Source organism: Actinacidiphila bryophytorum (assembly GCF_016916835.1).
Classification (GTDB): domain Bacteria; phylum Actinomycetota; class Actinomycetes; order Streptomycetales; family Streptomycetaceae; genus Actinacidiphila; species Actinacidiphila bryophytorum.
The window spans coordinates 173,015-288,357 of record NZ_JAFFIX010000003.1 but is presented as its reverse complement, the minus strand read 5'-3'; the positions used below and the strand labels follow the sequence as shown (position 1 = coordinate 288,357).

The 115,343-nt window shown below is 72.3% G+C and carries 87 protein-coding genes, 2 pseudogenes and 2 riboswitches (2 of these 91 running past the window's edge); of the genes and pseudogenes, 35 read left to right on the top strand and 54 right to left on the bottom strand.

Going from position 1 to position 115,343, the window contains the following annotated elements; all coding sequences use genetic code 11:
* From serA to JT723_RS06390, 6 genes are all read right to left on the bottom strand, one after another.
* A protein-coding gene (serA, locus tag JT723_RS06415; protein ID WP_205043491.1) for a phosphoglycerate dehydrogenase crosses the window boundary here: on the bottom strand, positions 1-849 show its 5' portion. The gene continues 744 nt to the left of window position 1, outside the view; 849 of the gene's 1,593 nt are visible here — the first part of the coding sequence; the start codon lies at positions 847-849; its stop codon lies off the left edge, out of view.
* A gap of 337 nt (positions 850-1,186) precedes the next feature.
* Positions 1,187-2,185, bottom strand: coding sequence for a ketol-acid reductoisomerase (gene ilvC / locus JT723_RS06410; RefSeq protein WP_205043490.1), 999 nt, complete (start codon positions 2,183-2,185; stop codon positions 1,187-1,189).
* A gap of 107 nt (positions 2,186-2,292) precedes the next feature.
* Complete coding sequence (gene ilvN / locus JT723_RS06405; protein ID WP_205043489.1) at positions 2,293-2,820, bottom strand: acetolactate synthase small subunit; 528 nt, start codon at positions 2,818-2,820, stop codon at positions 2,293-2,295.
* Between the two features lie 123 nt (positions 2,821-2,943).
* Entirely contained in the window at positions 2,944-4,815 is a 1,872-nt protein-coding gene (locus JT723_RS06400) for an acetolactate synthase large subunit (protein WP_205043488.1), read from the bottom strand.
* Positions 4,816-5,044: 229 nt separating this feature from the next.
* Positions 5,045-7,924 (bottom strand): putative bifunctional diguanylate cyclase/phosphodiesterase, encoded by a 2,880-nt coding sequence (locus tag JT723_RS06395; RefSeq protein ID WP_205043487.1) that lies wholly within the window; start codon positions 7,922-7,924, stop codon positions 5,045-5,047.
* A 328-nt stretch (positions 7,925-8,252) separates the two neighbouring features.
* Positions 8,253-9,224 (bottom strand): 2-hydroxyacid dehydrogenase, encoded by a 972-nt coding sequence (locus JT723_RS06390; protein ID WP_205043486.1) that lies wholly within the window; start codon positions 9,222-9,224, stop codon positions 8,253-8,255.
* A 47-nt stretch (positions 9,225-9,271) separates the two neighbouring features.
* Here JT723_RS06390 and JT723_RS06385 point away from each other — a divergent pair, with 47 nt between their 5' ends.
* Positions 9,272-10,264, top strand: a complete 993-nt coding sequence (locus JT723_RS06385) for an aldo/keto reductase (protein ID WP_205043644.1) — start codon at positions 9,272-9,274, stop codon at positions 10,262-10,264.
* Between the two features lie 53 nt (positions 10,265-10,317).
* A complete protein-coding gene (locus JT723_RS06380) occupies positions 10,318-11,559 on the top strand; it encodes a PQQ-dependent sugar dehydrogenase (RefSeq protein ID WP_205043485.1) in 1,242 nt (413 codons plus the stop codon).
* Positions 11,560-11,775: 216 nt separating this feature from the next.
* On the opposite strand, the gene JT723_RS06375 is transcribed toward JT723_RS06380, so the two are convergent.
* Both JT723_RS06375 and JT723_RS06370 read right to left on the bottom strand, forming a co-directional pair.
* On the bottom strand, positions 11,776-14,802 hold the full coding sequence (locus tag JT723_RS06375) for a helix-turn-helix transcriptional regulator (RefSeq protein WP_205043484.1): 3,027 nt from the start codon (positions 14,800-14,802) through the stop codon (positions 11,776-11,778).
* A 92-nt stretch (positions 14,803-14,894) separates the two neighbouring features.
* Positions 14,895-15,110 carry a hypothetical protein gene (locus tag JT723_RS06370; protein WP_205043483.1) on the bottom strand — a complete coding sequence of 72 codons (216 nt, stop codon included), beginning with the start codon at positions 15,108-15,110 and terminating at the stop codon, positions 14,895-14,897.
* A gap of 226 nt (positions 15,111-15,336) precedes the next feature.
* On the opposite strand from JT723_RS06370, the gene JT723_RS06365 reads away from it, so the two are divergent.
* Entirely contained in the window at positions 15,337-16,995 is a 1,659-nt protein-coding gene (locus JT723_RS06365) for a protein kinase domain-containing protein (protein WP_251512458.1), read from the top strand.
* A gap of 83 nt (positions 16,996-17,078) precedes the next feature.
* Here JT723_RS06365 and JT723_RS06360 read toward each other — a convergent pair.
* From JT723_RS06360 to mnmA, 11 genes and pseudogenes are all read right to left on the bottom strand, one after another.
* A pseudogene (locus tag JT723_RS06360) lies at positions 17,079-19,238 on the bottom strand (MMPL family transporter); the annotation flags it as partial.
* A 193-nt stretch (positions 19,239-19,431) separates the two neighbouring features.
* Positions 19,432-20,940 (bottom strand): Asp-tRNA(Asn)/Glu-tRNA(Gln) amidotransferase subunit GatB, encoded by a 1,509-nt coding sequence (gene gatB, locus JT723_RS06355; RefSeq protein ID WP_205043481.1) that lies wholly within the window; start codon positions 20,938-20,940, stop codon positions 19,432-19,434.
* A gap of 22 nt (positions 20,941-20,962) precedes the next feature.
* Positions 20,963-21,193: a hypothetical protein gene (locus JT723_RS06350; RefSeq protein ID WP_205043480.1), complete on the bottom strand. Its 231-nt coding sequence runs from the start codon at positions 21,191-21,193 to the stop codon at positions 20,963-20,965.
* Positions 21,190-22,683, bottom strand: coding sequence for an Asp-tRNA(Asn)/Glu-tRNA(Gln) amidotransferase subunit GatA (gatA, locus tag JT723_RS06345; protein WP_205043479.1), 1,494 nt, complete (start codon positions 22,681-22,683; stop codon positions 21,190-21,192). The genes JT723_RS06350 and gatA overlap by 4 nt, the downstream gene beginning before the upstream one ends.
* Before the next feature lie 5 nt (positions 22,684-22,688).
* Complete coding sequence (gatC, locus tag JT723_RS06340; RefSeq protein ID WP_205043478.1) at positions 22,689-22,985, bottom strand: Asp-tRNA(Asn)/Glu-tRNA(Gln) amidotransferase subunit GatC; 297 nt, start codon at positions 22,983-22,985, stop codon at positions 22,689-22,691.
* Between the two features lie 416 nt (positions 22,986-23,401).
* A complete protein-coding gene (locus JT723_RS06335) occupies positions 23,402-25,624 on the bottom strand; it encodes a putative bifunctional diguanylate cyclase/phosphodiesterase (RefSeq protein WP_205043477.1) in 2,223 nt (740 codons plus the stop codon).
* Positions 25,625-25,846: 222 nt separating this feature from the next.
* Entirely contained in the window at positions 25,847-28,084 is a 2,238-nt protein-coding gene (gene ligA, locus JT723_RS06330) for an NAD-dependent DNA ligase LigA (RefSeq protein WP_251512455.1), read from the bottom strand.
* A gap of 17 nt (positions 28,085-28,101) precedes the next feature.
* Positions 28,102-29,106, bottom strand: a complete 1,005-nt coding sequence (locus tag JT723_RS06325; protein ID WP_205043475.1) for a methionine synthase — start codon at positions 29,104-29,106, stop codon at positions 28,102-28,104.
* 69 nt (positions 29,107-29,175) lie between these two features.
* Positions 29,176-29,874, bottom strand: a complete 699-nt coding sequence (locus JT723_RS06320) for an SDR family oxidoreductase (protein WP_205043474.1) — start codon at positions 29,872-29,874, stop codon at positions 29,176-29,178.
* Positions 29,871-30,401, bottom strand: coding sequence for an LOG family protein (locus JT723_RS06315; protein WP_205043473.1), 531 nt, complete (start codon positions 30,399-30,401; stop codon positions 29,871-29,873). The genes JT723_RS06320 and JT723_RS06315 overlap by 4 nt, the downstream gene beginning before the upstream one ends.
* Positions 30,398-31,555 carry a tRNA 2-thiouridine(34) synthase MnmA gene (mnmA, locus tag JT723_RS06310; RefSeq protein WP_265934406.1) on the bottom strand — a complete coding sequence of 386 codons (1,158 nt, stop codon included), beginning with the start codon at positions 31,553-31,555 and terminating at the stop codon, positions 30,398-30,400. The genes JT723_RS06315 and mnmA overlap by 4 nt, the downstream gene beginning before the upstream one ends.
* A 134-nt stretch (positions 31,556-31,689) precedes the next feature.
* Between mnmA and JT723_RS06305 the strand changes: the two genes are divergently transcribed.
* The 3 genes from JT723_RS06305 (at position 31,690) to JT723_RS06295 (ending at position 35,805) form a co-directional block, all read left to right on the top strand.
* Positions 31,690-32,556: a thioesterase family protein gene (locus JT723_RS06305; protein WP_205043472.1), complete on the top strand. Its 867-nt coding sequence runs from the start codon at positions 31,690-31,692 to the stop codon at positions 32,554-32,556.
* A 519-nt stretch (positions 32,557-33,075) separates the two neighbouring features.
* A complete protein-coding gene (locus JT723_RS06300) occupies positions 33,076-34,242 on the top strand; it encodes a cysteine desulfurase family protein (protein ID WP_205043471.1) in 1,167 nt (388 codons plus the stop codon).
* A gap of 66 nt (positions 34,243-34,308) precedes the next feature.
* Positions 34,309-35,805 carry a DUF885 family protein gene (locus tag JT723_RS06295; RefSeq protein ID WP_205043470.1) on the top strand — a complete coding sequence of 499 codons (1,497 nt, stop codon included), beginning with the start codon at positions 34,309-34,311 and terminating at the stop codon, positions 35,803-35,805.
* Between the two features lie 24 nt (positions 35,806-35,829).
* Here the strand turns inward: JT723_RS06295 and JT723_RS06290 are convergent, their stop codons facing one another.
* Together JT723_RS06290 and JT723_RS06285 are read right to left on the bottom strand one after the other, a co-directional pair.
* A complete protein-coding gene (locus JT723_RS06290; protein ID WP_251512453.1) occupies positions 35,830-36,603 on the bottom strand; it encodes an enhanced serine sensitivity protein SseB C-terminal domain-containing protein in 774 nt (257 codons plus the stop codon).
* Positions 36,604-36,768: 165 nt separating this feature from the next.
* Positions 36,769-37,518 (bottom strand): enhanced serine sensitivity protein SseB, encoded by a 750-nt coding sequence (locus JT723_RS06285; protein WP_205043468.1) that lies wholly within the window; start codon positions 37,516-37,518, stop codon positions 36,769-36,771.
* A gap of 123 nt (positions 37,519-37,641) precedes the next feature.
* Positions 37,642-37,745: riboswitch (glycine riboswitch) on the top strand.
* A riboswitch (glycine riboswitch) is annotated at positions 37,746-37,860 on the top strand. It abuts the riboswitch before it with no gap.
* 60 nt (positions 37,861-37,920) lie between these two features.
* Here JT723_RS06285 and gcvT point away from each other — a divergent pair.
* The 4 genes from gcvT (at position 37,921) to JT723_RS06265 (ending at position 42,317) form a co-directional block, all read left to right on the top strand.
* Positions 37,921-39,075: a glycine cleavage system aminomethyltransferase GcvT gene (gene gcvT / locus JT723_RS06280; protein ID WP_205043467.1), complete on the top strand. Its 1,155-nt coding sequence runs from the start codon at positions 37,921-37,923 to the stop codon at positions 39,073-39,075.
* Positions 39,076-39,165: 90 nt separating this feature from the next.
* Complete coding sequence (gene gcvH / locus JT723_RS06275) at positions 39,166-39,546, top strand: glycine cleavage system protein GcvH (protein ID WP_205043466.1); 381 nt, start codon at positions 39,166-39,168, stop codon at positions 39,544-39,546.
* Between the two features lie 37 nt (positions 39,547-39,583).
* Positions 39,584-40,849, top strand: coding sequence for a serine hydroxymethyltransferase (gene glyA, locus JT723_RS06270; RefSeq protein ID WP_205043465.1), 1,266 nt, complete (start codon positions 39,584-39,586; stop codon positions 40,847-40,849).
* A 100-nt stretch (positions 40,850-40,949) separates the two neighbouring features.
* Positions 40,950-42,317, top strand: a complete 1,368-nt coding sequence (locus tag JT723_RS06265) for an L-serine ammonia-lyase (RefSeq protein ID WP_205043464.1) — start codon at positions 40,950-40,952, stop codon at positions 42,315-42,317.
* Between the two features lie 27 nt (positions 42,318-42,344).
* Here JT723_RS06265 and JT723_RS06260 read toward each other — a convergent pair whose 3' ends face one another.
* Positions 42,345-43,280, bottom strand: coding sequence for an aldo/keto reductase (locus JT723_RS06260; protein WP_205043463.1), 936 nt, complete (start codon positions 43,278-43,280; stop codon positions 42,345-42,347).
* Positions 43,281-43,531: 251 nt separating this feature from the next.
* Here JT723_RS06260 and JT723_RS06255 point away from each other — a divergent pair, with 251 nt between their 5' ends.
* Together JT723_RS06255 and JT723_RS06250 are read left to right on the top strand one after the other, a co-directional pair.
* Positions 43,532-44,857, top strand: a complete 1,326-nt coding sequence (locus JT723_RS06255; RefSeq protein ID WP_205043462.1) for a phosphatase PAP2 family protein — start codon at positions 43,532-43,534, stop codon at positions 44,855-44,857.
* Between the two features lie 107 nt (positions 44,858-44,964).
* Positions 44,965-45,795, top strand: coding sequence for an LLM class F420-dependent oxidoreductase (locus JT723_RS06250; protein WP_205043461.1), 831 nt, complete (start codon positions 44,965-44,967; stop codon positions 45,793-45,795).
* A 43-nt stretch (positions 45,796-45,838) separates the two neighbouring features.
* On the opposite strand, the gene JT723_RS06245 is transcribed toward JT723_RS06250, so the two are convergent.
* Positions 45,839-46,072, bottom strand: a complete 234-nt coding sequence (locus JT723_RS06245) for a hypothetical protein (RefSeq protein WP_205043460.1) — start codon at positions 46,070-46,072, stop codon at positions 45,839-45,841.
* On the opposite strand from JT723_RS06245, the gene JT723_RS06240 reads away from it, so the two are divergent.
* Positions 46,071-47,309 carry an MFS transporter gene (locus tag JT723_RS06240; RefSeq protein ID WP_205043459.1) on the top strand — a complete coding sequence of 413 codons (1,239 nt, stop codon included), beginning with the start codon at positions 46,071-46,073 and terminating at the stop codon, positions 47,307-47,309. The two genes, JT723_RS06245 and JT723_RS06240, sit on opposite strands and share 2 nt — an antisense overlap.
* 28 nt (positions 47,310-47,337) lie before the next feature.
* Here the strand turns inward: JT723_RS06240 and JT723_RS06235 are convergent, their stop codons facing one another.
* Genes JT723_RS06235 through JT723_RS06225 form a run of 3 tightly spaced genes read right to left on the bottom strand, consistent with a single transcriptional unit; the run spans position 47,338 to position 49,214 of the window.
* Entirely contained in the window at positions 47,338-48,006 is a 669-nt protein-coding gene (locus tag JT723_RS06235) for a hypothetical protein (RefSeq protein ID WP_205043458.1), read from the bottom strand.
* Positions 48,003-48,551 carry a SigE family RNA polymerase sigma factor gene (locus JT723_RS06230; RefSeq protein ID WP_205043457.1) on the bottom strand — a complete coding sequence of 183 codons (549 nt, stop codon included), beginning with the start codon at positions 48,549-48,551 and terminating at the stop codon, positions 48,003-48,005. The genes JT723_RS06235 and JT723_RS06230 overlap by 4 nt, the downstream gene beginning before the upstream one ends.
* Positions 48,552-48,611: 60 nt before the next feature.
* Positions 48,612-49,214, bottom strand: coding sequence for a hypothetical protein (locus tag JT723_RS06225; RefSeq protein WP_205043456.1), 603 nt, complete (start codon positions 49,212-49,214; stop codon positions 48,612-48,614).
* A gap of 289 nt (positions 49,215-49,503) precedes the next feature.
* Between JT723_RS06225 and JT723_RS06220 the strand changes: the two genes are divergently transcribed.
* Positions 49,504-50,451, top strand: coding sequence for a right-handed parallel beta-helix repeat-containing protein (locus tag JT723_RS06220; protein ID WP_205043641.1), 948 nt, complete (start codon positions 49,504-49,506; stop codon positions 50,449-50,451).
* A gap of 35 nt (positions 50,452-50,486) precedes the next feature.
* Here the strand turns inward: JT723_RS06220 and JT723_RS06215 are convergent, their stop codons facing one another.
* The gene (locus JT723_RS06215) at positions 50,487-50,678 is read right to left on the bottom strand and encodes a DUF6191 domain-containing protein (protein ID WP_205043455.1); all 192 of its coding nucleotides are present in this window, start codon (positions 50,676-50,678) and stop codon (positions 50,487-50,489) included.
* 757 nt (positions 50,679-51,435) lie between these two features.
* Positions 51,436-52,515, bottom strand: a pseudogene (locus JT723_RS06210) (right-handed parallel beta-helix repeat-containing protein); the annotation flags it as partial.
* Between the two features lie 470 nt (positions 52,516-52,985).
* On the opposite strand from JT723_RS06210, the gene JT723_RS06205 reads away from it, so the two are divergent.
* Entirely contained in the window at positions 52,986-55,268 is a 2,283-nt protein-coding gene (locus JT723_RS06205; protein WP_205043454.1) for a glycoside hydrolase family 3 N-terminal domain-containing protein, read from the top strand.
* A 72-nt stretch (positions 55,269-55,340) separates the two neighbouring features.
* On the opposite strand, the gene JT723_RS06200 is transcribed toward JT723_RS06205, so the two are convergent.
* A complete protein-coding gene (locus JT723_RS06200; RefSeq protein WP_205043453.1) occupies positions 55,341-56,765 on the bottom strand; it encodes an MFS transporter in 1,425 nt (474 codons plus the stop codon).
* Positions 56,766-56,903: 138 nt separating this feature from the next.
* On the opposite strand from JT723_RS06200, the gene JT723_RS06195 reads away from it, so the two are divergent.
* The 4 genes from JT723_RS06195 (at position 56,904) to JT723_RS06180 (ending at position 62,226) form a co-directional block, all read left to right on the top strand.
* Positions 56,904-57,578, top strand: coding sequence for a TetR/AcrR family transcriptional regulator (locus JT723_RS06195; protein ID WP_205043452.1), 675 nt, complete (start codon positions 56,904-56,906; stop codon positions 57,576-57,578).
* A gap of 311 nt (positions 57,579-57,889) precedes the next feature.
* Positions 57,890-60,313: a DUF8508 domain-containing protein gene (locus JT723_RS06190; RefSeq protein WP_205043640.1), complete on the top strand. Its 2,424-nt coding sequence runs from the start codon at positions 57,890-57,892 to the stop codon at positions 60,311-60,313.
* Between the two features lie 453 nt (positions 60,314-60,766).
* A complete protein-coding gene (locus JT723_RS06185; protein ID WP_205043451.1) occupies positions 60,767-61,285 on the top strand; it encodes a GtrA domain-containing protein in 519 nt (172 codons plus the stop codon).
* 5 nt (positions 61,286-61,290) lie between these two features.
* Positions 61,291-62,226, top strand: coding sequence for an NADP-dependent oxidoreductase (locus tag JT723_RS06180; RefSeq protein ID WP_205043450.1), 936 nt, complete (start codon positions 61,291-61,293; stop codon positions 62,224-62,226).
* A 103-nt stretch (positions 62,227-62,329) separates the two neighbouring features.
* On the opposite strand, the gene JT723_RS06175 is transcribed toward JT723_RS06180, so the two are convergent.
* The 5 genes from JT723_RS06175 to JT723_RS06155 all read right to left on the bottom strand — a co-directional run bounded on the left by JT723_RS06175 (position 62,330) and on the right by JT723_RS06155 (position 68,525).
* Positions 62,330-63,757, bottom strand: a complete 1,428-nt coding sequence (locus JT723_RS06175) for a galactose-binding domain-containing protein (RefSeq protein ID WP_205043449.1) — start codon at positions 63,755-63,757, stop codon at positions 62,330-62,332.
* A gap of 173 nt (positions 63,758-63,930) precedes the next feature.
* Positions 63,931-64,473 carry an ATP-binding protein gene (locus JT723_RS06170; RefSeq protein ID WP_205043448.1) on the bottom strand — a complete coding sequence of 181 codons (543 nt, stop codon included), beginning with the start codon at positions 64,471-64,473 and terminating at the stop codon, positions 63,931-63,933.
* Between the two features lie 288 nt (positions 64,474-64,761).
* On the bottom strand, positions 64,762-65,529 hold the full coding sequence (locus JT723_RS06165; RefSeq protein ID WP_205043447.1) for an enoyl-CoA hydratase/isomerase family protein: 768 nt from the start codon (positions 65,527-65,529) through the stop codon (positions 64,762-64,764).
* A 51-nt stretch (positions 65,530-65,580) separates the two neighbouring features.
* Positions 65,581-66,777, bottom strand: a complete 1,197-nt coding sequence (locus JT723_RS06160) for a L,D-transpeptidase (RefSeq protein ID WP_251512451.1) — start codon at positions 66,775-66,777, stop codon at positions 65,581-65,583.
* A 494-nt stretch (positions 66,778-67,271) separates the two neighbouring features.
* Positions 67,272-68,525: a L,D-transpeptidase gene (locus JT723_RS06155; RefSeq protein ID WP_251512448.1), complete on the bottom strand. Its 1,254-nt coding sequence runs from the start codon at positions 68,523-68,525 to the stop codon at positions 67,272-67,274.
* A gap of 247 nt (positions 68,526-68,772) precedes the next feature.
* Here JT723_RS06155 and glgX point away from each other — a divergent pair, with 247 nt between their 5' ends.
* From glgX to JT723_RS06130, 5 genes are all read left to right on the top strand, one after another.
* On the top strand, positions 68,773-71,076 hold the full coding sequence (gene glgX, locus JT723_RS06150) for a glycogen debranching protein GlgX (RefSeq protein WP_205043637.1): 2,304 nt from the start codon (positions 68,773-68,775) through the stop codon (positions 71,074-71,076).
* Between the two features lie 80 nt (positions 71,077-71,156).
* Entirely contained in the window at positions 71,157-72,449 is a 1,293-nt protein-coding gene (locus JT723_RS06145) for an MFS transporter (protein WP_205043636.1), read from the top strand.
* A 91-nt stretch (positions 72,450-72,540) separates the two neighbouring features.
* The gene (locus JT723_RS06140) at positions 72,541-73,287 is read left to right on the top strand and encodes an SDR family NAD(P)-dependent oxidoreductase (RefSeq protein ID WP_205043446.1); all 747 of its coding nucleotides are present in this window, start codon (positions 72,541-72,543) and stop codon (positions 73,285-73,287) included.
* Between the two features lie 117 nt (positions 73,288-73,404).
* A complete protein-coding gene (locus JT723_RS06135; protein WP_205043445.1) occupies positions 73,405-75,267 on the top strand; it encodes an ABC transporter ATP-binding protein in 1,863 nt (620 codons plus the stop codon).
* Complete coding sequence (locus JT723_RS06130; protein WP_205043444.1) at positions 75,264-77,129, top strand: ABC transporter ATP-binding protein; 1,866 nt, start codon at positions 75,264-75,266, stop codon at positions 77,127-77,129. Before JT723_RS06135 ends, JT723_RS06130 begins: the two co-directional genes overlap by 4 nt.
* Here JT723_RS06130 and JT723_RS06125 read toward each other — a convergent pair.
* Positions 77,068-77,442, bottom strand: coding sequence for an SAV_915 family protein (locus tag JT723_RS06125; protein ID WP_205043443.1), 375 nt, complete (start codon positions 77,440-77,442; stop codon positions 77,068-77,070). The two genes, JT723_RS06130 and JT723_RS06125, sit on opposite strands and share 62 nt — an antisense overlap.
* 546 nt (positions 77,443-77,988) lie before the next feature.
* Here JT723_RS06125 and JT723_RS06120 point away from each other — a divergent pair.
* The 3 genes from JT723_RS06120 (at position 77,989) to JT723_RS06110 (ending at position 82,266) form a co-directional block, all read left to right on the top strand.
* Positions 77,989-80,346, top strand: coding sequence for a M4 family metallopeptidase (locus JT723_RS06120; RefSeq protein WP_205043635.1), 2,358 nt, complete (start codon positions 77,989-77,991; stop codon positions 80,344-80,346).
* Between the two features lie 247 nt (positions 80,347-80,593).
* Positions 80,594-80,797, top strand: a complete 204-nt coding sequence (locus JT723_RS06115) for a cold-shock protein (protein ID WP_033177479.1) — start codon at positions 80,594-80,596, stop codon at positions 80,795-80,797.
* Positions 80,798-80,904: 107 nt separating this feature from the next.
* On the top strand, positions 80,905-82,266 hold the full coding sequence (locus JT723_RS06110) for a DEAD/DEAH box helicase (protein WP_251512444.1): 1,362 nt from the start codon (positions 80,905-80,907) through the stop codon (positions 82,264-82,266).
* A gap of 383 nt (positions 82,267-82,649) precedes the next feature.
* Here JT723_RS06110 and glgP read toward each other — a convergent pair whose 3' ends face one another.
* A complete protein-coding gene (gene glgP, locus JT723_RS06105) occupies positions 82,650-85,259 on the bottom strand; it encodes an alpha-glucan family phosphorylase (RefSeq protein WP_205043442.1) in 2,610 nt (869 codons plus the stop codon).
* Between the two features lie 649 nt (positions 85,260-85,908).
* On the opposite strand from glgP, the gene JT723_RS06100 reads away from it, so the two are divergent.
* The 4 genes from JT723_RS06100 to glgB all read left to right on the top strand — a co-directional run bounded on the left by JT723_RS06100 (position 85,909) and on the right by glgB (position 94,106).
* Positions 85,909-87,894, top strand: coding sequence for an alpha-1,4-glucan--maltose-1-phosphate maltosyltransferase (locus JT723_RS06100; RefSeq protein WP_205043441.1), 1,986 nt, complete (start codon positions 85,909-85,911; stop codon positions 87,892-87,894).
* Positions 87,891-89,591 carry a maltose alpha-D-glucosyltransferase gene (gene treS, locus JT723_RS06095; protein ID WP_205043440.1) on the top strand — a complete coding sequence of 567 codons (1,701 nt, stop codon included), beginning with the start codon at positions 87,891-87,893 and terminating at the stop codon, positions 89,589-89,591. The genes JT723_RS06100 and treS overlap by 4 nt, the downstream gene beginning before the upstream one ends.
* A 361-nt stretch (positions 89,592-89,952) precedes the next feature.
* Positions 89,953-91,440 carry a maltokinase N-terminal cap-like domain-containing protein gene (locus JT723_RS06090; RefSeq protein WP_205043439.1) on the top strand — a complete coding sequence of 496 codons (1,488 nt, stop codon included), beginning with the start codon at positions 89,953-89,955 and terminating at the stop codon, positions 91,438-91,440.
* Positions 91,437-94,106 (top strand): 1,4-alpha-glucan branching enzyme, encoded by a 2,670-nt coding sequence (gene glgB, locus JT723_RS06085; protein WP_205043438.1) that lies wholly within the window; start codon positions 91,437-91,439, stop codon positions 94,104-94,106. Before JT723_RS06090 ends, glgB begins: the two co-directional genes overlap by 4 nt.
* Before the next feature lie 30 nt (positions 94,107-94,136).
* Here the strand turns inward: glgB and JT723_RS06080 are convergent, their stop codons facing one another.
* Together JT723_RS06080 and JT723_RS06075 are read right to left on the bottom strand one after the other, a co-directional pair.
* On the bottom strand, positions 94,137-95,162 hold the full coding sequence (locus tag JT723_RS06080; protein ID WP_205043437.1) for an ATP-dependent 6-phosphofructokinase: 1,026 nt from the start codon (positions 95,160-95,162) through the stop codon (positions 94,137-94,139).
* Positions 95,163-95,238: 76 nt separating this feature from the next.
* Positions 95,239-96,234, bottom strand: a complete 996-nt coding sequence (locus tag JT723_RS06075) for a 2-hydroxyacid dehydrogenase (RefSeq protein WP_205043436.1) — start codon at positions 96,232-96,234, stop codon at positions 95,239-95,241.
* A 205-nt stretch (positions 96,235-96,439) separates the two neighbouring features.
* Here JT723_RS06075 and pta point away from each other — a divergent pair, with 205 nt between their 5' ends.
* The 3 genes from pta (at position 96,440) to pyk (ending at position 101,187) form a co-directional block, all read left to right on the top strand.
* Complete coding sequence (gene pta / locus JT723_RS06070; RefSeq protein ID WP_205043435.1) at positions 96,440-98,524, top strand: phosphate acetyltransferase; 2,085 nt, start codon at positions 96,440-96,442, stop codon at positions 98,522-98,524.
* The gene (locus JT723_RS06065) at positions 98,521-99,702 is read left to right on the top strand and encodes an acetate kinase (protein WP_205043434.1); all 1,182 of its coding nucleotides are present in this window, start codon (positions 98,521-98,523) and stop codon (positions 99,700-99,702) included. The genes pta and JT723_RS06065 overlap by 4 nt, the downstream gene beginning before the upstream one ends.
* Positions 99,703-99,768: 66 nt before the next feature.
* Entirely contained in the window at positions 99,769-101,187 is a 1,419-nt protein-coding gene (pyk, locus tag JT723_RS06060; RefSeq protein ID WP_205043433.1) for a pyruvate kinase, read from the top strand.
* A 73-nt stretch (positions 101,188-101,260) separates the two neighbouring features.
* On the opposite strand, the gene JT723_RS06055 is transcribed toward pyk, so the two are convergent.
* The 4 genes from JT723_RS06055 to JT723_RS06040 all read right to left on the bottom strand — a co-directional run bounded on the left by JT723_RS06055 (position 101,261) and on the right by JT723_RS06040 (position 105,483).
* Positions 101,261-102,559, bottom strand: coding sequence for a hydrogenase expression protein HypF (locus tag JT723_RS06055; RefSeq protein WP_205043432.1), 1,299 nt, complete (start codon positions 102,557-102,559; stop codon positions 101,261-101,263).
* Positions 102,549-103,151: a DUF6114 domain-containing protein gene (locus tag JT723_RS06050; RefSeq protein ID WP_205043431.1), complete on the bottom strand. Its 603-nt coding sequence runs from the start codon at positions 103,149-103,151 to the stop codon at positions 102,549-102,551. Before JT723_RS06050 ends, JT723_RS06055 begins: the two co-directional genes overlap by 11 nt.
* Before the next feature lie 97 nt (positions 103,152-103,248).
* Positions 103,249-103,872 (bottom strand): DUF6230 family protein, encoded by a 624-nt coding sequence (locus tag JT723_RS06045; protein WP_205043430.1) that lies wholly within the window; start codon positions 103,870-103,872, stop codon positions 103,249-103,251.
* Between the two features lie 636 nt (positions 103,873-104,508).
* Positions 104,509-105,483: a tetratricopeptide repeat protein gene (locus JT723_RS06040; protein ID WP_205043429.1), complete on the bottom strand. Its 975-nt coding sequence runs from the start codon at positions 105,481-105,483 to the stop codon at positions 104,509-104,511.
* 288 nt (positions 105,484-105,771) lie between these two features.
* Here JT723_RS06040 and JT723_RS06035 point away from each other — a divergent pair, with 288 nt between their 5' ends.
* Positions 105,772-106,416 carry a TetR/AcrR family transcriptional regulator gene (locus tag JT723_RS06035; protein ID WP_205043428.1) on the top strand — a complete coding sequence of 215 codons (645 nt, stop codon included), beginning with the start codon at positions 105,772-105,774 and terminating at the stop codon, positions 106,414-106,416.
* On the opposite strand, the gene JT723_RS06030 is transcribed toward JT723_RS06035, so the two are convergent.
* The 12 genes from JT723_RS06030 to JT723_RS05975 form a co-directional block, all read right to left on the bottom strand.
* A complete protein-coding gene (locus JT723_RS06030; protein WP_307794003.1) occupies positions 106,404-106,634 on the bottom strand; it encodes a hypothetical protein in 231 nt (76 codons plus the stop codon). The genes JT723_RS06035 and JT723_RS06030 overlap by 13 nt on opposite strands.
* 113 nt (positions 106,635-106,747) lie before the next feature.
* Positions 106,748-108,448, bottom strand: coding sequence for a coenzyme B12-dependent isobutyryl-CoA mutase large subunit (gene icmA, locus JT723_RS06025; RefSeq protein ID WP_205043427.1), 1,701 nt, complete (start codon positions 108,446-108,448; stop codon positions 106,748-106,750).
* Between the two features lie 83 nt (positions 108,449-108,531).
* The gene (locus JT723_RS06020) at positions 108,532-108,873 is read right to left on the bottom strand and encodes a DUF3817 domain-containing protein (protein WP_205043426.1); all 342 of its coding nucleotides are present in this window, start codon (positions 108,871-108,873) and stop codon (positions 108,532-108,534) included.
* Between the two features lie 134 nt (positions 108,874-109,007).
* On the bottom strand, positions 109,008-109,517 hold the full coding sequence (locus tag JT723_RS06015) for a MarR family winged helix-turn-helix transcriptional regulator (protein WP_205043425.1): 510 nt from the start codon (positions 109,515-109,517) through the stop codon (positions 109,008-109,010).
* A gap of 46 nt (positions 109,518-109,563) precedes the next feature.
* A complete protein-coding gene (locus JT723_RS06010) occupies positions 109,564-110,829 on the bottom strand; it encodes a L,D-transpeptidase (RefSeq protein WP_205043424.1) in 1,266 nt (421 codons plus the stop codon).
* A 17-nt stretch (positions 110,830-110,846) separates the two neighbouring features.
* Positions 110,847-111,689, bottom strand: a complete 843-nt coding sequence (locus JT723_RS06005; protein ID WP_205043423.1) for a hypothetical protein — start codon at positions 111,687-111,689, stop codon at positions 110,847-110,849.
* Entirely contained in the window at positions 111,682-112,242 is a 561-nt protein-coding gene (locus JT723_RS06000; protein WP_205043422.1) for a SigE family RNA polymerase sigma factor, read from the bottom strand. Before JT723_RS06000 ends, JT723_RS06005 begins: the two co-directional genes overlap by 8 nt.
* 364 nt (positions 112,243-112,606) lie before the next feature.
* Positions 112,607-113,089: a MarR family winged helix-turn-helix transcriptional regulator gene (locus JT723_RS05995; RefSeq protein ID WP_205043421.1), complete on the bottom strand. Its 483-nt coding sequence runs from the start codon at positions 113,087-113,089 to the stop codon at positions 112,607-112,609.
* 72 nt (positions 113,090-113,161) lie between these two features.
* Positions 113,162-113,878 carry an AIM24 family protein gene (locus JT723_RS05990; RefSeq protein ID WP_251512442.1) on the bottom strand — a complete coding sequence of 239 codons (717 nt, stop codon included), beginning with the start codon at positions 113,876-113,878 and terminating at the stop codon, positions 113,162-113,164.
* Complete coding sequence (locus JT723_RS05985; protein WP_205043420.1) at positions 113,875-114,525, bottom strand: AIM24 family protein; 651 nt, start codon at positions 114,523-114,525, stop codon at positions 113,875-113,877. The genes JT723_RS05990 and JT723_RS05985 overlap by 4 nt, the downstream gene beginning before the upstream one ends.
* Positions 114,526-115,164 (bottom strand): AIM24 family protein, encoded by a 639-nt coding sequence (locus JT723_RS05980; RefSeq protein WP_205043419.1) that lies wholly within the window; start codon positions 115,162-115,164, stop codon positions 114,526-114,528.
* Between the two features lie 3 nt (positions 115,165-115,167).
* Positions 115,168-115,343, bottom strand: partial view of a DUF2127 domain-containing protein gene (locus JT723_RS05975; protein WP_205043418.1) — the 3' end only. The gene runs 640 nt beyond the window's last position; only the last 176 of its 816 coding nucleotides appear in the window; its start codon lies beyond the right edge, outside the window; the stop codon is at positions 115,168-115,170.

Genomic DNA, 115,343 nt, shown 5'->3' with positions numbered 1-115,343 from the left:
CGCGCCCAGGTGCGGGGTCGCCACGACGTTGTCGAACTGGAAGAGCGGCGAGTCGGTGCAGGGCTCCTTGGCGTAGACGTCCAGGCCCGCGCCGGCCACCCGGCCCTCCTTCAGGGCAGAGGCCAGCGCCTCCTCGTCCACGATCCCGCCGCGGGCGGCGTTGACGATCCGCACCGACGGCTTGACCTTGTGCAGCGCCTCGTCGCCGATCAGGCCCAGCGTCTCGGGGGTCTTGGGCAGGTGGACGGTGATGAAGTCGGACTGCTCCAGCAGCTCGTCCAGGGTCAGCAGCTTGACGCCCATCTGGGCGGCGCGCGCGGGCTGCACGTAGGGGTCGTACGCGACGACGTTCATCCCGAAGGCCGACATGCGCTGGGCGACCAGCACGCCGATACGGCCGAGGCCCACCACGCCGAGGGTCTTCTCGCTGAGCTCGACGCCGGTGTATTTGTTGCGCTTCCACTCGCCGTTCTTGAGCGCCGAGTTCGCCGGCGCGATGTTGCGGGCGGTGGCGATGAGCAGGCCGCAGGCCAGTTCGGCTGCGGTGACGATGTTGGAGGTCGGCGCGTTGACGACCATCACGCCGGCCTTGGTGGCGGCGGCGACGTCGACGTTGTCCAGGCCGACACCGGCGCGGGCGACGACCCGCAGCTTCCCGGCCGCGGCGACGGCCTCCGCGTCGACCTTGGTGGCGCTGCGGATCAGGATGGCGTCGACGTCGGTGATCGCGGACAGCAGTTCGGCTCGGTCCGCACCGTTGCAGTGCCGGATCTCGAAGTCCGGTCCGAGCGCGTCCACCGTGGCGGGCGACAGCTCTTCTGCGATGAGTACGACAGGCTTCTGGCTCACGTGGTCCTCACTTGTCCTTCGTGGGCGGCCGGGTCCCGTTCGACCGCACAGGAGAGGCGGGAATGGCGGGCTGACGCCTGAGCTCGCGCAGTGGCCGACCGAGGTACGAGGCCGTCCGCGGAGCGAGTGAACAGGAAGACCGCCCGTCAGAGGTGGCATGCCGCGTGGAAGACGCACGACGCTGTGAGCCTGAACGCGCTTGTTAAGCGAGTGTATCGGCGGGCGGATTCCGCGCCTTCGCCGAAATGGAAGGATCACCCGGAGGGGGGCGTCGCTTCGTACAAAGTGCGTACCAGATGGCGGTCAGCACCCGTGCGAAGCGACGCACCCGGGTGGCTTACGCCTCCTCGTCGACCCAGCTCATGAGCTTGCGGAGCTTGCGGCCGGTGGTCTCCAGCAGGTGGTTCTCGTCGGCCTTCTTGTACTCGTTGTACTTCGGCAGGCCCGCGTTGTACTCGGCGATCCAGGCGTTGGCGAAGGTGCCGTCCTGGATCTCGCCCAGGATCTTCTTCATCTCGGCCTTGGTGGCGTCGGTGATGATGCGCGGCCCTGAGACGTAGTCGCCCCACTCGGCGGTCTCGGAGACCGACCAGCGCATCTTCTCCAGGCCGCCCTCGTACATCAGGTCCACGATGAGCTTGAGCTCGTGCAGGCACTCGAAGTACGCGATCTCCGGCTGGTAGCCGGCCTCGACCAGGGTCTCGAAGCCCGCCTTGACCAGCGCGGACGTACCGCCGCAGAGGACCGCCTGCTCGCCGAAGAGGTCGGTCTCCGTCTCCTCGGTGAAGGTGGTCTTGATGACGCCGGCGCGGGTGCCGCCGATGCCCTTGGCGTACGACAGCGCCAGCGCGAAGCCCTTGCCGGTGGCGTCCTGCTCGACGGCCGCGATGCACGGGACGCCGCGGCCCTCCTCGTACTGGCGGCGGACCAGGTGGCCCGGGCCCTTCGGGGCGACCATGCACACGTCGACACCGGCCGGCGGCTTGATGAAGCCGAAGCGGATGTTCAGGCCGTGGCCGAAGAACAGCGCGTCGCCGTCCTTGAGGTTGTCCTTGATGGACTCCTCGTAGACGCGGGCCTGGATCGGGTCCGGGACCAGGATCATGATGACGTCGGCCTCGGCTGCGGCCTCGGCGACCGGCAGCACCCGCAGGCCCTGCTCCTCGGCCACCTTGCGGGACTTGGAGCCCTCGTGCAGGCCGACCCGCACGTCCACGCCCGAGTCGCGCAGCGACAGCGCGTGGGCGTGGCCCTGGCTGCCGTAGCCGATGACCGCGACCTTGCGGCCCTGGATGATGGACAGGTCGGCGTCGTCGTCGTAGAACAGCTCGGCCACTTCGGGTTCTCCTTGGATCGGGTTGTGCGGCCCACCGTACGACGGGTGGGCGGATGCGGGTTTCGGGGTCTCGCCATACGGATCGCGCGCGGCGGCTTCCGCGGCAGCTATGCGGAGCGGTCCAGCGCGCGCAGCGAGCGGTCGGTGATGGAGCGGGCGCCGCGGCCGATGGCGATCGTGCCGGACTGGACCAGCTCCTTGATGCCGAACGGCTCCAGCATCTTGAGCATGGCCTCCAGCTTGTCAGCGGCGCCGGTGGCCTCGATCGTGACGGCCTCGGGCGAGACGTCCACGGTCTTGGCGCGGAAGAGCTGGACGATCTCCACGATCTGCGAGCGCGACTCGTTGTCGGCGCGCACCTTCACCAGGACGAGTTCGCGTGCGACGGCCGCCGTGGGGTCGAGTTCGACGATCTTCAGCACGTTGACCAGCTTGTTGAGCTGCTTCGTCACCTGTTCGAGCGGCAGTTCGTCGATGACGTTGACGACGATGGTGATACGGGAGATCTCCGGGTGCTCGGTGGTGCCCACGGCGAGGGAGTCGATGTTGAAGCCGCGGCGGGAGAACAGCGCGGTGATCCTGGCCAGGACGCCGGGCTTGTTCTCCACCAGGACGGAGAGCGTGTGCTTGGACATGTTCTGTGCTTCCTTCTCTCGCTCTTCCGGTCTCAGTCGGAAAGCATTTCTCGGTCTGCCTTCCTGCTCGGTCCCTCCGCGGACGGCCTCGTTCCTCGGCCGGCCGCTGCGGGACCTCGGGCGTCAGTCATCCAGGTCGTCGCTGAAGTCGGGGCGCACATCGCGCGCGGCCATGATCTCGTCGTTGGAGGTGCCGGCCGCGACCATCGGCCAGACCATCGCGTCCTCGTGGACGATGAAGTCCACCACGACCGGGCGGTCGTTGATGGCGTTCGCCTCGGCGATGACCTTGTCCAGCTCGTCGGGGGACTCGCAGCGCAGGCCGACGCAGCCCATCGCCTCGGACAGCTTGACGAAGTCCGGGACGCGCGTGCCGCGGTTCTGGATCGAGCCGACGCCCTGCGTGGAGCCGGGGCGGTGCTCGGCGCCGGCGTGCAGGACGGTGTTGGAGAACCGCTCGCCGTAGAAGAGGTTCTGCCACTGGCGGACCATGCCCAGGGCGCCGTTGTTGATGATGGCGACCTTGATCGGGATGTTGTTCAGCGCGCAGGTGACCAGTTCCTGGTTGGTCATCTGGAAGCAGCCGTCGCCGTCGATCGCCCACACCGTGGCGTCCGGCACACCGGCCTTGGCGCCCATCGCGGCGGGCACCGCGTAGCCCATGGTCCCGGCGCCGCCGGAGTTGAACCAGGTGCCGGGCTGCTCGTACTTGATGAACTGCGCGGCCCACATCTGGTGCTGGCCGACGCCCGCGGCGAACAGCGTGCCCTCCGGGGCGAGCTGGCCGATCCGCTCGATGACCTGCTGCGGCGACAGGCTGCCGTCCTTGGGGACGTCGTAGCCCAGCGGGTAGGTGTTCCGCCAGAAGTTCAGGTGGTTCCACCACTCGGAGTAGTCGCCCTTGTGGCCGGCCTCGTGGTCGGCCTGGACGGCGACGATCAGGTCGGCGAGCACCTCGCGGGCGTCACCGACGATCGGCACGTCGGCGACCCGGTTCTTGGAGATCTCGGCCGGGTCGATGTCGGCGTGCACGACCTTGGCGTTCGGCGCGAAGGTGTCCAGGCGGCCGGTGACCCGGTCGTCGAAGCGGGCGCCGAGCGCGATGATCAGGTCGGACTTTTGCAGTGCGGTGACCGCGGAGACGTCGCCGTGCATGCCGGGCATGCCGACGTGCTGCGGGTGGCTGTCGGGGAAGGCGCCGAGCGCCATCAGCGTGGTGGTGACCGGGGCGCCGGTCAGCTCCGCGAGGATGCGCAGCTCCGCGGTCGCGCGGGCCTTGACGACACCGCCGCCGACGTAGAGCACCGGGCGGCGGGCCTCGTTGATCAGCCGGGCTGCCTCGCGGATCTGCTTGGCGTGCGGCTTGGTCACCGGGCGGTAGCCGGGCAGGTCCTGCTGCGGCGGCCACGTGAAGCTCATCTGGTTCTGCAGCGCGTCCTTGGCGATGTCGACCAGGACCGGCCCCGGGCGCCCGGTGGCGGCGATGTGGAAGGCCTCCGCGATGGTGCGCGGGATGTCGGCGGCGTCCCTGACCAGGAAGTTGTGCTTGGTGATCGGCATCGTGATGCCGCAGATGTCCGCCTCCTGGAAGGCGTCGGTGCCGATGGACTTCGCGGCGACCTGGCCGGTGATGGCGACGATCGGCACCGAGTCCATGTGGGCGTCGGCGATCGGGGTGACCAGGTTGGTCGCGCCCGGCCCCGAGGTGGCCATGCACACCCCGACCTTGCCGGTGGCCTGCGCGTAGCCGGTGGCGGCGTGCCCGGCGCCCTGCTCGTGCCGCACGAGCACGTGCCGGACCTTGGCCGAGTCCATCAGCGGGTCGTACGCCGGCAGGATCGCACCGCCCGGGATGCCGAACACGGTGTCCGCGCCTACGGCCTCGAGGGAGCGGATGAGCGCCTGGGCGCCCGTCATGCGCTCGGCGGTGGCGGCGGGGACCGCGTTGCGGGTCCGCGGCTGCGGATGGTGGGACCCGGTGGCCTGCTCGGTCATCTGCGTTCTCTTCTCTCGAAGATGAGGGTGGTGAGGTTTTCGCCCGGTTGCCGGACGGGTGCCGGACGGTGCCGGGCAACAAAAAACCCCTCGTGCCGTGAGGCAAGCGAGGGGAGCGCGCCGGTGCGTGTGCGAGGCGGTGGAGTGGCCTCGGTCAGCCGACGCGCTTTCCAAGTACGAGAATTCGGGTGCGCATGGGCTCGACCTTCCTCCGGGTCCCCTCCGGGTGTCAAGCGGGTGGGACACGCGTCTCACTATGTGATCGGCAGGCGGGCAGTTGCACGGTACGGGAAGCGACCTGCTCACCGGGGCTTCCGCCCAGGCCAGAGGCCCTGGGCGGGGTCTCCGGGGGTACGGCCCTGCCGCCGCCGTGCAGCAGCTCCGCGCGGGCGGGATCACCCGGTACGGGGTACTCGCCGCGGGTCAGCGAGCCGCGCAGCCGGTGCTCGTCCAGCAGTCCGGAGAACGCCATGCCCTGGCCCTGGCCGCAGCCCATCTCGCGCAGCGCGTGCACCTGCTCGGGACGGTCCACGCCGTCGGCGACGGTGCGCACCCCGAGGTCGGCGGCGATCCGCAGCAGGCCGCGGGTGATCTTGTGCAGCCGGGTGGACTCGACGACGCCCTCCACGAAGCCCCGGTCCAGCTTGAGCGCGTCCAGGGGCAGGGTGCGCAGGGCACTCAGCGCGGCATGCCCGGTGCCGAAACCGCCCAGCGAGATCCGCACCCCGACCTTGCGCAGCTCGGTCAGCCGCCGCTCCAGCTCGTCCATCGCGATCCGCGGGTCGCCGCCGGTCAGCTCGACCACCAGGCCGCCGGGCGGCAGCTCGTGCCGCTCCAGCAGGCCCTCCACGGCGCCGGCCGGCAGGTCGCGGTGCAGCAGCCGGTGGGCGGACAGCTTCACCGTCACCGGGACCCGATGCCCTGCCCCGTAGCGCAGCGCCGCCATGGCGACCGCCTGCTCCAGCTGCCAGCGGCCCAGCTCCGAGGTGCGCTCGACGTCCTCGGCGGCCCGCAGGAACTCGGCGGGGGTGAAGAGGATGCCCTGCGCCGAGCGCCAGCGGGCCTGCGCCTCGACACCGGCGATCCGGCCGCAGGACAACTCCACCACCGGCTGGTGCAGCAGCGTGAACTCGCCGTCGTGCAGCGCCTGGTGCAGCCGGGTGGCCAGCTCTGTGCGCCGGACCGCGTCGGCCTGCAACTGCGGTGCGTACAGCTCCACGCGGCCCTTGCCCGCCTGTTTCGCGCGGTACATGGCCAGGTCGGCATTGCGCATCAGCTCGCCCGCCGAGCTGCCCGGCTCGGCGAAGGCGATGCCGATGCTGGCGCCGACCCGCACCACACCGCCGTCCACCCGGTAGGGCTCGCACAGCGCGGCCCGCAGCCGCTCCGCGATCTCCCTGACCTGGTGCTCAAGGGCGCCGCAGACCAGCACCGCGAACTCGTCGCCGCCGAGCCTGGCCGCGGTGTCGCCGCCGCGCAGCGCGTCCTGGAGGCGGCGGGCGGCCTGCATGAGCAGGTGGTCGCCCGCCTGGTGGCCGACGGAGTCGTTGACCGCCTTGAAGCCGTCGAGGTCGACGTAGAGCACCGCCGCCCGCCCGTCGCCGGCCCGCCGGCCGCCGAGCGCCCTGCCGACCCGGTCGAGGAAGAGCAGCCTGTTGGGCAGGTCGGTGAGCGGGTCGTGCGAGGCGTTGTGCTGCAACTGGGCCTGCAGGCGCACCCGTTCCGTCACGTCGCGGCTGTTGAAGATCAGTCCGCCCTGGTAGCGGTTGACGCTGGACTCGACATTGAGCCAGCCGTCCTCGCCGTGCGGACCGCCGCGCCGCCCCGACCTGATGCGGCACTCGATCCTGGTGGCCGGCTCGTCGCCCGGGGGCGCCGCCAGGAAGCGGCGCACCTCGTGGACGACCCGGCCGAGGTCGTCGGGGTGGATGTGCGCGGACAGCTCGGTGCCGATCAGCTCCTCGGGGTCGCGCCCGTAGACGCCGACCGAGGCGGGGCTGACGTACCGCAGCACACCGGTGGGGGCGGCGATCATGATGACATCGCTCGACCCCTGGACCAGGGAGCGGAAGTGGTTCTCCTTCTGGGCCAGTTCCTGGGTCAGTGCGATGTTGTCGAGCAGCATGATGCCCTGCCGGACGACCAGCGCGAGGACCACGGTGCTTCCGGTGAGCAGCACGACCTTGTCGCACTTGTCGCCGGTGATCACGTCGTAGAGGATGCCCAGGGTGCAGACCGCGGCGGCCAGGTACGGCGTCAGCGCGGACAGCGACCCGGTGACCCTGCGCGTGGTGGTGCCCGGGCGCAGCAGCGGCTGCTCGCGGCGGCCGACCCAGGGCGCGTACGCCATGAGCATGCTGCCGGCGAACCAGCCGGCGTCCAGGATCTGCCCCGAGCGGTAGTGCTCGCGCAGCAGCGGCGAGGTGAACAGCGCGTCGCACAGCACGGTCAGCGCGAGCGCGGCCAGTGCGGTGTTGACCGCGGCGCGGTTGGCGGGCGAGCGCCGGAAGTGCAGTGCGAGGACCATGCTGACCAGCACGATGTCCAGCAGCGGGTAGGCCAGCGACAGTGCGACCTTGGCGGTGCTGGGGCCGTCGAAGCGGGCCGTGCGGGCCAGCGCAAGGCTCCACGACAAGGTCAGCAGCGACCCGCCGATCAGCCAGGTGTCCAGGCCCAGGCACACCCAGCCGGCCTTGGTCACCGGCCGCTTGGCCAGCACCAGCAGGCCGATCACGGCGGGCGGCGCGAAGAGCAGGAAGCAGAAGTCGGCGGGCGAGGTCTGCGGCACCGGGCGGTGCAGCACGACCTCGTACCACCCCCAGATGCCGTTGCCGAGCGCGACCATGGTGGAGGACGCGGCGAACAGCAGCCAGGCGGCCCGGTGCCCGGCGGCCCTGCGCGCGTAGAGCAGCATCGAGACCGCGGCGGCGGCCGCCGCGGCCGACAGCCCGAAGTCCCCCATGAAGTCGGCGACGTCGGCGGCGCCCCAGCCCAGCACGGCTCCGGTGGTGTAGCCGCCGCACAGCAGGGCGAGGACCAGCTGCGGCAGCAGCCCGGCGCCGCCTTCCCGCGCCGGCGGCCCGCCGAGCACCGCCCCTGTGGAGGTCACCGCGCTGTCCCGTACCGCGGGGCCGGCCGGCAGCCGGCGTGCTGCCGGTGCCCGGTCGCCGGCCGGTCGGGTCGTGCGGTGCGCTGGGTGCTGCTGCCCGGGAACGGCCTCGGTACGTGCATCGCCCGTCGCCCCCCTTACTCGCTCGTCGTTCTCGTCGCAGTCGTCGGCTCCGGCACTGCGACGCGCCCCCGGTTCCGGACGATACACCAGATCCGTCACTCAGCGATAGGTGCCCTCTACTGAGCGTAACCGTATGGGGGTTGCCGGACACCCGGCGGAGTCACCCGGTGCCGGCGGGACCAGGCTGTCGGGGGGGGTGCCGGGGTCAGCCGGTCACCAGGACGACGTTGGCCAGCTCCTCCCCCCGCGCGAACCTGACCAGCTGGGACCGGACCAGGCGCTTGGCGCGCGGCAGGAAGGCGGACGTGCTGCCCCCCACGTGCGGGCTGATCAGCACGCCCGGCGCGTGCCACAGGGGGTGCCCGGGCGGCAGCGGTTCGGGGTCGGTGACATCCAGTGCCGCCGTCAGCCGCCCCGACTCGGTCTCGACCAGCAGCGCCTTGGTGTCCACCACGGCGCCGCGCGCGACGTTCACCAGCAGCGCGCCGTCCTTCATCGCGGCCAGGAAGTCGGCTCCCGCCAGCCCCCTGGTCTGCTCGGTCAGCGGGGTGGTCAGCACCACGACGTCCGCGGCCGGCAGCAGTCCCGGCAGGTCGTCCAGCGCGTGCACCGGGCCGCGCGGGGCGTCCCGTGCGGTACGCGCCACCCGGTCCACCTCGCACTCGAAGGCCGCGAGCCGGTCCTCGACCGCGGCTCCTATCGAGCCGTAGCCGACGATCAGCACCCGGCGGTCGGCCAGTGCCGGGTAGAATCCGGCGTACCACTTCTCGGTGTCCTGGCCGCGGACGAAGCGCGGGATGCCGCGCAACGAGGCCAGGATCAGGGCGAGCGTCAGCTCCGCGGTGCTCGCCTCGTGCACCCCGCGGGCGTTGCAAAGGCGCACACCCGGCGCAAGGTGGTGGAGATGGGGCGCGATGTGGTCCACACCGGCGCTCAGGGTCTGGACGGCGCGCACCCGGGTCATGTGCGGCAGCGGAAGTGCGCCGGCGGTCGGCCCCTTCATGTAGGGCACGACGTAGAAGTCGGCGGCTTCGGGATCGGCGGGGAAGTCTCCGGTGCCGTCCCAGTACACGTAGTCGAACGCGGCGGGCAGTCCGTCGATCTCCTCGGGCGGCAGGGACAGCCACACCTGCGGGCGGCGGCCGCCCGCAGCGGGGTCCTGGGTCATGTCGGTCATGGTCAGGAGGCTATGGCACAGTGTTGCGTCTCAGGGAGGTCGGCACGGTGGAGCGCAGGGCGGTCGGCGCGGCAGCGCTGGCAGTGGGGGCGGTCGGGCTCGGCTGCATGCCCATGAGCTGGGCGTACGCGGCGTCCCGGCAGGACGGCGAACAGTCGCTGCGGGCCGTGCACAGCGCGCTCGACCACGGCACCACACTGCTGGACACCGCGGACATGTACGGCCCCTTCACCAACGAGCTGCTGCTCGGGCGGGTGTTGAAGGAACGGCGGCAGGACGCCTTCGTCGCCACCAAGGTCGGACTGCTCGCCGGGGAGCAGCACATCGTCGCGAACGGCCGCCCCTCCTACGTCCGACGCGCCTGCGACGCGTCCCTGCGCCGCCTGCAGACCGACACCATCGACCTCTACCAGCTGCACCGCGTCGACCCCGAGGTCCCCGTCGAGGAGACCTGGGGCGCCATGGCGGAACTCGTCACCGCGGGCAAGGTCCGCGCCCTCGGCCTGTGCGCCGTCGGCGCCCGCGGCCACCGCCGCGGCGGCGCCGCGCTCCACGACGAGACACTGCGCCAGCTCGCCCGCGCCCAGCAGGTCTTCCCCGTCAGCTCCGTCCAGGCCGAGCTGTCGGTGTGGGCCGCGGAAGCACTCGACGACCTGCTGCCGTGGTGCACGGCGCACGGCGTCGGCTTCCTGGCCGCCATGCCGCTCGGCAACGGCTTCCTCACCGGGACCCTCACCCCCGGCCAGGGCTTCGAACCGGACGACCTGCGCGCCAGGCACCCGCGCTTCACCGCCGAGATGATGGCCGCGAACCAGCCGATCGTCGCGGGGCTGCGGCGGGTCGGCCGCCGCCACGAGGCCACCCCCGCGCAGGTCGCCCTCGCCTGGGCGCTCGCCCAGGGGCCGGCCGTCGTACCCGTCCCCGGCACCCGGACCGCCCGGTGGGCCGTGGAGAACACCCGCGCCCCCGAGCTGGCCCTGACCCCCGGCGACCTCGCGGAGATCGCCGCCCTCCCCCCGGCCCGCGGCTCCTGGGACTGACCCGTCCGCCGGGACAAGCCGCGGCTCCGGCTGCGGGAGGCGGCGAGGGTGTGATGTGCTGGGTCAGGCAAAGGACGGTGGCGACGGTGCGAGGTCCAGCGGTGGGTTCTGGGAAGGCGGTCGCGGCGGCCGCGGCCACGGCATTGGCCGCGGCACTGCTGGCCGGGTGCAGCGACGGCAAACCGCTCGGGGCGCACACGCCCACCACCCCCGCGCGCACCTCCGGCGCCCCCGCGGCCCCCAGCTCCGCCGCACCCGCCACCACCGCGACCCCGTCGGCCACCCCGGCCCCCGCCAAGGGCAGCGCCGAGGTGACCGCCACCCTCGCCACCGGGCTCGCCTCGCCCTGGGGCGTCGTGCAGCTCGCCGACGGCACACTGCTCGTCGCCTCCCGCGACACCGGGAAGATCACCCGGGTCGACCCGGCCAAGAAGACGTCCACCGCCGTCGGCACCGTCCCCGGGGTGGCCCACACCCAGGGCGGCGAGAACGGCCTGCTCGGCCTCGCCGTCTCCGCCGACTTCGGCACCGACCACCTGCTCTACGCCTACTTCAGCACCGAGTCCGACAACCGCATCGCCCGCATGGTCTTCGACCCCACCCGCTCCCCCGGCGACCAGCTCGGGGCGCCGGACACGATCCTGCGGGACATCCCCACGGGTTCCATCCACAACGGCGGGCGGATCGCCTTCGGCCCCGACGGCATGCTCTACGCCGGAACCGGCGAGACCGGGCAGCGCGGGCTCGCGCAGGACATGTCCTCGCTCGGCGGCAAGATCCTGCGCATGACGCCCGACGGGCAGGTGCCCAAGGACAACCCGGTCTCCGGGTCCCTCGTCTACTCACCCGGCCACCGCAACGTCCAAGGGCTCGCGTGGGACGCGCAGGGGAGGCTCTGGGCCTCCGAGTTCGGCCAGGACACGTGGGACGAGCTCAATCTCATCGAGCCGGGCAAGAACTACGGCTGGCCGGTGGTGGAAGGCATCGCGCATCGCGCCGGGTATGTCGACCCGGTCGCGCAGTGGCACACCGACGAGGCCTCCCCCAGCGGTATCGCCTACGCGGCGGGCTCCATCTGGATGGCCGCCCTCAAGGGCGAGCGCCTCTGGCGCATCCCGCTGAACGGCCCCAGGGCCACGGCGGCGCCGCAGGCGTTTCTCACCGGCACCTACGGCCGGCTGCGGACGGTTGTCGCGGTCGACGACCACACGATCCTGGTGACGACCAGCAACACGGACGGCCGGGGCAAGCCCCACCCGTCCGACGACCGCATCCTCCAACTCACCGTGAGTTGACCCCGCCCCCCAGGTGATTGCCACTTGCCGTGGCGCCGCATCTTCCCCCCGGGTGGGGGCTGAGCGCGCAGTTCCCCGCGCCCCTGAAAAACGCTCACCCTCCGCCCGAGAGGGCACCCCTCAGGGGCGCGGGGAACTGCGCGACAAGCCACAACGCACCGCAACGTGCAAGTGCGCCGCAAGGGCCAATCACGTGCGCAGCCCCCGCCGGGGAGGCTATCGGCTCGCGCCGGCGAAGAGGTGGAGGCGGTGGGCGAGAGCCGCGGCTTCGCCGCGGGTCGAGACGGTGAGCTTGGAGAGGATGTTCGAGACGTGGACGCTCGCCGTCTTGGGCGAGATGAAAAGCTCCTCGGCGATCTGCCGGTTGGTCCGCCCGTCGGCGACGAGGCGGAGCACGTCGCGTTCGCGGGCCGTGAGGCCGAGGGAGTCGGCCGGGTCGACGGGATCGGCGGGCCGGTCCGGGTCGAGCGGGAGCCGCACGCGCTGCGCGAGCGCGGCGATGTCCGCGGCGAGCGGCTCGGCCCCGGCCGCGGCGGCGACGCCGTGCGCCTGGGCGAGCAGGCAGCCCGCCCGCTCCCGGGCGTCGGGGCCGCGGGCGAGCAGCGCCTCGGCGTGCCGGTAGCGGACGGCGGCCAGCTCCGCGGGCCGCTCCTCCTTGGCGAAGGCGGCCTCGGCGGCAGCCCACAGTTCGGGTTCGTGCCGGCCTTCGGCGCGGGCGAGGTGCGCGTCGACCAGGAGGGCGTAGGCCTCGTAGAGGGGGGTGGGGCGGGCGAGTTCGCGGGCGGCGGTCCTGATCCGGTCGATGACCTGGCCGCGGGCGGGGTCGCCGGTGGCCAGCCACGGCCCGTCGGCCTCTGCCGCGGCGCCGTCGGCGACGATCGGCCAGGAGTAGCGGGCGGTGCCGGCGGGGAATCCGGCGTCGATGGCGGCGAGCAGGCCGCGCCTGGCCTCGTCGTAGCGGCCCTGGGCGACGGCGAGCCGGATGCCGAGGCCGCGCAGCGGGATCTGGTGCTGCGGCTGGGTGTCGTAGCGGAAGCCTTCGGCCGCGGAGGCGTGGTACGCGGCGGCCGCGTCGATGTCGCCGCGGGCGAGGGCGAGGAAGCCCTGGAACATCTCGACGCCGGCGCACAGCAGCGGGCCTTCGACGGCCCGCCGTGCGGCGGCGAGCCGGACCGCGGATTCCTCGTAGCGGGCGAGCATGAACAGCGACTCGCCTTCGTTGCCGAGCAGCCACGCCCTGGTGGAGTTGACGACCTGGTCGCCGATGAGCGCCAGGCCCTCGGTGCTGACGCGTACCGCTTCCGTGGAGCGGCCGGCGCCTTCCAGGACCGAGGAGAGGTTGCCGTAGGTGCGGGAGATGATCAGCGGCGCGCGCTGGTCGCTGACCTGGCGGCGTACTTCCTCGACTCCGGCGATGCCGCCGTCGACGTCGCCGCTGTCGGCCTGGAGCAGGCCGAGGGTGACGCGGGCGTGCAGTTCGATGTCGTGGGCGTCGGCGGTCCTGGCCAGTTCGACGGCCTGCCCGGCGATGGCGATGCCTTCGGCGCCCGACTTGTGGACCATGATCCACCCGGCGATCATCGCCAGGACCTCGGCGTGGGTGGCGGACGGCGGCAGGCCGCGTACCAGCTCGCGGGCGCGGGCCAGCTCCTCCCAGCCGTCGCCGCGGCCCAGGACCTCCATGACCTTGGAGCGCTGCGCCCAGAACCAGGCGGCCCGCAGCGGGTCGGGGCTGCCGCTGCGCTCCATCAGCCGCAGCGCCCGCTTGGCCATGGCGTAGGCGCGTTCGCGTTCACCGCTGAGACGGGCGGCGACGGTCAGCTCGGCCAGCAGGTCGACGAAGCCCAGCGGGGTGCCGGGCGGGCAGTCGCAGGGCGGATACGCCTCGGTGTAGTCGGCGGGGCGCAGCCCGGCGCGGATGTCCTCGGGGGCGTCGTCCCACAGTTCCAGCGCCCGCTCCAGCAGCCGGTACTGCTCGGCGTAGGCGTGGCGGTGCCTGGCTTCGACGGCGGCGCTGAGCACCGCGGGCAGCGCCCTGGCGGGGTCGTGCGCGGCGTACCAGTAGCTGGCGAGTCTTGCGGCCCGCTCGTCTGCGGGGACCAGCGCCGGATCGGCCTCGACGGCCTCCGCGTAGCGCCGGTTGATGCGGCTGCGCTCACCGGGCAGCAGGTCGTCGCCGACCGCCTCGCGGACCAGGGAGTGCCGGAAGCGGTAGCCCTCACCGCTGTCGGTGGGCAGCAGGATGTTGGCGCCCACGGCGACCCGCAGCGCGTCCAGCAGGTCGTCCTCCGACAGCCCGGTGATCGCCGCGAGCAGGCGGTACTCGACGGTGCTGCCCCCCTCGGCGACGAACTTGGCCACCCGCTGGGCGTCCTCCGAGAGCGCCTCGACGCGCACCAGCAGCAGGTCGCGCAGCGAGTCGCTGATCCCGGTGGCGCAGCCGCGGCGGAGGCTGCAGGCCAGTTCCTCGACGAAGAAGGGGTTGCCGTCGGATCGCGCGAAGACCTTGTCGACGACGGTGTCGTCCGGCTCGTCGGCCATGATCGACGTCAGCTGGCTGCGGACCTCGGCGCGGGTGAAGCGCGCCAGCTCCAGGCGCTCGACGCGGCGCAGCCGGTCGGCCTCTGCCAGGAAGGGCCGCAGCGGGTGCCTGCGGTGGATGTCGTCGGCGCGGTAGGTCGCCGCGATCAGCACGCGGCAGCGCTGGAGCGAGCGGAAGAGGTACGCCAGCAGCTCGCGGGTGGAGCGGTCGGCCCAGTGCAGGTCCTCCACGACGACCACGAGGGTGCGGTCGGTGCCGAGCCTTTCCAGCAGCCGGGCGGTCAGCTCGAACAGCCTGACCCGGCCGTCCTCGTCGCCCAGCTCCCTGCGGGCGCCGTCGGTGCCGGCCAGTTCGGGGAGCAGCCGGGCCAGCTCGCCCTGCTGGCCCGCCGCCGCCTCGGTCAGCTCGGGGCCGAGTGTGCGGTACAGGTCGCGCAGAGCAGCGGAGACCGGTGCGAACGGAAGCCCGTCCGCACCGATCTCCACGCAGCCGCCGACGGCTGTCACAGCGCCCCCCGTGCGCGCCATGGCAAGGAACTCCTCCGTCAGCCGCGTCTTGCCGACCCCGGCCTCGCCGCCGATCAGCACGGCCTGCGACTCGCCCGCGTCCGCGTCGGCCAGCACCGAGGCAAGCCGTGCCAGCTCGGCGTCTCGGCCGATGAAGACGGGGCTGAGCGACTGGGTCTGCACGCTTCCGAGCATTTCACGCCCGGCCCCGGATGCGACACCGGTTACTTTGCGCCCTGCTCCCTGCGGTGCGGCGGCCCTGGGCGGGGCCGCCACCGCTTCGGCGGTCATGCCGCGCTGTGCGGGTGCAGGACGCGGCGCCTGGCGCGGGCGGGACTTTCCGCGGCCTCCTGGTCGGTGCGTACGGCCGACCTGGCCGGGGAGCGGCGGGCCGCCGCGCGGCGCTCGGCGCGTGCCGCCTTGGCCTGCTGGGCCAGGCGCCATTCGTCGGCGCTGCGCTGGAGCTCGTCCCTGCGGGCCTGCTGGATCTCGTAGCCGAACATGGTGTTCTCCTCTGTGGGTTTCCCCGGGTCGGTTTTCCCGATGCCCTTAGCTTCGTCTCCCAGGTGCCCCCGCCACATCGGGCACCTTCCCGAACTTGGCGCCGCGGGGTGCTTAGGCGGACCGGCGGGTGCCTTAGTCGCTCTCCCGGGCCGTGCCGCTTGCCGGGTGGCAGAATCAACGGGGGCCGGACGCAACGGATTTGGCGACCCCGCTGGAGGGGAACTCGTGGAGAGCGGGCTGTTCATCGGGCCGGACGACATGCCCGACCGGTACCGCCTGCTGCGGTCGATCGGGCGCGGCGGCGAGGCCGTGCTGTATCTGGCGGAACTGGAGCTGGGCGGCGCCGCGGAGCCGGTGGTGGTCAAGATGCTGGACGCCCAGCAGACCCTGGCGCCCGACCTCTTCGCGCGGGTCAGCACGAAGTGGCGCGAGCAGGCCGAGCTGCTGCGGTTCGTGCACCGGCCGGGCGTCGTCGGGATCAGGGAGCACTTCGAGGGGCCGTCCGCGCACCCGGGCGGGCAGCTGCCCGCCGGCGGCGGCCGGGCGCTGTATCTGGTGATGAACCATGTGCAGGGCCTGGACCTGCGCGACTGGCGTGCCGAGCGCACCCTGGAGTCGGCCCAGGAGCGCCGCGAGGCGGTGCGCTGCCTGGAGCAGCTGGCGGAGGTGCTGGACTGGCTGCACAGCGGCGCGGCGACCCCGTCGGGCCGCCGGGTGGTGCACGGCGACCTGTCGCCCGGCAATGTGATGGTCGACGGGCACGGCCAGGCGACGCTGGTGGACTTCGGGCTGAGCAAGCTGGCCGCCGACCACCGGACGGCCGAGGTGTGGTTCACCCCGGGTTTCGCGGCGCCGGAGGTCTTCGAGGGCACCAGGAGCCCGGCCGGCGACCGCTACGCCTTCGGGGCCATCGCGTACTTCCTGCTCAGCGGCCTGGCGCCGGCCCCGGTGCCGGAGACGCTGCGGGCGGCGCTGCTGGCGCTGCCCGCCCTGTCGGGTCTGGACACGGACCGGGCGGCGCGGGTGGCGGCGATCTTCGCGGCTGACCCGCAGGCGCGGCCCGCCTCGCTGACCGGCTGGGTGCGCGAGCTGCGCTCGTACGTGGTGTCGGCGACCCGCCCGCAGCAGCCGCCCGCACCGGCGTACGTACCGCAGGCCGCACCTCCGGCCGTCCCCGAGGCCCCCTCTAAGGCCCCCTCTAAGGCCCTGCCCAAGGCCCCCGTACCCCCGCCGCCCCCGCGCGCCCCGCAGCCGGTGTTCCGTACGCCGGTGCCCGCCGGAGGGCCGCCGCCGGGTGACAGGCGGCGCATGGGGCGTACCGCACGGGTGGTGCTGGCGGTCGCGGTGGCCGTGGTCCTGGTCGGCGGGGGCGCCCTCGCGGGCGTGGCGCTGTCCGGCGGGGGCACGGGCGACGGCTCCGCGGCGCAGAACCCGCCGGGCACCGGGACCTCGCACGGCCCGACCAGCTCGGGCACGGGCGGTGCGGACCCGGCCGACGGCGGCACGTCGCTGACCGACCTCACGCCGACCGACCAGAGCCTCTTCCCGCTGGAGCGCGGCACCGCGGCCGTCGACGGGGTACAGCACAAGGACGTGCTGCACACCACGGACTGCTACGGCGGCTCGGTCGAGTACAACCTCGGCAAGCAGTACGCGAAGCTCGACGTGGTGATCGGCCTCGACGACAACAGCCCGAACGCCGGCATGACCTTCACGGTGCTGGCCGACGGCAAGCGGATCTTCCACGACCAGGCCACCGTCGGCCCGCCCTTTCACCCGGTCTTCGACGTCTCCGGGGTGCTGCGGCTGCGCATCGAGTGGGAGGCGGTCTCCGAGTCCTCGTGCGGCATCGGGGTGCTGGCCGACCCGACGCTGACCCGCTGATCCAGGTCCGCGGCCAGGTCCGCGCCCAGGTCGGCGCCCACGTCCTGCCCCTGGCCGGCAGGTGCCGCGGGGACCGGCAGCTGCGGCAGCGGTACGGGGCGGGCGGCGGCCGGGGCCTCGATGCTGATCCGCGGCAGCCGGCGGTCCAGCCAGCCGGGCAGCCACCAGTTGGCGTCGCCCAGGACGTGCATCAGAGCGGGCACCAGCAGCGTCCGCAGCACGAAGGCGTCCAGGGCCACGGCGGAGGCCAGGCCGATGCCGAACATCGCGATGACCCGGTCGCCGCTGAGCACGAAGGCCAGGAAGACCGCGATCATGATGACCGCCGCCGAGGTGATCACCCGGCTGGTCTCGGCCAGGCCCACCCGCACCGCCCGCCGGTTGTCGCGGGTCTCGCGCCACTCCTCGTACATGCGGCTGACCAGGAAGACCTGGTAGTCCATGGACAGCCCGAAGAGCACCGAGACCATGATCACCGGCAGGAAGGGCTCGATGGGACCCGCTCTGCCCAGGCCCAGCCATTCGCTGCCCCAGCCCCACTGGAAGATCGCGGTGACCACCCCGAAGGAGGAGGCGACGGCGGCGACGTTCATGGCCGCCGCCTTGAGCGGGATGCCGACCGAGCGGAAGGCGACCAGCAGCAGGACGCAGCCGAGGCCGACGACGCTGCCGACGAACAGCGGGAGCTTGCCGACCACGACATCGGCGAAGTCGTCGTAGCTCGCGGTGGGGCCGCCGACGTAGACCTGCAGGCCGCCGCCCTTCTCCGCGGCGGGCAGCACCTCGTGCCGCAGGGTGTCGACCAGCTGCGAGGTGGCGCGGTCCTGCGGGGCGCTGTCGGGTACGACGGTGATCACGCCGGTGCCGCCGGACAGCTCCAGCGGGCTGACCGAGGCGACGCCCGGGGTGTCCCGCAGGGTTCCGGGCAGGTGGTCGAGGGCCAGCCGGGACTGGGCGCCGTCGGTGGTGGCGACCAGGGTGAGCGGGCCGTTCGTACCGGGGCCGAAGCCCTCGGCGAGCAGGTCGTAGGCCTGCCGGGTGGTGGCCTTGGCGGGGCCGTTGCCCTGGTCGGAGGTGCCCAGGTGCAGGGTGAAGGTGGGCAGCGCGAGGACGACCATCACCACGGCGGCCAGTGCGCCCAGCAGCTTCGGGTGCCGTTCGACGAAGGCCGACCAGCGGGCGGCGAGCCCCGCGGGCGGCTCGGGCTGCGGGCCGTGCTCGGCCAGCGCCCTGCGCTCGCGGCGGCTGAGGGCGCGCGGGCCGATGAGCCCCAGCAGCGCGGGCAGCAGCGTGATCGAGGCGGCCACGGTCAGCAGCACGGTGAGGGCTGCGGCGACCGCGACCCCGTTGAGGAAGCTCAGGTGCAGGATCAGCATGCCCAGCAGCGCCACGCAGACGGTGCCGCCGGCGAAGACCACGGCTCTGCCGGTGGTGACCACCGCCTCCTGCGCGGCCTCGGTCACGCTGAGGCCGCGTTTGAGGCCTCTGCGGTGGCGGCTGACGATGAAGAGCGCGTAGTCGATGCCGACGCCGAGCCCTATCAGCATGCCCAGCATGGGGGCGAAGTCGGCGACGGTCATGGCGTGGCCGAGCAGCACGATCGCCATGTACGCCGTCCCGCAGCCGACCAGTGCGGTCGCGATGGGCAGCAGCATGGCGGCGAAGGACCCGAAGGCGACCAGCAGGACGACCGCGGCCACGGCCACCCCGACGATCTCGCTGAGGTGGGCGCCCGCGCTCTCGGTCATGCCGACGGCCTGGCCGCCCAGCTCGACCTGCAGGTCGCCGCCCTGTGCTGCCTTGGCGGTGGCCACCAGGGCCTTGGCCTGGGCGACGGGGATGCTGTCGGCGTCCTGGGCGTATCCGACGGTGGCGTACGCGGTGTGCCCGTCGGCGCTGATCTGTGCCGCGCCGGCCTCGGTGTAGGGGCTGTCGACGGAGGCGACGCCCGGCAGGTGCCTGGCCTGGTCGAGCACCTTGGCCATGGTCTGCTCGACGGCGGCGGCGCGTACGGTGCCGTGGCCGGTGTGCCAGACGATGGTCTCGCTGTCGCCCGCCTGGTCGGGGAAGGACTCGCGCAGCAGCGCGGCGGCGTGGCCGGACTCGGTGCCGGGGGCCTCGTAGTGCCGTGAGTAGGCGGAGCCCGCGGCGCCCGCCGCAGCGGTCAGACCGGCCAGGACGGCGATCCACAGGAGCACGGCGGTGAGGCGGTGGCGCAGACACCACCGTGCGAGTGCGGCCATGAACAGCTGCTCCTGTGTGCTCGACGTCCGCCCCACTGTGGCAGGAGAAAATGATCCTTTGGGACTTTCGTGCCGTTCCTCACAAGGGGTAAAAAGCAGATAAGGGCGGCACCCCCGAAGGGGTGCCGCCCTTGTGTCCGCGTCGGTTCAGCCCTGGATCAGCCCTGGATCAGCCCTGGGCTCAGCCCTGGGCTCAGCCCTGGACGCCGAGCTTCTCCAGGACCAGTTCGCGTACGCGCTTGGCGTCCGCCTGGCCGCGGGTGGCCTTCATCACCGCACCGATCAGCGCACCGGCCGCGGCCAGGTTGCCGCCGCGGATCTTGCCGGCGATCGCCGCGTTCGCCGCGATGGCGTCGTCCACGGCCGCGCCGAGCGCGCTGTCGTCGGAGACGACCTTCAGACCGCGCTTGTCGACCACCTGGTCCGGCTCGCCCTCACCGGCCAGCACGCCCTCGATGACCTGGCGGGCCAGCTTGTCGTTGAGGTCGCCCGCCGCGACCAGCGCGGCGACCCTGGCGACCTGCGCCGGGGTGATCGGCACCGCGGACAGCTCGGCGCCGGTCTCGTTGGCGTGCCGGGCCAGCTCGCCCATCCACCACTTGCGGGCGGACGCGGCGTCCGCGCCCTCCGCCATGGTGGCCAGGATCAGGTCGAGCGCCCCCGCGTTGAGCACCGACTGCATCTCGTGGTCGGCGATGCCCCACTCCTCCTGCAGCCGCTTGCGGCGCAGCCGCGGCAGCTCGGGCAGCCCGCCGCGCAGCTCCTCGACCCATTCGCGGGCCGGGGCGACCGGCACGAGGTCGGGCTCGGGGAAGTAGCGGTAGTCCTCCGCCTCCTCCTTGATACGGCCCGAGGTCGTGGAGCCGTCCTCCTCGTGGAAGTGCCGGGTCTCCTGCACGATCGTGCCGCCGGAGGTGAGCACCGCGGCATGCCGCTGGATCTCGAACCTGGCCGCCCGCTCGACGCTGCGCAGGGAGTTGACGTTCTTGGTCTCGCTGCGGGTGCCGAACGTCGACCGCCCGTGCGGGCGCAGCGACAGGTTGACGTCGCAGCGCATCTGGCCCATCTCCATACGGGCCTCGGACACGCCCAGCGCCTTGATCAGCTCGCGCAGCTCGGCGACGTAGGCCCTGGCGACCTCCGGTGCCCGCTCGCCCGCGCCCTCGATCGGCTTGGTGACGATCTCGATCAGCGGGATGCCGGCCCGGTTGTAGTCCAGCAGCGAGTGCGAGGCGCCGTGGATACGGCCCGTCGCGCCGCCCACGTGGGTGGACTTGCCGGTGTCCTCCTCCATGTGGGCGCGCTCGATCTGCACCCGGAAGACCTCGCCGTCCTCCAGCTGGACGTCCAGATAGCCGTTGTAGGCGATCGGCTCGTCGTACTGCGAGGTCTGGAAGTTCTTCGGCATGTCCGGGTAGAAGTAGTTCTTCCGCGCGAAGCGGCACCACTCGGCGATCTCGCAGTTCAGCGCGAGCCCGATCTTGATCGCCGACTCCACCCCGACCGCGTTGACCACCGGCAGCGAACCGGGCAGGCCGAGACACGTGGGGCAGGTCTGCGAGTTGGGCTCGGCGCCCAGCTCGGTGGAGCAGCCGCAGAACATCTTCGTCCTGGTGCCCAGCTCGACATGGACCTCAAGGCCCATCACCGGGTCGAAGGACGCGAGGGCGTCCTCGTAGGACAGCAGATCCGTGACGGTCACAGTTGTTTTTCCTCCTGCCCGCTCAGTCCGTCAGCGGGTTGTCGTCGCGGTCGCGCAGCTCGCGGACCAGCAGCGCGACCCCGGTGGCCACCGCGGCCACCCGGATCAGACCGTCGACCAGCTGCAGGTTGTCGTGCTCGCCACGGGCGTTGCGGACCTTCTTGACGTTGCTGAACGCGGCGAAGAGCGTGCTGCCGATGGCCAGGTACGTACCGGCCTTGCCCTTCTTCTTGCCCTTGTCCTTGGTGCTCACAGCTGGGGTGCCTCCTCAAGCAGCGGGTGGCCCCACTTCTTCACGAAGGCGGCCTCGACGGCGGCGCCGACCCGGTAGAGCCGGTCGTCCTTGAGCGCGGGGGCGATGATCTGCAGCCCCACCGGTAGACCGTCCTCCGGCGCCAGGCCGCAGGGCAGCGACATCGCCGCGTTGCCCGCCAGGTTGACCGGGATGGTGCACAGGTCGACCAGGTACATGGCCAGCGGGTCGTCGACCCGCTCGCCGAGCGGGAAGGCGGTGGTCGGCGTGGTCGGCGAGACCAGCACGTCGACCGACTCGAAGGCCTTCTCGAAGTCCCGGGTGATCAGGGTGCGGACCTTCTGGGCCGAGCCGTAGTAGGCGTCGTAGTAGCCCGAGCTGAGCGCGTACGTGCCCAGGATGATCCGGCGCTTGACCTCGGCGCCGAAACCGGCCTCGCGGGTCAGCGCGGTGACGTCCTCCGCGGACCGGGTGCCGTCGTCGCCGACCCGCATGCCGTAGCGCATCGCGTCGAAGCGGGCCAGGTTGCTGGAGCACTCCGACGGCGCGATCAGGTAGTACGCGGCCAGCGCGTACACGAACGACGGGCAGGAGATCTCCACGACCTCCGCGCCCAGCCCGCGCAGCACCTCGACCGACTCCTCGAACCGCTGCACCACACCGGCCTGGTAGCCCTCGCCGCCCAGCTCCTTGACCACGCCGATGCGCATCCCGCGCACGTCGCCGCTGCGGGCCGCCTCCACCACCGGCGGGACCGGCGCGTCGATCGAGGTCGAGTCCATCGGGTCGTGGCCGCCGATCGCCTCGTGCAGCAGCGCCGCGTCCAGCACGGTCCGCGCGCACGGCCCGCCCTGGTCGAGCGAGGAGGAGAAGGCGACCATGCCGTAGCGGGACACCCCGCCGTACGTCGGCTTCACACCGACCGTGCCGGTGACCGCGGCGGGCTGCCGGATCGAACCGCCGGTGTCGGTGCCCAGCGCCAGCGGCGCCTGGTACGACGCGAGCGCCGCGGCGCTGCCGCCGCCGGAACCACCCGGGATACGCGTCAGGTCCCACGGGTTGCCCGTCGGACCGTACGCGCTGTTCTCCGTGGACGACCCCATGGCGAACTCGTCCATGTTGGTCTTGCCCAGGATCACCACGTCGGCGGCCTTCAGACGCTTGGTCACCGTCGAGTCGTACGGCGGCAGCCAGCCCTCCAGGATCTTCGACCCCACGGTGGTGGGCACGCCCTCGGTGGTGAAGATGTCCTTCATCGCCAGCGGCACACCGGCCAGCGGGCCGAGCGGCTCGCCCGCCGCCCGCTTGGCGTCCACCGCACGGGCCTGCGCCAGCGCGCCCTCCCGGTCGACGTGCAGGAAGGCGTGCACCTTCTCGTCCACGGCCTCGATCCTGGCCAGGTGCGCCTCGGTGACCTCGACGGCGGTCAGCTCGCCCGACGCGATCTTCTCCGCCGTCTGCGCGGCGGTCAGCCTGATGATGTCCGTCATCGCGATCAGTCCTCCCCCAGGATCTGCGGCACCTTGAAGCGCTGCTGCTCCTGTGCGGGAGCGCCCGACAGGGCCTGCTGCGGGGTGAGCGACGGGCGGACGGTGTCCGGCCGCATCACATTGGTCAGCGGCAGCGGGTGCGAGGTCGGCGGTACGTCCTCGCCGGCCACCTCGGAAACCCGGGCGACCGCGCCGATGATGTCGTCAAGCTGTCCGGCGAAGTGGTCAAGCTCGTCCCCGGACAGTTCCAGACGTGCCAGCCGGCCGAGGTGAGCGACCTCCTCACGCGTGATGCCAGGCATGCGGTTTCGATCCTCTGCGGGGTGAGACGACGGTGTGGCCCCAATCCTATGGGCCGCCGCCCCCTTCCCGCGAAACACTTCCCCTTCGCGGGGAGCGCCCTCCGCGCACGACGGTGCGCTTCCGCCGGCCGCGGAGGCTGGGGGTAGGTCTTCGGCGGGGCCGAGCGCATAGGGGCGCGGGGAACTGCGCGCCCAGCCCTCCCCCAGGGCTTTGCCTGGGGGTGCCCCCATCTCACTTCGCTCACGGCCGGTGGTCCGGCACGAACCGAACAGCCCCTTTCGGACGGAGACGACCCGCGCCCCGGTGGGGGCTTGGCGCGCAGTTCCCCGCGCCCCTGAAACGCTCGCCGCCCTGCGCAAGGGAACCGCACAAGCCACCGCAGCCCGCGGAAAACGCTCGCCCTCTGCGGAAGAGGTCAGGCGCGGTCGGCGGCCGGGAGCGTCGGGGCCCCCAGGGCCGGGGGCAAGGCGGCCGGCAGCGGCTTCGCCGACGCCGGCAAGGCGCCTCGCTCACCGCGCGCAAGAAGCCACTTCGTGGCTTCTTGCGGGGGCATCGCGGCGGCCACGAGCCAGCCCTGGACGGCGTCGCAGTGCAGGTCCCGCAACCGCTCCCAGGTCTCGTCGTCCTCGACGCCCTCCGCGACGACCATGAGCCCGAGGGAGTGCGCGAGGTCGACGGTGCAGCGCACGATCTCCGCGTCCTCGGTGTCCACGACGAGCCGGGCGACGAAGGAGCGGTCGATCTTGAGTTCGCTGACCGGCAGCCGCCGCAGGTGCACCAGCGAGGAGTAGCCGGTGCCGAAGTCGTCGAGCGACATCTTGACGCCGTGCCCCGTCAGCCCGTTGAGCGTGTCCGCGGCGCGCTGCGGGTCGTCCAGCAGGACGTGTTCCGTTATCTCCAGCTGGAGCGAGCCGGGCGGCACCTGGTGCCGGGCGAGCCGGGCGGCGACGGTTCCGGCGAAGCCGGGGCTGTGGACGTCGCGCGGCGAGACGTTGACGGCGACCGGCACGTCGAGGCCCATCGCCCGCCAGTCGGCGACCTGGGCCAGCGCGGTGTCCAGGACGTACTCGGTGAGCAGCGGCATCAGGCCGGAGGTCTCGGCCATGGTGATGAACTCCTCCGGGTTGACCCGGCCGCGCTCCGGGTGCTCCCAGCGGACCAGCGCCTCGAGTCCTGCCACCCGGCCGTCGAAGCGCACCTTCGGCTGGTAGTGCAGCTCGACGTCGCCGGCGTCGAGCGCCCGGCGCAGGTCGCCGAGCAGGCCGAGACGGTCGGGGGTGTTGCCGTCCCTGGCGGCCTCGTAGACCTCGACGCCGCTGCGGTCCCGCTTGGCCTGGTACATCGCCACGTCGGCGCGGCGCAGCAGCCCTTCGGCGTCCAGCGCGTGGTCGGGGAAGACCGCGACGCCCGCGCTGGCTTCGAGGACCAGTGACAGCCCGTCGAGGCTCAGCGGTGAGCCGAGGGCGGCGACCAGGGTCCTGGCGATGCGCTGGGCGCGGGTCGGCGAGTCGCAGCCGGGCAGCAGCACGGCGAACTCGTCGCCGCCGAGCCTGGCCGCCTCGGCGCCGCGCGGCAGGGCGAGCCGCAGCCGGTCGGCGACCTGGAGCAGCAGCCGGTCGCCGGCCAGGTGCCCGAGGGTGTCGTTGACGGAGCGGAACTTGTCCAGGTCGATCAGGATCAGCCCGACCCGCCCGCAGCCCTCCGGCGGGTGGGTGCCGCTGTCGGTGGTGGCGGCCAGGAAGCCGGGTTCTGCCCGCTCGTAGTCCTCCTGGGCGTCGTCCAGCGACGTCCAGACCCGCTCCAGCAGCCACTGGCGGTTGGGCAGCCCGGTGAGCGGGTCGCGCAGCTGCTCCTCGGCGCGGGCGTGCGCGATCCACAGGGTGGAGTCCAGGGCGATCAGCGGTACGGAGAACAGCGGCAGCAGCGCCGGCTTGGCGCATGCGACGACCAGGATCAGCGGGGAGATGCCGAGCAGCGCCCCGCCGAACATGCCCTGCCGGATCAGCGCGGAACGTGCCACGGTGGGCAGTCCGCCGCCGCGGGGCGCGAAGGCGCACCACAGCAGGGCGCGGGTGGCGGCGAGGTAGGTCAGCGCCACGAGGGCGACGATGGGTGCGGCGGTGAGCGACCAGTCCGCGGGGTGCCAGGGGTGCTCGACGCTGGGGTGGGTGCCGGACAGGCTGAGCATCAGGGCGCCGGCGCCGATGCCGAGGATGTCGATGGAGCCGTAGAGCAGGGCCTGCCGCCAGCGGTGCCTGCGGGCGGCGCCGACCAGGGTCACCACGGCGAGGCTGACCAGCACGGCGGGCACCCAGCCCTGGACGATGAGCATGGCCAGGGTGAGGGCGGCGCCCGAGCCGGTGCCGCCCCACCAGCGGTCGCGGCCCATCGCGACCAGGTGGCCGACGATGATGCCGGTGAGGATCGCGAACCCCCACCCGGTGGTGCCGCCGGGGAAGAGCGCGTGGCCCTTGTGCAGCACCCGGATGACGCCGACCGCCAGGCAGAGTGCGGCGAGCGGGGGTGCGACACGGCGCACCAGGGTGCGGGACAGCGACGGTGTGAGCGCCGGGGGCGGTGCGGGCGCGGGGGCGGCGCGCGCCACCGCCGCTGCTCCGGCACTCTCCGTCGGTCGCATACGCGTCCCTCTCACCGCCCGGTATGGCAAGCACGTCCACCGCGCCCTGCCCGTGGCCGAGTTCCGCATGTGCTGCCGGAACGTTCATCCCCGGCGGGCGCGCGACTCAACACTAGGCCGCCTTGTGCCGTCCCGGGCACCGATCGACCGGGGTTGCCCGAATGCGACCAGGCACATCGACGTATTCTGATATAGGCCGATCGGGTGACATCCCCGGTCCATTCAGTCGGATTCACCGTCCGTTCCGGCGTCGCCCGCGCCCTCGGCGGGGGTGTCGGTTTCCACGGGATTCACCGTGTTTCGGCGAGCGGCCTCGGGGCCGTCGGCGAGCAGCACCGCGAAGCCGTCCTCGTCCAGAACAGGCACTTTCAGCTGTATGGCTTTGTCGAACTTGGAACCGGGGTTGTCACCGACGACGACGAAGTCCGTTTTCTTGGACACCGAGCCGGTGACTTTCGCACCCTGGCTGCCCAACGCCTCTTTTGCGCCATCCCGGGTATAAGTCGACAGCGTTCCGGTCACCACGACTGTCAGCCCTTCGAGTGGTCTCGGCCCTTCGTCCGAGCCCTCCTCGGTGAAGACCACCCCGGCGTCCCGCCACTTCCTGATGATGTCCAGGTGCCAGTCCTCGGCGAACCACTGCTTGACGGACGCGGCGATCGTGCCTCCCACCCCGTCGACGGCGGCCAGCTCCTCCTCGGCCGCGTCCTTGATCCGGTCCAGGTCGCGGAACTCGCGGGCCAGCGCGGCCGCGGCGACCGGGCCGACATGGCGGATCGACAGGCCGGTGATGATCCTGGCCAGCTGGCGCTCCCTGGCCGCCGCGATGTTCTCCAGCATCGCCAGCGCGTTCTTCTTCGGCTCGCCCTTCTGGTTGGCGAAGAAGGTGACGATCTTCGGCTCGCCGGTCTCCGGGTCGCGCTTGGGCAGGCCGGTGTCCTGGTCCAGGACGTACGAGCGGATCGGCAGCAGCTCCTCGATGGTGAGGCCGAACAGGTCGCCCTCGTCCTTCATCGGCGGCTCGTGCGGTTCGAGCGGCTGGGTCAGCGCGGTGGCCGCGACATAGCCGAGCCCTTCGATGTCCAGGCTGCGGCGGCCCGCGAGGTAGAAGACCCGCTCGCGCAACTGGGCGGGGCAGTAGCGGGCGTTGGGGCACCGCAGGTCGATGTCGCCTTCCTTCATGGGCTGCAGGGCGGTGCCGCAGTCCGGGCACTCGGTGGGCATCACGAACTCCCGCTCGGTGCCGTCCCGCAGGTCCGCGACCGGGCCGAGGATCTCCGGGATGACGTCGCCCGCCTTGCGCAGCACCACGGTGTCGCCGATCAGGACGCCCTTCTTCTTGACGACGTCCTGGTTGTGCAGCGTGGCGAACTCCACCTCGGAGCCGGCCACCGTCACCGGCTCCACCACGGCGTAGGGGGTGACCCGCCCGGTGCGGCCGACGCCGACCCGGATCTCCACCAGCTTGGTGTTGACCTCCTCGGGCGCGTACTTCCACGCGATGGCCCAGCGCGGGGCGCGGGAGGTCGAGCCGAGCCGGCCCTGCAGCGGGATCTCGTCGACCTTGACGACGACGCCGTCGATCTCGTGCTCGACGTCGTGCCGGTGCTCGCCGTAGTAGGCGATGAAGGCGCGCACCTCGGCGAGGGAGTCCACGACCTTGTTGTAGCGGGCGGTGGGCAGGCCCCACTCCTGGAGCAGCTCGTAGCCGTGCGACTGGCAGTCGATCGCGAAGCCCTCGCGGGCACCGATGCCGTGCACCACCATCCGCAGCGGGCGCGATGCGGTGATCCGCGGGTCCTTCTGCCGCAGCGAACCGGCCGCCGCGTTGCGCGGGTTGGCGAAGGGCTTGTCGCCCTGCTCGACCAGCCGCGCGTTCAGCTCCTCGAACTTCTCGCCGGGGAAGTAGACCTCGCCGCGGATCTCCACCAGCTCAGGCACCCGGTCGCCGGCCAGCCGGTCGGGGATGTCGGCGATGGTGCGCACGTTGGGCGTGATGTCCTCGCCGGTCCTGCCGTCGCCGCGGGTCGCCGCGCGGGTGAGCCGGCCGCGCTCGTAGGTGAGGTTGACCGCCAGGCCGTCGACCTTCAGCTCGCACAGGAAGTGGTACGGGCTGCGCTCGTTGTCAGGGGCGCCCAGCTCGGCGGCGACCCGGTCGGCCCAGGAGTCCAGCTCCTCGTCGGAGAAGGCGTTGTCCAGCGACAGCAGCCGCTCGCGGTGCTGGACGGCGGCGAACTCCGTCTCGTAGGCGCCGGCGACCTTCTGGGTGGGCGAGTCCGGGGTGCGCAGGCCCGGGTGGCGCTCCTCGACCGCCTCCAGGCTGCGCAGCAGCTTGTCGAACTCGGCGTCGCTGACGACCGGCGCGTCCTTGACGTAGTACCGGAAGCGGTGCTCCTCGACCTGCTCGGCAAGGCGAGCGTGCTCCTCGCGTGCCTCCGCGGGAATCTCCGTGTCCTCCACGACCCCGTCCTTCCTCACTACTCAGGGTTGTCGGCGAGCGAGCGAGCCGCCTTCGCGCAGTGCACGAGTGCGGCACGGGCGTAGGCCGGCGAGGCCCCCGCCAGACCGCAGGACGGGGTCACGGCGACGGCGGACCCCAATGCCCCCGGTGCCAGTCCCAACCTGCGCCACAGCGCCCGAACACCACTCACGCTACCGGCAGGGTCTGACAATGGGGCATCCTTGCCCGGCACGACACCGGCGAAGAGCGCGGTGCCCGCCTCCGCCGCCTCGCCGAACGCGTCCCAGTCACGCTCGGTGAGCAGTGCGAAGTCGAAGGAGATGCCGGCCGCGCCCGCCCTGCGCAGCAGCGCGAAGGGGACGTCGGGGGCGCAGGAGTGGACGGTGACCGGTACGCCGGCCGCCGCGACCAGCTCGCGCAGCGCCGACTCGACCACGGCCCGGTCCACCGCCCGGTGGCTGCGGTAGCCGCTCGCGGTGCGGACCTGCCCGCGCAGCACCGCCGTCAGCGACGGCTCGTCCAGCTGCAGGACGACCTCGGCGCCCGGGACCCGGCGCCGCACGTCGGCGAGGTGCCCGCTCAGGCCCTCGGTGAGCGAGGCCGCCAGGTCGCGGTAGGCGCCCGGGTCGCTCAGCGCGGCCTCGCCGTGCCGGGTCTCCACCGAGGCGGCGAGCGTCCAGGGGCCGACCGCCTGGACCTTGAGCAGCCCCTCGTAGCCCTGGGTGAACTCCTCCAGCGCGTCCAGGTCCTCGCCGAGCCACGACCACGCGCGCCTGGTGTCCCGGCCCGGCCGGTCGCCGAACCGCCAGCCGCTGGGTTCGACGCGGGCGTACATCTCGGCCAGCAGGCCCAGGCTGCGGCCGATCATGTCAGCGCCGGGGCCGCGGGCGGGAAGTTCCGGCAGGAAGGCCATGCCCCGGCTCGCCTCGGTGGCGACCCGGGCGGCCTCGCGGGCGTCGCCGCCGGGCATGGACCCCACGCCGGTGGCTGTGGCCTCGGGAAGGTGTACGTCGTTGCTCACGCCGGAAGGTTAAGCCCTCGGGGCCTGCCGCCCCTGCCCGCGGGGACGCCGCCGCCTGCGGGACGCGCCCTACTGCCCCGGGCGGACCGTCAGGTCGGTCAGTTCGGCGTCCCGGGGGAGGTCGAGGGCGGTCAGCAGGGTCGTCGCCACGGACTCCGGGGCGATCCAGCGGGCCGGGTCGTAGGGCTTGCCCTCCTGCTGGTGGACCTTCTGCTGCATCGGGGTCGCGGTCCTGCTCGGGTAGAGCGAGGTGACCCGCACGCCGGCCGCGTGCTCCTCGGCGCGCAGCGCGTCGGCCAGGGCGCGCAGCCCGAACTTGCTGGCCCCGTAGGCGCTCCACTCGCCGCTGACGGCCAGTCCTGAGGTGGAGTTGACGAAGACGACATGGCCGCGGGACAGCCGCAGTTGCGGCAGCAGCAGCCGGGTCAGCTCGGCGGGACCCATCAGGTTGACGGCCAGCGTCTCCTGCCAGACCTTCGGGGTCAGGTCGCCGACCAGGCCCAGTTCGACCGTGCCCGCGACGTGCAGCAGCGAGTCGAGGCGGTCGGGCGGCGACTGGTGGCCCAGCGCCCAGGACAGCCTGGCCGGTTCCGCGAGGTCGCCGACGAGGGTGCGGGCGCCGGGGTGGCGCTCGGCCAGCTCCCTGGCCCGCCCGGCGTCCCTGGCCAGCAGCCACACCTCGTCGCCGCGCTCCAGCAGCCGCTGCGCGACGACGCTGCCGATGCCGGACCCGGCGCCGGTGACCAGGTGGATCCGCGGACCGCTCACAGCTGCTCCCCGAGGTACGCAAGGGCGTCTGCGCCGTCCGAGGCGAAGTACACCAGCTCGGACAGCGGGAGGGGCAGGAAGCCCTCCGCGTCCATCCTGCGCAGCTGCAGTTCGAGACCGTCGTAGAAACCGGCGCTGTTCAGCAGGACCACCGGTTTGCCGTGCAGCCGGTGCTTCTTCAGCTCCAGTATCTCGGTCGCCTCGTCGAGCGTGCCCATGCCGCCGACCATGACCACGATCGCGTCGGAGCGCCGCAGCAGCTCGGCCTTGCGCTGCGCCAGGTCCGCGGCGACGACCATCTCGTCGGCGTCGGCCCGCGCCTTGTCCTGGAGGAAGGTCACCGACACGCCGACGAGCCGCCCGCCCGCCGCCTGCACGCTGTCCGCGACGACCTTCATCAGCCCGGTCTCGGAGCCGCCCCACACCAGGGTGTGGCCGCCGTCGCCCAGCAGCTTGCCGAACTCGCGGGCCGGGACCGTGTACTGCTCGCCGAGGTCGACGGCGGAGAGGAACACGCCGACGTTCATACGGTCACCGGGGGCTTCTCCTGGCTGCGGGCGGTGGCACGGTCGGTGGTGGCGATGGTCGCGGAGCCGACGACGCGCGTGCCGTCGTAGAGCACCACGGCCTGTCCCGGCGCGATGCCGCGCACCGGCTCGGCGAAGCGTACGTGCAGCTCACCGCCGAGCACTTCGGCGGTCACCGGCACGTCCTCGCCGTGCGCGCGCAGTTGCGCGGTGTACGAGGCCGGGCCGCTCGGCGGGGTGCCGCACCAGCGCGGGCGGATCGCGGTGAGCGCGGTCACGTCCAGAGCCTCGGCGGGGCCGACGGTGACGGTGTTGTCGACCGGCGAGATGTCCAGCACATAGCGAGGCTTGCCGTCGTCGGCGGGAATGCCGAGCCGCAGGCCCTTGCGCTGGCCGATGGTGAAGCCGAACGCCCCCTCGTGGGTGCCCACCTGGGCGCCGCTCTCGTCCACGATGGCGCCCTCGGCGCTGCCCAGGCTCCTGGCCAGGAAGCCCTGCGTGTCGCCGTCGGCGATGAAGCAGATGTCATGGCTGTCGGGCTTCTTGGCCACCGCGAGGCCCCGGCGCTCGGCCTCGGCGCGGATCTCGTCCTTGGTGGTGAGGGTGTCGCCGAGCGGGAACATCGCGTGCGCCAACTGCCGCTCGTCCAGCACGCCGAGCACGTACGACTGGTCCTTGGCCGCGTCGCTCGCCCGGTGCAGCTCGCGGGAGCCGTCCTCGCGCGTCACGACGGTGGCGTAGTGCCCGGTGCAGACCGCGTCGAAGCCCAGCGCCAGCGCCTTGTCCAGCAGCGCGGCGAACTTGATCTTCTCGTTGCACCGCAGGCAGGGGTTGGGGGTGCGGCCGGCCGCGTACTCGGCGACGAAGTCCGCGACCACGTCCTCGCGGAAGCGCTCGGCAAGATCCCACACGTAGAAGGGGATGCCGATGACGTCGGCCGCGCGGCGGGCGTCCCGGGAGTCCTCCACCGTGCAGCAGCCGCGGGCGCCGGTCCTGAAACTCTGCGGATTCGCCGACAGCGCCAGGTGGACGCCGGTCACGTCGTGCCCTGCCTCCGCGGCGCGGGCGGCGGCGACCGCCGAGTCGACGCCGCCGCTCATGGCGGCCAGCACGCGCAGCCGCCGGCGCTCGGGGGGATGGGGGAAGTCGTTCACCTGTCCAGGGTAACGGCCCGTCCGCGACCGGCCGCCAGGTTATCCAGGAAGAGATAAGCGGGCGCTCAGCGTTGAGCACAACGGGTCAGGGAAGGCCTGGACAACCCGTGTCTACTGATGGGTAACATCGACTCATGGCATATGCAGCGGCCCGTGCGGCCATCGGGGACAGCGAGTTCGACCGCGACACGGCGGTGACGGCGAGGCCGGGCGAGCCCGGCACGTACGACGCCGACCTGTCGGCCGGCTGGACGATCATCAGGGCCGTCAACGGCGGCTACCTCCTCGCCATGGTCGGCCGCGCCCTGCGAGCCGCACTGCCCCACCCCGACCCGATCAGCATCACCGCGCACTACCTGACGGCATCGGAACCCGGTCCCGCCGTCATCAGGACCGAGACCGTCCGTGCCGGCCGCACCATGTCCACCGGGCAGGCCTCGCTCTACCAGCGCGCCGAGGACGGGCGCGAGGTCGAGCGGATCCGCGTCGTCGCCGCGTACGGCGACCTCGGGGCGCTCCCCGACGACGTCCGCACCACCGCGCAGCCGCCGGCGATGCCGCCCTACGAGGCGTGCGTCAGCTCGTCCGACGCGCCCGAAGGCGTCGCCAACCCCGTCGTCGGCTCCACCGCCATCCTCGACCGGCTCGACCTGCGGCTCGACCCCGCCACCGCCGGCTGGGCGCTCGGCGCGCCCTCCGGCGCCGGTGACATGCGCGGCTGGCTCGGGCTCGCCGACGGGCGCGACCACGATGCGATGTCGCTGCTGCTGGCGGTGGACGCGCTGCCGCCGACCGCTTTCGACCTCGGGCTCGCCGGGTGGGTGCCCACCCTCGAACTCACCGTGCACCTGCGGTGCAAGCCCGCGCCCGGGCCGGTGCGCGTCTCCCTCACGACCCGCAACCTGGCCGGCGGCCTGCTCGAAGAGGACGCGCAGGTCTGGGACTCCGCGTCCCGGCTCGTGGCGCAATCCCGCCAACTGGCCCGCGCCCCGCGCCCCTGACCCCCGGGCGCTGCCCCGTCCCCTTTCCCCCGGGACCTTCCCCCGGTGGTGGGTTGCGCGCGCCGTCCCCCGCGCCCCTGGGTGATTGCCACCTGCGGTGAGCTTGCACCCTTCGGTGAGTGGGTGATTGGGCGTGCAGTTCCCCGCGCCCCTAGGTGATTGCCCCTTGCGGTGCATTGCTTGCCTGCGGCCGCATCGTGGCTGAGCGCGCAGTTCCCCGCGCCCCTGAGGGGTGCCCCCTTCCCCAGAGCTGGCGCCGTCAGGCGGCGACCTCTGCGCAGGAGGGTGAGCGTTTTTCAGGGGCGCGGGGAACTGCGCGCCCTGCCCGGAGGGGCGGGAAGGAAGCGACGCCACAGCAAGTGGCAATCACCCAGGGGCTCGGGGAACTGCGAGACAAACCACGGCGGCGGGAAAGGCGAGGACCCACCGCAAGGGGCGAGGCCTGATGGGGCGCGAGCAGCGCGAGGGGTGCTCGCGCGGGGCATGGGTACCCGCAGTGGAACGTAGAATCGGGAGATCATGGCCTACTTCGATCACGCCGCCACCACGCCCATGCTCCCGGAGGCGGTCGAGGCGATGACCGCGCACCTGACGGTGACGGGGAACGCGTCCGCCCTGCACGCCGCGGGCCGCCGCGCCCGGCGGACGGTCGAGGAGTCGAGGGAAGCCCTCGCGGCAGCGCTCGGCGCGCGCCCGAGCGAGATCGTGTTCACCGGCGGCGGCACCGAGTCGGACAACCTGGCCGTGAAGGGCCTGTTCTGGGCGCGGAAGGCGGCGGACCCGCGCAGGGTCCGCGTCCTGGCGAGCCCCGTGGAGCACCACGCGGTGCTGGACGCGGTCCACTGGCTCGCCGACCACGAGGGCGCGGTGGTGGAGTGGCTGCCGGTGGACTCCTTCGGCCGGGTGCAGCCGGAGGCGCTGCGCGCGGCCCTGGAGCGGGAGCCGGACGACGTGGCCCTGGTCACGGCGATGTGGGCGAACAACGAGGTCGGCACGATCCTGCCGGTGGCCGCCCTGGCGGCGGTGTGCGCGGAGTTCGGGGTGCCGATGCACTCCGACGCGGTGCAGGCGTTCGGTCAGACGGACGTCGACTTCGCGGCGAGCGGCCTGGACGCGATGACGGTGACCGGGCACAAGGTGGGCGGCCCGTACGGGGTGGGCGCGCTGGTGCTGCGCAGGGACGACACCCCGGTGCCGCTGCTGCACGGTGGCGAGCAGGAGCGCAGCAGGTCCGGCACCCTCGATGTGCCGGCGATCGCGGCCTTCGCGACGGCGGGGGCGCTCTCCGCGGAGAGGCGCGGGCAGTACGCGGCGGAGGTGGGTGCGCTGCGTGACGAGCTGGTGCGCGGGGTGCGGGCCGCGGTGCCCGACGTGATCCTCAACGGCGACCCCTCCCCCGGGGGCCGCCTCGCGGGCAATGCGCACTTCACCTTCCCCGGCTGCGAGGGCGACGCCCTGCTGCTGCTGCTCGACGCCCAGGGCATCGCGTGCTCGACCGGCTCGGCCTGTACCGCGGGGGTGGCGCAGCCCAGCCATGTGCTGCTGGCGATGGGCCAGCCGGCCACGCATGCGCGGGCCACGCTGCGTTTCTCGCTGGGCCACACCACGACGGCGGAGGAGGTCGCGGAGGTGGTGCGGGCGATCGGTCCCGCCGTCACGCGCGCCAGGACCGCGGGCCAGACCTGAGGCACGCGGCGGACTCGCCCGCCGCCCCGGGCAGACGGACGGCGGAGACGACGCTACGGTCGTGGGATGGATGATCGGCTTCGCGCGGTGTGCGACCTGATGATGCCCACCGTGCGCGAGATGGCCGGGCTGCACGAGTACGACGGCCGCCTGCAGGACCTCTCGCCGGACGGCATAGGCCGCGCCCTTGCCGCGGTGGACCGTGCGAAACGCGCGTCCGCGCCCCTTGCCGACCCGCAGGACGAGGCGCACCTTGCGGTCTTCGAGGAGTCGCTGCGGGTGCAGTACGGGGAGCTGGAGCTGCACAGGCGCGACCCGTACCCGCATCTGTCCAACCTCGAACTCGCCTGCTACGACCGGGAGTACGCACCGCGCAAGGAGCGCGCCGCGGCCAGGCGCAGGCATCTGGCGCAGTGGCCCGACGCGGTGGACGCGGCGCTGGCCTCACTCGACCGGGTGAGCGCGCCGGTGGCGACGGCCCTGCTCGGCTCGGCGCACGGGCTGGCAGCCGACGTCGACGCCGCCCAGGGCGACGTGGAGGCCGCGGCGATTGCCGCGCACGGCCGGCTGATCGCGCACCTGGAGGACGCCGCCCTGAACGGCGACCCCGACCCGCGGCTCGGCGGCCCCGCCCTTGCCACGCTGATGGGTGCCCAGGAGGGCATGCAGGTGGACCTGGGGGCGCTGTCGCAGGCCGCGGACAAGGAGCGGGTGCGGCTGGGCGAGCTGCTGGCGGACTCGTGCAGGGCGCTGGACCGCGAGCGGTCGGTGGACGAGCTGATCCCCGAACTGCTGGCCGACCACCCGGGCGCCGACGGCGTCATCCCGGCGGCGGCCAGGCTCACGGAGGAGGTCATCGCCTTCAGCCGGGAGCGCCGCCTTGCGCCGTATCTGGACGGCGAGTGCCTGGTGGGTCCTGCGCCGCCGTCACGCCGCTGGGCGATGGCGATGATGACCTGGGCGGGGCCGGGCGAGCCGGAATCGCCGTCCTGGTATCACGTGACGCCGCCCGAGCCGGACTGGCCGGCGCAGGAGCGGGAGGAGTGGCTGACGGTGTTCAGCCGTACGAGCCTGCCGTCGATCACCGTGCACGAGGTGGCGCCCGGCCACTTCGCGCACGGGCGGGCGCTGCGGCACCTGGAGAGCCCGGTGCGGCGGGTCCTGCACAGCCTGGCCTTCTGCGAGGGCTGGGCGCATTACGTGGAGGAGGTGTGCCTCGACGAGGGCTTCCGCGCCCGCGACCCGCGGTTCGCGATCGGCGTGGCCCTTGAGGCGCTGGTCCGGGTGACCCGGCTGACCTGTGCGATCGGGATGCACACCGGGGCGATGGACGTGGCGGAGGCCACCCGGCTCTTCATGCGCTACGCCCATCTGGCCCCCGCGGGGGCGGCGTCCGAGGCCAGGCGGGGCACTTTCGACGCCGGCTACGGCCGCTACACCTGGGGCAAGCTGGAGATCGCCCGTGCCCGCTCCCGGGCGGAGCGCTCGGCGGACTTCACCCTGCCGTCCTTCCACGCCGGCCTGCTGGCCCTGGGCGCCCCGCCGCTGGGCCTGCTGCCGTAGCCCCTGTCAGCGGCGCGGGAGGGTTCAGTACGTGCGCGGCGGCGGTCCCCAGGCGGGCGGTCCCGCGAAGGCGTCGCGGTCGAAGAAGGGCTGGGCGTTGGCGCGCAGCCACATGGCGACCGAGTCGTAGGCGTCGGCCATGGCGACGGTGGAGACGGACAGCCCGTCGGGGACGCCCGCGGCGGCCTGCTGCATCATCAGCCGGACCGATTCGACGGCCTGCGGCGAGGAGTCGTAGACCTCGACGCCGATGGCGAGGTAGGGCTCGCCGACGGCCGGCTGGACCCAGGCCTGGCGCAGGGCGCGGACCGCGGGGGTGCGGTGCGCGGCGGTGGCGAGCAGGGCGTAGAACTGCGGGATCTGCAGGGAGGGTTCGCCGATCTGCAGCGGTCCCGCGGGCAGCAGGTCGAGGCCGCCGGCGATGCGGCGCAGGTCGGGCCAGGGGATGCCGACGCCGCCGCCCGCCGCGTGCGGGTTGAGCCACAGGCCGCAGTGCTCGGGGAAGAGGGTCAGGGCGATGTCCCGCCCCGAGACGATCTCGTGGTCCCGGTTCCAGCTGCTGGCGGCCAGTTCCCTGGGCGAGGTGCAGCAGGGCGCGTAGCGGTGGCCGCCGACGTCCATGGCCGCGTACTGCGCGTCGGGCGAACCGGGTGCGCCCTGCCAGAGCAGCATCCACACCTGGCCGTCGGCCAGCGACGCGAGCAGGTTCTCGTATGCGTCGAAGCGGCCGGGCGCCACCTGGAGCAGCATCTGCTCCACATGGCCGGCCGCCGCGCCGCCTTGCGCGCCCGCGATCACGTCGGACCGCCCCTTTCCCGTCGTTCGGTGTCCCGCCATCAAACCAGGTGGACTGTTCCCGGTGGAATGCTGACCGACTCAAGCGGCGCCGGCTAAATGGCACGTATACGCCGGGTATACGCAAGCCCCTTGCCCCGTCGCCGAGTTGCCCCGGTCTCCGCGGGCTCAGTCCCGGCTGTAGAAGGGCCGCACGGTTTCCAGCATCCAGTCCCCCACCGGGTCCTGGGCGATGTCGAGCAGGATCAGGTGGACGGGCCAGGGCAGCGGCACGGCGCCCAGGGCGCGGCCGAGCGCGTCCATGGCGGCGGCCTTGTCCTGGTCCTGCCAGGCGTCCAGCTCCACGCCGACGAAGAGCGCGGGCGGGTCCTCCTCGACCGCGGCCATGGCGCGGCGGGCGCTGAGCACCACGGGCGTGACGGCGTACTCGGCGGCGGCGACGGCCAGGAAGTCCACCGGCTCGTCGTCGGGCGCCGGCTCCCACAGCCGTACGCGGGCGCCGGTCGGGCTCTGCTCGCCGTAGGCCCCGATCCGTTCCGTGCGGCACAGTTCCGCGACGGCGGCGGGCGGCAGCGGCACCCCGACGGCGCCGCCGGGGTTGACCGCGATGCCGATCAGCGGGGGCAGGCCGCGGGCGAACTCGCGTACCGGCGCCACGGTGCAGGACATCCCCTCGGCGGCCTGCCGGAACTGCTGCTCGGAGCTGAAGACCGGCACATAGGGCGCCCCGTCCAGCTGCAGGGTGGGCAGGTCCAGGCCCTCGGGTCCCGGCGGGCCGCCGTTGGGCAGCGGCACCCACACGTGGGAGCGGCCGAGCACCTCAAGCAGCCGGGGCGTCGCCGACGGATTGCCGAGGCTCGCCGCCAGCACTTCCTCCAGCTCGTTCGCCGGCCATATGAACGGTGCCGGATTCTCCATGTCCACCCTTGTCCGCGCTTGTGCCACTGTCGGCACCCGTGTCCTGCCCGGAAACACTAGCGGCTGAGCGCCCGGGACGCCCGGGCATGCAATGATGGCGGCACAATACGCATACCGGCCGTTGGAGGCCGCGCGGGAGAGTTCCGGCCCCTTCACCAGAGGGGTCAGGGCGCCGAAGGAGCAAGTCCTCCCTTGAATCTCTCAGGCACAGATACCGCGCGGGCGAGGCAGATCTGAAAAGCGGGCGGGCCGCTCACCGGTCCCGCCCCACCCAAGGTGCAAACCGCGGCCCCCGCAGGGGTCACGGTGAACCTCTCAGGTTCCGATGACAGATGGGGAGGCCGGGGTCAGTGCCCTGGCCGCAGTCCGTGTCCCCGTCCGCCGCCCCTGGGAGCCCTTCCGATGAGCGAAACGCCGCACCAGCCGCCGAGCGCCCCGCCCGCCGCGTCCCCCCGCCGCACCGCCCTGGACGCGGTGCACCGCGCCCTGGGCGCGACCATGACCGACTTCGCCGGCTGGGACATGCCGCTGCGCTACGGCAGCGAGCGCGACGAGCACCAGGCCGTACGCACCCGGGCCGGGCTCTTCGACCTGTCGCACATGGGCGAGATCACCATGACCGGGCCGCAGGCCGGCCAGGCGCTCGACCACGCCCTTGTCGGCCACCTGTCGGCGCTCGCGGTCGGCAAGGCCCGCTACACGATGATCTGCGCCCCGGACGGCGGCATCCTGGACGACCTGATCGTCTACCGGCTGGAGGACGAGCGCTATCTCGTGGTCGCCAACGCCTCCAACGCGCAGACGGTTCTGGACACGGTCGCGGTGCGGGCGGCGGGTTTCGACGCGCAGGTGACCGACGACCGGGACGCGTACGCGCTGCTGGCCGTGCAGGGTCCCGCCGCGCCCGGCATCCTCAAGGCGCTCACCGACGCCGACCTGGACGGCCTGCGCTACTACGCGGGGCTGCCGGGGACCGTCGCGGGCGTCCCGGCGCTGATCGCCAGGACCGGCTACACCGGCGAGGACGGCTTCGAGCTGTTCGTCGCCCCCGCCGACGCCGAGCCGCTGTGGAAGGCGCTGCTGGCGGCGGGCGCGGACGCCGGGCTCGTGCCCTGCGGGCTGTCCTGCCGCGACACGCTGCGCCTTGAGGCGGGCATGCCGCTGTACGGGCACGAGCTGACCGCCCAGGTCACGCCCTTCGACGCGGGGCTGGGCCGTGTGGTCAAGTTCGACAAGCCCGGTGACTTCGTCGGCCGGGAGGCGCTGACCGCGGCCGCCGCCAGGGCCGCGGAGGTCCCGCCGCGCAAGCTGGTCGGGCTGGTCGCCGAGGGCCGCCGGGTGCCGCGGGCCGGCTTCACGGTCACCGACGCGTCCGGCGCGGTCGTCGGCGAGGTCACCTCGGGGGCGCCGTCGCCCACCCTCGGGGTGCCGATCGCCATGGCGTACGTGGACGCCGCCCATGCCGCGCCCGGCACCGAGGGGGTCGCGGTCGACATCCGCGGCACCCGGGAGCCGTACCGTGTCGTGGCACTGCCCTTCTACCAGCGCGAGCGCTGAGGCCCCCAGGTTTTCCACAGCCGGCAGGTTGTCCACAGGCTGCCGCGTCGTCTCCGCCATCACCTCTTCGGATCCGGGAGAATTTCCGTCATGAGCATCAACCCTGAGCAGCTGCGGTACAGCAAGGAGCACGAGTGGCTCACCGCCCCCGAGGACGGCACCTCGACCGTCGGCATCACCTCGCACGCCGCCGACGCGCTCGGTGACGTGGTCTTCGTCCAGCTCCCCGAGGTGGGGGCGACGGTGACCGCGGGCGAGAGCTGCGGCGAGCTGGAGTCCACCAAGTCCGTCAGCGAGCTGTACGCCCCGGTGTCCGGCGAGGTCACCGAGGTCAACCAGGACGTCGTCGACGACCCGTCGCTGGTCAACTCCGCACCCTTCGAGGGCGGCTGGCTGTTCAAGGTGAAGGTCTCACAGGAGGGCGCGGACCTGCTGACCGCGGCCGAGTACGACGCCTTCATCGCGGCCTGAGCCAGAGCCCCCGCCCCCGCCACACCAGGAAGATCCCATGTCGCTCCTGAACCAGTCACTGCACGACTTCGACCCCGAGGTCGCCGCCGAGGTCGACGCCGAGCTGCAGCGCCAGCAGTCCACCCTGGAGATGATCGCGTCGGAGAACTTCGCTCCGGTCGCGGTCCTCGAAGCCCAGGGCTCGGTGCTGACCAACAAGTACGCCGAGGGCTACCCCGGCCGCCGCTACTACGGCGGCTGCGAGCACGTCGACGTCATCGAGCAGCTGGCCATCGACCGGGTCAAGGCGCTCTTCGGCGCCGAGGCCGCCAACGTCCAGCCGCACTCGGGTGCGCAGGCGAACGCCGCCGCTATGTTCGCCCTGCTCAAGCCGGGCGACACCATCCTGGGCCTGGACCTGGCGCACGGCGGCCACCTGACCCACGGCATGAAGATCAACTTCTCGGGCAAGCTGTACAAGGTCGCCGCCTACCACGTCGACGGCGACACCGGACTGGTCGACATGGCCGAGGTCGAGCGGCTGGCCAAGGAGCACCGGCCGCAGCTGATCATCGCCGGCTGGTCGGCGTACCCGCGGCAGCTGGACTTCGCCGCCTTCCGGCGGATCGCCGACGGGGTCGGCGCGTACCTGATGGTCGACATGGCCCACTTCGCCGGGCTCGTCGCGGCCGGGCTGCACCCCTCGCCCGTCCCGCACGCACACGTGGTCACCACCACGACGCACAAGACGCTCGGCGGCCCGCGCGGCGGCGTCATCCTGTCCACCGAGGAGCTGGCCAAGAAGATCAACTCCGCGGTCTTCCCCGGCCAGCAGGGCGGCCCGCTGGAGCACGTCATCGCCGGCAAGGCCGTCGCCTTCAAGGCCGCGGCCACCGACGAGTTCCGCGACCGGCAGGCACGTACGCTGGAGGGGGCGGCGATCCTCGCGGAGCGGCTGGGCCGCGAGGACCTGGCCGCGGCGGGTGTCGCGGTGCTCACCGGCGGCACCGACGTCCACCTGGTGCTGGTCGACCTGCGCGCCTCCGAGCTGGACGGCAAGCAGGCCGAGGACCGGCTGCACGCCATCGGCATCACCGTGAACCGCAACGCGATCCCCAACGACCCGCGGCCGCCCATGGTGACCTCGGGCCTGCGGATCGGCACACCGGCGCTGGCCACCCGCGGCTTCGACGCGGACGCCTTCCGCGAGGTCGCCGAGGTCATCGCCGCGGCCCTGCAGCCGGCCTTCGACGCGGACGCGCTGCGCGCCCGGGTCACCGCACTGGCCGAGCGCCACCCGCTGTACCCGACGCTCGCGTCATGAACTGCTCCGCGGTGTGCGGCACCCCCGCCGCACACCGCGGAGCGCACCAGCACCACCCCGCGGACAACGGCGTCCGCGGTCAACCGGGAGCACTGAACGCATGGCAATCTCCGTATTCGACCTCTTCTCCGTCGGCATAGGCCCCTCCAGCTCCCACACCGTGGGCCCGATGCGGGCGGCCCGGATGTTCGCGCAGCGGTTGAAGACCGAGGACCTGCTGACCCGGACGGTGGCGCTCAGGGCCGAGCTGTTCGGCTCGCTGGGCGCGACCGGCCACGGCCACGGCACCCCCAAGGCGGTGCTGCTCGGCCTGGCCGGCCACTCCCCCCGCACGGTGGACGTGGAGGCGGCGGACACCGAGGTCGCCGCCGTCCACGCCGACAAGCGGCTGCTGCTGCTCGGCGCCCACGAGGTGGCCTTCGACCCGGCCACCGACCTGGTGCTGCACCGCCGCCGCTCGCTGCCCTACCACGCCAACGGCATGACGCTGTCCGCGTCCGACGCCACCGGCGCTGTGCTGCTGGCCAAGACCTACTACAGCGTCGGCGGCGGCTTCGTCGTGGACGAGGACGCGGTCGGCGCGGACCGCATCAAACTCGACGACACGGTGCTGCGCCACCCCTTCCGCACCGGCGACGAGCTGCTGCGGCTGTCCCGGGAGACCGGCCTTTCGATCTCCGCGCTGATGCTGGAGAACGAGAAGGCCTGGCGCTCCGAGGCCGAGATCCGCGCGGGCCTGCTGGGTATCTGGCAGGTCATGCGGGACTGCGTGCAGCGCGGCATGACGCGCGAGGGCATCCTGCCCGGCGGCCTCAAGGTCCGCCGCAGGGCCGCCACCACCGCCCGCCAGCTGCGCGCCGAGGGCGATCCCACCGCCCGCGCGATGGAGTGGACCACCCTCTACGCGATGGCGGTCAACGAGGAGAACGCGGCCGGCGGCCGGGTCGTCACCGCCCCCACCAACGGCGCGGCCGGCATCATCCCTGCCGTCCTGCACTACTACCGCGAGTTCGTCCCCGGCGCCGACGACGACGGCGTCGTGCGCTTCCTGCTCGCGGCCGGCGCGATCGGCATGCTCTTCAAGGAGAACGCCTCGATCTCCGGCGCCGAGGTCGGCTGCCAGGGCGAGGTCGGCTCCGCCTGCTCGATGGCCGCCGGCGGCCTCGCCGAGATCCTCGGCGGCACCCCCGAACAGGTCGAGAACGCCGCCGAGATCGGCATGGAGCACAACCTCGGCCTGACCTGCGACCCGGTCGGCGGCCTGGTCCAGATCCCCTGCATCGAACGCAACGGCATGGCAGCGGTCAAGGCGGTCACCGCCGCCCGCATGGCCATGCGCGGCGACGGCCGCCACCACGTGTCCCTGGACAAGGTCATCAAGACGATGAAGGAGACCGGCGCGGACATGAAGGTGAAATACAAGGAGACCGCCCGCGGCGGCCTCGCGGTCAACGTCATCGAGTGCTGACCGCGTAGCCGCCGGGCGGGCCGAAGCTCAGGGGACGATGTGGCCCGCGGCGCGGAACAGCTCGTACCACTCGGCCCGGGTGAGCCGCAGGTCGGAGCCCTGCGCGGCGCCCGCGACGCGCTCGGGGCTGGTGGTGCCGAGCACGACCTGCATCCGAGCGGGATGGCGGGTGATCCACGCGGTCGCGATCGCGATGGCGGGGACGTCGTACCGGGCGGCGAGACGGTCGATGACGGCGTTGAGTTCGGGATAGTCCGGCGAGCCGAGGAAGACACCCGTGAAGAAGCCGGCCTGGAAGGGGGACCAGGCCTGGACGGTGATGTCGTTCAGGCGGCAGTAGTCGACGATCCCGCCGCCGTCGAGGGTGGCTGCCTGCTGCTCCGCGAGCATGTTCGCGGCGACCCCCTGGGCGACGATCGGCGCGTGGGTGATCGAGAGCTGGAGCTGGTTGGCCACGATGGGCTGGCGCACGTACCTGCGCAGCAGGTCGATCTGGTGCGGAGTGTGGTTCGAGACGCCGAAGGCGCGCACCTTGCCCGCGGACTCCAGCGCGTCGAAGGCGCGCGCGACCTCCTCGGGCTCGACGAGCGCGTCCGGCCGGTGCAGCAGCAGGATGTCGATGCGGTCGGTCCGCAGGGCCGCGAGCGAGCCGTCGACCGATTCGACGATGTGCTCGTAGGAGAAGTCGTAGTATCCGCCGTCCGTCACGATCCCCGTCTTGGTCTGGATCGTGATCTCGTCGCGCTGGGAGGGGCTCAGCGCCATCGCCTCGGCGAAGCGGCGTTCGCAGGCGTGCAGCGCGCCACCGTATATGTCGGCGTGGTCGACGAAGTCGATGCCCGCGTCGCGCCCGGCGCGGACGAGCTCCCGGATCTCCTCGTCGCTCTTGTCGGCGATACGCATCAGGCCGAGCACGACATTCGGGGCGACGATGTCGGTACCGGGCAGGGTGAAGCTCTTCACGAGGGATTTCCCTTTCAGATGTCCAGGTCTGCACAGTACAAGCGGACCTTCCCGCTCCGCCGGTAGGGCTGCCCCCCGTTCAACTCCCGTTCGACCCCCGGTAGCATGTTCGAAATCACGGGGATCGCCCTCTTCGGCCGGCGTTCGCCGGGAAGAGCGTGCCATTCGGCACGAAGGGTCCTCCGTGCGGCCGATATCCCATAAGTCGACCAGATTTGATATCCAAGACATCGCGGGCAATCAGCAGAACGATGGTCGCCATCCGGCAGCGGCCAGGTGCGGTGCTGTGGGGCACGGCAGGCGCAGTGGTCCTCGGGCTCCTCCTCTCGCTGGAGATCGCTGCGCGCCATTACGGGCTGCCAGGACCTGTCACCAACCAGGCGCGCGAGGTGGTGTTCGCCCCCACCTCGGGGCCGCTGCTGTACGCCGGACTGGCGCTGACGGCGGTGGTGCTCACCTGGCGGCAGCGGTTCATCGCGGTCGGTGCGGCGATCGGTATCGACATCGTCTTCTGCCTCGCGCGGTGGGCGGCAGGCGCCGGGATACATTTCGGCAACGGCGCCCTGTGGGTGATGCTGAGCTGTGCGGTCATCGCCGTCACGCGCCGCACCGGACGGGAGCGCGCCCTGTTGCTGAAGGGTGTCGGTCTCGGCCTGCTGCTGGTGACCGGCCACAAGACCGGCGACACCTGGCTGCTCATCACGTCGAAGACCCGCCCGATGGTGTTCGACCAGTACGTGGCGACCGCCGATCACGCGCTGGGCAACCCGTCGTGGATGGTCGGCCGGGCCGTCGCGGCCACCGGTCCGGCAGGCGCCCTCGTCCTGCACGGCGTCTACGGCCAGCTCCCGCTGGCAGCGGCCATCATCGCGCTGTACCAACTGCGCAACGTGGCAGTGGAGCGCCGCTTCCCGGGCCACCACCTGGTGCGTACGTTCCTGGTCATCGGCCTGCTCGGGCCGGCGGTCTACATGATCTTCCCGGTGGTCGGCCCGGTCTTCGCCTTCGGCGCCGACGGCGGCCACTGGGCGGTGGCCAACCTGTGGCCGGACACGCCCGCACCGGTCGGGCACCCGCACCGGATGGCGTTCGACGGGATCACCCCGCGCAACTGCATGCCCAGCCTGCACACGGCATGGGCGACCACGATCTTCATCCACTCGCGCAAGGGTCCGCGGGCGTTGCGGGCCGCCGGCGCGTTCTGGCTGGTCGCCACGCTCGGGGCGACGCTGGGATTCGGTTACCACTACGGCGCGGACCTCGTCGCCGGCGTGGTGTTCGCACTCACCGTGGAGACGGCGATGCGCGCGCTCGACCGCGGTTGGGACCGGCCGGCGTCGCAGCTCGTCGCCCTCGGTGCGACGGTGTTCGTCGCGCTGCTGCTGTCCTACCGCTACCTGCCGGTGGAGATGGCCCGGCATCCGTGGGCCTTCGGGCCGCTTCTCGTCCTGGCGCCGGCTTCGGTGGTCCTCGCCTATGTGCGGACCACACGGCGCTGGGGCCTGGAGCCCGCGGCGGAGCCGCTGCTGGAACCACGGCCGGCGGAAGCAGGCGCGCTGGGGCTCAGCCAGGCCTGAGTACCTCGACCGGCGCCGTACCACGACGGCCGTCGTATTACTATGGCCGTCGTACTACGATGAGCTTCGTACTACGATGGAGCCACCGCCCGCGAGGAGAGCGCGTCGTGAAGTTCGGATTCATCATGTTCCCCACCCAGGACGCCATCCCCCCGGGCGACTTCGGTGTGCTGCTGGAGGACCGCGGCTTCGAGTCGCTGTTCATGCCCGACCACACCCACATCCCCGCCGTCACCCCTGAGCGCTACGACGTGATGAACCTGCCGCCGGAGTTCAAGAACGGCATGGACGCCTTCGTCGCGCTGGGCGCCATCGCCCAGGCGACCACCACCCTGCAGATCGGCACCGCCGTCGTGCTCGTCACCGAGCGGGACCCGATCGTCACCGCCAAGGAGGTCGCCTCCGTCGACGTCCTGTCCGGCGGGCGGATGAACTTCGGCGTCGGACCGGGCTGGATCAACCAGGAGATGCGCAACCACGGCACACACCCCGACGACCGGTGGGCGGTCATGCGCGAGCGCGTCCAGGCCATGCAGCAGGTCTGGACCCGCGACATCGCTTCGTACCACGGCGACTTCGTCGACTTCGACCGCATCACCTCCTGGCCCAAGCCCGTCCGGAAGCCCTACCCCCCGGTCCTGGTCGCCGGGAACGGCCCCAACGTCGCCAAGCGCGTCATCGCCTACGGCGACGAATGGATCCCCATGGTCCGCCCCGGCGTCCTGGACCAGATCGCGGAGTTCAAGAAGACCGCCCGCAAGCCCGGCAGCGACCAGCCCATTCCGGTCACCCTCTTCGGCGGCGAGCTCGACGATGTCGACTCCTACGCCGCCGCGGGCATCGACCGCGTCCTGTTCTGGGTCCGGCCCGCCGGCACCGCCGCCATGACCAGGACCGTCGACCAGATCGCCCTCCGACTCGGCAGCCGGCTGCGCTGAACCACCACCCGGTTCACGCCCGCCAGGCCGGCTCGGCGGCTGCCTACAGGTCCCCGACGGTGTCGAGATCCTCGTGCGGGCCGACAGCGGGGTCCTTGCGCACCTGGTAGACGCCCGGCTCGACCAGGTCCGACGGCCGGCGGATCTTCTCCTCCCGGCGTCCGGCGGCGCGGGGGCCGTACAGGTGGGGCGCCGGTGTCGATCTGCGGCCGTCCCGTTCGTCGTTGCTGAGGACCCCCGTTCGGGGGTCGCGGTCGACGGCGGGCGGAGGGCACATGCGGGACGGGCGGAAGCGCAGAGCACGGCCGGCGGGGGCCGGGAGCGGACGGCGGCCGGCCGCGGCCGTCTTCTTCCTCAACGGGCTGACCCTGTCCACGTCCATCGCCAGGCAGCCCTCGCTCAAGAGCGCGCACCACCTTTCCGACGGGCAGGTGGGCATGCTGGGCGTGCTGTTCGCCGTGGCGGCCATCGCGGCCATGCAGTTCGTCGGGCCGCTGGTGGGGCGGGTGGGCAGCCGGCCGGTGCTGCGCGTGTCGCTGGTCGTCCTGCCACTGCTGCTGGCGCTGGTGGGCCTGGCCGGCGGCTTCGGTGCGCTGGCCGCGGCCAACACCGCGCTGGGGGCTGTGCACGGTACGACGGACGCGGCCATGAACGCGCACGCCGTCGCGGTGGAGCGACGAACCGGGCGACGTGTCCTCAGCAGCTGCCATGCCGCGTGGAGCGTCAGCGCGGTCGTGGCGTCCCTCGCGACGGCCGGGCTGTCGCGGGCCGGCGTCCCGCTCACCGCGCACCTCGTCGGGGCGGCCGCGGTGCTGGTCGTCGGCGGGCTCGCCCTCGGCCCCCTGCTGCTGCCCGCCGCCGCGGACCGCGCTCCGGCTCCCTCGGGCCGGAAGACGGGTCGCCCGGGCGGTGCCTGGAACGGCGCACTCGTCGCGCTCGGCCTGGCCGGTACGGCCCTGATGGTCTGCGAGGGGGCCGCGCTCGGCTGGGGGCCGATCTTCCTGCACGACAGCCGGGGCGTCTCGCTGGGCCTGGCCGCGAGCGCGGTGACCGCCTACGCGGGCGGCCAGACGGCCGTGCGCCTCGTCGGCGACCGCCTGGCCACGCGCTACGGCGCACGGACGGTCTTCCGCACCAGCGGGCTCGTCGCGTCACTCGGCCTCGGCGTGGCGGTCCTGACAACCGCACCCGCAGCCGCGGTGGCCGGCTTCGCCGTGATGGGCGCCGGCATGTCCGTCCTGCTGCCACTGGCTTTCAGCGCGGTGGGCCAGGTCGAGGGGATGAGCGCGGCCACCGCCCTGTCACGCTTCACGACCTTCACCTACACCGGAGTCCTGCTCGGCCCGGCAGCAGTGGGCTGGTCCGCCGAACTGACCACCCTCCCCCGCACCCTGACCGCCCTCCTCCCCCTCCTCCTGACCACCACCCTCCTGACCCCCCTCCCGACCCCGACCCGACCCGAACAACCCACGCCGAGCGGTCACCTGTCGGCCCACGCCTCCTCGGAGGGGTGAAAGCCCCCGGGGGGAGGTGCCGGTGTGGTCAGCCGGGGAAGGTGCTGGTGGTGATCGGGTGGCCCTTGGTGTCGTAGACGGCGACCTTTGTCACGGCGATGTGGAAAGGGGACGTGCCGGGGACGGCGGTGAGGGGCAGGGAGAGGGGGACGAAGAAGGCGCCCCAGCCCGGGTCGCCGGGGAGTTGCAGGACGCGGGTGTGGAGGACCGCGCCGTCGACGGTGGTGATCTCCACGCGGCCCGCCCTGCCGTGGCCCAGGAACACCCCGGACACGAACCACCCGTGCGAGACCGGGTAGGCCTGCAGGTTGACCCCGGAGGTCTGGGCGCCGTCCACCTTCGGCGTGAACTCCACGTCCCGCCCCGGCACCTGCACGTACTTGCCGTCCGCCGTCAGCCACACCACCAGGCCGTAGCCCGCGGCGACCTGCTGCCCGAGGGCGACCGTCAGCGGCGGCACGGCGACCGCCGCGGCCGGGGGCCGGCCGGGGGCCGGCGATCCGGCGACGTGCAGCGCGGTCACCGCCGACGACGCCGCCAGCAGCCCGCCGGCCAGGGCCAGCCCCACGCCCTTGCGGCGGCGCCGCGCGCGGCCCCTGCGCTCGATGGCGGCCAGCGGGACGGGTGACGGCCTGACGCCCCCGGCGGCTTCGGTGAAGGCGGCCCGCAACTGTTCGTTCTCGGGTTCGAAGGTCATGTGCTGGACTCCGGCGCGAGGGTACGGGCGAAGGACGGGTGGCCGCGCAGGGCCGCGAGGGCGCGCCGGGTGTGCGTCTTGACGGTGCCCACCGAGCAGTTCAGCACCGCGGCGATCTCCTGTTCGTTCAGGTCCTCGTAGAAGCGCAGCACCAGCACGGTGCGCTGCCGGACCGACAGGCCCGACAGCGCCTCCGTGAGGACGGCCCGCTGCTCGACCGCCTCGTCGGGGCCGGGCCGGCCGCCGGCCGCCTGTTCCGGGAGGAAGGGAAGCAGCAGCTGGGTGACCCGCTTCTTCCGCACCCGGCTGCGGTTGTTGTTGACCAGCGCGGTCCGCACGTAGCGGTCGACCTCGTCGTGCGGGATGCGCTGCCACCGGCTGTACACCTTGGCCAGCGTCGTCTGCACCAGGTCCTCCGCCTCGTGGAAGTCGCCGGTGAGCAGGTGCGCGGTCCGCACCAGCCGGGGCCACGCGGCAGCCGCGAAGGCCGCGAAGCCTGCGGGTCCCGGCCGCTCGGTGCGATCAGCGCCGCGCTCCTGTGTCACAACGCGGGCTTCCTTCCGGTGGGCAGTTGCAGGAGGTCGGACACGGGGACGCGGCGGGCGTCAGAAGGCGCCAGGGTACGTCGCGTCGGTGATGACGTGGCCCGCGGTGTCGAAGACGACGATCTTCGCGACGCCGACACGGGGGTGGGGGGTGCCGGACCCGACGGGCAGGGCCGCGCCGGGTGTCACGAAGAAGGCTCCCCAGCCCGGGTCGCCTGCCAGTTGCAGCACACGGCCCGCCAGAACCGTGCCGCTCGCGGTGGTGACCTCCACCCGGCCCGCCCTGCCGTGGCCCAGGAACACCCCGGACACGAACCACCCGTGCGAGGTCGGATAGGCCTGCAGGTTGATCCCCGACGTCTGGCCGCCGTCCACTTTCGGCGTGAACTCCACGTCCTGGCCCGGCACCTGCACGTACTTGCCGTCCGCCGTCAGCCACACCTGCAGCCCGTAGCCGGCCGGGACGCGCTGCCCCGGAGCGACCACGCTCGCCGGTACGACGGCGGCCGCGGCCCGCTGTGCCGGGGCGGAACGGGCGGGGTGGCCGGAGCGGCCGGGGTGGCTCGCGCTGCCGCCGTCGTGGGCCTGGGCCATCGTCGGAATCCCGACGGCGAGGGCGACGACAGCAGCCGCGGCGGACACGTACGTCTTCGTTCGGTTCACGGTCCGAACCTTCCTGAGCGAACTGGTACACCAGAGGCGGGCGCCTCTTCACTGTCCAGAACTCCGCCCGGCCCCGGCCCGGATGACACAGCGAACCGACTTCTTCTCCCGGGCGACTGGGGCGACAGCGAGGCGGTCTTGACGCCCGTCCGCGGCGGCCGGTATCCCCTAGCTGCTCCGGGTCCCGGCCGGGACCCCACACAGCTGGAGGTGTTCCGCCGTGCCGCATCCCCCCACCCGGCCCCGCTGGATCCACCGCGTCACCGGCGCCGCACGCGGCGCCGTCTTCCTGTCCTCGGGCGTGCTCGCCGCGGCCGCCTGCCTGGTTGCGGCGCCGCCTTCGGGGGCCGCCGGGTCCTTCGTGGACGTCGCGGACAGCAAGGCGCTCAAGGCGGCGCTTGCCGCGGCCGTGCCCGGCGAGACGATCCGGCTGGCGGACGGGACGTACACCGGCAACTTCAAGGTCACCGTCGCCGGTACGGCCGCCGCCCCGATCACCCTGGTCGGCTCGGCGGGCGCCGTGCTCACCACGAGCACCGGCGGCGGCAACGTCATCCAGCTCACCGGTGCGCCGTACTGGACGATCAGGGGCCTGACGCTGACCCACGCCCAGAAGGGCATCATGATCGACGCCTCGGACCATGTCACCGTGGACTCCGTCGAGGTGCACGGCACCACGATGGAGGGCATCCACTTCCGCAGCTCCAGCAGCTACGGCGTGGTGCAGAACTCGTACGTCCACGACACCGGCACGTCAGGCAACGGCATGGGCGAGGGCATCTACGTCGGCACCGCAAACACGCTCAGCGACACCAGCGACCACGTCCTGATCACCGGCAACGTCATCGGTCCGAACGTCGGCGGCGAGAACATCGACATCAAGGAGGGCACCACGGGCGGGGTGATCTCCGGCAACACCTTCGACGGCAGCGGGCTGACCGGCGCCAACTACGACGACTCCTGGGTCGACATCAAGGGCAACGGCTACACGGTGACCGGCAACCGCGGCACCCGCACCACCAACGACGGCTTCCAGACGCACAGCCAGTTCCCCGGGTGGGGCTGCGGCACGGTCTTCCGCGGCAACGACTCCGACCTGACCGGCGCCACGGGACCCGACCGCTACGCCGTCCACGTCACGGTCTACGACCCGGTCTCCTGCCCGGTCACGGTGGCCGCCGACAACACCGTCACGGGCGGCAACGGCCTGGTCAACCCCGGCATCCCCGTCGGCTGACCTCGGCCGGGCGGGCCTCACCGGTCGGGCGGACCTCAGTCAGCGGATTCGGCGGCATCGGGGGACGTGCGCGGCGCGCGCACCACGACCTTGCCGGAGGCGAGGTCTATCGGGCCGCGGGCGGGGTCGCCGTTGCCCTCCTCGTCGCGGAAGAGCTCCAGGCGGTTGCGCTCGTCGTCGGTGTGCTTGCGCCCCGGCGCGAACAACTCTTCGAGGATGTTGAACACGCGGACCTCCCCGGCACATGCGGCGCTGTCCTCATCAGGTTACGCCCACGCGCCGGCGGGCGGCCGGGTCACCGGAAGTGCCCGACCGCCCACAGGCAGTGCCTGGTTGCGCTGTGTCAGTGCGTCGTCACGAACTGGTCACCACGACGTTGTCGAAGTCGGCGGTGCCGTCGAAGGTGCCGAGGCCGATCCGTCCGCTGCCGAAGGTGGAGTCGCCGGCGCTGACGACGGACTGGCCGTTGACGTAGCCGGTCAGGCTGCTGCCCTGGGCCGAGAGGCGCACCGTGTACGGCACGCCCGTGTCCACGGTGAAGGAGACGCTGGCGAGCACCTTGCTGGTGCCGCCAGAGACCCGGCGGATCTCGGCCTTGTTCGCGTCGCGCAGCACCAGGGCGTAGTAGTTCGAGGCGTCCTGCACGCGGGCGAGGACCGCCACGTATTCGCCCGAGCCCTCGAAGAGGGTCGGGGTCACCGTGGCCTGGATGCTCTGGGCGGACCAGGAGGATCCGGCCAGGGAGACCGCGTTGGCGGCGACGTCGGACTGGGTCAGGACGTGCGATCCGGTGGAGCGGACCGCCCAGGAACCGCCGCTGGGGGTCCAGCCGTTGGCGTTGCCGTCCTCGAAGTCGTCGGTGAACAGCTGCCCGCCGGTGGGCGGCGTCGTGGGCGGGGTGGTCGGCGGGCTGGTCGGCGGGGTCGTGGGGGGCGTGGTCGGGGGCGTGGTGCCGCCCGTCGAGCCGCCGGTGGTGCTGCCGCCGGTGACGTGGGTGCCGCCGAAGGTGACGTTCAGGACGCCGTCGGAGCCGTAGGACCAGCCGAGCGCGCCGTCGTAGGACGAGCAGCGGGACCCGTTGGAGCCGGACCAGAACTGGTCGGTGGTGTCCGTGGAGCCGACGACCTTGTCGTTGGAGCCGCTGACGTCGAAGCGGCAGGAGGTGTCGTTGCGGAAGGTGGAGTTGCCGGTCTCCCAGTGGAAGTTGCGTTCGCTGTTGTCGATGCTGACGTTGTCGGTGACGGTCATGTCGCCGGGGTTGCTGTTGTACGTGAACCCGTCGTGGCCGTTGTGGTAGGCGATGCTGTTGCGGACGACGTGGTTGACGGCGATCTTCTCGCCGCCCAGCTTGAAGCCGTTGCGGTCGCCGGCGGAGTTCACGGTGCCGTCGGAGAGCGTGCCGTTGTCGTAGGACAGCGAGTTCTCGATGGTCACGACGCCGATCGGTCCGGTGTCGCTCTTGGTGTAGAGGTCCCAGCCGTCGTCGATGTTGTTGTGGGACACGTCGTAGCGGAAGACGTTGCCCGGTCCCGCGGTGAGTTTCGCGGCGAAGCCGTCGGCGTTCTCGCCGCCCGAGTCGGAGTTGTCGTGCGACTCCGAGCTGAGGACGAGGTTGTTCGCGGGCCACTGGCTCTGCGGGGTGCTGGAGGCCATCCGGGAGATCTGCAGCCCGCTGTCGTGGTTGAAGGCGGTCACCGTGCGCTCGACGATGTTGTTGCTGCCGCCGACGAAGATGCCGTTGTCGCCGGCGCGCTGCACGGTGAGGCCGTAGAGGTGCCAGTAGTTGCCGTTGAGCGCGAGGCCGCGGTTGCTGTCGGCCTCGGCCATCGCGGAGAAGTTGAGCACCGGGGTCTCGCCCGGGTAGGCGGACAGCTCCTTGAGTGCGCCGGAACTGCCGTTGTTGCCCTGCGCGATGGTGACGGTGGAGGAGTAGTTGTACGTGCCGCCGCGCATGTAGATGGTGCCGCCCGCGGTGATGCGGCCGATCGCGGAGGTGAGGGTGGTCGGCGCGGACTCCGTACCGGCGGCGCTGTCGGTGCCGCTCGGCGAGACGTAGAGCGCGTTGCTGTTGACCTGCGGCTGGGCGCCGGCCGCGGGGGAGGGGTGGAGCGCGAGCAGCCCGGCGGTGGCCAGCACGGCCGCGCCGACGGCGGCCGCGGCTTTCTGCCGCCCGGCAGGTGACATGGGGGTGTGTTTCACGGTGCTGAGACCTCTCGTCCAGAGGTGCGGTGGGGGGAGCCGCCGGGGCGGCGTTCAGCGTGCGTGACAGGCTGTTCACGAAAGCGGTTACTAGCCTGCCCAACCGTCAACGGGGCGCGGTTGACCCGCCTTCTTCACGTCACGACCTTGACGCGTCGCACAAGGTAGCAAGCGCTTGCTGTCGCGTCAACGCCGCACCACCACCCCCGGGAGAGGCGGAAGCAACCCCGGCCCGAGGGTGCGGGCCTTGACAGGGGTGCCGTGGCCTGGCCTTATCTATGGGAGCGCTCCCACTCCATGGCCCCCCACGGCCTCCCCCCACACGGAGTACGCCAATGCCAGGAATCACCTTGCGCAGAGCGGGCGTCGCCGTCGGCGCCGTGCTCGCGATGCTCTCCCTCACCGATGCCGCGGTGCATGCCAGCGCCGCCGCACCCGACGCCTCGCCCGCCGCCGCACAGGCGGCAGGACTGCCCTACCAGGACCCGTCGCTGCCGGTCGCCCAGCGGGTGGACGACCTGCTGTCGCGGATGTCGCTCGACGAGAAGATCGGCCAGATGACCCAGGTCGACAGGACCGCGCTGGCCTCCGCGCCCTCGGACCTGGCGACGTACCGCATCGGCTCGGTCCTGTCCGGCGGCGGTTCTGCGCCGAGCAGCAACAACGCCGGCGCATGGGCCGACATGTACGACGGCTTCCAGCGGACCGCGCTGGGCACACCGCTGGGCATCCCGATGATCTACGGGATCGACGCGGTCCACGGCGACAACAACGTCTACGGCGCCACGATCTTCCCGCACGACATCGGCCTCGGGGCGACCCGCGACCCGGCGCTCGTGCAGCAGGTCGGGCAGGTCACCGCGCAGGAGGTGTCGGGCACCGGCATCGACTGGGACTTCGCGCCCTGCCTGTGCGTGGCCCGCAACGACCGCTGGGGCAGGACGTACGAGTCCTTCGGCGAGACCCCCGACCTGCCCTCGCAGATGACCACCGAGATCACCGGGCTGCAGGGCGAGACCCTGGGCGGCCCGGCCTCGGTGCTGGCCACCGCCAAGCACTACATCGGCGACGGCGGCACCGACGGCGGGGTCAACGAGGGCAACGCCACCTTGTCCGAGGCGGACCTGCGGGCCATCCACCTGCCGCCCTTCAAGGCCGCCGTCGACCGCGGGGTCGGCTCGGTCATGATCTCGTACAGCAGCTGGAACGGCGTCAAGGACCACGCCAACCACTACCTGATCACCGACCTGCTCAAGGGCGAACTCGGCTTCTCCGGCTTCGTGGTGTCCGACTGGGCGGGCGTCGACAAGATCGACGGCAGGACGGGCTTCACGGCCGCCGAGGTCGCCACCGCCGTCAACGCGGGCATCGACATGGTGATGGTGCCGACCGACTACAAGTCCTTCATCGCCGACCTCAAGAGCGACGTGAGCAGCGGCGCGGTCACCACCGCCAGGATCGACGACGCCAACCGGCGCATCCTGACCAAGAAGTTCGAACTCGGGCTGTTCGAGCACCCGCTGACCGACCGCTCCTACACCTCGACGGTCGGCTCCGCCGCACACCGGCAGGTCGCGCGGCAGGCGGTGCGCGAGTCGCAGGTGCTGCTGAAGAACGACGGCGGCGTGCTGCCGCTGGCGAAGTCCGCGAAGGTCTTCGTGGCCGGCAAGTCCGCCGACGACATCGGCAACCAGAGCGGCGGCTGGACGATCAGCTGGCAGGGCTCCAGCGGCGCCATCACCCCGGGCACGACGATCCTGCAGGGCATCAGGTCCGCGGTGGACAACCCGTCGCAGGTGACGTACAGCAAGACCGGCGACGGCATCGACAGCTCCTACACCGCGGCGGTCGCCGTCATCGGCGAGACCCCGTACGCCGAGGGCCAGGGCGACCGCACCGGGTCGCTCGGCCTGGACCAGACCGACCTGAACGTGCTGGCCAAGCTCAAGGCCAGCGGCGTGCCCGTCGTCACCGTGCTGGTCTCCGGCCGCCCGCTGGACATCGCGTCCCAGCTGCCGGACTGGAAGGCGCTGGTGGCCGCCTGGCTGCCGGGCACCGAGGGCAACGGCGTCTCCGACGTGCTCTTCGGCGACTACGCGCCCACCGGGAAGCTGCCGATGACGTGGATGCAGAGCGCCTCGCAGGAGCCGATCAACGACGGCGACGGCAAGACCCCGCTGTTCCCGTACGGCTACGGGCTGACGTACGGGACCACGACCCCGCCGACCACTCCCCCGCCCACGACGCCGCCCCCGACGACCCCGCCGCCCACCACTCCCCCGCCGACCACCCCGCCGCCGACCACCCCGCCCGCCGGGTCCGGCTGCACCGCGCAGCTGAAGGTCACCAACTCCTGGTCCGGCGGCTTCCAGGCGGAGGTGACGGTGAGCAACCCGGGCTCCGTCGCGCTCGGCGGCTGGAAGGTCACCTGGTCCATGCCGGGGGTGACCATCACCAGTCTGTGGAACGGCACGCTCACCCAGAGCGGGTCCGCCTTCGCCGTCACCAACGCCCCCTACAACGGCGCCGTTTCGCCAGGCGCCTCGATCTCCTTCGGCTTCACCGCCAACGGCACGCCCGGCTCACCGCCGCCGGTACCGCTGTGCACGGCGGGCTAGCACCTGTCCGGCTCCACGAGCGGGCGGCGGCCATGTGCCGCCGCCCGCTCGGGCGTTGCCGCCCCCGAGCGTTCACGCCGCTGCCGCCGCACCCGCGATCTGCTCCGCACTGGGGGCCAGCCGCGGCGAGAGCAGGGTGACCACGAAGGTGCCCACCGTGAAGGCCGCGGCCACCAGGAGGCCGCGCTGGAAGCCGTCCACCAGCGCGTCGGACTGCGAGGCACCGCCGGCCAGCGCGTGGGTGGCGCGCGAGGTGGACAGCGTGGTGACCACCGCGAGCCCGACGGCCCCGCCGACCTGCTGGAAGGCGGTGAAGACACCGGAGGCGGCGCCCGCGTCGGCGTGCGTGACGTCGACCACCGCGGCGATCTGCGCCGGCACCGACACCGCGATGATGCCGAGCCCGAAGAGGATCATGCCGGGCAGGATCTGGCTCGCGTAGGAGCCGGTGGCGTCGGCGCGGGAGAGCAGCACGAGGCCCGCGACGCTCAGCATGGTGCCGGCGGTCTGCACCGGCCGGGTGCCGAAGCGGGTGATCAGCGGGGTGGCGAGCACCGCGGCGCCGATCGCGGCGCCGCCCATCGGCAGGAATTCCACGCCGGCCCGCAGGGCGCTGTCGCCGCGCACCTGCTGCAGGAAGATCGCGGTGAGGAAGAACATCGACAGGAAGGCCGCACCGGTCAGCGCGATCGCGCCGCCGGCGCTGCTCAGGGCGCGGGACCTGAGCAGCCGCATCGGCACCAGAGGCGCCGCGACGCGGGTCTCGACCAGCAGGAAGGCGGCCAGCAGCAGCACCCCTCCGGCCAGGCAGCCGATGACCTCGGCCGAGGACCAGCCGAGCGGTTCCGCGCGCACCACGGCGTAGACGACGCCGAGCAGCCCGCCGGTGGCCAGGACGGCGCCGAGCGCGTCGAAGGCGCGGCGGCCCTTGTGCGGTGCGACGTGCGCGACGATCAGCGGGGTGGCGATCACCAGGGCGACGACGATCGGCACGTTGACGATGAAGACCCAGCGCCAGCTGAGCGAGTCGACCAGGAAGCCGCCGGCGACGACGCCGAGGGTGCCGCCGAGGCCGGCCAGGCCGCCCCAGACGCCCATGGCGATGTTGCGCTCCTTGCCGTGCGGGAAGGTCACGGTGAGGATGCCGAGCGCGGCGGGCGAGAGCAGTGCGCCGCCGAGCCCTTGCAGGGTGCGGGCGGCGATCAGCAGCCCGGGTGAGCCGGCCAGGCCGCCTGCCAGCGAGGTCGCGCCGAACAGGACGAGGCCGGTGACGAACACACGGCGTGAGCCGAGCAGGTCGGCCGCCCGGCCGCCGAGCAGCAGGAAGCCGCCGAAGACCAGGGTGTAGGCGCTGATCACCCACTGCAGGCCGTCGGCGGTGAAGCCGAGGTCGGACTGGATGTGCGGGAGCGCGACGTTCACGATCGTCACGTCGAGCACCACGATGAATTGGGCGAGGGCCAGCACGGTCAGGGTGGCCCAGGGACTGCGTCGCATAGCAACCTCGGGAGGGATGTTTACAGCGTATGCTTACGACGCAACCATACAGGCATTGTGTACTTTGTAAACACGGACCGGCTGTGTACGCTGTAGACCACAGTGGGGGCGGCTGTCGGGCGAAGGGTTGAGCAGAAGATGGCGGCTCAGAAGCGTTTGAACCGTGAGGAGCTGATCACCACCGCGCTGGCCGTCGCCGACGCGGAGGGGCTCGACGCGGTCACCGTCCGCCGGGTCGCCCAGCTGCACGACGTCACCCCGATGGCCCTCTACCGGCACTTCCCCGACAAGGAGGGCCTGCTCGTCGCCCTCGCGGGCCGGCTGCTGGGCGGCGCGGTGGTGCCGGAGCCCGACGACCGGCCCTGGCACGAGCAGTTGCGCGACCTGCTGAGCAGCTTCGTCGACGCCCTGCGCCCGCACCCCAACGCGGCACTGCTGGTCTTCAACGGCATGGTGACCACCGAGCCGGGCCTGGCCGTCACCGAGCGGGCACTGGAGCTGATGGCGCAGGGCGGCATGTCGGTGGAGCGCAGCGCCGAGACCGCGAGCCAGATCCTCGGCTCACTGGTCGCGCTGGCGATCGCCGAGCCGGGCCGCGATCTCGGCCCCGACCCGGAGGCGAACGAGGACGCGGTCCGCGCCAAGCGCGCCACCCTGCTGGCGCTGTCCCCGCGCCGCTACCCGCGGATCGTGGCCGCCGCCGACACGCTCGCGGCCTGCTCCGACCGGGAGTTGTACTTCGACCGGGGGGTCGACCTGATCGTCACCGGCATACGCGACGCCGCCCGCGCCGAGGCCGCCGCCGCACACTGACGCCTCCGGTCCCGGGCCGCGGAAGAGCACCCCGGGACACCAGTGGCGTACGTGACAGGCGGTCACCCGCGACCAGCCGGACGTATCGGCCCGTACGCCGCGGGCACGACACACAACACCCAGATTTAACCTCGGTACTCCTTCTGCGACCGGATCTACGCGCGTATCTTGAGGCCGATCGCGCACGCCTCCGACCGGGGGTGACGCGCCGTCACCACCCGCCGTCCCCCCGAAGGAGAGCCCCTCCGGTGTCGCACCCCTCTGAGGCCGCCGAGGCATCGAACCGCCCCGCCAGATCCCTTCCCACCGGCATGCGCAAGCGATTCCTGCCGATCGGCATAGCCGGTGCCATGGTCATCGCCGGGATCGGCGTGCACGCCGCTTTCGCCGCGCCGTCCGCGGACGCACTGATCGCCGAGGTCTACGGGGGCGGCGGCAACTCCGGCGCCACCTACACCAACGACTTCGTGGAGCTGGCCAACGCCGGTGCCGCCGCGGTGGACCTGGGCGGCTACAGCGTGCAGTACCTGCCCGGCGCGCCGACGGCGACGTCGAAGTGGCAGGCCACCCCGCTCACCGGCTCGCTGGCCGGCGGCGCCCGCTACCTGGTCCAGGAGGGCGCGGGCACCGGCGGCACCACACCGCTGCCCACCCCCGACGCCAGCGGCGCCGTCAACATGTCGGGCACCACCGGCACCGTCGCACTGGTCACCGGCGCCGACCCGCTGACCTGCCTGACCGCGGCCGACTGCGCGGCGGACCCGCGGGTCAAGGACCTGGTCGGCTACGGCACCGCGCTGGTCCACGAGGGCAGCGGCGCGGCGGCCGGCGCGAGCAACAGCAACTCGGTCACCCGCGGCGGGACGCTCGCCGACACCGACGACAACGCGGCGGACTTCACCGCGGGCGCGCCCACCCCGCAGAACAGCGGCGACGGCGGCGGCCCGACCCAGCCGCCCACCACGCCCCCCACCACCCCGCCGACCACGCCCCCCGCCGGCACCGAGGCGAAGATCCACGACATCCAGGGCGACACCCGCAACTCGCCCTTCGCGGGCCAGGCGATCACCGGCGCGACCGGCATCGTCACCGGTGTGCGGGACTACGGCTCGTCCAAGGGCTTCTGGATGCAGGACCCGAACCCGGACGCCAACCCCCGTACCAGCGAGGGCATCTTCGTCTACACCGGCTCCAGCCCGACCGTCGCGCTCGGCGACAGCGTCTCGGTGGCCGGCACGGTCTCGCAGTACTACCCGGGCGGCGCCTCGACCGGTGTGCAGGCGATCACCGAGATCACCAAGCCCACCGTGACCACGGTGTCCTCGGGCAATCCGCTGCCCGCGCCCGTCGTGCTGAACGACACGTCGGTGCCGGACGCCTTCGTGCCGAGCGCCGGCGGCGGCAGCATCGAGGACCTGCCGCTGCGGCCCGACCAGTACGCGCTGGACCTGTACGCCTCGCTCGAAGGCATGAACGTCCAGATCAACGACACCCGGGTGGTCGGCGCGTCCGACCCGTACTCGGAGCTGTGGGTCACGGTCAAGCCCCGGCAGAACCCGACCAAGCGCGGCGGCACCCTCTACACGGGCTACGACCAGCCCAACTCGGGCCGCCTGATGGTGCAGTCGCTCATCCCGACCGCCACCTCGCCCTTCCCGACCGCGAACGTCGGCGACACCTTGCGCGGTACGACCACCGGTCCGCTGGACTACAACCAGTTCGCCGGCACCTACGCGATCCAGGCCCGCACGCTGGGCACCGTCAAGAGCGGCGGCCTGCAGCCCGAGGTCACCGCGAAGGCGTCCGCCGACCAGGTCACCGTCGGCACGTACAACGTGGAGAACCTGGCGCCCGGCAACCCGCAGTCCAAGTTCGACGCGCTCGCCCAGGGCCTGGTGCACAACCTGCGCTCGCCCGACATCGTGGCGCTCGAGGAGATCCAGGACAACAACGGCGCCACCGACGACGGCACGGTCGCGGCCGACCAGACGCTGACCAAGCTCACCGACGCGATCGTGGCCGCGGGCGGCCCGCGCTACCAGTGGCGCGAGATCGACCCGGTCAACGACAAGGACGGCGGCCAGCCCGGCGGCAACATCCGCTCGGTGTTCCTGTTCAACCCGCAGCGGGTCGGCTTCACCGACATCGCCGGCGGCGACTCGACCACCCCGGTCGGCATCACCGGCACCGGCGACGCCACGTCGCTGACCGCCTCCCCCGGCCGGATCGCGCCCGCCGACCAGGCGTGGAACACCAGCCGCAAGCCGCTGGTGGGCCAGTTCACCTTCCGCGGCAAGAAGCTGTTCGTGATCGCCAACCACTTCGACAGCAAGGGCGGCGACCAGGGCATCGACAGCCACCTGCAGCCGCCGGTGCGCAGCTCCGAGGTGCAGCGGGTGCGCCAGGCGATCCTGGAGCACGACTTCGTGCAGCAGCTGGAGACCGCGGACAAGAAGGCGTCGGTCGTCGTCCTCGGCGACCTGAACGACTACCAGTTCTCGCCGGCCGTCCAGAGCCTGACCGAGAACGGCACGGTGCTGACCGACCTGGTCAACACCCTCCCGGTCAAGGAGCGCTACTCGTACGTGTACGAGGGCAACTCCCAGGTGCTCGACCACATCCTGGTCAGCCCGAACCTGGACAAGCGCGTCGACTACGACGTGGTGCACATCAACTCGGAGTTCGCGAACCAGACCAGCGACCACGACCCGCAGGTCATCCGCCTGCGCCCGTAGTCTCCCCGGCACGGTTCAATGCGAAGAGGCCCCTCGCGTCGGGTTACGACAGCGTGAGGGGCCTCTTCGATACCGCCGCGGAGCAGGGGGGGGTGTGGTCCACGGCGCTTGTGGAACGGCTTCGCTCGGGTCGTGCGGCCGTTGTCACGACTGTGGCACGGAGACCGCGGACGAAGCAAACCGGCATTTTGCTTATTTCAGGCATAAGCGGCAATCTACCGAGCGATGTGCGGGTGATGTGCGCCACGCACCTTGAAAATCACGGGAAATTCTCCTCTTGGGCTTCTAATATTTTCCTCTGTCGATACGACTCGGGTAAACCCCGAGACGAGGGTGGGGGTAGCCCCCACCTGCAATGGGGGATGCGCCGGATGGGCCGCGGCCGCCTGCTGCGACACAGTCGTCCACGAGCAGGCCGCCGCCCAGCGGCCGCCCCCGACAGAGGAGTTGACCATGGCAGCGCCGACGGCACGCAGCGGACCTGTCGCCGCCTTCGTCCGCTTCGTGATCTGCGGCGGCGGCGTCACCCTGCTGGCCAGCGGCGTCCTGCTGCTGGTCGGCCACCGGGTGCCCTTCGCACTCGCCAACGCCGTGGTCACCGTCGCCTCCACGGTCCTGGCCACCGAACTGCACGGGCGCTTCACCTTCGGGCGCGGCGGGGCCGGCTGGAACGACCACGCCGCCAGCGGCCTGACCGTCGCCCTGTCGTACGCCTTCACCACCGGCGCCATGCTCGCCTTCGACGGGCTGCACCCGGGTGGCGGAGCGCTGCTGCGGCAGGGCGTCTACCTGGGCGCCTCCGGGCTCGCCGGGATCGCGCGCTTCCTGCTGCTGCGGCACGTGGTCTTCGCCGCCGGGGGCGCGTCGCGCTTCCCCGAGCGGCTGCGGCGCGGGGCGGCGAGGATGGGGAATGCCGGACGGCGCACCGCCGTTCCCTACACCTCGGCTCCCCGACTGCTGCAAGGATCGTGACTTCCATGACCAAGGCCCAGGGCATCGCCTTCACCGAGTTCGGCTCGGCCGACGTGCTGCACCCGCTGGAGACCGACGTACCGGAACCCGGCCCGGGACAGGTGCGGATCGCGGTGCGCGCCGCCGGCGTCAACCCGCTCGACCACAAGATCAGGGCCGGGTACATGAACGCGGTCTTCCCGGTGGCGCTGCCGCACGTGCCGGGCGTCGAGGCCGCGGGCGTGGTGGAGTCCGTCGGGGAGGGCGTGAGCGGGCTCGCGGTCGGCGACGAGGTCTTCGGGCCGACCGTCACCGGCTCCTACGCCGCCCTCGCCCTCGCCGAGGCCGCCAAGCTGGGGGTCAAGCCGGCCTCCCTCGGCTTCCAGGAGGCCGCCGCACTGCCGGTCGCCGCGGAGACCGCCTTCCGCGCCCTTGAGGCGCTCGGCGTGCGCTCCGGCGAGACGCTGGTCGTGCACGGGGCGGCGGGCGGAGTCGGCACGCTGGCCGTGCAGTTCGCCGTCTCCCGCGGGCTGCGGGTGGTCGGCACCGCGAGCGAGGCCAACCACGAGCACCTGCGCCGGCTCGGCGCCGTCCCGGTCAGCTACGGCCCCGGCGTCGTCGAGCGGGTGCGGGAGGCGGCACCCGACGGCGTGGACGCGGCCTTCGACACCACCGGGCTCGCCGAGTCGCTGGCTGCATCCGTCGAACTGACCGGCGGCAAGGAGCGGGTGCTCACCATCGGCAGCCCCGTCACCGCGGGCGAGTACGGTGTCGCCTTCAGCTCGGGCGCCGGCCCCGCCGGCTACCGCGGTGTGCCGGCCTTCGCCGAGGCCCTGGCTCTGCACGAGGCCGGCACCCTCGACGTGGCCATCCACCGGGCCTACCCGCTCGCCGAGGCCGCCGACGCCCAGCGCGCCAGCGAGGCCGGCCACCTGGCCGGAAAGATCGTGCTGCTGCCCTGACCTGGGAGGGCCGGGAAGTCCCCGGGTGCGGTGGGGCGGGCCGGACACCGGGTCCGGCCCGCCCGTCAGGCGGGGCCGACGCTGCTCGGCCCCATGCGGCCGGTCAGCTGCCGAACACCTGGAATTCGTACAGCGAATATCCGTAGGCGGTGGCGCGCTGCGTGCCGTAGACGCGCACATAGCGGCCGCTGCCGCTGACGTCGATCGTCTGGTTGCCGCCCGTGCCCGTGGTCGTGCTGTAGACGGTGGTCCAGTTCGTGCCGTTGCCGGAGGTCTGGATCTGGAAGGCCTTGCCGTACGCCGCCTCCCAGTTGAGCTTCACCTGGCTGATGGTGTGGCCGGCGCCCAGGTCGACCTGGATCCACTGCGGGTCGCTGAAGGCGCTCGACCAGCGGGTGCCGGTGTTGCCGTCCACGGCGTTGGCGGCCGGGAAGCTGGCGTTCTCCGTCGAGGACGCGGTGGCCGTCTTCCCCTGCGACAGGTTGCCGCCGGCCGGCGGCGGAGTGGTGCTGCCAGGACCCTTGTTGTAGACGGCCACGTAGTCGATGTTCATCTGGCCGCCGGAGACGGTGGCGGAGTTGGGGCCGCCGCCGAAGGCGTCGGGGAAGCCGCCGCCCATCGCCAGGTCGTAGATGATGAAGAACGGGTGGTCGACGGCGGCCGTCCAGGTCGCGGCGGGCACCTGCGTGGAGTTGACGGTGAAGTAGTTCGCACCGTCCAGGTACCAGCGGATCTGCTCGGGCGAGACCGAGCGGTCGATCTGCACCGCGTAGGTGTGGTAGCCGGTCTGGCAGCCGGAGCAGGCCCTCTCACCGCTGCCGATACCCGTCGACTCGTTGCACGGGCCGCCCGGGTTGGTGCCGCAGTGCAGGGTGCCGAACACGGAGCTGCGGGAGTTGATGTCCTCCAGGATGTCGACCTCGCCGGAGGTAGGCCAGCTGGTGCCGGTGCGCAGCGTCGAGCCGAGCATCCAGAACGCCGGCCAGTAGCCCGGCCCGTTGGCGGTGGTCAGGTTCGGCTGCTGGATCGACGACTGCATCATCACCACGCCGCCGGCGGGCGCCCCGAAGGTCGCCGCCTGCGTCTCGATCCGGCCCGACGTCCAGCCGGACCGCGGGTCGCTGCCGCTGTGCAGGGCCTTGAGCACGAGATGGCCGTTGCCGTCCTGGAAGACGTTGGACGTGCTGTTGGTCATCGTCTCGATCTCGCCGGTGCCGAAGCTGCTGCCCGGGCCTGTGTCGTACTTCCAGTTGCCGGTGTTCACGCCGGTGCCCGCGGCACCGCTGAAGTCGTCGCTCCAGGTGGTGGTGAAGCCGGCCGGCGGTGCCGGTACGGCGGCCGGTGCGGCTGCCTGCGCGGCGGCGGGTGCCGCGGCTTGCGGCGCCGCGGCCGGGGTGGCCGCGCCGCCCGGTGCCGCGGCGACGGCGAGCCCGGCCAGGCTCAGCGCGCCGACGGTCAGCGCGGCCAGGCTCAGCCGGAGCCGCCGGGGGCGGCGGCGGGTGGGGGGTGTTGGTGCGTGTCCGGTGGACATGCGTGGTCTCCTGTCCCGATGTGCCATGTGGGGTGGCTGAGCGCTCCCGGGGCTGGTGCTTGAGAGCGCTCTCTTCGAGCAAGGGCTTTCTAGTACTGCGGTGGGGCCGCGTCAAGGCCGCGGATATCGGCGGTGCGGGGCGGGTGGCCGGGGGGCGCCTGGCGGCGGGCCGACTAGCGCTCGGGCACCCGCAGTTCGAACCAGGTGGTCTTGCCGCGCGGCTGCAGGTCGACGCCCCAGCGGTCGGAGAGCTTGTCGACCAGGAAGAGGCCACGCCCGCTGATGTCCAGGTCGTGCACCGGCAGCAGGCAGGGCAGCGCCCGCGAGGGGTCGCGCACCTCGACCCGCACCCAGCCGCGGCGGCGGCGCATGCGCAGCCCGAAGCTGCGGGCGCCGGTGTGGCGTACGGCGTTGCCGACCAGCTCCGAGACCAGCAGCTCGACGGTGTCGCCGAACTGCGGGAGCCCCCACAGCCGGACCACCGACAGCGCCAACCGGCGGGCGGTCGAGGCGGATTCGGGGCGCGAGGTCAGATGGACCTCTTCCGCGGACGGGTCGCCCAGCAGGTCGAGGACTCCGCTGGCCGCTTCCGCGGGGTCGGCCAGGTCGGAGGGGGCAGCGGATTCGCCGGATTCGCCGGAGAGTACGGGTGCGGCACCCGCGGCGGTATTCGCGTCCACCCGCTGCGGCTGCTCGGATCCACCCCTGCCCGCCATGGGTTCATCATGGCCGTACACGCCTCGTCGCGGGGTGCAACGGAGGGAATTGACGAAGAGGAATGACCCGTTCCATCCCGCCGTTTCGGCATATTCCGGTGGCATGAATCGGGCGGCTACGGCCGGTCCGGCCTGCGATGTTGACGAAGCCAACCATCCCGGTGATCGGTGGCGGCCCGAAATTCCTTAAGGCTCTCTTAAGACTGCCTTAAGGTGGGCCGCCACCCGTGAGCTACTGCCGTTCGAGCACCTGTACGGCAATCGTACAGATCTCCTCGCGGGTCGCGCTCAGTGGAATTCCGCCTTGCCCGGGCCGTGCTCGATGAAGCTGCGCATTCCGATCTCCCGGTCGGCCGTCGCGAACAGCCCGGCGAACAGCGACTTTTCGAGGGCGAGCCCGCTGTCCAGGTCGGTCTCCAGGCCGGCGTCCACCGCCTCCTTCGCCGCCCGCAGCGCATAGGCGGGCCCGCGGGCCAGCCGCGCCGCCCAGGCCAGCGCGCTCGCGTGCACCTCGCCGGCCGGCACCACCTGGTCCACCAGGCCGATCGACAGCGCCTCGGCCGCGCCCACCATCCGCCCGGTGAAGATCAGGTCCTTGGCCCGCGAGGGACCCACCAGCCGCGCCAGCCGCTGCGTGCCGCCGGCCCCCGGGATCAGCCCGAGCAGGATCTCCGGCTGCCCCAACCTGGCGTTGTCCGCGGCGATCCTGATGTCCGCGCACAGCGCCAGCTCGCAGCCGCCGCCCAGCGCGTACCCGGTCACCGCGGCCACCACCGGCTTGGGGATCCTGGCCACCGCCGTGAAGGCCTCCTGCAGCGGCCCCGACCGGTCCACCATGTCCTCGTAGGACATGCCCTGCATCTCCTTGATGTCCGCCCCCGCCGCGAACACCTTCTCCCCGCCCCACAGCACCACGGCCCGCACGTCCGGCCGCGCCGCAGCCTCCCGCGCGACCTCCTTGAGCCGGTCCTGCATGGCGCTGTCCAGCGCGTTCATCGGCGGCCGGTCCAGCCGGACAGTGCCGACACCGTCGTCGACTTCGAGGGTCACAGTCATCCCGCGAGCCTACGACGAAGCCCGCGGGATGCGGTGCGGCGGCCCGGCAGGTCAGGACTTCCACTGGCTCCAGGGGAGGTTCCAGCCGTTCAGGCCGTTGTACCACTGGACCGTCTTGTCCTTGGAGTTGATCACCTGGACCACGTCGCCGAGGATCGAGTGGTCGTAGAACCAGGCCGCGGGGGTCGTCGAGTCGTGGGCGCCGCGGGTGTCGCGCATGCCCACGCAGCCGTGGCTGGTGTTGCTGTTGCCGAAGACCGAGGGGGCCGCCCAGTAGTTGCCGTGGATGAAGGTGCCCGAGGTGGTCAGGCGCATGGCGTGCGGGACGTCCTTGATGTCGTACTCGCCGCCGAAGCCGACCGTGTCGCCGTTCATCCGGGTGGTGATGTACTTCTCGGAGATCACCATCTTGCCGTTGTACGTGGTGTGTTCCGGGGCGCCGGAGGAGATCGGGATGGTCTTGACCGGCTTGTTGTCGCGGTAGACGGTCATCGAGTGCTTGGCGGCGTCGACGATGCTGACCTGGCGGCGGCCGATGGTGAAGTGGACCTGCTTCTGCTGCTTGCCGTAGACGCCGGGGGCGCCCTCGACGCCCTTGAGGTCCAGGTCGAGGGTGACCTTGGTGCCGGCGGCCCAGTAGTCGGCCGGGCGGATGTACAGCTCCTGGCTGCCGTTCCAGCGGGCGGCGACCGGGACGGACGGGGAGGCGCTCACCCGCACGCCGTCCTCGACGGCCTTCTTGTTCGCGATCGGCCGGTTGAACCTGAGGTAGACCTCCATGCCGACGCCCACCGTGGAGCCGTCCTCCGGGGTGAAGTAGCCGACGAAGGTGTCCTTCGGGGTGACCGTGGTGAAGGTGGAGTGCTTGTCGGACTCCCGGCCCGCCGGGTCCTTGGCGCTGGCGTCGACCGTGTACTGCGTGGAGGTGTCGAGGTGGCCGGTGGGCGTCCAGCCGAGGCCGTCGGCGCTGATCTCACCGGGCACCTGGGTGCCCTTGTCGTCCTTGACGACGACGCTGGACAGCTTGCCGCCGGTCGCGGCGACCTTGAGGGTGCCGGTGGTGGCGACGTCGTCCGCGCCGTCGCCGGGCGCGATCGTGACGACCGCGGTCGAGGCGACGGTGTCCGCCGTGGCGGAAGGGCTGCTGCCGGGCGCCTTGGGGTCGCCGGCGGCGGAGCCGCCGCTGTCGCCGCCTCCGCTGCACGCGGTGCCGAGCAGCAGCACCGCGCCGAGCGCGAGCGCCGTCACACTTCTCCTGATGCCAGGCGCCACACCTATCGGCTTCACTTCCGCTGCTCCCCTGCCCCGCTACCCGCGCTCACTGCCCTGGACTCCCCCGGACGGCGCTAGAAAACCACACCTCGGGCGTGCCCGGGCACCCGGCTATGTCACCATTCCGTCCCAGATTTCTGTGTACCCGGGTGCGGTGTGCGTCCATCCCCGCGGGGCCGCCCGTACGGACGTGCGAGCGCGGTGCCTCGGGCCGCGTTCAGCCCTTGCGTGGGCCGCCCTGCTGGGACGGACGGGGCTTGGGTTCTGTGCTGCACCCCATTTTGCGGCAGTCGGGGTTCGAGCAGGACATGGCGTCACTCCTTGCTGTCGTGCAGGCGTACAACCGTGTGCGCGGGGCGTGCGGGCAGGCCGCAGTGTCCGACACGTGGTCGTCAAGATCGACGCACGAAAGAGTGATTCGGTTCCCCCTGGCGGGAGTTCACAGGTTTCCCAGCCGGAGAAAACGGGACTCAGAGGGCGGAACCGGCCGTCCACTGCTGCCAGGTCATGTTCCAGCCGCTCATGCCGTTGTCGGGGGCGACGGTGGTGTCGTGGGAGTTGACGACCCGGATGGGGTCGCCGACCAGGGAGTGGGCGTAGAACCAGCCGGCCGGGGTGTCGGGGCCGCCGCCCTTGGTGTCGAGCAGGCCGATGCAGCCGTGGCTGACGTTGGTGCGGCCGAAGACGTCGGGCGAGGACCAGTAGTTGCCGTGCACGAAGGTGCCGGAGCGGGTGAGCCGCATCGCGTGCGGGACGTCGGGGATGTCGTACTCGCCGCCGAAGCCGACGGTCCTGCTGTCCATCCGGGTCACCGGGAACTTCTCGGTGATGACCATGACGCCGTTGTACGTGGTGTGGCCGGGTGCGCCGGCGGAGACGTCGAGGCTGCGGACGACCCGGCCGTCGCGGCGGACGGTCATGGTGTGGGCCGCCGCGTCGACGGTGGAGCGCTGGTCGCGGCCGATGGTGAAGTGCACGTCCTTGGACTGGGTGCCGTAGACGCCGGGGGCGGCCTCGACGTCGCGCAGCCGCAGGTGCAGGGTGACGCGGGTGCCGGGCTGCCAGTAGTCGGCGGGGCGCAGGTCGAGCCGCTGGTCGCCGAACCAGTGGCCGACGACGGTGGCGGCCGGGTCCGCGTCGACCGTGATGCCGCGTTCGACGGCGGCCCGGTCGGTGACGGGGCGGCTGAAGCGCAGCGTCACGATCATGCCGTCGCCGACGGTGGCGCCGTCCTCGGGGGTGAAGAAGCCGATGACGGTGTGCTGCGGCACGACGGTGGTGAAGACGGCGTGCTTGGCGGCGGCCCGGCCCTGCGGGTCGACGGCGAGGGCGTCCACCGAGTACTGGGTGGCGAGGGCGAGCCGGGACGTGGGGTGCCAGCTGCGGCGGTCGGCGGACAGCGTCCCGGGTACGGGGGTGCCGTCGGCGGCCTGCGCGTCGACCTCGGTGAGGGTGCCCTGCTCGACGGTGACGGCGAGGGCGCCGTCCGCGGCGACGTCCTTGGCGCCGTCGCCGGGTGCGACCGTGATCACCGCCTGGGACAGCTGGGGGGCGGCGCTGACCGTGCCGTCCGCCGGTTTGCCGTCGGGCGTGCCGCCGCCGGCACCCGTACCGCAGCCGCCGAGCGCGAACGCGCACAGCACCGCACCCACACCCAGCCACGCACTCGCGCCCGCGCCGGCACCCGCACCCGCGCGCCCCGCGCGCCACACCGCTTTGCTCACGCCCCGTCAACGACGCTGCCGCCGCCGGGGAAACGCACCGCGCGGCCCGTATCCCGGCGGTGGGCGCTGCCCGGCCGGTCGCAGGGGGTGAGTCGGAGGCCCGCGGTGGGAAGGAATGGGGCAGGGACACGGCCGGCCGCATGGCACGGGACGCCAGGCGAAGCGACGGCCGTGTCCGAGCCGTGGGAGGAAACACGTGTCGGAGACCCGCGAGGCCGGCGTATCCGGGTGGGTGCAGGGCTCCCCGCTGCCCCCCGCGGAACCGGACGCGCCGGGCGCGCAGAACGCCCCCGCGGCCAGGGGAAACGGCACCCTCGCCGCTCCCCCGGCGCAGCGCGCCGTCGCCCCGCACGGCGGCCGCCCCCGCCGCGAGCCGCCCAGTGCGCAGGTGTGGCCGGGGTCGCCGCAGCCGCTGGGCGCCCGCTTCCGCACCGGTCCGGACGGGCGTACGGGCACCAACTTCGCGCTGTGGGCGGGCGGCGCGGAGTCCGTCGAGGTGTGCCTGTTCGCACCGGACGGCACCGAGACGCGGGCGCCGCTGACGGAGTTGACGCACCAGGTGTGGCACGGCTTCGTGCCGGGTGTGCTGCCGGGGCAGCGCTACGGCTACCGGGTCGGCGGGCGCTGGGACCCGTGGACGGGCGCCCGGTGGAATCCGGCGAAGCTGCTGCTCGACCCGTACGCGCGGGCGGTGGACGGCGACTTCGTGCTGGTCCCCGAGGTGTACGGGCATGCGCGGGACTGGCCGGACGCGCCGGTCGCCGACACGGTGCGCGACGACCGCGACTCGGCGCCCTTCGTGCCCAAGGGCGTGGTGGTCGACGATGACGACGACTGGGAGGACGACCGCCGCCCGAAGACGCCGTGGTCGGACACGGTGATCTACGAGCTGCACGTGCGCGGCTTCACCCGGCGCCACCCGGACGTCCCGCCGGAGCTGCGCGGCACTTACGCGGGTCTGGCGCACCCGGCGGCGATCGCGCACCTGACCGGGCTCGGGGTGACGGCGGTGGAGCTGCTGCCGGTGCACCAGTTCGCGCACGAGGACCACCTGGAGCGGCGCGGCCTGCGCAACTACTGGGGCTACAACTCGATCGGCTACTTCGCCCCGCACGCGGCCTACAGCGCGAGCGGTTCCGGCGGCGGGCAGGTCGGGGAGTTCAAGCGGATGGTGCGGGCGCTGCACGCGGCGGGCATCGAGGTGATCCTCGACGTGGTCTACAACCACACCGCGGAGGGCGGCCAGGGCGGCCCGACGCTGTCGCTGCGCGGCATCGACAACCGCACGTACTACCGGCTGGGCGCGGACCCGCGCGGCTACGCGGACTACACCGGCTGCGGCAACACGCTGGCGGTGACGCAGCCGCACGTGCTGCGGCTGATCACCGACTCGCTGCGCTACTGGGTGACCGAGATGGGCGTGGACGGCTTCCGCTTCGACCTGGCGGCGGCACTGGCCCGCTCGATGCACGACGTGGACATGCTCTCGCCCTTCCTCGCGGTCATCGCCCAGGACCCGGTGCTGCGCCGGGTGAAGCTGATCGCCGAGCCGTGGGACGTGGGGGCGGGCGGCTACCAGGTGGGCGCCTTCCCGCCGCTGTGGACGGAGTGGAACGACCGTTTCCGCGACACCGTCAGGGACTTCTGGCGCGGCGCCACCGAGGACGTGCGGGACCTGGGCTACCGGCTGTCGGGGTCGAGCGACCTGTACGACTGGGGCGGCAGGCGGCCGTACGCGTCGGTGAACTACGTGACGGCGCACGACGGTTTCACGCTGCGCGACCTGGTCAGCCACCAGCGCAAGCACAACGAGGCCAACGGGGAGGACGGCAGGGACGGCACCGACGACAACCGGGCGTGGAACTGCGGGGCCGAGGGTCCCACCGACGACCCGGCGGTGGCGGCGCTGAGGCGGCGGCAGATCCGCAACCTGCTCTCGACGCTGCTGCTGTCGACGGGGGTGCCGATGCTGGTCGCGGGCGACGAGATGGGGCGCACGCAGGGCGGTAACAACAACGCCTACTGCCAGGACAACGAGACCAGCTGGGTGGACTGGTCGCTGCTGTCCGACCCGGGCTGGGCGGGGCTGCGCGACCTGGCGGCGCGGCTGATCGCGCTGCGCAAGGAGCACCCGGTGCTGCGCAGCGGCGGTTTCTTCTCGGGTCTTGCGACCGCGCCGGAGGGGCTGCGGGACGTGGCGTGGTTCGGCGCGCACGGGCGGGAGCTGACCGACGCGGAGTGGTTCGCGCCGGCGTCGACGCTCGGGATGTACCTGTCGGGCACCGACATCCCGCACCGCGGCGCCCGGGGCGAGCCGATGGTGGACGACAGCTTCCTGCTGGTGGTGCACGCCCACCACCAGCCGGTCGGCTTCCGCCTGCCGGGCATGCCGTGGGGTGCGTCGTACGAACTGCAGCTGGACACCGCGCAGGAGGCGCAGTCGGCGCCGCCGCGGGTGCCGCACGCGGCGGCCGGGACGGAGGTGCGGGTCGGGGCGCGTTCGCTCCGGCTCTACCGGGCGGTACGCGGGGAGGCCGCGGCGACGGGATGAAGTCCGCAGGGCAACAAGTGAGTTCAATCATCAGACCAACTTGGTGAAAGGACTGGACGCCACCAGTGGTCCAGTCCACCATGAGCCCGGTGACCTCCTCCGCACCCCGCTCGGGGCAGGCGGCAGCACCGGCTGTCCCCGCCTACCGCCCGCCCGCAGGACCCCTCTGGTCGACGCCCTTCCGGCTCTACTTCACCGCCCGCTCCGTCGCCATGCTCGGCGACACGATGCTGCCCGTCGCCCTGTCCGCGGGCCTGCTGTCCTACGGCTACTCGGCCGGCGACATCGGCCTGGTGATGGCCGCCGCCAGCGCCTGCTTCGCCGGCTTCGTCATCTTCGGCGGCGTCCTGGCCGACCGCTTCAACGCCCGTGCCATGATGATCGGTTCCGACCTGGTCCGGGTCTGCACCCAGTCGACGGCCGCCTTCCTCTTCCTGACCCAGAGCGTGCGGCTGTGGGAGGTGCTGGTGATCGGGGTCGTCAACGGCACCTGTGCGGCGACCTTCCAGCCGGGCGTGGCCAGCACGGTGGTCAGGGTCGCGCACGACGTGCAGGGCGCCAACGCGGTGACCAGGACCGCCGAGTCGGCCGCCGGCCTCGCGGGACCCGCGCTCGCCGGTGTGCTGGTCGGCTTCAGCTCGGCCGGCGTGGTCTTCGCGGTGCACGCGGCCACGTATCTGACCAGCGGCCTGTGCCTGATGTTCCTGCGGCTGGCCCCGGCACCGCCGCGCGAGGCGGCAGCCGCGGGCGGCACCACTTTCAGGGCCGATCTCCACGAGGGCTGGCGGGAGTTCAGGGCGCGCACCTGGATGTGGGCGGTGATCCTGGTGTGGACGGTCTACACGCTGTGCGTCATGGGCCCCTACACCCCGCTGGCCGCGGGCCAGATCATCCCCGAGCACGGCGCCGGCGCGTACGGCCTGGTCAACTCGGCGCTCGGCGCGGGCACCGCGGCCGGTGCGCTGCTGGCGATGCGGCTGCGCGCGGAACACCCGCTGCGTGCGGGCAGCTTCGGGGTCTTCGCGGTCGCCCTCATGCCCGCCTCGGTCGGCCTCGACCTGCCGGTGCCCGCGCTGTGCTGCTGCCTTTTCACCGCGGGCGTCGGCTGGGCCTTCTGGGGCGTCAACTGGGCGACCAGCGTGCAGACCCAGGTCCCCGGCGACATCCTCAACCGCATCCACGCCTACGAGGTCGCAGGCTCGGTCGCGATGTTCCCGGTCGGCCAGGCGCTCGCGGGTCCGGCCGCGGCGGCCTTCGGGGCGCGGCACGTACTCCAGGCGGGCGGCCTGTTCGCCCTCGCGGTCGGCAGCACCCTGCTGGCGATCCCCGCGGTACGCGGGCTGCGCAGGGCGGCGCCTGGCAAGGCGGGCTGACGGCTCGGGGGGGGTACGTCGACGGCTCCCGGCCGCTTCGACGGCCGAATCCCGCCAGATTCCGGCGGGGCGCCCGACCAGGATCGAAGCCATGGACACCACCGAGTTCGACAGCAGAACCGCCCTGGTCACCGGGGCTTCGCGAGGTATCGGGGCGGCGGTCGCGCTGCGGCTGGCAGAAGGCGGCGCCGACGTCGCCTTCACCTACCGGCGGGACACGGCAGCAGCGGAAGCCGTCGCGGACAAGATCCGCGGCATGGGGCGGCGGGCGCTCGCCCTGCGGGCCGACAGCGGCGCCCCGGCCGCGATCGAGGAGGCGGTGGACCGGGCCGCCGCCGCGTGGGGGCGGCTGGACATCCTGGTCAACAACGCCGGCGCCTACATGGTCGGCCCGGTCTCCGACCTGGGCGCCGCCGACTTCGACCGGGCCGTCGCGGTCAACGTCCGCGGCCCGTACCTGGCGGCCAGGGCCGCGTCCCGGCACATGCGTAGCGGCGGCCGGATCATCAGCGTCGGCAGCAACGTCGGGGAGCGCACCACCTTCCCCGGCCACACCCTCTACGCCCTGACCAAGACCGCGCTGACCGGGATGACCAAGGGCCTGGCCAGGGACCTCGGCCCGCTGGGCATCACGGTGAACCTGCTGCACCCCGGACCGACGGACACCGACGCCAACCCTGCGGACGGGCCGTACGCGCAGACCGTCAGCGGCTTCACCGCGCTCGGGCGGTACGCGGCCGCCGAGGAGATCGCCGCGGTCGTGGCGCACCTGGCGTCGGACGCGGCCTCGTACATGACCGGCGCGGTCGTCCACGTGGACGGCGGCTTCACGGTCTGAGGCCCGGTGCCGCCCGGGCGGGACGCGCCACCCGGGCAGGTCCGCGCCGCCCGCGGAGTCGGCCGGTGGCGAAAACCAGGTGAATCGTGTCAGTGGGCGACCGTACTGTCAGGAGTGATGCCTGCCACGACCCCTGACCCCGCGCCCGCCGCCCGCTCGCGGTCCTCGATCCGCTCGCTGCTGCGCCTGTGGCCGTACGTGCGGCCCATCCGCGCCCGGCTCGGTGCGTCGGCCGTGGTGGGCGTGGTCGCCTCCAGCATGGGGCTGCTGATCCCGCTGGTGCTCAAGTGGCTGGTCGACGGCCCGGTCACCGACCAGGACCCGTCGGGCGTCTGGCTCGGCGGCGGCCTGGTGCTGCTGCTCGGGCTGCTGGAGGCGGGCCTGTTCGGGCTGCGGCGCTGGCTGGTGGCGCGACCGCTGGCCGGCGTCGAGGCCTCGATGCGCAGCGACCTCTACCAGCGGCTGCAGCGCCTGCCGGTGTCCTTCCACGACCGGTGGGCGTCGGGCCAGCTGCTCTCCCGGGCCACCATGGACCTGCAGATCCTGCGGATGTTCCTGGCCTTCCCGCTGGTCTTCCTGTTCGTGAACGCCACCACGATGCTCATCGGCTTCGGCATCCTGCTGGCGCAGAGCCCGCTGCTGACCCTGGTCCTGCTCGGCCCCGCGGTGCCGCTCGTGGTGCTCTCCATGCGCTTCGAGACGCGGTACGCCCTGGCGGCCCGCCGCGCCCAGGACCAGGCGGGCGACCTGGCCACGCTGGTCGAGGAGTCGGTGCTGGGGGTGCGCATCATCAAGGCCTTCGGGCGGCACCGCACCCAGTCCCAGGCCTTCCACCAGCAGGCCCGCGACCTGCGCGGCACGGAGCTGCACAAGGCCCGCCTGCTGTCGGACCTGTGGGCGATCATCATGACGCTGCCGGAGCTGGCGATCGGTGTGGCCCTGGTCGTCGGCGTCCTCCAGGTCTCCGACGGCAAGCTGTCGACCGGCACCCTGGTGGCCTTCCTGACCACGGCCCTTGCGCTGCGCTGGCCGGTGGAGTCCATCGGCTTCCTGCTGGCCATGAGCAACGAGGCGGCCACCGCCGCCGACCGCTACTTCGAGCCGATGACCATGCAGGGCGCCGAGGCCTCGGAAGCGGCGGACGGCAAGGACGCAGAAGACCTCACTGCGGATCTGACAGCGGATCCGGCAGCGGTCCGCCCCGGCGGGGACGGGCTGCGGATGGCCGGGGTCGGCTTCCGCTACCCGGACGCGCCCGCGGGCAGTGCCCCGGTGCTGACCGGGGTGGACCTGCACATCAGGTCGGGCGAGACGATGGCCCTGGTCGGCGCCACCGGCTGCGGCAAGACCACGCTGACCGCCCTGGTGCCGCGGCTGCACGAGCCGACCTCGGGGCGTATCACGCTGGACGGCGCGGACACCGCGGCGATGCCGGTGGCGCGGCTGCGCGAACTGGTCGCGGTGGCCTTCGAGGAACCCACCCTCTTCTCGGCGACCGTCCGGGAGAACGTGGCGATGGGCGCCGGCCCGTCCGGCGCTGACGAGGCGGCGGTGCTGCGGGCGCTGGAGATCGCCCAGTGCGGCTTCGTGCACGCCCTGCCCCAGGGCCTGGACACCCAGGTCGGCGAGCAGGGCCTGAGCCTGTCCGGCGGCCAGCGGCAGCGCCTCGCGCTGGCCCGCGCGGTCGTCGGGCGCCCGCAGTTCCTGATCCTCGACGACCCGCTGTCCGCACTGGACGTGCACACCGAGGCCCTGGTGGAAGCGGCGCTGCGGGACGTGCTGCGGGAGACCACCGCCCTGGTCGTGGCGCACCGGCCGTCGACGGTGGCGCTCGCCGACCGGGTGGCGCTGCTCTCCCAGGGCCGGGTCAGCGCGGTCGGCACCCACCAGGAGCTGCTGCGCGACAACACCGAATACCGCCGTCTGATGTCGGGCCTCGACACCGCCGTGGAGCCCCTGGAAAGGAGCGACGCCCGATGACGTCAGCCACCGAGCAGCAGCTGGACGACCGGGAGGAGGCCGAGCCGGTCCACGCCCCGGCGCCGGCCGAACCGGACGCCTTCGACCAGGACCGGCTGCCCGCGCCGAAGAACGCGCAGGCGCTGCTGCTGCGTTCGCTGCTGCGCCCGCACTCGCGGCTGGTGTGGCTCGCCTCGGTGCTGCTGCTGGTCCAGCAGGCGGCGGTGCAGGCGGGCCCGCTGCTGGTGGCGTACGCCATCGACAACGCGATCCCGCAGATGCGCGAGGGCCGGCACGGCGCGCTGATCGCGGTTGCCTGCGGCTACCTGGGCTGCGGTGTCGCGGCCGGCGCCCTGCAGCGCGCCTTCATCCGGGTGGCCGCGCTGATCAGCCAGGACGTGCTGATCGAGCTGCGCGCCCGGATGTTCCGGCACGCCCAGTCGCTGAGCCTGGACTTCCACGAGCGCTACACCTCGGGCCGGCTGATCGCCCGGGCCACCTCCGACGTCGAGTCGATCAGGGAGCTGCTGACCGACGGCCTGGAGGAGCTGATCGGGGTGGTGCTGTCGGTGGTGTACATCTCGGTGCTGCTGATCTTCCTGGACTGGCGGCTCGGCCTGGTCACGCTGGTGTCGTACGTGCCGCTGTACGTGGCGATCCGCCGCTTCCAGGGCCGCTCGATGCTCGCCTACCGGCGGCGTTCCACCGCGATCGCGGCGGTCATCGTGAAGTTCACCGAGACCATGAACGGCATCCGCCCGGTCAAGGCCTTCCGCCGCGAGCAGCCCAACGACACGTCCTTCGCCGAGCTGAACCACCGCCACTACCGGGCCAACGGCGACGCGATCCTGGAGATGGCCCGCTACGTCGTCACCTCCCGGCTGATCGCGAACATCGCGGTGGCCGGCATCGTGGTGTGGGGTGCCTACCGGGTCGCGGGCGGCGGGATGGCGCTGGGCGTGCTCGCCGCCTTCGTGCTGTACCTGCGGCGGCTGTACGACCCGATCGACCGCCTCGGGATGTTCCTGAACTCCTACCAGTCGGCGGCGGCCTCGCTGGAGAAGATCGCCGGGCTGCTCGCGCAGACCCCGACGGTGCCCGCGCCCGAGCACCCGGTCGCGCTGCCGCCGACCGCGCAAGGGCACCCGGGGCGCGAAGTGGTCTTCGACCGGGTGCGGTTCGGCTACCGCACCGGCGGCGAGGTGCTGCCGCCCTTCGACCTGCGGCTGCCGGCCGGGCAGACCCTGGCGGTGGTCGGTGCGACCGGCGCGGGCAAGTCCACGCTGGCCAAGCTGCTCGCCCGCTTCTACGACCCGACCGGCGGCCGGGTGCTGCTCGACGGCGTGCCGCTCGTGGACCTGTCACCGGCGGACCTGCGCAGGGGCGTGGTGATGGTGACGCAGGAGGCCTTCCTCTTCTCCGGCACCGTCGCGGACAACATCGCCATCGGCCGCCCCGACGCGACCCGGGAGGAGGTCGAGGCGGCGGCCCGGGCGATCGGGGCGCACGACTTCATCACGGCGCTGCCGGACGGCTACGACACCGACGTGCGCAAGCGCGGCGGCCGGATCTCGGCGGGTCAGCGCCAGCTGGTCGCCTTCGCCCGGGCGCTGCTGGCCGACCCCGGGGTGCTGATCCTGGACGAGGCGACGTCGTCGCTGGACATCCCGGGCGAGCGTGCCGTGCAGTTCGCGATGCAGACGGTGCTCACCGGGCGTACCGCGGTGATCATCGCGCACCGGCTGTCCACGGTGGCCATCGCCGACCGGGTGCTGGTGATGCGCGACGGCCGGATCGTGGAGGACGGCACCCCGGCGGACCTCATCGCGGGGGACGGGCACTATGCCCAGCTGGACGCGGCCTGGCGTGAGGGCCTGGCCTGACCGGGTTGATGCTCATGCGGGCCAGGCCGCCGCGGCTGACGAGTTCCGCGAGGCGGCCGGCCGGCAGGGTGATCCACGGCTGGCACTCGCCGAGGGCCGCCACCAGGGCGTCCAGTGTGGTGAAGGCGACGGCGACCAGTTCGCCGGTCGCGGGCACGGTCTGCAGCGCCAGGCCGACGGCGGACTCCTGGGCAGGGCCGGCCGGCGGGCGCGGGTGGGCGGGCACGTAGAGCCGGGTGTCGCCCGGGATCCGGACCGGGTGGCCGGCCGCGGGGGTACCGTCAGGGCCGCCGGCGCCGGACGGCTCGGACATGCGGGACATCATCACCTCGGCTTGCACGCTCACCCGGTGTGCCGGAGGGCGCACCGACAGCAGGCTACGAGCGGCCCGCGCCCGGCCGACCGTTCTTGACCAACTCATGGCAACACTGGCGCCATTCCGCCTTGTTGTGTCGCAGCGGTGCCCAACTACCCCTGGCCTCACCCTAGTTGGGTGACGCCGTGGGGGTGCGATGCGCCCGGTACGCCCCGGTTCTGAACGGGCGAAGCGGCGGATGTTTTCTCATGCCCGCAACACGGCCCTCACATCCGCCCGTTATGCGGACGGCGACAACCGGAAGCCGAACGAATTCAGCCAAGTTGGCACCACGGGACTGACATGAACAGGTAAAGAGTGCCACTCTGTGCCCCGATCCACAGCAACGCCACAGCTCTATCCGGGCGGATCACCAACCCCACCCCGCCCGGACTGTCACCGGCCGCATACCCGTGGCCGCCGCAGAAGGAGTGACGAGTGCCACGATCCCCCCGTACGGCCCGTACGGCAGCAGCCGCCGGCGCGCTCATCGCCGGTGCGGCGATGCTCGCCGTGACGCTGCCGGCCGGCACCGCGGCAGCTGAACCCGCCGCATCGACCGGTTCGGCGGCGCAGGCCGCGACCTCCCACGTACAGCCCAGGCCGGGTGCCCTGCCGGCCTCGCTGACCCCGGCCCAGCAGGCCGCACTGACGGCACAGGCCCAGGCGCACGCGGCGGCGACCGCGTCGTCGCTGCACCTCGGCGCCCAGGAGAAGCTGGTCGTCAAGTCGGTGTCCCAGGACGCCGACGGCAGCACCCACACCCGCTACGAGCGCACGTACCAGGGACTGCCGGTGCTCGGCGGCGACCTGATCGTGCACCAGAGCCCGCTGGGCGCCACCACCGGTGTCGACAAGGCGACCAGCGCCTCGGTCGCGGTCGCCTCGACGACCGCACTCAAGAGCGCCGACTCGGCGAAGTCCTTCGCCCTCTCGCGCGCCAAGGCCGACGGCGCCAAGTCCCCCGCGGCGGTCAACTCGCCCCGCAAGGTGGTCTGGGCGGCCTCCGGCACCCCGGTGCTCGCCTGGGAGTCGGTGGTCGGCGGCCTGCAGGACGACGGCACCCCCAACCAGCTGCACGTGATCACCGACGCCACCACCGGCGCGAAGCTCTTCGAGTACCAGGGCATCGAGACCGGCGTCGGCAACAGCGAGTACAGCGGCCAGGTGAACATCACCACGACGCTGTCCGGCAGCACCTACCAGCTGACCGACAACACCCGCGGCGGCCACAAGACGTACAACCTGAACCACAGCACGTCGGGCACCGGCACGCTGTTCACCGACGCCGACGACACCTGGGGCGACGGCAGCGGCACCACCGCACAGACCGCGGGCGTGGACGCCGCCTACGGCGCCCAGGAGACCTGGGACTTCTACAAGAACACCTTCGGGCGCAACGGCATCGCCGACGACGGCCGGGCGGCCTACTCCCGCACCCACTACGGCAACAGCTACGTCAACGCCTTCTGGGACGACTCCTGCTTCTGCATGACCTACGGCGACGGCAGCGGCAACGCGCACCCGCTGACCGCACTGGACGTCGCGGGCCACGAGATGAGCCACGGCGTCACCTCCAACAGCGCCGGGCTGAACTACTCGGGCGAGTCCGGCGGCCTGAACGAGGCCACGTCCGACATCTTCGGCACCGGCGTGGAGTTCTACGCCAACAACTCCACCGACCCGGGCGACTACCTCATCGGCGAGAAGATCGACATCAACGGTGACGGCACCCCGCTGCGCTACATGGACAAACCCAGCAAGGACGGCGGCTCGAAGGACAACTGGTCCTCCAGCCTCGGCGGCCTGGACGTCCACTACTCCTCGGGTCCCGCCAACCACTTCTTCTACCTGCTCTCCGAGGGCAGCGGCGCCAAGGTCATCGGCGGGGTCAGCTACAACAGCCCGACCTACGACAACCTGCCGGTGCCGGGCATCGGCCGGGACAACGCGCTCAAGCTCTGGTACAAGTCGCTGACCGAGCGCTTCACCTCGACCACCAACTACGCGGCGGCCCGCACCCAGTCGCTGCAGGCGGCGGCCGACCTGTGGGGCGCGGGCAGCGCCACGTACAACACCGTCGCCAACACCTGGGCGGCGATCGGCGTCGGCAGCCGGGTGACCACCCCGAGCGGCGTGTCGGTGACCAACCCGGGCAACCAGTCCACCAAGGTCAGCACCGCGGTCAGCCTGCAGATCCAGGCCAGCACCAGCAACGGCGGCGCCCTGACCTACAGCGCGACCGGCCTGCCCACGGGCCTGTCGATCGGCTCCTCGACCGGGCTGATCTCGGGCACCACCTCGACCACCACCGGCACGTACAACGTGACGGTCACGGCCAAGGACTCGACCAACGCCAGCGGCACGGCCTCCTTCACCTGGGCCGTCACCAGCACCAGCGGCGGCTGCACCGCGAGCCAGCTGCTGACCAACCCCGGCTTCGAGAGCGGCAGCACCGGCTGGACCGCCACCTCGGGCGCGATCGACAGCAGCACCGACGCCCCCGCCCACTCCGGCTCCTACAAGGCCTGGCTGGACGGCTACGGCACCACCCACACCGACAGCGTCTCCCAGTCGGTGACCATCCCCGCCAGCTGCACCAGCGCGAGCCTGACCTTCTACCTGTACGTCTCGACCAGTGAGACGACGACCAGCACCGCCTACGACAAGCTCACCGTCGCAGCCGGCAGCAGCACCCTCGCCTCCTACTCCAACCTCAACAGCGGCACCGGCTACGTCCAGCGGACCGTCAGCCTCACCCCCTACATCGGCCAGACCGTCACCCTGAAGTTCACCGGAACCGAGGACTCCTCCCTGGCGACCTCCTTCCTGATCGACGACACCGCCGTCAACGTCAGCTGACGCACGGACCCACCCGTACGGCGCAAAGCGCCCGGACCGGCCGCCACGGCCGGTCCGGGCCGCGGTCTGGTAGGGTTGGCCCTGTTGCAGTTGTGGTACCCAGAACTTTGCGTGCGCCTGGATGATTGCGATCCCCCGGGCGCACTTTTGTTTTTGCCGGAATTCTCCGGTGTGGGGTGATCATCTACAGCGACCCGGATCCGTACAGTGCGGATCTGGAAACTGCCCCACCAGTAGGAGATTGATTATGGCTACCGGAACCGTGAAGTGGTTCAACTCGGAAAAGGGCTTCGGCTTCATCGAGCAGGACGGCGGCGGCTCCGACGTCTTCGCCCACTACTCGAACATCCAGTCGCAGGGCTACCGCGAGCTGCTTGAGGGCCAGAAGGTCGAGTTCGACGTCACCCAGGGCCAGAAGGGCCCGCAGGCGGAGAACATCCGGGCGCTCTGACCGGCGTCTGCCGGGCCGCTGCGCCCGGTCATGGGAGGCCCGCACCGCACGGTGCGGGCCTCTCGCATGCAGCCGCCGCACCGGCGGCCCGAGGTAAGGAAACGCCCGTGTCCTCTGTGTCACCCGTCACACTCTTCTCCCAGCTTCCGCTGGACCCGGCGCTCGTCGCCGCCCTGGAAGCCCACGGGGTGACCGAGCCGTTCCCGATCCAGGCCGCCACCCTCCCCGACTCACTCGCCGGCCGCGACGTGCTGGGCCGCGGCAGGACCGGCTCGGGCAAGACGCTGGCCTTCGGGCTGCCCCTGCTGACCCGCACCAAGGCCGCGGGCCGGCGGGCCGAGGCCAGGCGCCCGCTGGCACTGGTGCTGGTCCCGACGCGCGAGCTGGCCGGGCAGGTCACCGAGGCGCTCGACCCGTACGCGAAGGTGCTCGGGCTGCGGATCACCGCGGTCGTCGGCGGCGCCTCCATCAACCGGCAGACCGCCGCGCTCAAGGCCGGTGCCGAGGTGCTGGTCGCCACGCCCGGGCGGCTCGCCGACCTCATCGACCGGCGCGCCTGCGCGCTGGACCGGGTCGCGGTGACCGTGCTGGACGAGGCCGACCAGATGGCCGACATGGGCTTCCTGCCGCAGGTCACCCGGCTGCTCGAACAGGTGCGCCCCGACGGGCAGCGGATGCTGTTCTCGGCGACACTGGACCGCAATGTCGACAAGCTCGTCAAGCGCTTCCTCGACAAGCCCGTCACCCACTCCGTGGACCCGTCGGCCGCGACCGTCACCACGATGGAGCACCACGTGCTGCACGTCGACGAGTCCACCAAGCGCGCGGTCACCGCGGAGATCGCCGCCCGCAAGGGCGGGGTGATCATGTTCGTCGGCACCAAGCGGGGTGCCGACCGGCTCACCAAGCACCTGCTCGGCCAGGGCGTACGGGCGGTGGCGCTGCACGGCGGCAAGTCGCAGCCGCAGCGCAACCGGGCGCTCGACCAGTTCCGCACGGGTTCGGCCGACGCGCTCGTCGCCACGAACGTCGCCGCGCGCGGCATCCACATCGACGGGCTCGACCTCGTCGTGAACGTCGACCCGCCGACCGAGGCGAAGGACTACCTGCACCGGGGCGGGCGCACTGCGCGTGCGGGCGAGTCCGGGACCGTGGTCACCCTCGTGCTGCCCGAGCAGCGGCGGGAGAACGCCAGGCTCATGGCCCAGGCCGGTATCCGCCCGGCCACCGCCAGGGTCCGGCCCGGCGACCCGGATCTCGTGCGCATCACCGGTGCCCGCAAGCCGTCGGGGACTCCTGTCGCCCTCCCGGCGGCCCCGGCCCCCGCGGCTCCCGCCGCGAAGCCCGCCGCGCGCCGCCGCTCCGGCGGCAACCCCGCCGGCCGCCGCACCGGCCCCGGCGCGGCCGCAGGCCGCGGCGGCGCCGCCGGCCGTCGCGCCCGAGGCAGCAACGGCCGTCGCGCAGCCTGACCCCGCCCCCTCCGCAGAGAGCGCCCCTCCGGGGGGTGCCCCTTCCGGGGGGGCCGAGCCATCAGGGGCGCGGGGAACTGCGCGACCAGCCCCCACCGGGCGCGCGGGTCGTCACCGACCCAAAGGGGCTCTTCGGTCCGTGCCGGACCACCGGCCGGTGGTGGGTTGCGCGCGCAGTTCCCCGCGCCCCTGAAACGCTCGCCGCCCGACACAGGGGCGCCCCCCGAGGGGCCGCGCCCCTGAAAACGCTCGCCGCCAAGCGCACGGGCACCCCGCAGGGGCCGCGCCCCTGAAAACGCTCGCCGCCAAGCGCAGGGGCGCCCCCCGAGGGGCCGCGCCCCTGAAACGCTCGCCGTCAGGCGAAGGGGCGCCCCCGCAGGGGGTTAGCGGAGGACGCCTGCCGTCATACCCGTGGCTTCGGGCGGAACAGCCACTAGTCCGAGTTCGGCCGGGGTGGCGAGGAGGGGGTGGGCCGGGAGGACGCGGACGGTGTAACCGAAGGAGCCGGTGCGGTCGAGGGTGAGGGGACCTTCGTAGGAGTGGCGGCCCGAGATGTCGGGGCGCCCGGTCGGCTTGAGGGACAGGATCGTCGGCGAGGCCAGCCGGTCCGCGGTGTCGACGCGGCCCGACAGGAGCTGGACGTCGACGTCTGCGGGGTCGAGGCCGCCCAGGGTGATCTGGGTGCGCAGGGTGAGCGTGGAGCCCAGTTCCGGGGTGCCCTCGACGGAGTCGGTCTCCACGTGGTCCACGGAGACCTGCGGCCACTGCCGGCGTACCCGGCGCTTCCACTCGGCCAGGTCGACGGCCGCGGGACCCTGTATGGCGCGGTGCGACCTGGCAGCGGGCGCGTACAGCTCGGTGACGTAGTCGCGGACCATGCGCCCGGCGAGCACCTTCGGGCCGAGCGTGGTCAGGGTGTGCCTGACCATCTCGATCCACCGCTGCGGCAGCCCGCGCGAGCCGTGGTCGTAGAAGCGCGGGGCGACCTGGTTCTCCAGCAGGTTGTAGAGCGCGGCGGCCTCCAGCTCGTCGCGCCGGTCCTCGTCGGTGATGCCGTCGGCGGTGGGGATCGCCCAGCCGTTGGCGCCGTCGAACCACTCGTCCCACCAGCCGTCGAGCACCGACAGGTTGAGGCAGCCGTTGAGCGCGGCCTTCATGCCCGAGGTGCCGCAGGCCTCCAGGGGGCGCAGCGGGTTGTTGAGCCAGACGTCGCAGCCGGGGTAGAGCAGCCGGGCCATGCGCATGTCGTAGTCGGGCAGGAAGACGATGCGGTGCCGCACCCGGGGGTCGTCGGTGAAGCGGACCAGTTCCTGCACCAGGCGCTTGCCGCTGTCGTCGGCGGGGTGCGCCTTGCCTGCGACGACGATCTGGATCGGCCGCTCGGGGTGCAGCAGCAGCTCCATGAGCCGGTCCTGGTCGCGCAGCATCAGGGTGAGCCGCTTGTAGGAGGGGACCCGGCGGGCGAAGCCGATGGTGAGGACGTCGGGGTCGAGGACGTGGTCGGTCCAGCCGAGTTCCGCCTCGCCCGCACCGCGCTGCCGCCAGGAGGCGCGCAGCCGGACGCGTACGTCCTCGACGAGCTGCTCGCGCAGTTCCCGGCGCAGCTCCCAGATCGCGGTGTCGGGGATGCCGCCCATAGCCTCCCAGCGGTCGGTGCCGCCGATCATCAGCGCGTCCTCCGCGTGCTGCGCGCCGATCTGCCGGGCGCCGAGCCGCAGCACCTCGGGGGCCACCCAGGTGGGGGCGTGCACCCCGTTGGTGATGGACGTGATGGGCACGTCCTCGGGGTCGAATCCCGGCCACAGCCCGGCGAACATCTCCCGGCTGACGGCGCCGTGCAGCGTGGACACGCCGTTGGCGCGCTGGGCGAGCCGCAGGCCCATGACGGCCATGTTGAACAGGTTGGGGTCGCCGCCGCGGTGGGTCTCCATGCCGAGTTCGAGGATCCGCCCGGTGTCGACGCCGGCCAGTTCGCCGCCGTCGCCGAGGTGGCGGGCGACCAGTTCGCGGTCGAAGCGGTCGATGCCGGCGGGCACGGGGGTGTGGGTGGTGAAGACGGTGCCGGCCCTGACCGCTTCGAGTGCCGCGTCGAAGTCCAGGCCGTCGAGGGACAGCTCGCGGATGCGTTCCAGGCCGAGGAAGCCGGCGTGGCCCTCGTTGGTGTGGAAGACCTCGGGCTCGGGGTGGCCGGTGATCCGGCAGTAGGCGCGCACGGCGCGGACCCCGCCGATGCCGAGCAGCATCTCCTGGAGCAGCCGGTGCTCGCTGCCGCCGCCGTAGAGCCGGTCGGTGACGTCGCGCTCGGCGGCCTGGTTGCCCTCGACGTCGGAGTCGAGCAGCAGCAGCGGCACCCGGCCGACCTGGGCCTTCCAGATCCTGGCGTGCAGCGCCCGGCCGCCGGGCAGCACCAGGCTTATCCGGGCGGGGCTGCCGTCGGCCTCGCGCAGCGGTGTGACGGGCAGCGAGTTGGGGTCGAGCACCGGGTACTGCTCCTGCTGCCAGCCCTCGCGGGAGAGGGTCTGGCGGAAGTAGCCGTGCCGGTAGAGCAGGCCGACGCCGATGAGCGGCACCCCGAGGTCGCTGGCCGCCTTGAGGTGGTCGCCGGCCAGGATGCCCAGGCCGCCCGAGTACTGCGGCAGGGCGAAGGTGATGCCGAACTCGGGTGAGAAGTAGGCGATGGCGGCGGGCAGGTCGGTCTGCTCCTGGTACCAGCGGGGGCTGGAGGTGTAGTCGGCGAGGTCTTCTGCGGCGGCGGTCAGCCGGCGCAGGAAGCGCCGGTCGACGGCCAGTGCGGCGAGCCGGTCCTTGCCGACCGTGCCGAGCAGGCGTACGGGGTCGCCCTGGGCTGCCCGCCAGCCCTCGGGGTCGACGCTCTGGAAAAGCTCCCTGGTCTCCTGGTGCCACGACCAGCGGAGGTTCTGGGCCAGACCCCCCAGCGGGCGCAGAGGTTCCGGCAGGACGGTGCGCACGGTGAATCGACGGATAGCCTTCACCCTCCGACCGTAGCCCGGCGGGCCTTCCGCCCGCCGGTCCTGTCCCCGATCCGGTGGTTCAAACGCTCGAACGGCGGCTCACAGGAGTGAGCGTCAGCGGTGCGCGGGCGCGGGCGCGTTCAGCCGGGTGTACGACAGGAGGCCGGAAAATGTCGTGCGCGTTCCGGGCGTGCCGGAGTGCCGGTCAGGGATGCCGACAGCCGTGCACACCCGGCCGCGCGGTGCGATGCTGGTGGCTTGGATCACACGGCCCGCGGGGAGCACAACTGCGGCTCCGCGACCGCCTGGGGCGTACGCGGGGGCGCATCCGGGGGCGCGCACGGAGGTACGAATCCGGACTCGCCGGGACGCCACGGGCGCGGCCCCGGCGGGCGCTGCCGGGGTGCCGCGGCGGCACGGATCAGAGCACTCGCGGCGCGCTACCGAAACGCCGTCAGGTGGCGCGTGTCGCGCGTAGACCCTGGGCAGGCTCCCCGGTGCACAGCTCCCGCCTCGTTTGCCGGGACCCGGCGCGGGCACCCGAACGGACCTGTCACCGCCACCCGGGTGATCGCGGGGGGCCGCGGCCCCGCAGGCAGGCCGACAACGCCAAGAGCAGTTAAAAAGAGCGGAAGTCGTCGTCCCGTACCCAGCGCTGTCAGGTGAGGAAATGATCGGTCGCATTCCCGTTCTCGATGTCCGGCCGCTGGTGGACGGCGGCCGCAGGCCGGCCAAGGCCGTGGTGGGCGAGACCTTCGAGGTGACCGCCACGGTGTTCAGAGAGGGGCACGACGCGGTCGCCGCCAACGTGGTGCTGCGGGACTCCGCGGGCCGCTCGGGGCCGTGGACGCCGATGCGCGAGCTGGAGCCCGGCACCGACCGCTGGGGCGCCCGGGTGACCCCCACCTCGGAGGGCCGCTGGTCGTACACCGTGGAGGCCTGGTCGGACCCGGTGGCGACCTGGCGGCACGCGGCGGGCATCAAGATCCCGGCGGACATCGACACCGACCTGGTGCTGGCCGAGGGCGCGCTGCTGTACGAGCGGGCGGCGGCCGGGGTGCCCAAGGCCGACGGGCGCTCGGTGGTGCTGGCGGCGGCGGACGCGCTGCGGGACGCGGCGCGGCCGGTCGCGGCCCGGCACGCGGCGGCGCTGGCCCCCGAGGTGGTCGCGGTGCTCGACCGCTTCCCGCTGCGCGAGCTGGTCAGCGCCTCCCGGCCGCTGCCGCTGCACGTGGAGCGGGAGCGGGCGCTGTTCGGGTCCTGGTACGAGTTCTTCCCGCGCTCGGAGGGCGCGGTGGTCACGGAGGGGGAGCCGCCGCGGCACGGCACCTTCCGTACGGCCGCGGAGCGGCTGCCGGCGGTCGCCGCGATGGGCTTCGACGTGGTCTACCTGCCGCCGATCCACCCGATCGGCTCAGCCTTCCGCAAGGGCCGCGACAACACCCTGACGGCGGGTCCGCACGACGTGGGTTCGCCGTGGGCGATCGGCTCGCCCGAGGGCGGGCACGACGCGGTCCACCCGGACCTGGGCACGATCGAGGACTTCGACCACTTCGTGGCCAGGGCCAGGGAGCTGCGTCTTGAGGTGGCGCTGGACTTCGCGCTGCAGTGCTCCCCTGACCACCCGTGGGTCGCCAAGCACCCGGAGTGGTTCGCGCACCGGGCCGACGGCACGATCGCGTACGCGGAGAACCCGCCGAAGAAGTACCAGGACATCTACCCGGTGGCCTTCGACGAGGACTTCCCCGGCATCGTCCGCGAGACGCTGCGGGTGCTGCGGCACTGGATGGCGCACGGGGTGCGGATCTTCCGGGTCGACAACCCGCACACCAAGCCGGTCGTCTTCTGGGAGAAGGTGATCGCCGACATCAACCGCACGCACCCGGACGTGGTCTTCCTCGCCGAGGCCTTCACCCGCCCGGCGATGATGAGCACGCTCGGGCAGATCGGCTTCCAGCAGTCCTACACGTACTTCACCTGGCGCACCGGGAAGGCCGAGCTGACCGACTACATGCGGGAGCTGAGCGGGGAGAAGGCCGCGTGGATGCGGCCGAACTTCTTCGTCAACACACCCGACATCCTGCACGCCTACCTGCAGGACGGCGGCCGCCCGGCTTTCGAGGCCAGGGCTGTGCTCGCGGCGACCCTTTCCCCCAGCTGGGGGGTCTACGCGGGCTTCGAACTGTGCGAGGCGGACCCCGCCAAGCCCGGGAGTGAGGAGTACCTGCACTCGGAGAAGTACGAACTGCGGCCGCGCGACTGGGCGGCGGCCGAGGCCGAGGGGCGCTCGCTGGCCCCGCTGATCACCACGCTGAACCGGTTGCGCCGCCGTCATCCGGCGCTCCAGCAGCTGCGGGACATCACGTTCCACCCCGTGGACAACGACGCGCTGCTCGCGTACTCCAAGCGACGCGGGGACGACGTCGTACTGGTGGTCGTCAACCTGGATCCGTTCCACACCCAGGAGGCGACCGTCTCGTTGAACATGCCGGAACTCGGCCTTTCCTGGCACGAGTCCTTCCCGGTGCGCGACGCGCTCACCGGTGAGACCTACCACTGGGGCAGAGACAACTATGTGCGCCTTGAGCCGGGCCGCGTGCCCGCGCACGTCCTGTCGCTGCGACCGTCTCCATCGATCGGAGGGTCACTCAGTTGATCGTCAACGAACCCGTACCCGACACCTTCGAGGACACCCCGGCAAAAGACCGAGATCCCGAGTGGTTCAAACGGGCGGTGTTCTACGAAGTCCTCGTCCGCTCCTTCCAGGACAGCAACGGCGACGGTGTCGGCGACCTGAAAGGCATCACCGCCAAACTCGACTACCTCCAATGGCTGGGCGTCGACTGCCTGTGGCTGCCGCCGTTCTTCGCCTCTCCGCTGCGCGACGGCGGATACGACGTCGCCGACTACACCGCGGTGCTCCCCGAGTTCGGCGACCTGGCCGACTTCGTGGAGTTCGTGGACGCCGCCCACCAGCGCGGCATGCGCGTCATCATCGACTTCGTCATGAACCACACCAGCGACCAGCACGAGTGGTTCCAGCAGTCCCGCAGCGACCCGGAAGGCCCGTACGGCGACTACTACACCTGGGCCGACGACGACAAGCAGTTCCCCGACGCGCGGGTCATCTTCGTCGACACCGAGACGTCGAACTGGACCTTCGACCCGGTGCGCAAGCAGTACTACTGGCACCGCTTCTTCTCGCACCAGCCCGACCTCAACTACGAGAACCCCGCGGTCCAGGAGGAGATCCTGGCCGCGCTGCGCTTCTGGCTCGACCTCGGCATCGACGGATTCCGGCTCGACGCGGTGCCCTACCTGTACCAGCAGGAGGGCAGCAACTGCGAGAACCTGCCCAGGACCCACGAGTTCCTGAAGAAGGTGCGCGCGGAGATCGACGCCCAGTACCCGGACACCGTGCTGCTGGCCGAGGCCAACCAGTGGCCCGAGGACGTCGTCGACTACTTCGGCGACTTCCACAAGGGCGGCGACGAATGCCACATGGCCTTCCACTTCCCGGTGATGCCGCGGATCTTCATGGCGGTACGGCGTGAGTCCCGCTACCCGGTGTCGGAAATCCTGGCCAAGACCCCGGCCATTCCCGACACCTGCCAGTGGGGCATCTTCCTGCGGAACCACGACGAGCTGACCCTCGAAATGGTCACCGACGAGGAACGCGACTACATGTACGCGGAATACGCCAAGGACCCGCGGATGCGGGCCAACATCGGCATCCGCCGCAGACTGGCGCCGCTGCTCGACAACGACCGCAACCAGATCGAACTGTTCACCGCGCTGCTGCTGTCCCTGCCCGGCTCGCCCATTCTCTACTACGGCGACGAGATCGGCATGGGCGACAACATCTGGCTGGGCGACCGCGACGCGGTGCGCACCCCGATGCAGTGGACGCCCGACCGCAATGCCGGGTTCTCCTCCAGCGACCCCGGACGGCTCTACCTGCCGACCATCATGGACCCGGTCTACGGATACCAGGTCACCAATGTCGAGGCGCAGATGAGTTCACCCAGCTCACTGCTGCACTGGACCCGGCGGATGATCGAGATCCGCAAGCAGAACCGTGCCTTCGGCCTCGGCTCGTACACCGAGCTGACGTCGAGCAACCCGGCCGTGCTGGCCTTCCTCCGGGAGGACGGCGACGACCTGGTGCTGTGCGTGAACAACTTCTCCCGCTTCGCCCAGCCCACCGAGCTCGACCTGCGCCGCTACACCGGCCGGCACCCCGTGGAGCTGATCGGCGGGGTCCGCTTCCCGGCGATCGGCCAGCTGCCGTACCTGCTCACCCTCGCGGGCCACGGCTTCTACTGGTTCCGCCTGCGCCGCAACGCGTCATGACGGCGGGGGGCCGGCCCGTCCGGCCCCCCGCGCCCGAAGGACCCCCAGGAGCGCGCCCGAGTAGCGGGCCTGACGCACCTTTGGCAGGATCCAGAGGTATCCGGACGTATGCCACCGTCACCGGATCAACCGGACACACCCCGTTCGCGAGGCGAGCAGGCTCCGTGTGCGCCGACCGCACGACCGGTACGCCGGGAGGCAACCGGAACGTTACGCGGGCGGGCCGTACGGCGGTTTCCTGTCACCCGCCCGGGGCAGGCTCCCCGTGTCGCCGGACAGCCCGAACCCGTCATCCGGGAGGCTGGCGCCCCTGCCGCTCGTCGAAGCGGCCGGGTGCGCGACTCCCCGGGGAAAGGACGTCATGTCGGACAGCTCCTGGACCCGTGTCCCCTCCGCGCCCCCCACCGCCCCCGCACCCACCGGAGCGCCGGGCTCCGCCGCCGCGCCCGCTCCCCCGCCCGCCGCCCCGGCCGTTACGCCGTCCGTGGCACCCGGGCTGCTGCGCTCCCTCGAACCGCTGCTGCGCGGCTGGCTGCCGCGGCAGCGCTGGTTCGCCGGCAAGGGCCTGCCCATCAACGGCTTCCGGCTGGCCGGGGCCACCGAGCTGATGCCGCCCGGCGGCTCGCACGGGCCGCTCGGACTGCTGCACGTGCTGGTCGACGTCGAGCAGCCGGGCCGGCCAGCAGACTGCTACCAACTGCTGCTCGGCGCGCATCCGCTGCTGCCGTCCGCACTGGTGCGCACCGCGCTGGGACCCGCCGTCGGCGGCCCCTACGACGGGCTGACGCTCTACGACGCCCCGCACGACCCCCGGCTGGCCGCGCTGCTCCTGGAACGCCTCAGGATGCCCGGCCGCACCGGGCGGCTGCGCTTCACCACCGAGCCGCACGCCGTCTTCCCGCCCGCGCTCGCGCCCCGGGTGTCCACCGCGGAGCAGTCCAACACCTCCGTCGTCTACGGCGACGCCTACATCCTCAAGCTCTTCCGCCGCGTCTCCCCCGGCACCAACCCCGACCTCGAACTCTCCCTCGCGCTGGCCCGCGCCGGCTCCCGGCGGGTCGCGGAACCCGTGGCCTGGTTCGAGTCGCTGGAGCCGGGGCCGGGACCCGCCGCCGAGGAGCCCACCACCCTCGGCGTACTCCAGCGCTTCCTGCCCGGCTCGTCCGACGGCTGGGCGCTCGCGCTGGCCAGCGTCGCAGAAGACGGCGACTTCCGCGCCGAGGCCGCAGCGCTGGGCCGCGCCACCGCCGAGGTGCACGCCTCGCTGGCGGCCGCCCTTCCGGTACGGGCGCTGGGCGGCGAGGCCCTGGAACGCATGGCGGCCGGCATGGCCCGCCGGCTCGACGAGACCGCCGCCGAGGTCGCCGCGGTACGCCCCTACGCCGCCGCGCTGCGCTCCGCCTTCGACGACCTCGCCAAACTCGGCGCCGGCACACTGCCCGGCCACGCTGTCACCGCCCAGCGCATCCACGGCGACCTCCACCTCGGCCAGGCGCTGCGCGGGCCGGCCGGGGAGTGGGTGCTGATCGACTTCGAGGGCGAGCCCGCCCGCCCGCTGGCCGAGCGCCGCAAGGCCGCGCCGCCCGTGCAGGACGTCGCCGGCATGCTGCGGTCCTTCGACTACGCCGCCCACCACAGCGGCAACGGCCCCTGGGCGGCCAGGCACCGCGACGCCTACTGCACCGGGTACGCGGCCGTCTCCGGCACCGACCCGCGCGAACAGCCCGTGCTGATACGGGCCTTCGAGACGGACAAGGCCGTCTACGAGGCCCGCTACGAGGCCAGGCACCGGCCGGCCTGGCTGCCGATCCCGCTCTCGGCCCTGGCCAGACTGGCCACGTCCGTATGACCCCGAACCCGCCGTCGGCCCGGCCGACCCCGAATCCGCCCCCGCCAGGACCACCCGTACCGCCCGAGGAGACCGCGCCCGTGACCGACGAACGTACCCCTGCCACCGGCGCCATCTCCGAGGCCGCAGCCCGCGGACTCGGAGCCACCACCCCCCACCCCCCTGCCTCGGGCACGGCGCCCGCCACCCCTCCTCCTGCGGAGAGCACACCCTCCGCCCGGTGGTCCGGCTCCGACGGCAACAGCCCCTCACGGCCGGTGACGGCCCGGGCGCAGGAGCCGGCTGAGCGCGCAGTTCCCCGCGCCCCTGAAAAGCCGGCGTCGGAGCGCAAGGGTGCCGCTGCCGCAGAGGGCACCACACAGGAGGCGCCGGAGGTCCCCCCGGGCGAAGCTCTGGGGGCGGAACTGCGCGACCAGCCACCCGCGAAGGGAAGGTCCGGGGACGGGAGCAACCGCCCCTCCGGGGCGGCGTCGGAGCGCGAGGGGGCACTTGCGGGAGCGGATCGGGGGCGGTTGCTCGCCGGGGAGCACCATGATCCGCACGGGGTGCTCGGGGCGCATCCCGAGAAGGGCGGAGTGCGGGTACGGGCGCTGCGCCCGTACGCCCGGCGCGTGGCCGTGGTCACCGCCGACGGCAACCGCGTGGACCTGCCCTCCGAGGGCGACGGCCTGTTCTCGGCGCTGCTGCCGCTCAAGGCGATCCCCGCCTACCGCCTGGCGGTGGTGTACGACGGCGACGAGGTCCTCACCGAGGACCCCTACCGCTTCCTGCCCTCGCTCGGCGAGCTGGACCTGCACCTGATCCGCGAGGGCCGCCACGAGCAGCTGTGGAAGGCACTGGGCTCGCAGCCCATGACCCACGCCGGAGTGAAGGGCACCCGCTTCGCGGTGTGGGCGCCGAACGCCCGGGGCGTCCGCCTCGCGGCGGACTTCACCTTCTGGGACGGCACGTCGCTGCCGATGCGCTCGCTCGGCTCCTCCGGCGTGTGGGAGCTGTTCGTGCCGGGCGTCGGCGCGGGGACGGCGTACAAGTACGACATCACCCACCCGGACGGCTCGCACAGCATGAAGGCGGACCCGATGGCGCGGGCGACCGAGGTCCCGCCCGCGACGGCGTCGGTGGTGACGGAGTCGGCGTTCGAGTGGGGCGACGCGGACTGGATGGCCCGCCGCGCGGACACCCCCGTGCACCGCGCCCCCTTCTCCGTCTACGAGGTGCACCTGCCGTCGTGGCGGCCGGGCCTGACGTACCGCGAGCTGGCCGAGCAGCTGCCGGCGTACGTGAAGGACCTGGGCTTCACGCACGTGGAGCTGATGCCGATCGCCGGGCACCCCTTCAGCGGGTCCTGGGGCTACCAGGTCACCTCGTACTACGCGCCGATGCCGCGGCTGGGTTCGCCGGACGACTTCCGGTACCTGGTGGACGCGCTGCACCGGGCGGGGATCGGGGTGATCATGGACTGGGTGCCGGCGCACTTCCCGAAGGACGACTGGGCGCTGGCGCGTTTCGACGGCGAGCCCCTGTACGAGCCGGCCGACCCGCGGCGGGCCGAGCACCCGGACTGGGGCACCCTCGAATTCGACTTCGGCCGCACCGAGGTGCGCAACTTCCTGGTCGCCAACGCCGTGTACTGGTGCGAGGACTTCCACATCGACGGCCTGCGGGTCGACGCCGTGGCCTCGATGCTGTACCTGGACTACTCGCGCGAGGGCGGCGACTGGCTGCCGAACGTGCACGGCGGCCGGGAGAACCTGGACGCGGTGGCCTTCCTGCAGGAGATGAACGCCACCGTCTACCGCCGCTGCCCCGGGGTCATCACGATCGCCGAGGAGTCCACCGCCTGGGACGGCGTCACCCGTGCGACCCACCACGTGGGCCACACCGGTTTCGGCGGCCTCGGCTTCGGCCTGAAGTGGAACATGGGCTGGATGCACGACTCGCTCGGCTACATCGGCCACGAGCCGGTGCACCGCAAGTACCACCACAACGAGATGACGTTCTCGATGGTGTACGCGTACAGCGAGAACTACGTCCTGCCCATCTCGCACGACGAGGTCGTGCACGGCAAGGGCGCCCTGGTGGCGAAGGTCCCGGGCGACTGGTGGCAGCAGCGCGCGACCCATCGCGCGTACCTGGGCTTCATGTGGTCCCACCCGGGCAAGCAGCTGCTGTTCATGGGCCAGGAGTTCGCGCAGGGCGCCGAGTGGTCGTACGAGAGCGGCCCCGACTGGTGGCTGGTGGACCCCAAGTACTCGGCGGCCGGCGACCACCGCGGGGTGCGCGACCTGGTGCGCGAGCTGAACACCGTCTACGCGGCCACGCCCGCGCTGTGGCAGCGCGACACCGACCCGGGCGGCTTCGAGTGGATCGACGGCGGCGCCGCGGAGGACAACGTCTTCGCCTACCTGCGCTACGACGCGGCCGGTGAACCGCTGCTGTGCGTGTGCAACTTCTCGCCCGTCGTCCGCGACGGCTACCGGCTCGGCTCGCCCGCCGCGGTGTGGACGCCGGTGCTCAACACCGACGAGCTGCGCTTCGGCGGCAGCGGGGTGACCCTGCCGGACCAGATCAAGACCGAGGCGTCGCCCTGGCACGGGCGCCCGCACAGCCTCACCATGACGCTGCCGCCGCTGTCGGCGGTGTGGCTGCGCCGGGACCGCGGCTGACCCGCGCGGACCGCTGAGGGGCCGGGCCGGTCAGAAGACCGACTCGGCCTCCTCCATGCGGTCCTCGGGGACCGTCTTGAGGTAGGTGATCGCGTCGGCCAGCGGGACCATGTCGATGCGGGTGCCGTGCAGCGCCGTCATGTGGCCGAAGGCGCCCTTGTGGGCGGCCTCCACGGCGTGCCAGCCGAAGCGGGTGGCCAGGACCCTGTCGTAGGCCGTGGGGACGCCGCCGCGCTGGACGTGGCCGAGGATGACCGGGCGGGCCTCCTTGCCGAGCCGCCGTTCGAGCTCGCGGGCCAGGGTGGTGCCGATGCCGTTGAAGCGCTCGTGGCCGAACTTGTCGATCTCGCCGACGCCGTAGTCCATGGTGTCCTTGGCCGGGTGGGCGCCCTCGGCGACGCAGATGACGGCGAACTTCTTGCCGCGGGCGAAGCGCTCGGTGACCATGTCGACCAGGTCGGCGGGGTCGAAGGGGCGCTCCGGCACGCAGATGCCGTGGGCGCCGCCCGCCATGCCGGCCTCCAGCGCGATCCACCCGGCGTGCCGGCCCATCACCTCCACGACCATGACCCGCTGATGGGACTCGGCGGTGGTCTTGAGCCGGTCGATCGCCTCGGTCGCGACGGTGACGGCGGTGTCGAAGCCGAAGGTGCGGTCGGTGCCGTTGATGTCGTTGTCGATGGTCTTGGGCACCCCGACGACCGGCATCCCTGCGTCGGACAGCATGCGGGCGGCGGTCAGGGTGCCCTCGCCGCCGATCGGGATGAGGGCGTCGATGCCGTAGCGCGAGCACATCTCGTCGGCGTTGTCCGCGGCCTCGCGCAGCCGGCCGCGCTCCAGCCGGGCCGAGCCGAGCACGGTGCCGCCGCGGGCCAGGATGCCGCTGACGGAGTTGAGGTCGAGCGGGCGGAAGCGGCCTTCGAGCAGGCCGACGAAACCGTCCTCGAAACCGATGACCTCGTCCGTGTGCCCGGTCAGCGCGCGGTGCACGACCGACCGGATGACGGCGTTGAGTCCGGGGCAGTCGCCGCCGGCGGTGAGGACTCCGATACGCATGAGCGGGTGTCTCCAGGGGGCAGGAACACGAAGGGTCGGGGGCGCGGGGCCGGGGCGCCCGGGCCGGGGCGCGGTATCAGGGCCGCGGGATCAGGGTGCTGTCGGTGATCCGGCCGGCCACGTAGTCGTTGACGTTGCGCAGCGTCGCCGCGACGATCTCCTCGACGGCGTCCACCGTGTAGTACGCCTGGTGCGAGCTGATCAGCACGTTGGTGAAGGTCAGCAGCCTGGCCAGGACGTCGTCCGTCATGACCTCCAGGGACTTGTCGTAGAAGAAGACCCCCGCCTCCTCCTCGTACACGTCCAGGCCGACCCCGCCGATCCGTCCTTCGCGCAGCGTCTCGACCAGGGCGGCGGAGTCGATGAGGGCACCGCGGCTGGTGTTGATCAGGAGCGCGTCGTCCTTCATCTCGGCCAGCCGCCGGGTGCCGACCAGGTGGTGGGTGGACGGCATCAGCGGCACGTGCAGGGTGAGCAGGTCCGCCTCACGGAAGAGCCTGTCCAGCTCCACGTACTGCATGCCCATCTCCTCGCACTCGGGGTTGGGCGTGATGTCCCAGCCGAGCAGCCGCATGCCGAAGCCGCGGGCGATGGCGGTGAAGGCGGTGCCGATCCTGCCGGTGCCGATGACGCCCGCGGTACGGCCGTGGAAGTCCCGGCCGAGCAGCCCGTCGAGCCGGAAGTCGAAGTCGCGGGTGCGCCCCGCGGCCCTGACGATGCGCCGCTCCAGGGCCAGCGCCAGGGTCCAGGCGAATTCGGCGACCGCATACGGGGAGTAGGCGGCGACCCGGGCCACGGTCATGCCGAGTCTCTCGGCGTGGGCCAGGTCGATGTTGTTGTAGCCGGTGGAGCGCTGGGTGATCAGCCGGGTGCCGCCCTTGACCAGTCCCTCCAGGACGGGGGCGTCCAGGACGGCGTTGACGCTGGTGGAGACCGCCTCGTAGCCGGCGGCCAGCGGCAGGGTGTCGGCGGTGAGCGTCGTCTCCAGGCAGCGGATGTCGTGCCGCCCGGCGAACGCCGCCTCCAGCAGGGGCCGCTCGTCACGCTGCACTCCGGTGGCCAGAACGTCCATCGCACGGCCCTCCTCGCTCGCTCGGCTGGGCCTGTCCTCACCCTACGTGCACTGTGCGGCGATCCCGGGCAGCGCGCACCCCGGCGCTGCCGTACGGCCGCATGCCGGCGGGTGCCCCGGGCGGGGTCCCGGCGGGCGACGCGGGGGCGGGCACGTTAGCGTCAGGGCGTAAAGGGCACGGGGGCTGAGGGAACGGAGTCCAGGGGTGACGCGCAGCGTCTACGTCACGGGGATCGGCCGCGGCGACGGCCGCCAGGTGGTCGAGCTGGGGGTGATGGAGCTGCTGACCCGGCAGGTGGACCGGGTGGGCATCTACCGGCCGATGGTGCACGACACCCCCGACCGGATCTTCGAGCTGCTGCGCAGCCGCTACCGGCTGGTCCAGGACCCGGCGACGGTCTTCGGCATGGGCTACGAGGAGGCCGCGGCCCTGCAGGCCGAGCAGGGCCAGGAGGCGCTGACGGCCCGGCTCGTCGAGGGCTACCTGCGGGTCGCGGAGGACTACGACACGGTGCTGATCCTCGGCTCGGACTTCGCCGGCACCAACCTGCCGGCCGAACTGGGCGTCAACGCCCGGCTGGCCAACGAGTGCGGCGCCTCGGTGCTGCCGGTGATAGGCGGGCGGGCGCAGAGCGCCGAGTCGGTGGTCGCCGAGGTGCGCAACGCCCACCACGCCTACACCAACCTGGGCTGCGACGTCATCGCCATGGTCGCCAACCGGGTGGACCCGGCCGAGGTCGCCGAAGCCGCGGAGCGGCTGGGCCGCTCCCCCGGCATCCCCGTCTACGTGCTGCCCGACGAGCCCGCCCTCGCCGCCCCGACGGTCGCGCAGATCGCCGAGACGCTGGGCGCCGAGGTGCTGCTCGGCGACGACGCGGGCCTCGCCAGGGACGCGCTGGGCTTCGTCTTCGGCGGGGCGATGCTGCCGAGCTTCCTGCCGCGGCTGACCCCGGGCTGCGTGGTGATCACCCCGGGCGACCGGGCCGACCTCATCGTGGGCGCGCTGGCCGCGCACTCGGCGGGCTCGCCGCCGATCGCCGGGGTGCTGCTGACGCTGGACGAGAAGCCGGGCCCCGACATCCTGGCGCTGGCCAACCGGCTGGCCCCCGGCACCCCGCTGCTCGCGGTGCCGACCGACTCCTTCGTCACCGCGGCCGGGCTCATGACGCTGGACGGCAAGCTCGGCGCGGGCACCCCGCGCAAGGCGGAGACCGCGCTCGGCCTGTTCGAGACGCACGTGGACACCGCCGAGCTGACCGAGCGGCTGTCGGTCGCCCGCTCCTCCCGGGTGACCCCGATGATGTTCGAGCACGCGCTGCTGGAGCGGGCGCGCGCCGACAAACGGCGGATCGTGCTGCCGGAGGGGGCCGAGGAGCGCATCCTGCGGGCCGCGGAGGTGCTGCTGCGCCGGGGCGTGTGCGAGCTGACGCTGCTGGGCGAGGAGGACGCGGTCCGCAAGAAGGCCGGCGACCTGGGCGTCGCCCTGGACGACCCGGGCCTGCGGATCGTCGACCCGCAGACCTCGCCGCTGCGGGAGCGCTTCGCCGCGCTGTACGCGGAGCTGCGCGCGCACCGCGGGGTCAGCTACGAGCTGGCCTACGACGTGGTCGCCGACGTGTCCTACTTCGGCACCCTGATGGTCCAGGAGGGCCTGGCCGACGGCATGGTCTCGGGCGCGGTGCACTCCACGGCGGCGACCATCAGGCCCGCCTTCGAGATCATCAAGACCCGGCCGGGCGCGGCCATCGTCTCCTCGGTCTTCTTCATGTGCCTGGCCGACAAGGTCCTCGTCTACGGCGACTGCGCGGTCAACCCCGACCCGGACGCCGAGCAGCTGGCCGACATCGCGATCCAGGCCGCGGCGACCGCGGCCCGCTTCGACGTGGAGCCGCGGGTCGCGATGCTGTCGTACTCCACCGGGACCTCCGGCAGCGGCGCCGACGTCGACAAGGTGCGGGCGGCCACCGAGCTGGTCAGGCAGCGGCGGCCCGAGCTGCTGGTGGAGGGGCCGATCCAGTACGACGCGGCGGTGGCGCCGTCGGTCGCGGCCACCAAGATGCCGGGCTCGGCGGTCGCGGGGCAGGCGACCGTCCTGGTCTTCCCCGACCTGAACACGGGCAACAACACCTACAAGGCGGTGCAGCGCTCGGCGGGCGCGGTCGCCGTCGGCCCGGTGCTGCAGGGCCTGCGCAAGCCCGTCAACGACCTGTCGCGCGGCGCACTGGTGCAGGACATCGTCAACACGGTCGCGATCACCGCGATCCAGGCACAGCAGGGGGACACGGTATGAGCGGGGCGACCCGGGTCCTGGTGCTCAACTCCGGCTCGTCGTCGGTGAAGTACCAGCTCATCGACATGGCGGACGAACAGCGGCTCGCCTCGGGCGTGGTCGAGCGGATCGGCGAGCCCGGCGGCGTACCGGACCACACGCACGCGCTGCGCGAGGTGGCGCTGGACCTCAAGGCGCGGGGGTCCGGCCTGGACTCCCCCGACCTGGCCGCGGTCGGCCACCGGGTGGTGCACGGCGGTACGCGCTTCACCGCGCCGACGCTGATCACCGACGAGGTGCTGGCCGGCATCGAGGAGCTGGTGCCGCTGGCGCCGCTGCACAACCCGGCGAACGTCACCGGGATCAAGGTGGCCCGCGAGCTGCGGCCCGACCTGCCGCAGGTCGCCGTCTTCGACACCGCCTTCCACTCCACGCTGCCCGAGGCCGCGGCCCGCTACGCGATCGACACCGCGACCGCCGACCGGTACGGCATCCGCCGCTACGGCTTCCACGGCACCTCGCACGCGTACGTCTCGCGGGCGACGGCCGCGCTGCTCGGCAAGGAGCCGGCCGACGTCAACGTGATCGTGCTGCACCTGGGCAACGGCGCCTCGGCCTCCGCGGTGCGCGGCGGGGTGTGCGTGGACACCTCGATGGGCCTGACGCCGCTGGAGGGCCTGGTGATGGGCACCCGCTCGGGCGACCTGGACCCCGCGGTGGTCTTCCACCTGGAGCGGGTCGGCGGGATGGGCACCGACGAGATCGACACCCTGCTCAACAAGAAGTCCGGGCTGCTGGGCCTGTGCGGGGCCAACGACATGCGGGAGATCGGCCGCCGGATGGCCGAGGGCGACAAGGCCGCCCAGCTGGCCTTCGACGTGTACGTGCACCGGCTGCGGCGCTACGTCGGGGCCTTCAGCGCGGTCCTCGGCCGGGTCGACGCGATCACCTTCACGGCGGGCGTCGGCGAGAATTCGGCTGCCGTTCGCGAGGCGGCTTTGTCAGGTCTTCACAATCTGGGTGTCACCATGGACCCGGTGCGCAATGCCGTACGCGGCTCCGCCGCCCGTCTGGTGTCGGCCGAGACCTCACCGGTGGCCGTGGCGGTGGTGCCCACCGACGAGGAGCTGGAGATCGCCCGCGACACCTACGGCCTGGCCGCCCCGGCCGACAAGAACCTGGCAGACCACAGTGGTTGACCGTCCCGCAGCCGCGCGAACCCCCAGGAATATTCCGCAGCGGAACAAACCGATAGGATAGCGCCCATGCGCCGAGCCAAGATCGTCTGTACCCTGGGTCCCGCCGTCGACTCCTACGACCAGTTGAAGACACTGGTGGAGGCCGGCATGAACGTGGCCCGACTGAATTTCAGCCACGGCAGCCACGCCGAGCACGAGGACCGCTACCAGCGGGTGCGCAAGGTGGCGGAGGAGACCGGCAGGGCCGTCGGCGTACTCGCCGACCTGCAGGGTCCCAAGATCCGTCTGGGCAAGTTCGCCGACGGCCCGGTGGAACTGGTCGCGGGTGACGAGTTCACCATCACCACCGAGGACGTCGCCGGCGACAGGACCGTCTGCGGCACGACGTACAAGGGCCTGCCCGGCGACGTCTCCCAGGGCGACCCGATCCTGATCAACGACGGCAACGTGGCGCTGCGCGTCATCGAGGTCGACGGGCCGCGGGTACGGGCGCTGGTCGTCGAGGGCGGGGTCATCTCCGACCACAAGGGCATCAACCTGCCCGGCGCGGCGGTCAACGTGCCCGCGCTGTCCGAGAAGGACATCGACGACCTGCGGTTCGCGCTGCGGATGGGCGTCGACATGGTGGCGCTGTCCTTCGTGCGCGACGCCAAGGACGTACGCGACGTCCACCGGGTGATGGACGAGGAGGGCCGCCGGGTCCCGGTCATCGCCAAGGTCGAGAAGCCGCAGGCGGTGCGCAACATGGAGGACGTCGTCATGGCGTTCGACGCCGTGATGGTGGCCCGCGGCGACCTCGCCGTCGAGTACCCGCTGGAGCAGGTGCCGGTCGTGCAGAAGCGGCTGGTCGAGCTGTGCCGGCGCAATGCCAAGCCGGTGATCGTGGCGACCCAGATGATGGAGTCGATGATCACCAACTCCCGGCCCACCCGCGCCGAGGCCTCCGACGTGGCCAACGCGATCCTGGACGGCGCCGACGCGGTCATGCTGTCCGCGGAGTCCTCGGTAGGCAAGTATCCCGTCGAGACGGTCAAGACGATGGCCCGCATCGTCGAGGCCGCCGAGGAGGAGCTGCTGTGCCGCGGCCTGCAGCCGCTGGCCCCCGGCAAGAAGCCGCGCACCCAGGGCGGCGCCGTCGCCCGCGCAGCGGCCGAACTCGCCGACTTCCTCGACGCCAAGACCCTGGTGGCCTTCACCAAGTCCGGCGACACCGCCCGCCGCCTGGCCCGCTACCGCGTCCCCGAGCCCGTGGTGGCCTTCACCACCGACCCGGCCACCCGCAACCAGCTCGCCCTGACCTGGGGCGTCGAGGCCTTCGTGGTCGAGCACGTCGACAACACCGACGACATGGTCAAGATCGTGGACCGCGAGATGCTGAAGCTCTCCGACTACACGACCGGCGACACGGTGATCATCACCGCCGGCTCCCCTCCCGGCGTCCCCGGCACGACCAACCTCGTCCGCGTCCACCACCTGGGCGCCTGACCCGGTCGGCACCGCAAGCGAAGGCGCCCGCCCCCCGACAAGGGGGCGGGCGCCTTCGTGTGGGCCAGGTGGGTCAGGAGGACTGGCCCGGGAGGACCTTCATACCGGGGACGGTGAGGTCGCCGCCGAACTGGGCGGCCTGGATCACTGTCACGTCGGTGAAGAAGAGCACCGGGACGGTGACGGGCGGGGGGAACTTCGGGGTGAAGGTGATCGGGACGACGCCGAGGAGGTTGCCGCTCAGGGACTCGGTGTACATGGTCACCGTGCCGTTGCGGATCGTGGAGGTCGAGCCGGAGCGGGCGGTGACGTGGGTCTTGCTGCCGTTCGGGCCGTCCACGATCTGGTGGAGGTCGCCGATGTCCACGCCGGTGGCGGTGAACTTCAGGACGTCCTTGATCGTGCCGTTGTGCGTCTTGACCTGCACGATGCCGTCGTACTTGAGGCCGTAGAGGGTCAGCAGCGAGGACTTCAGGGTCCACGGGGTGTCCGGCAGCAGGGGTATGCCCTGCTCGGTCTTGGCGTCCGCGAGGGCCTGCGCGTCGGTGGTCGGGCAGGGGTACCCCTGCTGGCCGTCGGCGGGGGTGGCCGCGTCCTCGGCCGACTTCGTGGCCTTCTTCGCGGTGTCCTTGACCGTGTCCTTGGCGGCGTCCGTGGTGCCCTTGACCGTGTCCTTGACCGTCTTGGTCACGCCGTCGACCGTCGACTTCACCGGGTCGTCCGCCTTGGGCGCGGTGGTGGTCGTCGGGGCGGGCGTAGGGGCCGTGGTGGTCGGCGCGGGGCTCGGCGTGGAGGAACCAGAAGACGTCGAACCCGACGAGCCGCCCACGCCCAGCAGGCCGCCCAGGAGGTCGCCCAGGCCCAGCGGGTCGAGCGGGTTGGTGGACTTGGTCGGGCTCGGGCTCGGCGTCGCGCTCGGGGCCGTCTGCGGCTGCGCCTGGGTGGCCGGCTTGGTGGCGGCCGGGCTCGGCGACGTCGACGGCTTGGGCGCGGCCGGGGAGCTGGACGGCTTCGGCGTCGCGCTCGGGCTCGCCGCCGGGTCGGGCTTCGGCCCGGCCGCGGTCTTACCGGCCGTCTTGGCCTTGTCCGCGGTCGTGGCCTTGTCCGTCGCGGACGGCGTCGGGGTGTCCGGCTGCGTCACGCAGGGGCCCGGCTTGAACGGGCTCTTGGGCAGCTCGTCGGCCTGCGCCAGGTGCGGGGTGAAGCCCATGCCCATCAGCACCGCGGTCGGCATGGCGGCGAGCGCCACCGCCTTGCCCGCGGGCATGTGGAGCTTGGTCAGCAGGGACTTGCGCGGGGCCGCGTGCCGCGGTCCTGACGCCGTCCTGCCCTGCCCGTCGCTGCCGGCCGGCTGAGCCTCGTCACCCAGCACGGTGCCTCCCGTTCTCCTCGGTGGTCTCTTCGTCGGCCCGCGCACCGGCGTGCACCGGCTCGGGCTGTGTGAACGGGTCCGCGGGAAGCGCGGGCGCGGGCACGGTGGGGGCGGTCGCGTCAGGGTCCGCGGCGTCGCCCTCGGGGTGCGGGCCGCCGTCGGGCAGCTCCGCCTTCTCACCCGGCTCGTCGGGCACCGGGGTGCCGGGCGCCCAGGCGACGCTGAGCGCACCGCCGAACAGCGCCAGCAGGAAGCCGATGACGATCCCGCCGAAGTTGGCCACGGGGATCGACACCAGGCCGAGCAGGATGGTCGCGACGCCGGCGAAGACCCGTACGGCGGACTGGAACCACATGGTCAGGCCGAGCACGACCAGCAGCACGCCGATGATCAGGGCGCCGGCGCCTGCGGTGGTGGCCATCCGCACGGTCAGCTGACCGAACGTCACGTTGTTGTACGGCAGGTACCCGATCGGGATCCCCGACAGAACGGTCAGCAGCCCCGCCCAGAACGGACGCTGCCAACGCCAGTGCCGGAAGGCGATACGGCCGCGGCTCAGGTGGGCGGTCAGCCCTGTCGACTCGGCGCTCATGGAAACAGCTCCCTGGAACTGGCGGTACAGAAAAGATTGGCCGGGGCCTGGGCGAGCCGCGCCCCGCGCGGCTCGCCCAGAGCGACTCAGACCGTGCCTAGTAGCACTCGACGTCCTTGCCGGAGCCCATGTGCAGGCGCAGGCTCAGGCCGGAGAGCTTGAACGTGCCCGCGCTGGTGCCCCACGCCGTCTGCTGGACATTGGTGAGGTACGCGCGGTCCGCCTCCTGGGCGAAGGAGCCCGGGTCGGTGGTCTTCTTGTTGTCGATCCCCGGGCCCTTGGTGCTGGAGCCGGCGGCGACACCGATGTTGATGCCGTAGAACGTGGCGTTGGCGTCAAGCTGGTCGAGGTCGATGTAAAGGTTGGTCGCCTTGACCTTCTTGCCGTTGTTGCCGGCCTTCAGCTTGAGCGTCACATCGCCGATCGGCGTCGGGATGACGACCGACTGGCACAGACCGGTGATGGTGGCGTCGGTGAACGCCGACACCGCGACCGGCACGGGACCCTTGCCGCTGGGCACGTCCAGGGCGCCGTACTGCTCGAACCCGTGACCGTCGAGAGTCTCCGCGGTCACCTTGAACTGCTGGCCCGACACACTGAACGACGCGGCGAGCGCGCCCTGAGCCAGCGCCACGCCTATCGCGGCGGTGGCCGCAACGCTCGGCACCATGACGACGGCGAACCGGCGCCATCTGGTACCGCCACGAACGAGCGATTCCATGTTTCCTCCTTCTCGGACGTACATCTCCGGCCGGGAGTTCGGGTCCTGGCCTGGGATGGGAGAAGTGCTACGTCCTCGGGAAGGAGAGCGCCGGGTCGGGCGAGGCCGTCCCTCCGGGAGGGAGCCCTGCGGGCCCCTGCGGAGTCCGGACGGCGGTGTCCGAGACGTCGGCGATCACCCCCGAGCGACAACCACTGGCCACGCTCTCGCGCAACCTGCTGGACAGGCTCCATCCGGTTCCATCCGCTGGACGGAGACCCCCCTGTCCCGGAGACGCGGCGGTTGCCGCGCACTCCCGCTCGGCGGGGACCCGTGGGCCAGGGCGCCGACTGGCTGCCGGGGACTGGCTACGGACCGAGCTTGGCCGATCGTGGTCCATTCGCGGCCCGCACACAAGGGGCTCATTACCAGCGAGTAACGGATGAGTGCCGCAGGGAAGATCGCCACGGGGAGTGATCTCACTCCTGGTAGCAAAAACATGGGTGGTGAAGTCCGGCATATATGACCATCGGACGGCAAATCAGGGCCGTCACATCACCCGGGGTGACGGCGACCGCCCATTGTCACGGTTTGATAAAGAGCGGTCGCCGTATCGCTAAATCTCTGCGCAACGGGGCAGCGGGAGCCGCCTCGCCGTCAGAACAGCACCCTCGCCAGGGCGGTGCGCGCGGCCACCACGCGGGGGTCGTCAGGGCCGATGACCTCGAACAGTTCGAGCAGCCGCACCCGTACGGTGTCGCGCTCGTCGCCGAAGGTGCGGCGGACGGTGTCCACCAGCCGGCCGAAGGCGTCCTCGACATGACCGCCGACCAGGTCGAGGTCGGCCGCGGTGAGTTGCGCCTGCACGTCACCGGGAGCGTCGGCCGCCGCGGTGCGCGCCGCCTGCGGGTCCACGCCCTGGACCCGGTCGAGCAGCTGGGCCTGCGCCAGGCCCAGCTTGGCCTCGGCGTTGGCCGGCTCGTCGGCCAGCACGTTGCGGTAGGCGCGGATGGCGCCGGACAGGTCGCCGGCGTCGAGTGCGTCGTGCGCGGCGGTCAGCGCCAGCTCCTGCGGGGTGGCCGGGCGCGGCGGGGCGGGCTCCTGCGGCTGGGCGGGGGCGGTGCCCGGGTCGACCTCCTGGCCGACGATGCCGAAGCGCTGCTCGGCGACCGCGATGAGCTGGTCGAGGACCTCCGTGACCTGGTCCTCGGGAGCCAGGCCCTGGAAGAGCGGCATCGCCTGCCCGGCCAGCACCGCGAAGACCGCGGGCACGCCCTGCACGCCGAACTGCTGGAAGAGCAGCTGGTTGGCGTACACCTCGGCGGTGGCCAGGACGAAGCGGCCGCGGTATTCACCGGCGAGCCGTTCCAGCACCGCGTTGAGCTGCTTGCTCTGCTCGGCCTGGTCGGCCCAGAAGCTGATGACGACCGGGACCTCGGCGGAGCGCTGCAGGACGTCGCTCTCGAAGGTCGCCTCGGTCACCTCGATGACGAGCGGGGAAGCGGCGGGGGCGTCGGCGCCGGCGTCCTGCCGCTGCGCCCTGGCCTGCTCGGCCTTCGCCTTGGCCTCACCGGCCGCCTTCACCGCGGCGAGGTCGACCACGCCGCTCATGGACATGTTCCGTGGCTGCATGGTGCAATCCTCCCCCCTCCGGGACCCGAACGTGTACAGACCCCGGATCGGGGCCGGCCTACCCGCCGGTTTGCGGGACGCCGACCACCCGCACGGGCGGTGCGCTTGCGTGGCACGGATCCCCATCCGTACCGGTGTGGTTGTCGCCGGGTGCCGCACCGGCTTCCGCTGCGGCATCAAGTTTCGCTACGACCCGTAGCGTAACTGGGCCTGCGGCGGAGTCGCGGCGGCACGCGCTGTGATACCGCTCACTCGTCACGCTACCTACCGGCCGGTATGGTCCGGCCTATGTGCTCCTCCCCCACCACCAAACGCACCGGACGCCCGCGAAGTGCCGACGCCGACCGTGCGATCCTCGCGGCCACCAGGATTGCGCTGGCGGAGCAGGGCTGGGGCCGGCTCACCCTCGGCGACGTCGCGGCCCGCGCCGGCGTGGCCAAGACCACCCTCTACCGGCGCTGGGCGGGCAAGAACGAGCTGGTGGTCGACGCGATGGCCGCGCTGTTCGAGGAGCAGCTCGACCTGCCGGACCTGGGCAGCCTTGAGGCCGACATCCGCGGGGTGGTGCTGCGCTTCGCGGAGCTGCTCAACCGCCCGGAGACCAGGACCGCGCTGATGGCGGTGATCGCCGAGGCCGCGCACGACGACGCGCTGCGGGTGCGGATCCGCGAGGCGATCGTGGACCGGCAGAAGCACCTGGTGGTGCTGGGCAGGAAGCGTGCGCAGGAGCGCGGCGAGATCCCGCCGGAGGACGGCGCGGCGGACGCCGCGGCGGGACCCGACAGGGACAACCTGATCTTCGATGTGGTCGCCGGCGCCGTGGTGCACCGGGTCATGGTCAGCTCGGAGCCGGTCGACGAGGAGTGGGCGGGCCGGCTCGCCGTGCTCCTCGTCGTCGGTCTCGCCGGCCTGCACACCGCTCAGGACCTGTGAGCCGCACCACAGGTCCTGGCGGCGGCCTCCCCTCCGGCCACACCAGCCGTCCCGGCCGCCTCGGCCACCTCGGCTGCGAAGTGGTCGAACTCCCCCGCCAGGACGCCCTTGACGAACGCCTCCCATTTCGCCGCGGTGGTCACGGCCACCACGTCCGGCTGCTCTGTCTCCCTGATGTAGACCATCCCGTCGTCGCCGACGGTCGCTTCGAGGGCCACACACGTCCTTTCCTGGAGAGCGGGTCGGTCGGCGACGAATCTACCGAGCGGAGCCAGGGCCAGGTCAGCGCCGGACGGGGCGGACGTAGGGACGGGGAGGGCGCTCAGAGCGCTCAGAAGCGGGCGGGCTCGGTATATGTGCCCCATTCGTCGCGCAGAACGCCGCAGATCTCACCCAGGGTGGCCTCGGCGCGTACCGCGTCCAGCATCGGCGCGATCATGTTGCCGCCGGAGCGGGCCGCGGCCAGCATCGCGTCGAGGCCGCTGCGTACCGCCGCCTCGTCCCTGCCCCGGCGGCGGGCGGCCAGCAGCTGCACCTGGTCGCGCTCGACCTCGTGGCCCACCCGCAGGATCTCCAGGTCGCCGGTGACCGAGCCGTGGTGGCAGTTGACGCCGACGACCCGCTTGTCGCCCTTCTCCAGGGCGCGCTGGTACTGGAACGCGGACTCGGCGATCTCCCCGGTGAAGTAGCCGTCCTCGATGCCGCGCAGGATGCCGGAGGTGATCGGGCCGACGGGGTGCTCGCCGCTGGGTACGGCGCGGGCGCCCAGCTCCTTGATCTTGTCGAAGATCTTCTCGGCGTCCTGCTCGATCCGGTCGGTCAGCGCCTCGACGTACCAGGAGCCGCCGAGCGGGTCGGCGACGTTGGCCACACCGGTCTCCTCCATCAGCACCTGCTGGGTGCGCAGGGCGATCTCGGCGGCCTGCTCGCTGGGCAGGGCCAGCGTCTCGTCCAGCGCGTTGGTGTGCAGCGAGTTGGTGCCGCCGAGCACCGCGGACAGCGCCTCCACGGCGGTGCGCACCACGTTGTTGTACGGCTGCTGCGCCGTCAGCGACACACCCGCGGTCTGGGTGTGGAAGCGCAGCCACTGCGCCTTGTCGGCGGTGGCGCCGTAGACGTCGCGCATCCAGCGCGCCCAGATCCGGCGGGCGGCGCGGAATTTGGCGATCTCCTCGAAGAAGTCCAGGTGCGCGTCGAAGAAGAAGGACAGGCCCGGCGCGAAGGCGTTGACGTCCAGGCCGCGGCTCAGGCCCAGCTCCACGTAGCCGAAGCCGTCGGCCAGCGTGTACGCCAGCTCCTGCGCGGCCGTGGCCCCCGCCTCGCGGATGTGGTAGCCGGAGACCGACAGCGGCTTGTAGGCCGGGATCGACGAGGCGCAGTGCTCCATCAGGTCGCCGATCAGCCGCAGGTGCGGCGCGGGCTCGAAGAGCCACTCCTTCTGGGCGATGTACTCCTTGAAGATGTCCGTCTGGAGGGTGCCGTTGAGCACGGCGGGGTCGACGCCCTGCCGCTCGGCGGCGACCAGGTACATGCAGAAGACCGGGACGGCGGGTCCCGAGATGGTCATGGAGGTGGTGACGTCGCCCAGCGGGATGCCGCGGAAGAGGACCTCCATGTCGGCGGCCGAGTCGATGGCGACCCCGCAGTGCCCGACCTCGCCGAGCGAGCGGGGGTCGTCGGAGTCGCGGCCCATGAGGGTGGGCATGTCGAAGGCGACGGACAGCCCGCCGCCGCCGTTGGCCAGGATGGTGCGGTAGCGCTCGTTGGTCTGCTCGGCGTTGCCGAACCCGGCGAACTGCCGGATCGTCCAGGTCCTGCCGCGGTAGCCGGTCGCGTGCAGGCCGCGGGTGAAGGGGTACTCGCCCGGCCAGCCGATCCGCTCGAAGCCGGGCACGTCGGTGCCGGGCGGTGGCCCGTAGACCGGCTCCACCGGGTCGCCGGACAGTGTGCTGAAGTCCGCGTCCCGCCGTCGGGCTGCGTCGTACCGTGCCTGCCAGCGCTGGCGGCCTGTCTCGATCCCGGAAGCGTCCATACCTTCGAATTTACTAGGACGTCCAAGTAAATGTCGATGCGGCACGGCTCACCATCCGGGTGAGCCGTGTTCTGCGGGCCTGGCTAGGCGCTGACCGCTTCCGCGGGCTCGCGCGCCACGACCTTGCCGGACAGCTCCCGGGTGACCCGGCGCTCCACGAAGAACGCCGCCGTGGGAACGGTGCCGGCGAGCAGCACCCAGGCCATCCGGCCGAGCGGCCACTTCGCCTTGGAGCACAGGTCGAAGGCGAAGACGAGGTAGACGACGTACAGCCAGCCGTGGGCGAAGCCGATCACCGTGGTGGCGGTGCCCGCGCCGCTGATGTCGAGGACGTACTTGCCGATGACGGCGAGGGTGAGCGCGACCAGCAGGACACCGGTCACATAGGCCATCACCCGGTACCGGGTCAGCACGCTGTGTTTCATGGCAAGCAGCCTAACCGGTACGTTTCCGGCCCCGGATTTCACCCCTGCCCCTCGCCGCCTGTCTGTCGGTCTTCCTGCTCGCACCCTCCGCGGACGGCCTCGTACCTCGGCCGGCCACTCCGGGAGCTCGGGCGTCAGCCCTCCGTGAAGTCCCCCGCCGCTATCCGCAGCGGCCGCAGCAGCGCGAAGATCTCGGCGCACTCCTCGGCGTCGTAGACGCCCAGGCCGAAGTCCATCGCCATCAGGTCGCGGGTGGCGGACTCGACGATCTCGCGGCCCTTGTCCGTGATCGAGGCCAGGGTGCCGCGGCCGTCGTTGGGGTTGGGGCGCTTGTCGACCAGGCCGGCCGCGACCAGCCGGTCCACGGTGTTGGTGACCGAGGTGGGGTGCACCATCAGGCGCTCGCCGATCTTGGACATCGGCAGCTCGCCGGCCTTGGAGAAGGTGAGCAGCACCAGCGCCTCGTAGCGCGCGAAGGTCAGCCCGTACGGCTTGACGACCGCGTCCACCTGGCCGAGCAGGATCTGCTGGGCGCGCATGATCGAGGTGATCGCGCCCATCGACGGGACGCCGCCCCAGCGCCGGCTCCACAGTTCGTCGGCGCGGGCGATGGGGTCGAAGGGCAGGCTCAGGGGCTTTGACACGGCCCCGAGCCTACCCGCCGGTCACATTTCGGGACCAGGTGTCTCGTCAGGCGAGAGCGCTCAGCGCGTGCCACTGGTCGGCGCCGAGGTTCCAGTCGCCGTACCCGTTGCCCTTGTCGACCACGGCCCGGCTCGACCCGGAGGCGATGACCAGGTCGCCGCGGGTGGCCCGGTCGAAGAACCACTTCGCGTCGGGGTCGCTCATCCCGATGCAGCCGTGGCTCTTGTTCTGCTTGCCCATCCACCGGTCGTTCCAGGGTGCCGCGTGCACGAAAGTGCCCGAGGAGGTGATGCGCACCGCGTTGTTGACGTCCTCGTCGTAGAAGTCGGCGGCGTCCTTGTCGGTGGCGATGCCGACCGAGGCCGACGTCATGCGGACCTTGGACTGCTTGGTCATCACGACCATCTTCCCGTTCCAGGTGGGGAAGTCGGCGCTGCCCGCGGAGATCTTGAAGGTCTTCACGGTGCGGCCGTTCTCGGTGACGCGCAGGGTGTGCGCGGCCAGGTCGGCGTACGAGATGCGGGCGGTGCCGATGCGGAAGGTGTCGTGGATGTCGCGGCGCAGGAAGCGCCCGCCGCCGGTGTCGATACCGCTCAGCTTCGCCGTCAGCGTGACCTGGGTGCCGGTCGGCCAGTAGGCGTCGGGGCGCCAGTCGACCCGCTGGACCCCGGTCAGCGGGTCGGTGAGCCAGCCCCAACTGCCCTTGACCGCGGGGGTGGTGGTCAGCGTGAGCGCCTTCTCGACGGCGGCCCGGTCGGTGACGGGGACGTCGAAGGCCAGCGAGACCGGCAGGCCGACGCCGACGACGGCGTTGTTGAGCGGGGTCGGGGTGACGCCGTTGACCTCGGCCGCGGCTGCGGTCGTGAAGGTGCTGGTGGTCGTGGACTTCCCTCCCGACGCGCCGGCCGCGGTGACGGTGACGGTGTAGGAGGTGCCGGGCGTCATGGTGCGGTCCGAGGTCCAGGTGCCGGCCGCCGGGTCGAGGGTGCCGGTCACCGGTACGGGGTCGACGCCGTCCGACGCCTTGCCCTTGGGGGTGACGGTCACGGCGCCGAGGGTGCCGTCGGCCACGGTGACCTTGACCGTGGCGCCGGGGGCGACACCGTCCTTGCCCGCGGCCGGGGTCACCGTGACGTGCGGGCCTGCCGCGGTCGTCGCGGTGCCGCCCGCGCGGTCCTTGCCGGGCGGGGAGTCGCCGCCCGCGCTGTCGTGGCCGCCGCACGCGGTGGCGCCGAGCACGAGCGCGAGCAGGACGGCGGGCAGGGCGAGCGCCCGGGGGCGGGGACGGCGGGAACTGCGTATGAGGTGCACGGCGGTTCGTTTCCTTGTCAGCAGGAGTAGGAGAAGGTGGTGCCGCCGGACGCGGTGGGCGGGCCTTCCGTGTCGGCGGCGGTCGAGCCCTGCGCCAGCCGGTGCAGCGACAGGGCGATGCACTTGTCGACGCCGGTGCCTTCGTAGCGGGTCTGCGGGTCCCCCGGCGCGTTCACCAGCAGGACGGCGACAAAGCGGCCCCGGCACTCCACCCATGCCGTTACCCCGGGGTAGGACTTCGATGCCCCCCAGAAGCCGGATGTGCCGTCGGCGGAGGGAGCGTCGGGGGCGGTCGGGGGCGTGCCCGCGGGCTGCGACATCCCGCAGTGCACCTGCATCAGCTGGCGCAGCAGGAGGGTCTGCTCCGCGGCGAGGGCGGGGTCGGCGTAGGCGAGCACCCGGTAGGTGGCGACCGCGGAGGTGCGCTGGGCGGTGTACGTACGGATCGCCTCCGCGTCCGGTGGTGCCACCGGGTCCGCCTGGCAGGGCGGCTGGTACTTCGACGCCTTCTCCGGCGTCACGCCCGTCCACTGCCACTTCACGCCGTACGGCATCGCGGTGTCCGGCAGCAGTGCCGCCGCCAGCTGCGCCTGCAGGGCGCTGGGCCGCGGCTCCGGCGGCAGCGCGGAGACGCTGCCCGCCGGGGCCGCCGTACCGGTGCCGCCGCCTTCCAGCCGGGGCAGCAGCTGCCAGCCGCCGACGGTGAGCGCGAGCACCGCCGCAGTTCCCGCGGCCGCGGCCCTGCGGCGCGCCCTGCGGCGCTCGCCGCGGGCACGGACGGCCTGCGGTCCTGCGAGGACGACGAGGGGTTCCGTGTCGCGGGCCAGGTCCCTGAGCCGGTCGTCCAGCTCGTCAGCCATGGAAAGGCACCTCTTCGGTGAGTCGCCGCGCGCAGGCGGCAGGTTCGGGGTCTGCGGGCTCGGGTTCGTCCCTGAGCCGGGCGCCGAGCGCCTTGCGGCCGCGGCTCAGCCGGGTCCTGACCGCGGCGGGCGACACCCCGGTCTCCCGGGCGATCTCCTCGACCGGCAGGTCGAGCAGATGGTGCATCACGACGGCGGTGCGCTGGTCGTCGCCCAGCCCCCGCAGCGCCGCGACCAGCGCGACGCGGTCCGGTGCCAGGTCCGGTGCGTCCGGGGGCGGCCCGTGCCGGAAGTGGGCGCGCATGCGGTTGCGCGCCTTGCGCCAGGTGCTCACGGCCAGTCGCAGCGCGACCGTCCTGACCCACGGGGTCGGGTCGCCCTCGGCGGTCAGCGCCGGCCAGCGCACCCAGGCACGCGCGTATGCCTCCTGGACGGCGTCCTCCGCCTCCGCCAGGTCGCCGGTCACGGCGAAGACCACGGCGACCATGCGTTTGGCCGTGGCGGCGTAAAACTCGTCGAAGTCCGCGGTGCGCTCCGCGGGTTCCGGGTTCATGTACGGTGCCCTCCCGCTTCTTACACGCGGGGGCGCGGCCTTTTGTGACAGGTGTCTTCCGAGGGTGCGCCCTCCGGGCTGCCACTTGCAGCCGTCGCGCGTCTGCCGCCCGGCATCGGGCTGGCCGCGCAGTTTTCCGCGCCCCTGGGGGGTGCCCTCTTCCGCAGAGGGTGAGCGTTTTTCAGGCGGCGCCCTCTGCCTGCGAGGGTGAACGTTTTCGAGGGGCGCGGGGAACTGCGCGCCCAGCCACCCACGCACTCGAAGGTGCAAGCCCACCGCAAGGGGCAATCACCGAAGGGGCGCGGGGAACTGCGCGCACAGCCCCCACCGGGGGGAGGAGGGGCAGACCGGGGGTACCCCCGGGTCAGCGGGCGCGGTTGGCGCGGAGGTGGGTGGCGACGGGCGTGAGGGCCTGGCGGTAGGCCGCCAGGTCCGCGGCCGGGATGAGGTCGATGAAGTGCTCGCGCACCGAGGCGACATGGCGCGGGGCGACCTGGCGCATCGTGTCCCAGCCCTGCTCGGTGAGCACCGCGTACAGCCCGCGCCGGTCGGACTCGCAGTTCTCCCGGCGGACGAGCCCCGCGGCTTCCATGCGGGTGATCTGGTGCGAGAGCCGGCTCTTGGACTGCAGGGTCGACTTGGCCAGGTCGCTCATCCGCAGCCGGTGGTCCTCGGCCTCCGAGAGGTTGACGAGGATCTCGTAGTCGTTGTTGGTCAGGCCGAAAGGCTGCAGGTCGCGCTCCAGCTGGTACATGAGCAGCCGGCTGACGTCGAGGTGAATGCGCCAGGCGCGCTGCTCCTCCTCGGTGAGCCAGGTGGCGGCGCTTTCGGCGGTCTCGGTGGTCATACCGGGAATTCTACCGTCCGTTGAATTCCGGATGATCGCCAGGGTAGCGGTGCGGTCACCGTACGCAGCGGGTCAGCCGAGGCCCGCGCCGGGCACCCCGGGGCCGGCGCTGCCGGGGACGCCGCCGGTGTCGGCCGCGGCCATCAGCTCCTCGGTGGACTGCAGCAGCACCTGGCCCGCGCCGGTGAACTCGAACTGGTGCTCCTCACCCGAGGCTCCGCCGATGCCGGTGAGCGCCCTGATGCCGCCGAGGATGCCGCGCATGTAGGCGTGGTCGTAGTGGTGGCAGGGGCTGGGGCAGTCGGCCCAGCCGACGAGGGCCTGCGGGTCGACGCGGATCGGCGGCTCGACGAAGTGCACGGCCCCGTTGGAGGCGGCGACGAACTTCCCCGTGCCGATCAGGGTGAGGAAGCCCGGGATGATCGACTGTTTGAGCGCCAGGCCCGGCTGGAATGCCAGCAGGTTGCCGGAGCGGATGGTGAGGTTGCCGTCGTCCAGGTCGTAGGAGTTGATGTCGTAGGCCCGGTCGGCGAGCAGCATCTTGCCGCGGCCCTGGGCGACGACCCAGGCGCTGGCGTGCAGCGGGGAGTGGAAGTTGGCGGCGACGAGGTGGTCGAGCGGGCCGTGGCCGATGGCGTGGAAGTCGACCTGCCCGTAGTAGGCGATCATCTTCCCCTTCTGCAGGAACCACTGGCCGTCAAGGTCGACGCAGAAGGCGTACGGGTTGACGTTGTCGTTTGCGGGCAGCGTGTACGGGTCGTGGACGACCGGGCCTTCGGGGTGGGTCACAGCTTCTCCTCCGAGGCCTGTACGTAGACCGTGCCCTGGCCGCTGAGTTCGAGTTGGAAGGCCTCGCCGGAGCCGCGGCCGACCATCTCGCGCCAGCCGACGGCGGTGGCGAGCTTGTTGCGGACGTCGCCGCGGTGGGCGACGTAGGCCTGCGGATCGACGTGGACGGGGCGGCCGGGGGTGATGGGGAGTTCGAAGACGCCGCCGTGCGCCATGACGGCGACCGAGCCCTTGCCCTGCAAGGTGGTGGTGAACAGCCCCTGCCCGGTGACCTGGCCGCGTATCACGCCCATCACACCGCCCTGCGAGCCCATGAACATGGTGCCCTGGGCCAGTGAGCCGTCGAAGGCGAGCAGCCGGTCGGCCTCGACGTAGAGGGTCTCGCCGCTGAGGTCCACGGTGTGGATGTGGTGGCCGCCGTGGCCGAACATCACCAGGCCGTCCCCCTCGACGGTCATCAGCGGGGTCGCTTCGTTGGCGACCCGGCGGCCGATCATCGACATGACCCCGCCCTGCCCGCCGACGATGCTGGGGGTGAAGGTGACGGCGCCGCGGTAGGCGAGCATGGCGCCGCGCTGGCTGAACATCCGCTGTCCGGGCACGATGCGCGCCTCCACCAGCTTGGAGTTGATACGGGTGAAGCCCACCTAGATCTGCCCCCCGACCGTGTTGCGCTCGCTGGGCTGGACGTAGACGAGGCCCTCGCCCTCGAAGTGGATCTGGAAGCTCTCGCCCGAGCCCTCGCCGATCAGGGTGCGCAGGCCGACCGAGGAGCGCAGCTGCTGGCGGAGGTTGCCGGTGTGGGCGACGTAGGCGCCGGGGTCGACCACCAGCGGGGTGCCGGCGGTCACCCGCAGCACGATGGCGGGGCCGTCGGACATGATCGCGGCCTGGCCCGTGCCCTCGACGGTGGTGGTGAACAGGCCGTTGCCCTGGGAGGCGCCGCGCAGCCCGGTGAAGGTGGTGCCGGTGCGCAGCGAGGGCTCGGTGACCAGCAGGTTGCTCGCCTCGACGTGCAGCTTGTCGCCGGTGAGCCCGACCAGGTTGATCTCGGTGGCCCGGTCGGCGAACCAGCAGGTGCCGTGGCCCTTGACCTCCATCACCGCCATGGCCTCGCCGGTGATCCGCCGGGTGACCAGGCCGCGCAGGCCCTCGCCGCCGCCGGTCATCTTCTTGAACGTCATCTCGCCGTCGTAGGCGACCATGGCGCCCTTCTTGGCCTTGACCGCGTCGCCTGCCAGGTCGACGGCCAGCACCCGGGTGCCCTGCAGCCGGAAGGTCGCCATGGCTCAGCTGCTGTCGGCGGCGGTGCGGGGGCGTACCGGCAGCGGTTCGAGCGGTTCGCCGTTCTCGCCCGCCGCCTCCTTGACCTCCAGGAGCGAGGCGCTGCGCCGCTCGGCCTCGAAGGCCTTGTGCCCGCCGCGCAGGCCGAACAGCCGCTTGCCGAGCAGGATGTAGAGGACGG

Coding starts and splice junctions, on each gene's coding strand:
- JT723_RS06175 (WP_205043449.1), bottom strand. CDS start 63,757: ATGTCCACCGGACACGCACCAACACCCCCCACCCGCCGCCGCCCCCGG.
- JT723_RS06050 (WP_205043431.1), bottom strand. CDS start 103,151: ATGAGCGCCGAGTCGACAGGGCTGACCGCCCACCTGAGCCGCGGCCGT.
- JT723_RS06255 (WP_205043462.1), top strand. CDS start 43,532: ATGGTCGCCATCCGGCAGCGGCCAGGTGCGGTGCTGTGGGGCACGGCA.
- JT723_RS06370 (WP_205043483.1), bottom strand. CDS start 15,110: ATGTTCGGCTACGAGATCCAGCAGGCCCGCAGGGACGAGCTCCAGCGC.
- ilvN (WP_205043489.1), bottom strand. CDS start 2,820: ATGTCCAAGCACACGCTCTCCGTCCTGGTGGAGAACAAGCCCGGCGTC.
- JT723_RS06100 (WP_205043441.1), top strand. CDS start 85,909: ATGATCGGTCGCATTCCCGTTCTCGATGTCCGGCCGCTGGTGGACGGC.
- JT723_RS06180 (WP_205043450.1), top strand. CDS start 61,291: ATGACCAAGGCCCAGGGCATCGCCTTCACCGAGTTCGGCTCGGCCGAC.
- JT723_RS06235 (WP_205043458.1), bottom strand. CDS start 48,006: ATGACCTTCGAACCCGAGAACGAACAGTTGCGGGCCGCCTTCACCGAA.
- JT723_RS06035 (WP_205043428.1), top strand. CDS start 105,772: ATGTGCTCCTCCCCCACCACCAAACGCACCGGACGCCCGCGAAGTGCC.
- JT723_RS06120 (WP_205043635.1), top strand. CDS start 77,989: ATGCTCGCCGTGACGCTGCCGGCCGGCACCGCGGCAGCTGAACCCGCC.
- JT723_RS06240 (WP_205043459.1), top strand. CDS start 46,071: ATGCGGGACGGGCGGAAGCGCAGAGCACGGCCGGCGGGGGCCGGGAGC.
- glgB (WP_205043438.1), top strand. CDS start 91,437: ATGACCCCGAACCCGCCGTCGGCCCGGCCGACCCCGAATCCGCCCCCG.
- gatA (WP_205043479.1), bottom strand. CDS start 22,683: ATGACGGACATCATCAGGCTGACCGCCGCGCAGACGGCGGAGAAGATC.
- gcvT (WP_205043467.1), top strand. CDS start 37,921: ATGAGCGAAACGCCGCACCAGCCGCCGAGCGCCCCGCCCGCCGCGTCC.
- JT723_RS06000 (WP_205043422.1), bottom strand. CDS start 112,242: ATGAACCCGGAACCCGCGGAGCGCACCGCGGACTTCGACGAGTTTTAC.
- JT723_RS06335 (WP_205043477.1), bottom strand. CDS start 25,624: ATGCGACCGACGGAGAGTGCCGGAGCAGCGGCGGTGGCGCGCGCCGCC.
- JT723_RS06140 (WP_205043446.1), top strand. CDS start 72,541: ATGGACACCACCGAGTTCGACAGCAGAACCGCCCTGGTCACCGGGGCT.
- JT723_RS06400 (WP_205043488.1), bottom strand. CDS start 4,815: ATGACCGAGCAGGCCACCGGGTCCCACCATCCGCAGCCGCGGACCCGC.
- JT723_RS06165 (WP_205043447.1), bottom strand. CDS start 65,529: ATGACTGTGACCCTCGAAGTCGACGACGGTGTCGGCACTGTCCGGCTG.
- JT723_RS06190 (WP_205043640.1), top strand. CDS start 57,890: ATGCGCAAGCGATTCCTGCCGATCGGCATAGCCGGTGCCATGGTCATC.
- glyA (WP_205043465.1), top strand. CDS start 39,584: ATGTCGCTCCTGAACCAGTCACTGCACGACTTCGACCCCGAGGTCGCC.
- JT723_RS06135 (WP_205043445.1), top strand. CDS start 73,405: ATGCCTGCCACGACCCCTGACCCCGCGCCCGCCGCCCGCTCGCGGTCC.
- pyk (WP_205043433.1), top strand. CDS start 99,769: ATGCGCCGAGCCAAGATCGTCTGTACCCTGGGTCCCGCCGTCGACTCC.
- JT723_RS06065 (WP_205043434.1), top strand. CDS start 98,521: ATGAGCGGGGCGACCCGGGTCCTGGTGCTCAACTCCGGCTCGTCGTCG.
- JT723_RS06005 (WP_205043423.1), bottom strand. CDS start 111,689: ATGGCTGACGAGCTGGACGACCGGCTCAGGGACCTGGCCCGCGACACG.
- JT723_RS06020 (WP_205043426.1), bottom strand. CDS start 108,873: ATGAAACACAGCGTGCTGACCCGGTACCGGGTGATGGCCTATGTGACC.
- JT723_RS06185 (WP_205043451.1), top strand. CDS start 60,767: ATGGCAGCGCCGACGGCACGCAGCGGACCTGTCGCCGCCTTCGTCCGC.
- JT723_RS06295 (WP_205043470.1), top strand. CDS start 34,309: ATGGATGATCGGCTTCGCGCGGTGTGCGACCTGATGATGCCCACCGTG.
- JT723_RS06200 (WP_205043453.1), bottom strand. CDS start 56,765: ATGCGACGCAGTCCCTGGGCCACCCTGACCGTGCTGGCCCTCGCCCAA.
- JT723_RS06115 (WP_033177479.1), top strand. CDS start 80,594: ATGGCTACCGGAACCGTGAAGTGGTTCAACTCGGAAAAGGGCTTCGGC.
- JT723_RS06285 (WP_205043468.1), bottom strand. CDS start 37,518: ATGGAGAATCCGGCACCGTTCATATGGCCGGCGAACGAGCTGGAGGAA.
- JT723_RS06130 (WP_205043444.1), top strand. CDS start 75,264: ATGACGTCAGCCACCGAGCAGCAGCTGGACGACCGGGAGGAGGCCGAG.
- JT723_RS06040 (WP_205043429.1), bottom strand. CDS start 105,483: ATGCAGCCACGGAACATGTCCATGAGCGGCGTGGTCGACCTCGCCGCG.
- JT723_RS05995 (WP_205043421.1), bottom strand. CDS start 113,089: ATGACCACCGAGACCGCCGAAAGCGCCGCCACCTGGCTCACCGAGGAG.
- JT723_RS06265 (WP_205043464.1), top strand. CDS start 40,950: ATGGCAATCTCCGTATTCGACCTCTTCTCCGTCGGCATAGGCCCCTCC.
- JT723_RS05980 (WP_205043419.1), bottom strand. CDS start 115,164: ATGGCGACCTTCCGGCTGCAGGGCACCCGGGTGCTGGCCGTCGACCTG.
- JT723_RS06315 (WP_205043473.1), bottom strand. CDS start 30,401: ATGAACGTCGGCGTGTTCCTCTCCGCCGTCGACCTCGGCGAGCAGTAC.
- JT723_RS06300 (WP_205043471.1), top strand. CDS start 33,076: ATGGCCTACTTCGATCACGCCGCCACCACGCCCATGCTCCCGGAGGCG.
- JT723_RS06305 (WP_205043472.1), top strand. CDS start 31,690: ATGGCATATGCAGCGGCCCGTGCGGCCATCGGGGACAGCGAGTTCGAC.
- JT723_RS06145 (WP_205043636.1), top strand. CDS start 71,157: ATGAGCCCGGTGACCTCCTCCGCACCCCGCTCGGGGCAGGCGGCAGCA.
- JT723_RS06195 (WP_205043452.1), top strand. CDS start 56,904: ATGGCGGCTCAGAAGCGTTTGAACCGTGAGGAGCTGATCACCACCGCG.
- JT723_RS06080 (WP_205043437.1), bottom strand. CDS start 95,162: ATGCGTATCGGAGTCCTCACCGCCGGCGGCGACTGCCCCGGACTCAAC.
- icmA (WP_205043427.1), bottom strand. CDS start 108,448: ATGGACGCTTCCGGGATCGAGACAGGCCGCCAGCGCTGGCAGGCACGG.
- gatC (WP_205043478.1), bottom strand. CDS start 22,985: ATGCCTGGCATCACGCGTGAGGAGGTCGCTCACCTCGGCCGGCTGGCA.
- JT723_RS06375 (WP_205043484.1), bottom strand. CDS start 14,802: ATGCTCGGAAGCGTGCAGACCCAGTCGCTCAGCCCCGTCTTCATCGGC.
- JT723_RS06380 (WP_205043485.1), top strand. CDS start 10,318: ATGTGCTGGGTCAGGCAAAGGACGGTGGCGACGGTGCGAGGTCCAGCG.
- JT723_RS06245 (WP_205043460.1), bottom strand. CDS start 46,072: ATGTGCCCTCCGCCCGCCGTCGACCGCGACCCCCGAACGGGGGTCCTC.
- JT723_RS06075 (WP_205043436.1), bottom strand. CDS start 96,234: ATGGACGTTCTGGCCACCGGAGTGCAGCGTGACGAGCGGCCCCTGCTG.
- JT723_RS06170 (WP_205043448.1), bottom strand. CDS start 64,473: ATGGCGGGCAGGGGTGGATCCGAGCAGCCGCAGCGGGTGGACGCGAAT.
- JT723_RS06125 (WP_205043443.1), bottom strand. CDS start 77,442: ATGTCCGAGCCGTCCGGCGCCGGCGGCCCTGACGGTACCCCCGCGGCC.
- JT723_RS06205 (WP_205043454.1), top strand. CDS start 52,986: ATGCCAGGAATCACCTTGCGCAGAGCGGGCGTCGCCGTCGGCGCCGTG.
- JT723_RS06045 (WP_205043430.1), bottom strand. CDS start 103,872: ATGGAATCGCTCGTTCGTGGCGGTACCAGATGGCGCCGGTTCGCCGTC.
- gcvH (WP_205043466.1), top strand. CDS start 39,166: ATGAGCATCAACCCTGAGCAGCTGCGGTACAGCAAGGAGCACGAGTGG.
- JT723_RS06390 (WP_205043486.1), bottom strand. CDS start 9,224: ATGACCGACATGACCCAGGACCCCGCTGCGGGCGGCCGCCGCCCGCAG.
- JT723_RS06090 (WP_205043439.1), top strand. CDS start 89,953: ATGTCGGACAGCTCCTGGACCCGTGTCCCCTCCGCGCCCCCCACCGCC.